The sequence below is a fragment of the Roseomonas sp. E05 genome, from assembly GCF_030063475.1.
Lineage (GTDB): Bacteria > Pseudomonadota > Alphaproteobacteria > Acetobacterales > Acetobacteraceae > Pseudoroseomonas.
The window spans coordinates 273662-384473 of record NZ_JASIRT010000001.1 but is presented as its reverse complement, the minus strand read 5'-3'; the positions used below and the strand labels follow the sequence as shown (position 1 = coordinate 384473).

Sequence of the window (110812 nt, the reverse complement as noted above, 5' to 3'; positions counted from 1 at the left end):
GGTGCCACCTGGCCGCTGGTTTCCGCCGAGCCGGAAGCGGTGGTCGCCGCCGAGGGGCTGAACGCGGCGCTCGCCGCGGCGCTGGCCTTCGGCGCCCGGCTGCGCAGCTACCGCTTCGACAAGTACCGCACCAAGGAGGGCGCGGAGGACAAGCCGAAGCTGGTGCGCCTGGCCATCGCCAGCGCCGAGCCGGAGGCCGCCCGCGCCGCCCATGCGCCGCTCTCCGCGGTGGCGGACGGCGTGTTCCTGGCGCGCGACCTGGTCAGCGAGCCGCCCAACGTGCTGTTCCCCGAGGAGATGGCGGAGCGCTGCCGCAAGCTGGAGAAGCTCGGCGTCGAGGTCGAGATCCTCGGCCCGAAGGCGCTGAAGGAGCTGGGCTTCGGCGCGCTGCTCGGCGTGGCGCAGGGCAGTGCGCGCGAGCCGCGCGTGGTGGTGATGCAGTGGAAGGGCGCCAGCCAGGGGGGGAAGAACGGCGGCAAGGGCGAGGGCAGGGCCGGGCCGGTCGCCTTCATCGGCAAGGGCGTGACCTTCGACACCGGCGGCATCTCGATCAAGCCGGCGGGTGGCATGGAGGACATGAAGTTCGACATGGCCGGGGCCGGCGCGGTGATCGGCGCCATGGCGGCGCTGGCCGGGCGCCGCGCGAAGGTGGACGCGGTCGGGCTGGTCGGGCTGGTGGAGAACATGCCCTCCGGCACCGCGCAGCGGCCGGGCGACGTGGTGAAGTCGCTCTCCGGCCAGACCGTGGAGGTGATCAACACCGACGCCGAGGGCCGCCTCGTCCTGGCCGACGTGCTCTGGTACGCGCGGGAGCGCTTCAAGCCGCGCTTCATGGTGGACCTCGCGACGCTGACCGGCGCGATCATCGTGGCCCTCGGCCACGAGCATGCCGGCCTGTTCAGCAATGACGACGACCTCGCGCAGAAGCTGACCGCCGCCGGCACGGCGGTGGGCGAGGCGCTGTGGCGGATGCCGCTGGGCGAGGCCTATGACAAGGCGCTGAAGTCCGACATCGCCGACATGAAGAACGTGGGCGGCCGTCCCGGCGGCTCGGTGACGGCGGCGCAGTTCATCCAGCGCTTCATCGACACGCGCGAGGGGCCGATGCCCTGGGCGCATCTCGACATCGCCGGCACCGCCTGGGCGACCAAGGACAGCGCCACCGTGCCGAAGGGCGCCACCGCCTTCGGCGTGCGGCTGCTCGACCGGCTGGTGGCCGGGCACTACGAGGGCTGATGGAATGGCGGGGTCCGGGGTGACACTGTCACCCCGGCAGGGGGTCCAGGGGGGCGGCGCCCCCCTGGCCAGGGTCTGAGTGATGCGCCTGCGCCTGCGGGCCCATCTCGGCGCCAGGGCCGCGCTGCGCCCACGGCTGCTGCCCTGGCGCGCCGGCCATCCGGCGCCGCTGCCGGACATGCCCTTCACCACCGGCACCGCACGCTGGCGGGAAGGCGTGGCGGTGGCGCCCGGGCCGGACTGGGAGGAAGCCGGGGCCGCCGCCGTGGCGGTGCTGCCCGAGGGCACCCGCCGCGCCGTGCTGGACGCCCGCGCCTTGCGGCCCGAGGAGGCGGTGGCGATGGCCAGCGGGGTGGCGCTGCATGCCCCGTGCGGCTTCCGGCTGGACCTGTGGCACGCGGACACGGCGGCGGTGGCGCCGCTGTGGCGGAATGCGCGCGCGGTGCTGAAGGGTGTGGCGCTGGCGCGCAGGCTGACCCTCGCCCCCGGCAATGCGCTGACCCCGAAGCTCTTCGCCAGGCGGCTGCGCCGGCTGGAGAGGCACGGCATCGCGGTGCATGTGCTCGGGCGGAAGCGGCTCCGGGCGGCGGGCTTCGGCGCGCTGCTGGCGGTGGGGGAGGGCTCGGCCAACCCGCCGCGCCTGGTGGTGCTGCGCTGGCCCGGCCGCATTCCGGCGCCCCCTCTGGTGCTGGTGGGCAAGGGCATCACCTTCGACACCGGCGGCCTCTGCCTCAAGCCGGCCGCGGGAATGGAGGCGATGCGCGCCGACATGGCCGGCGCCGCCGCCTGCGCCGGGGCGATGCTGGCGCTGGCGCTGCGCGACAGCCCCGCGCCGGTGGCCGCCGTGCTGCCGCTGGCGGAGAACGCGATCGGCGCCGCCGCCTACCGGCCGGGCGACGTCATCACCACCCTGTCCGGCCAGACGGTCGAGGTGGTGGACACCGATGCCGAGGGCCGCCTCGCGCTGGCCGATGCCCTGACCTATGCGGTGCGCGCCTTCCGCCCCGAGGCGGTGGTGGACCTCGCCACGCTGACCGGGGCGGTGATCACGGCGCTCGGCCACCACCGCGCCGGGCTGTTCGGCAATGACGCCCCGCTGGCGGCGGCGCTCTGCGCGGCGGGGGAGGCGGTGGGCGAGTGCCTCTGGCCGCTGCCGATCGGCGAGGCGCACCGGCGCGACCTGGAGAGCGGCATCGCCGACCTGCGGCAATGCGCGAGCGGGCGCTACCAGCCGGATGCCTGCCATGCCGCCGCCTTCCTGCGCGAGTTCCTGGGCGAGAGCCCGCCGGCCTGGGCGCATCTGGACATCGCCGGCATGGTGGACGAGCCTGCGGACCGGCCGCCCGGCGCCGCGCCCATTCCGGGCGGCTTCGGCGTGCGGCTGCTGGACGCGCTGGTGGCCGGCCGCTTCGAGGACCCGCATCGCCGATGACGACCCCCGCCGAGGCGCCTCCCGCCAGCGGCTTCGCGCCCCTGGTGCCGGAGCTGGACGTCACCGACCTCGCCCGCAGCCTGGACTTCTGGACGCGGGTGCTGGGCTTCCGCATCGCCTATCAAAGGCCGGCGGAGGGCTTCGCCTATCTGGAGCGCGAGGGGCCGGGCGCGCTGACCGTGCAGCTCATGCTCTGCCGCTACAACGGCGCCTGGGCAGTCGCGCCGCTGGAGCCTCCCTTCGGCCGCGGCATCAACTTCCAGATCGGTACGTGCGGGCTGGCGCCGATCCTGGCGGCGCTGGAAAGCGAGAGCTGGCCGCTGTTCCAGCCGGTGGAGGAAGAATGGTACCGCGCGGGTGCGGTGGAGGTGGGGCAGCGGCAATTCCTGGTGCAGGACCCGGACGGCTACCTGCTGCGCTTCACCGAGAGCCTGGGGACGCGGCCATGGCCGGAGGCATCTTGAGCGAGATCGGCTTCTACCACCTGACCCGCACGCCGATGGAGCAGGCGCTGCCCAAGCTGCTCGGCCGCGTGCTGGGGCAGGGCGGGCGGGCCGTGGTGCGGGTGGGTGATCCGGCGCGGCTGGCCAGCCTGGACGCCTCCCTCTGGCTCTCCGCCGACCCGGACTGGCTGCCGCACGGTTCGGCGCAGGGCATCGGCCACCCCGAGTTGCAGCCGATCTGGCTCACCACCGAGGATGAGGCGCCGAACGGTGCCCGCTTTCTCTTCCTGGTGGACGGCGCCGACAGCGCCCGCCTCGGCGCGTTCGACCGCGTGCTCGACCTGTTCGACGGGCAGGACGAGGCGGCCGTCGCCGCCGCGCGGCGGCGCTGGTCGGCGGCCAAGGCGGCGGGGCACAGCCTGACCTATTGGCAGCAGGGCCCGCGTGGCTGGGAGCGGAAGGCCTGACGCCGCCGGGCCAGCCCTCCTGACCGCCCGCAACGTTGTTTGTACTTCGCCGATACTGCTCCTGTTCTGTTTATCCGTGGCTTGCGATTGCAGGAGCGGCAGGGTTGAGGCGCGGGATGCCGCGTTTCATTCTTCCGCCATGCAAAACCAGGCACAGGTTCTGAACGGAACGCGCGCTTTTCTGGTGCGCTTCGCGGGGGAGGGGGCGGCGCGCGCCAGCCTCGAACACAAGCCCCTGCATGGCGGCATCGAGGCCGCTTCGGTGCTGCTGGTGACCGCCCGCTACCGGGACGAGGCCGGCCGCCCGGTCATGCGGCGCTTCGTCGTGAAGCATCTGCGGGGGCGGGCGGCACGCGAGGGCGCGATCTACGAAACGCTGCTGCCGCATCATGCCGCGCGGCTCGCGCCGCGGCTGCTGGGCCGGCTTCCGCTGGATGCGGATGGCTCTCTGCTGTTCATCGAAGCGATCCGGCGCGCCGAGGCCTGGCCCTGGCGCGATCTCGCGCTGGGCAACGACCTGCTGCAACGCCTCGCCGCCCTGCATGCCGCCGGCCCGCAGGCGGCGCAGGCGATGCCGCCCTGGGACTATGCGGCGGAGCTCCAGGCCATGGCGGAGGCGACCTATGCCGCCCTCGACGCCTGCCGCCTGCATCCCGAGCTCGCCGTCCTGGCACGCGAGCGGCGCACGGTCGGCCGCATCGTCCTGGGCCTGCCGGCGCTGCGCGGCAGCCTTCTCGCCGAGCAACCTTTCGGCACCCGGCTCCTGCATGGCGACATGCATGCGGGCAACGCGCTGGCCTGCCGGCGCGGGCGCGGCGTCGAGCCGGTGCTCATCGATTGGGGCCGCGCGCGGCTGGGCTCGCCTTTCGAGGATGTCAGTTCCTGGCTGCAATCGCTGCGCTGCTGGGAGCCGCAGGTGCAGCGGTTCCATGACAGCCTGCTGAAGGCCTATCTCGCCGGTCTCGGCCTGCCGCAGCGCCTGACGTCGCAGGTGCGCGCGGCCTACTGGGTCGCGGCGGCCTCCAATGCGCTGGCCGGCGCGCTGCTCCATCACCTGCATCTCGCCCGCGACCCCCGCCAGGGCACGGCGCGGCGTGCGGAGGCCTTCCGTGCGGCACGGGACTGGCTGCGCGTGCTGCGCCGGGCCGCCGCCTGGGCTTGTTGAGAGGAAAAAGGCCAGGAAAATTCAGGCCTCTCCTTGAATCCGCCAAAGGGCAGAACCGGGGGAGAATGAATTCTCCCCCGAGCCCACGCTTCGGGCAAGCACGGGAACTGGCAGGAAAAAGATGGGGGTCTGGGGGAATTCCTTCCCCCGGCCTTTTACTTCCCGCCCTTCCACACGTCGTGCGGCGCGCGCCACAGCACCGGGTCGCGCATCGCCTCGGCCAGTGCACCGGAGACGAGCTCCAGCAGCTTCTCGCCCTTCTCGGCGGTGGCGGCGCGCGGGTCGCCCATCACGCCGGTGCCGGGGGCGCGCTCGGCGAAGGACCAGAAGCGCTGGAACGGGCCGGCGCGCGTGGTGGAGGGATCGGAGAGCGCGCCGGCAACCTTGTCCTGCCGCACCTGCTCCGGATGCAGGGCCAGCCAGAAGCTGGTCTCCGCCTCGCAGGCGTGCTGCACGCCGGGCTGCGTGTCCAGCAGCTCGCCCAGCTTCGGGCCGGCGACATGAAAGACGGTGGTGGCCACCACCGGCATGTCGAATTCGAGGCACAGCTCGCGCGCGGCCACCGCCAGCGGGTCGATGTTGCCGCCATGGCTGTTCACCAGGAACAGCTTGCGGAAGCCCTGCGCCTTGATCGAACGGCAGACGCAGGTCAGCACGGCGCGGAAGGTGGCGTAGTCCAGCGTGATGGTGCCGCCGTAGGGAAGGTGGTGCTCGGACATGCCCTGCCACATCGGCGGCAGCACCACGGCCGGCAGGTCGGCGGCCTTCTGCGCCGCGCGGATGCAGCAGGCATGGCCGATCATGCTGTCGGTCCAGACCGGCAGATGCGGCCCATGCTGCTCCAGCGAGGCGACCGGCAGCACCACCAGCGCATCGCGTTCCGCCAGGGCGCGCAGCTCGGGGGCGGTCAGCCGGTCCCAGCGCACCGTGTTCTCCATCGCAAGGCTCATCGGGGTCATCCTCCGCTTCAGGTCGAAGGGCGAACGGAACCACGCGGCGGGCAGGGCGTGAAGGGCGCGCCGCTCAGTCGGCCTGCCCGAACAGCCGGCGGATACCACCCCGCAGATGCGCCGCCATCGCCGCATGGGCCGCCGCCGCGTCGCCCGCCTCGATGGCCGAGAGGATGCGGTCGTGCTCCGCCTGCATCTCGGCGAAACGCTCTCGGGAGGGGAGGGTGCAGAGCTCGCGGGTGAGGCGGATGCTGAAGCGGGTCTGCTCCGCCAGCGCGGCCAGGGTGGCCAGGAAGAAGCGGTTGCCGCTGGCCCGGGCGATGGCGAGATGGAAGGCGATGTCTTCCTCGATGGCGGGCCGCCCCGTGGAGCCTTCCGCCTCCAGCGCCTGGGCGGCCTGGCGCAGGGCGGCGCGGGCGGCGGGGTCGCGGCAGGCCGCGGCGCGGGCGGCCATCTCGCTCTCCAGGCCGCAGCGGAACTCCAGGAAGCTGCGCACGTCCGGGATGCTGCTCAGCGGGCCATAGACCAGGCGAAGGGGAGGCGGGGCGGCGCTGTCCCGCACGAAGGTGCCGGACCCCTTGCGCGTCTCGATCCGCCCCGCGGCCTGCAACCGGGCGAGGGCCTGCCGCAGCACCGGGCGGGAGACGGCGAAGCGCTCGGCCAGCGCGTGCTCGCCGGGCAGGCGGGCGCCGGGCGGGAACTCGGGCGAACCCAGCATCTCCAGCAGGCGGGCATGGATGGTGTCGCTCAGGGGGCGGTTCGCGCCGGGATGGGTCACGGGAGGCATGGCGGAGCGCGCGGGCCGGGTCAGGTCCGCAGGCGCGCGGGGTTGCCGAAGGCGGTCGCGCCGGCGGGGACATCCCGGGTGACCACGCTGCCCGCGCCGATCAGCGCGTCATCCCCGATGGTCACGCCCGGCAGGATGATCGCGCCGCCGCCGATCCAGACATTGCGGCCGATCCGGATGGGGCGGCCGAATTCCAGGCCCGAGGCCCGGCCTGCCGCATCGCGCGGATGGTCGGCGGCGAGGATCTGCACACCCGGCCCGATCTGCGTGCGGTCCCCGATGGTGACGGGCACGACGTCGAGGATGACGCAGTTGAAGTTCAGGAAGGCGCCGGCGCCAAGGCTGATGTTGTAGCCATAGTCGCAGTGGAAGGGCGGCCGGATCACCGCGCCCTCGCCGACGGCGGCGAGGCGCTCCGCCAGCACGGCCCGCCGCTCGGAGGCGGAGCGGTCCAGCATGGCATTGTAGCGCGCCATCCAGCGCCGGGCCGCCATCATGTCGGCCTGCAGCTCGGCATCGCCGGCATCGTAGAGTTCGCCGGCCAGCATCTTTTCCTTTTCCGTGCCCGGCATCCGGCGTGTCTCCTTGCCCCGGCTGATCGGGAGGGCGCGTCACGGGCTTCAGGCCTCGTGCGGCGCATCCTTCTCCGGTGAACGGCCAGAACCTGGCGAATCTGTAAAATCTGTCAATAGATAAGCGCGCTCTCCGGGCAGATCTACGGCAAGCCGGCAAATCTGTTTGACAAATTCCGGGCATCCCCGAAGCTGCTCTCCATCGGCGGCACCGGCGCCCGCGAGGCCGGCGAAAGCCGGAGCCCGATGCCGCTCCGGAACGCCCACGGGGAAGGAGGAAACGCCCTCATGAAGAGAAGAGCCGCCCTGGGCCTTGCTCTCGCCCTGCTGGTGCCCTGGCTGTCCGCCGCCCGCGCGCAGGCGCCGGACCGGCCGGCACGCCGCCGGAGCGGGTCGCCGCGCTGAACGCCGCCTTCAATAGGGCGCTGGAGGACCCGGCCGTGCGCCAGCGCCTGCAGGAGGCCGCCGTGGTGCCGCTGGGCGGCCCGCCCGAGCCATGGGCGAGCAGGTGAAAAGCGAGACCGCCCGCTGGGGCGAGGTCATCCGCGCCAACAACATCCGCGCCGACTGAGGCTCCATGTCCCGTATCACCCGCATCCGCACCATCCGCATCGCCGAACGGCCGAACCTGATCTGGGCCGAGATCGAGACCGATGAGGGGCTGACAGGCCTCGGCGAGAGCTTCCGCGGCGCCCAGGCGGTCGAGGCGGTGCTGCACGAGCAGGTGGCGCCGGCGCTGATCGGCCGTGACGCCCGCCGCATCGAGGCCGTCTCGCGCCAGCTCATGACGCCCTATCTGGGCTTCCACAGCGCCAGCGCCGAGGTGCGCGCCGCCAGCGCCGTGGACCTCGCGCTCTGGGACCTCGCCGGCCAGCGGCACGGCATCCCCGTGCATGAGGCGCTGGGTGGCGCGGTGCGCGGCGAGATCCGCGCCTACAACACCTGCGCCGGCTATGCCTACAACACCAGCGGCACGGCGCGGCGCGACATCGGCGCGGCGGATGCCGTTGCCGGCCCCTATGATGACCAGATCGCCTTCATGCGCGATGCCGGCGCGCTGGCCGAGAGCCTGCTTGCTGAGGGCTATGCGGCCATGAAGATCTGGCCCTTCGACATCTACGCGCCGGCCACCGGTGGCCACATGATCAGCCTGGAGGACCTCAAGGCCGGGCTGGAGCCGTTCCGCAAGATCCGCGCCGCGGTCGGCACCCGCATCGAGGTGATGGCCGAGCTGCACAGCCTCTGGGGCACCCAGGCCGCTGCCCGGATCTGCCGCGCGCTGGAGGATTACGGCGTGTTCTGGGCCGAGGACCCGATCGCCAAGATGGACGACGCCCAGGCGCTCGCCGACCTGCGCCGGCAGACCCGCACGCCGCTCTGCGGCAGCGAGACGCTGGGCGGCGCCGTGCCCTACCGCGCATTGCTGGCCGCCGATGCGGTGGATGTGGTGATGCTCGACCTCGCCTGGTGCGGCGGACTGACCGAGGGCCGCAAGATCGCCGCGCTGGCCGAGGCGCATGCCAGGCCGCTGGCGCCGCATGACTGCACCGGGCCGGTGACGCTGATGGCCGGGCTGCACCTCGCGCTGCACGCGCCGACGGCGATCTTCCAGGAGGTGGTCCGCGCCACGCTTGCCACCTGGTACCGGGATCTGGTGACGGAGCTGCCGGTGCTGAAGGCCGGCATGGTGCAGGCGCCCGAGGCGCCGGGCCTCGGCACCGCGCTGCGGCCGGAGGTGAAGCAGCGGGCCGATGCGGTGATCCGCGAGACCGCGGGCTGAAAAAGGCTGGGGGCAAGAATTCCCCCAGACCCCCATCTCCCTTTTATCGGGGGGTGCTTCGAAAAACTCGAAGAAGAAAGAAGGGGGTTCGGGGGAATTCCTTCCCCCGACCTTTGTTTTTCAGAGCTGCGCTTCCAGCGGCAGCCAGCGCACCAGTCCCGCCATGGCGCGCCGCCCCCAGGAGGCTTCCGGCTCGTGCTTTGTGCTGCCGAGGTCGTCGGTCCAGCGCAGATGGCCTTGCGGCGTGAGGGAAAGGCGGTAGCTGCGCCGCAGGTCGGTCAGGCGGCGGTACTCGCAGTCCAGCAGTTCGGCCAGCCCGGGATGGCGGGCGAAGGCGCCCATCTCGGTGTTCAGGTTGGCCGAGCGGGGGTCAAGGTTGAAGGTGCCGACAAAGACCAGCTCGCGGTCCACCATGATCGCCTTGGTGTGCAGGCTGGCACCGCGCGAGCCGAAGACGCCCTTGCCGCTGCGGCCGCTGCGCTTCAGTTCGTGCAGCTCGATGCCGAGTTCCAGCAGCCGGTGGCGGTAGCGGGCATAGCCGCTGTGCACCGCCACCACGTCGGTGGCCGCCAGCGAGTTGGTGACGACCCGGATGCGCACCCCGCGCCGGACCATCTCCTCCAGCAGCGCCATGCCGATCCTGCCGGGAACGAAATAGGGCGAGATCAGCACCGCCTCCTGCCGCGCCTCGCGCAGCACGGCGCTGATGGCGGGCGCCATGCCGCCCGGCGCGTTGCGCCCCTTCGCCTTGGCCGGCGGGTCGGCGAGCACCCGCACCGTGCCGTCGGCGGGCAGCAGGTGGTAGTCCTGCGCCAGCATCTGCGCCCGGGTGGCGGTCAGCACCTGCAGATAGCGGCTCGCCTCCTGCGCGGCGGGGATCTCGTCCAGCTCCTCGCGGAAGGCGGCCAGCGCCTCCGGCCCCAGCTCGGCGGGCTTGCGGAACTGCCCCACCGGCCTGGCCAGGCTGCTGGCCCAGTAGGTCTCAAAGACGCGCTGCGCCTGGGTGCTGGCCTCGCCGGCGATCAGCAGGTCGAGGTCGCGGAAGTTGAAGTCGCCGGCGCCGTCGAAATAGGCATCGGCGATGTTGCGTCCGCCGACCAGCGCCAGCTTGCCGTCCACCACCCAGTTCTTGTTGTGCATGCGGTGGTTGAGGTGCCAGCCGCCGAGGGCGAATTCCAGCCCCATGCCGAACTGGCCGAGCCAGCGCAGGCGGGCGGTGTTGAACAGCCGCACCTCGATCATCGGGTGCGCCGCCAGCAGGGTGATGCGGCGGTCGATGCCGAGCGCATAGCTGTCGTCCAGCAGCATGCGCACGCGCACGCCGCGGTCGGCCGCCTGCAGCACCTCGCGCGCCAGCAGCCCGCCGGTGGTGTCGTCCGACCAGTGATAGTACTGCAGATCCAGGCTGCGGCCGGCGGCGCGGGCGCTGAAGGCGCGCACCATGAAGGCCTCCAGCCCCGTGGGCAGCAGGGCCACGCCGGTGTCGTTGCCGTGCAGCAGGGTCTCGACCACGTCATCCAGCTCCGAGCGCGGCGGCGCGGCGCCCGCCACGACGGCCGGATGCGGCCGGGGGCGGAGCAGCGTGCCGCTGCTCATGCCGCCGCCGCGACGTCACCGGGCGCCGCCGCCTGCGCCGCAGCCAGCGAGAGCCGTGCCTTCAGCGGGAGGTGATCGGAGGCGACGCGCGCCAGGGGGGTGTTGTGGGCCTGCACGTCCCGCACAACGCCACGGGGCCAGCCGAAGATGCGGTCCAGCGCGAAGACCGGCATGCGGGAGGGGAAGCTCGCCGGGCCGAAGGCCACGCTGCCGAACAGCGACTCCAGCGGCCGCAGCGAGGAGCGGGGACCGGGGCGCCATTCGTTCAGGTCGCCCAGCATCAGGGTCGGCATGCTGGCGCCGCGCGCGACCGCCTCCAGGATGGTGGCGGCCTGGCGCAGCCGGCAGCGCCGCAGCAGGCCGAAATGCGCGGCGACGATGCGCAGCTTGCCGGCGGGCAGTTCCAGCTCGGCGAGGACGGCGCCGCGCGGCTCGGCGCCGGGCAGGGCCAGGCGCTGCACCTCCAGGGGCGTGCCGCGCCGCACCAGCAGGGCGTTGCCGTGCCAGCCATGCCCGTCCGGCAGGCGCGAGACCGGCACCAGGGAGAGGCCGCCCTGCTGCAGCGCGTCCGTGTCGAGCAGACCGGTGCGGCGGCCGAAGCGGCGATCCGCCTCCTGCACGGCCAGGATGTCCGGCTGGATCTCGGCGATCACCTGGGCAATGCGGCCGGGATCGAAGCGGCGGTCGGTGCCGACGCATTTGTGCACGTTGTAGGAGGCGACGGTGATCTCGTCCGCCCCCGGCGGGGGCAGCGGCGCCACCGAGGGCAGCACCGACAGGCCGTGTGGTCCGCGCAGCTCCGAGAGCCGGCTGGCCGGGGCATGCCCCACCGGGCGCCGACCGCCTCGGTGCGAGGCGTCAGGGGGTGTCATGCTGCGCTCCGGGAAACACGCGAGATTCGCTCCGCCTGGGTTCGAGGAAGGGCGGCGCGGCGGGCCGCCTGCTGCTTCCAAACCTAGGAAAGCCGGCCCGGGTTTCCAAGCGACAGCTTAACGACTGTGTGCCGCTCAGCTCAGGCCGAGCAGGGAGCGGGCGAAGTCCCGCGCCGCGAAGGGCCGCAGGTCGGCCGCCTTCTCGCCGACGCCCACCGCATGGACGGGCAGGCCGAACTCCTGCGCCAGCGCAACCACGATGCCGCCCTTGGCGGAGCCGTCCAGCTTGGTGACGACGAGGCCGGTGACGTTCACCATCTCGCCGAAGACCTTGCACTGCTGGGTGGCGTTCTGGCCGGTGGTGGCGTCCAGCACCAGCAGCACGGAATGCGGCGCGGTGGGATCGACGCGCTGCATCACGCGGATGATCTTGCGCAGCTCCTCCATCAGGGCCGACTTGTTGTGCAGGCGCCCGGCGGTGTCCACCAGCAGCACCTCGGTGCCCCGGGCCTGGGCCTCCTTCAGCGCGTCGAAGGCCAGCGCGGCGGCGTCCGCCCCCTCCTTGGCGGGGGCGAAGACCTCGCAGCCCGTGCGCTCGCCCCAGATCTGCAGCTGCTCGACGGCGGCGGCACGGAAGGTATCGCCGGCGACGAAGCCGACGCTGCGGCCCTCCTCGCGCCATTGCTGGCCGAGCTTGGCGATGGTGGTGGTCTTGCCGGTGCCGTTGACGCCGACCACCAGCACCACATGCGGGCGTTTCGTCCCGTCCAGCACCAGCGGCTGGGCCACCGGCTGCAGGATCTCGGCGATCTCGGCGGCCAGCGCCTCCTTCACCTCCTGGTCCGTCACCTCCTTGCCGAAGCGGCTGCGGCGGAAGGCGGTGACGACGCGGTCCGCCACGGCCACGCCGAGATCGGCGGTGATCAGCGCCTCCTCCAGCTCCTCCAGGGCCGCGTCGTCCAGCTTGCGCTTGTTGAACAGGCCGGTGATGCCGTCCGTCAGGCGCGCGGTGGAGCGCGAGAGGCCCGCCCGCAGCCGGCCGAACCAGCCGGTCCGCCCGGCGGCCTCCTCGGCCGGGGGAGCGGGCGCGGCCTCCGGCTCGGAAGGCAGGAAGGCGGTGACGGCGGGCGGCAGCGCCCCGCTCCGCTCCGGCTCAGCGGGCGGCTCGGGCGAGGGCTCGGCCGGCGGCGGGGCCGGAACCTCGGGCGGTGGCGCGGGCATGCCGGGCGGCGGGGCGAGGGGCGGCACTTCCGGTGGTGGCGCGGCCGGGGCGGACGGCGCGGCAGGGACCGGCTGCTCGCCCGGGGCGGGCTGCCAGCCCGGCGGAGCAGGGGGCGCCTGGCCCGGCACCGGCGGTGGTGCCGGCTGCTCGGGCAGGCCCTCGCGCGGCGGCGCCTCGGCGGGCGATGCGGGCGGCACTTCCGGCGGCGGCACGGGGACGGCGGGCGGCGCGGGGGGCGGTACCTCGGTGGGCACCCGGGGCAGGTCGCCGGGCGGCAGGCTGTCCTGCGGCGAGGGCGAGCGCAGCTCCGGCGGGGCCACGGGCGTCAGCGGCGGCGGCAGTGCCGCTGCCGGGGGCTCGTCGGGACTGCGGGTCTCGGGCGGGGCGGGGGCGGTGGCCGCCGGCTGCGCCGCCTGCGGCGGGGCTTCCTCCCGGGGCTCGTCCGGCCCGGCCACCGGGCTGGCCGGCGGCGCGGCCTCCTCGGCGGGCTTCTCCTTCTCGCGGCCGGTCAGCTTGGCCCAGATGTCGCGCAGCGCCATGGCGTCAGGCCGCCTCGGCCAGCAGGCCGTCCGGCCCGGCGCCCCGCACCCGCGCGCGGATGATCCGGCCCTGGGCCTCGGGCAGCGCCGCACCGGTGAGGCGGAGCGGGGCGAAATGCTCGGTATGGCCGCGGTCGGGGGCTTCCAGCAGCACGGTTTCCTCCTGGCCCCGCAGGGCGTGTTCGAGGCGGGCGTTGTAGAAGCCCGCGGCGGCCCCGGCGCCGGCGGCGCGAAGGCGGGCGGCGCGCTCGCGGCGCAGCGGCATGGGAAGCTGTGGCATCCGCGCCGCCGGGGTGCCGGGGCGCTCGGAATAGGGGAAGACGTGCAGGAAGGTCAGCCCCGCTTCCGTCACGAGATCGAGCATCTGGCGGAAATGCTCCTCCGTCTCGGTGGGAAAGCCCGCGATCAGGTCGGCGCCGAAGGCGATGTCGGGCCGCAGGGCGCGGGCGCGGGCGGCGCAGGCCAGCGCGTCGGCGCGGCTGTGGCGGCGCTTCATCCGCTTCAGGATCAGGTCGGCGCCGTGCTGCAGCGAGAGGTGCAGATGCGGCATCAGCCGCGGCTCCTCGCCGATCAGCCGCCAGAGATCGGCGTCGATCTCCACCGGGTCGAGCGAGGAGAGGCGCAGGCGGGGGAGTTCGGGCACCAGGGCGAGCAGGCGGCGGACCATCTGGCCGAGCGTCGGCTGGCCGGGCAGGTCCGGGCCGTAGCTGGTGACGTCCACCCCCGTCAGCACCACCTCGCGGTAGCCGCCTGCCACCAGGGCGCGCACCTGCTCGACAATGGCGCCGACCGGCACCGAGCGGGATGGGCCGCGCCCATAGGGGATGACGCAGAAGGTGCAGCGGTGGTCGCAGCCCTGCTGGACCTGCACGAAGGCGCGGGCGCGGCCGGCGAAGTCGGTGACGAGATGCGCCGCCGTCTCGGTCGCCGCCATGATGTCGGTGACGAGCTTTCCCGCGGGGGCGGGCGGCGCCTCCAGCGCCCAGGCCTCGGGCTTCAGCTTCTCGGCATTGCCGATGACGCGGGCGACGCCCGGCAGGCCAGCCCACTTCTCCGGCGCGATCTGCGCGGCGCAGCCGGTGACCACGATGCGCGCCCCCGGGTTCTCCCGCGCCGCGCGGCGGATCGCCTGCCGCGCCTGCCGCTCCGCCTCGGCGGTGACGGCGCAGGTGTTGACCAGAATGGTGTCGCGGTGCCCGGCCTGGGTGGCGAGGTCGCGCATCGCCGCGCTCTCATAGGTGTTGAGCCGGCAGCCGAAGGTCAGCACCCGCACCGGACCTTCGTTTTCGGCCTCGGGCTCCAGGGGGGCGTGGTGCGCGGCGTCCTGCGCCGCACTCATGCCGGATAGGCCTCGGGATCGAGGCTGCCGAGGAAGGCGGTGGCCACCGGGCCGGCCATCAGCACGGCGCCGTCGGCCCGCCATTCCAGCTCCAGCGTGCCGCCGGGCAGGTCGATGCGGGCCCGCCGCCCGGCCAGGCCGCGCCGATGGGCATTCACCAGCGTGGCGCAGGCGCCGGAGCCGCAGGCCAGCGTCGGCCCCGCGCCGCGTTCCCAGACGGCGAGGCGGATATGGTCCGGCGCGAGGACCTGAGCGAAGCCGATATTGGCGCGGTCGGGGAAGAGGGAGTGATGCTCCAGCTTCGGCCCCAGCTCCAGCCAGGGGAGGGTGCCCAGGTCATCCACGAAGAAGGTGGCGTGAGGGTTGCCCATGGAGCAGGCGGCGGCATCGCGCACCGGGCCGAGTTCGAGCGGCAGGTGGGCGGTGTCCGCCGGCTCGGCCAGCGGCACCTCCTGCCAGCCGAGTCGCGGCTGGCCCATGTCCACCCGGATGATGCCGCCGGGCAGGCGCTCGGCCGGCAGGTCGCCGCTGATGGTGCGGACCACCACGCGGTCCCGGCCGGTCTCGGCCATCAGCAGGGAGGCGACGCAGCGCGTGGCATTGCCGCAGGCGCCGGCCTCGGAGCCGTCCGGATTGTGGATGCGCATGAAGACGTCCGCCTCCCCTGGCGCCCCCTCCCCGGGCGCGCCCGGCTCCGGCCGCTCCAGCGTGATGAACTGGTCGCAGCCGATGCCGCGGTGCCGGTCGGCGAGGGCCGCGATGCGGGCGGGCGTCAGCGGTAGGGCGGCGGGGCGTGCGTCCACCACGACGAAGTCGTTGCCCAGGCCGTGCATCTTCCGGAAGGCGATCATATCCCGCCATATGCCCCGCTTGGGCCGGATAATGAAGGGGTGGACGGTGCGGGGCTGCTGGCGAAGCATGGCGCCCCCCTGCCCGAGGAACCCGCATGGCCCTCTACGTCGTGACCGACATCGAAACCGACGGCCCGGAGCCGGGCGGGAACTCGATGCTGAGCTTCGCCTCCGTCGCCTGCCGGGAGGAGGGGGCGCCGGTCGCGGAATTCGCCGTCAACCTGGCGCCGCTGCCGGGTGCCGCGGCCGAGCCGCGCTGCCTGACCTGGTGGCGGAGCGAGCCGGAGGCCTGGGCCGCCGCCACGCGCGACCCGGTGCCGGCAGCGCAGGCCATGGCCGCCTATGCCGGCTGGCTGCGCGGCCTGCCGGAGCGGCCGGTCTTCGTCGCGCATCCGCTCTCCTTCGATGGCTTCTGGATCGACTGGTACCTGCGGCGCTTCGCCGGCGCGCGGCTGGTGAAGGGACCCTTCGACGGCGAGGCGCTGTTCGCCGGGCCGGGGCTGGACCTGCCCTCGCTGGCCATGGGTGCCTTCGGCCTCAGCCTTGCCGAGGCGGAGCGCAAGCCCTATCCGGAGGCCTGGCTCGGCGGGCATGACCATACCCATGCCGCGCTGGACGATGCGCGTGGCTATGCCTGCCTCCTGCAGGAGGTGCTCCGGCGCCGTTCCCCTTGCTCCCTGCCGGCACTGCGGGTATAGGGCGCCTCCTTCCCGCGCGTCCGGGCCTGTAGGGCATGCCCGGCCGCGGTTTCGTGCCCGCCCCCTGGCGGGTACTCCAGACTTAGGAGATCCAAATGCCCAAGATGAAGACCAAGTCGAGCGTGAAGAAGCGCTTCAAGCTCACCGCAACCGGCCTGGTGAAGGCTGGCGCCGGCAACAAGCGCCACATGCTGACCGCCAAGACCAACAAGATGAAGCGGCAGAACCGTGGGACCTTCGTGCTGCCGAAGCAGGATGGCGAGACGGTGAAGCAGTGGATGCCCTACGGGTCGAGCCGGTAAAGGAGAGCTGATCCATGGCTCGTGTTAAGCGCGGCGTTGCCGCCCACGCCCGTCACAAGAAGGTCCTCAAGCTCGCCAAGGGCTATGTCGGCCGGTCTTCCACGAATTACCGCCCCGCGCTGGAGCGGGTCGAGAAGGCGCTGCAATACGCCTATCGCGACCGCCGCAACAAGAAGCGCGACTTCCGCGGCCTGTGGATCCAGCGCATCAACGCGGCCGTGCGCGAGCACGGGCTGACCTACTCGAAGTTCATCGCCGGCATCAAGGCGGCGGGGATCGAGCTGGACCGCAAGGTGCTGGCCGCCATCGCCTTCGAGGACGCCGCCTCCTTTGGCGCCCTGGTCGAGAAGGCCAAGGCGGCGCTGCCGGAGGGTCAGGCCCAGGCCTGATCGCTCTCCCCCCTCAGGGGAGTCGAGACACCAAGCCGCCGCCGCCCGGGGGGAAGCACCCTGGGCGTCCGGCGGCTTTTTTCGTATCCGGGCTTCGACAAGACGGGACCGAGACGATGACGGATGACCTCGCCAGCCTGCAGGCCGAAACCGAGGCCGCACTCGCCGCCGCCGGCGACCTGCGCGCCCTGGAGGCGGTGCGGGTGGGCACGCTGGGCAAGAGCGGCAGCCTGACCGCGCTGCTGAAGGGGCTGGGCCAGGTGCCCGCCGAGCAGCGCAAGGAGCGCGGCGCCGCGCTGAACCGGCTGAAGGGCGCGCTGGAAGCCGCCATCGAGGCCCGCCGCGTGGAACTCGACGCCGCCGCGCTGGAGGCGCGCCTCGCCGCCGAGCGGCTGGACGTGACCCTGCCGCCGCGCCCCTTCCCGCCGGCCGGGCCGGAGGCCGGGGCCATCCACCCGATCGGCCGCACCGTCGAGGAGTTGACCGCCATCTTCGGCGCCATGGGTTTCGGCGTGGCGGAGGGGCCGGATATCGAGGGCGACTGGTTCAACTTCGGCGCGCTCAACATTCCCGATCACCACCCGGCCCGGCAGGACCACGACACCTTCTACCTGCCCGCCGGCCCGGATGGCCGCCGCCCGGTGCTGCGCACCCATACCTCGCCGGTGCAGATCCGCACCATGCTGAGCCAGGAGCCGCCGGTCCGCGTCATCGTCCCCGGCCGCACCTACCGCGCCGACCATGACGCCACCCACTCGCCGATGTTCCATCAGGTCGAGGGGCTGGTGATCGACCGCGGCATCACCCTCGGCCACCTGAAGGGCTGCCTGATCGACTTCCTGCGGGCCTTCTTCGGCATCTCCGACCTGCCGGTGCGCTTCCGCGCCAGCTACTTCCCCTTCACCGAGCCCTCGATGGAAGTGGATATCGGCTGGAACCGGAAGACCGGCGAGCTGGGCAAAGGCGGCGACTGGCTGGAGATCCTGGGCAGCGGCATGGTCCACCCCAAGGTGCTGGCCAATTGCGGCATCGACCCGCGCGAGTGGCAGGGCTTCGCCTTCGGCATGGGCATCGAGCGCATCACCATGCTGAAGCATGGCATCCCCGACCTGCGCCCCTTCTACGAGAGCGACGTCCGCTGGCTCCGCCATTACGGCGCGCCCGTGCTCTCCCCCGCCAACCTGGTCGAAGGCGTCTGAGGCGATGAAGTTTTCTGTCAGTTGGCTGAAGCAGCATCTGCAGACGGATGCCTCGCTGGATCAGATCACCGCCGCCCTCAACACCATCGGGCTGGAGGTCGAGGGCGTGGAGGACCGTGGCGCGGCGCTGGCGCCCTTCCGCATCGCCCATGTCGTCGAGGCCGTGCAGCACCCGAACGCCGACCGCCTGCGCGCCTGCAAGGTGGATGTGGGCGACGGCGTGATCCGCTCCGTCGTCTGCGGCGCGCCGAACGCGCGCACGGGGATGAAGGCGGTGCTCGGCCTGCCCGGCGCCTATGTCCCGGGCACCGGCATCACGCTGAAGGTCGGCGAAATCCGCGGCGTGAAGAGCGAGGGCATGATGTGCTCCTCGCGCGAGCTCGGCCTCGGGGACGACCACGAGGGCATCATCGACCTGCCGGCGGATGCGCCGGTCGGCCAGCCCTACGCAGCCTGGGCGGGGCTGGACGATCCGGTGGTGGAAATCTCCATCACGCCCAACCGGGGCGACGCGCTGGCCATCCGCGGCATCGCGCGCGACCTCGCCGCCGCCGGCCTCGGTACGCTGAAGCCCTTCGCGCCGGAGAAGGTGGAGGGTGTCTATCCCTCGCCGCTGCGCTGGGCGGTCGAGGACCTGGAGGCCTGCCCCTGGGTGCTGGGCCGGGCCGTGCGCGGCGTGAGGAACGGGCCTTCGCCGAAATGGCTGCAGGACCGGCTGGTCTCCATCGGCCTGCGGCCGATCAACGCGCTGGTCGATATCACCAACTTCTTCACCTATGACCTCGGCCGCCCGCTGCACGTCTTCGACGCGCAGAAGGTGAAGGGCGACACGCTCTTCCTGCGCCGCGGCCGCGCGGGCGAGAGCTTCGTCGCGCTGAACGGCAAGGAGGTCGCCGTCACGCCGGAGGATCTCGTCATCGCCGACGGCGAGGCGGTCGAGTCCCTCGCGGGCATCATGGGCGGCGAGCATTCCGGCTCGGACGAGAACACCTCCGAGGTGTTCATCGAATGCGCGCTGTTCGATCCTGTCCGCATCGCGCTGTCCGGCCGGCGGCATGACCTGCGCTCCGACGCGCGCGCCCGCTTCGAGCGCGGCATCGACCCCGCCCTGCTGCCTGCCGCGCTGGATGCCGCCACCGCCATGGTGATCGAGCTCTGCGGCGGCGAGCCCTCCACCGTGACCGAAGGTGGCGCCGAGCCGGCCTGGCAGCGGCAGGCCAGCCTGCGCTTCGAGCGCATCGCCGGCCTCGGCGGCGCCGATGTGGCGCCGGAGACGGCCGTCGGCACCCTGGAGCGGCTGGGCTTCGGCGTGGTGGCGCGGGACGCGGAGACGGTGACGGTCTCCGTCCCCTCCTGGCGCAACGATATCGCGAGTGCCGGCGTGCTGACCCAGGCGCCCGGCCTGCCGGCGGAGAGAGCCAAGGCCGCCGCCGAGGGCTGCGCCGCGGTCGAGCCGGAGTGCGACCTGCTGGAGGAGGTGCTGCGCATCCACGGGCTGGACGCCATCCCGCCCGTCTCGCTGCCGGTTGCCTCGCCGGTGCCGCTGCCGGCGCTGGCGCCGAAGCAGACCCGCGCCGTGCTGGCGCGGCGGGTGATGGCCTCGCGCGGCATGCTGGACTGCGTCAGCTTCGGCTTCCTCGATAGCAAGGTGGCGGCACGCTTCGGCGAGACCCCGGCGGCGCTGCGGCTGGACAACCCGATCGCCGCCGATCTCGACCAGATGCGCCCGACGCCGGTGGCGAGCCTGCTGCTGGCTGCTGCCCGCAACGCCGCGCGCGGCTGGCCGGACGTGGCGCTTTCCGAACTGGGCGCCGCCTATCGCGACATCACCCCCGAGGGGCAGCTTGCGGTGGCCGCGGGTGTGCGTATCGGTACCACTCCGCGCCACTGGACGGCGCCCGCGCGGCCGGTGGACGCGATGGATGCCAAGGGCGATGCGCTGGCTGTGCTGGCGGCGCTCGGCGTGCCGATGGCGGCGCTCTCCGTCACTACGGATGCGCCCGACTCTTGTCCCATGGGTTTCTATCACCCCGGCCGCGCGGGCGTGGTGCGGCAGGGGCCGAAGACGGTGCTGGCCACCTTCGGCGAAATCCATCCGAAGCTGCGCGAGGAACTGGGCCTGCCCGGCGCGGCGGTGGCGTTCGAGGTGTTCCTCGACGCCATCCCCGAGCCGAAGAAGCGCAGGAAGGGCGCGCCCGAGCTGCCGGCCTTCCAGCCGCTGAAGCGCGACTTCGCCTTCCTGGTGGATGAGACCGTGCCGGCGGAGAACCTGCTGCGCGCCGCGCGCGGCGCCGAGCGCAGCCTGATCACCGAGGTCGTGCTGTTCGACCGTTATGCCGGCGACAAGCTGCCGGAGGGCAAGGTGTCGCTCGCCATCGAGGTGATGCTGCAGCCGCGCGAGCGCAGCCTGACCGATGCCGAGATCGAGGCGGTGGGGGCGAAGATCGTCGCCGCTGTCAGCAAGGCGACGGGCGCGACGCTGCGGGGGTGAAGGAAAAGGTCGGGGGAAGGAATTCCCCCGGTCAAACCTATAGGTTTGACCCTTCTTTTCTTTGCCGGTTTGGCGCTTCGTCGCCCGCCCGCGCGGGAGCTCGAAGAAAAAAGATGGGGGTCCGGGGGAATTCCTTCCCCCGGACTTTTTTACTTCCGCCCGAACATCCGCTCGAACTCGGATTTCCCGAAGCGCAGCCAGGTCGGCCGCCCGTGCGAGCAGGTGGAGGCGCGCGGCGTGGCCTCCATCTGCCGCAGCAGGGCGGCCATCTCGGCCGGGTTCAGCCGCCGCCCGGCGCGGATCGAGCCATGGCAGGCCAGCCGCGCCACGGCGGCATCCAGCCTGCGTTCCAGCGCGGTGGTCTCCTCCCATTCGGCCAGTTCGGCGCAGAGGTCGCGCAGCAGCGGCGCCGGATCGGGGGTGCCGAGCAGGGCGGGGAGCGCCCGCACCAGAACGGCGCCGGCGCCGAAATCCTCCACCTCCAGCCCCAGGCGGGCGAGGGTGGGGGCGGCTTCCAGCAGGCGCCGGGCCTCGGCGCCGGGCAGTTCCACCACGGCGGGCAGCAGCAGCGGCTGGCTGCGCACGGCGCCCTCCAGCAATTGCGCCTTCAGCGCCTCATGCGTCAGCCGCTCATGCGCGGCGTGCTGGTCCACCAGGATCAGCGCGCCATCCGGCGCCTCGGCCAGGATGTAGGTTTCCAGCAACTGCGCCACCGGGCGGCCGAGCGGGCCTTCCCCCGCGATTTCGGGGAGAGAGGGCGGCGGGGCGGGTTCCGGCCGGGAGGGCGGCATGGGCAGGCGCAGCCCGGGCTGCCAGCCGAGGGGGCGGGCGGGAGCCGGGGCGGTGAGCGGCGCGGGGGCCTCCGCGAAGCCGGCCACCGAGGATGGGGGCGGGGCCATCGCCTCCCAGTCCGCCGGGGCGGGCGGAGGCGGCGCAGGCGCGGGGCCGGCGCCGACCGCCAGGGCGCGGCGCAGCGCCGAGATCAGCGCGCCGCGCACCGCCCCGGCGTCGCGGAAGCGCAGCTCGGTCTTCATCGGGTGGACGTTCACGTCCACCAGCTCCGGCGGAAGGTCGAGGAAGAGCGCCGCCACCGGGTGCCGCCCGGCGGCGATCAGGTCGCGATAGGCCACGCGCAGCGCGGCGCGCAGCAGCGGGTCGCGCACCGGGCGGCGGTTGACCACGAGGTGCTGCTCGGCGGCGGTGGCGCGGGTGAGGGTGGGGAGCGCCGCCATGCCGTCCAGGTCGAGGTCGCTCCAGGCGCCGCTCACCGGCACCGCAGCCTTCGCGAAGTCCGGCCCGAGCAGGGCGGCGAGGCGGGTGGCGCGATCGGCCGGGGCGAGGCTCAGCACGGCGCGGCCCTCCACCTCCATGCGGAAGGCGACCTCGGGCCAGGCCAGCGCCAGGCGGCGCACCGCCTCCACCGCATGACCGGCCTCGGTGGGCGGGGTCTTGAGGAACTTGCGGCGGGCGGGGGTGGCGAAGAACAGGTCCCGCACCTCGACGCGGGTGCCCGGCGCGCCGGCGGCCGGGCGGATCTCGCCTTTCGCGCCGCCCTCCACGGCCAGGGAATGCGCCTCGCCGCCCGGCAGGCGGCTGGTCAGCGTCAGCCGCGCGACGGCGGCGATGGAGGGCAGCGCCTCGCCACGGAAGCCCAGGGTGGCGATGCGGAAGAGCGCCTCCTCCTCCGGCAGCTTGGAGGTTGCATGGCGCTCCACGGCCAGCGCCAGGTCGGCGGGCGACATGCCGCAGCCATCATCCTCGACCAGGATGCGGCTGATGCCGCCGCCCTCCAGGGTGACGGCGATGCGCGTCGCCCCGGCATCCAGCGCGTTCTCCACCAGCTCCTTCACGGCGGCGGCGGGGCGCTCGACCACCTCGCCGGCGGCGATGCGGTCGGCCGTGGTCGCGGAGAGCAGGCGGATGCGGTCCATGCGCCTCCTCTAGCGCCCGCCAGGGGCGTGGGGAAAGGCCGCAGGCGGCGCCATGCGGGCACGCGCCGCGTGAGGGACGGAGCGGTTCTGCTTCCTCCGCGCGCGGCGATGGCCGATACTCGCCTTTCACTATTCAGGATCGCGCATGATGGATGCGATGGCAGAAGCCCGGCCCAACCCCACCCTGGCCCAGGAACTGACCCAGCGGATCTATGGCGAGGACATCTTTGCCGGCTTCACGCCGTCCCTGCCGCCGGACATGCAGGGGTGGAACAGCCGCCACGCCGCCTTCCGCGAGGTGATGGAGGCGGTGCGGCCGCGGATCATCGTGGATGTCGGCGTCTGGAAGGGGGCCTCGGTCAACTTCCTCTGCGAGACCATGGGCCAGCTCGGCATCGACGGGGCGGTGATCGCGGTGGACACCTTCCTGGGCAGCCCCGAGCACTGGAACCGCGAGCGGCCGGACAACATCTTCGCCTCGCTGCGCTTCACGCACGGGATGCCGGGCCTCTACTGGCAGTTCCTCAGCAACATGGTGCACCGCAAGCTGCAGGACCGGGTGGTGCCCCTGGCGCAGAGCAGCGAGAACGCGGCGGTGATCCTGAAGCGGCTGAGGATCGCGCCGGACATGATCCACATCGACGCCGCGCATGAGTACGAGCCGGTCCTGCGCGACACCCGGCTCTACTGGAACCTGCTGGCACCGGGCGGCGTGCTGATCGGCGATGACTACAGCTGGAAGGGCGTCGCCAAGGCGGCCGACGAGTTCGCGGTGGAGGTCGGCCAGCCGCTGGCGGTGAATTCGCCGAAATGGATCCTGCGCAAGCCGGGCCAGCGCAAGGCGGCCTGAGGGGTGCAGGGGGGCGGGCCGGCCCCCCGGGCCCGGCGCGCGATCAGGAGCGGATCAGCGGCGGCGTCTGCTGGTGCTGGACCACCCGCCATTCCTCATGCGCCAGCCGCCGGTAGGTGGAGGTGCAGTGCGCCTCGTAGGGCTGGGTGCCCTCCCGTTCCGCCTGGGCATGGTAGGCCACCACGATCAGGCCCTCCTGCGGGCGCATGACCTGCCGCTTCGACAGCGCCACCCTGCTCCAGCGTGGCGTCTCAGCCACCGCCTCGATCGCCTGCTGGCCGGTCATCACGAAGGGGGGCGCGGGCAGCACCATCAGGCACTCGTCGTCGATCAGGGCGCGGTAGTGCTCCGCACCGCCGGTCCACAGGCTTTCCTCGAAGCTCCAGACGCGTTCGTCATCCATCGCTGCGGCCTCCATGTTGGCCGAGGTCAGATATGGCCGAACGGCAGGCTGCCCAGGGCCGGGAGGCGCCCGGAGCCGGCCTGGCCTCAGGAGGGCAGCCCCTGGAGCTGCCGGATGCGCTGGATCAGCCCGGTGGTCGAGGGGTCGTGATCGCCGACCCGCCCCTCCGGCTCCAGCTCCGGCAGGATGGATTTGGCGAGCTGCTTGCCCAGCTCGACGCCCCACTGGTCGAAGGCGTCGATGTCCCACAGCGCGCCGAGGCAGAAGACCTTGTGCTCGTAGAGCGCGACGAGCTGGCCGAGGGTATAGGCGTCCAGCCGGTCGAGCAGCAGGGTGGTGCTGGGCCGGTCGCCGGGGAAGAGGCGGTGCGGCAGCAGGCGACCGATCTCGTCGGGCGGCGTGCCGGCCTTGCGCATCTCGGCCGTCACCTCTTCCGCCGTGCGGCCGCGCAGCAGCGCCTCGGCCTGGGCCAGGCCGTTGGAGAGCAGCAGCCGGTGGTTCTCGGCATAGGGGTGGTCGGGGTTGGCCACCAGCACGAAATCGGCCGGCACCGGCGTGGTGCCCTGGTGCAGCAGCTGCATGAAGGAGTGCTGCGCATTGGTGCCGGGCTCGCCGAAGATCACCGGCCCGGTGTCGCGCTCCACCGGCGTGCCGCCCAGCGTGACGCGCTTGCCCAGGCTCTCCATCTCCAACTGCTGGAGATGCGCCGGAAAGCGCGAGAGGCGATGGTCATAGGGCAGGATGGCATGCGCCTTCAGCCCGAGCCCGTTGACGTGCCAGACGGTGATCAGCGCCAGCAGCAGCGGCAGGTTCTCCTCCGGCGGCGCGGAAAGGAAGTGCTCGTCCATCGCGCGGGCGCCGGCGAGCAGGTCGGAGAATTCCTCCCAGCCGCAGCCGAGGGCGATGGAGAGGCCGATCGCCGACCACAGCGAGAAGCGGCCGCCCACCCAGTCGCGGAAGCCGAAGACGCGGTCCGCCGGAACGCCGAAGGCCGCGGTTGCCTCGTGGTTGGTGGAAAGCGCCACCATGTGCCGCCGCGCGCCCATCTCGCCCAGATTGCGCTCCAGCCAGCCGCGCACGACATGGGCATTGGCCATGGTCTCGGCGGTCGTGAAGGTCTTGGAGGCCACCAGCATCAGCGTGCGCTGCGGGTTCAGCCGGGGGCGGATGGCCTCCCAGTTGTGCGCGTCGGCATTGGCCAGGTAGAGCGGGCGCATCGGCGAGCGCACCGTCCAGAGCGCGCGGGAAGCCATGAAGGGGCCGAGATCCGAGCCGCCGATGCCGATATTGATGACGTCGGTGAAGGACTCTCCGGTGGCGCCGCGGATGTCGCCGGTATGGATGGCATGGACGAAACGCTGCATCGCCCGCAGCGTCTCCTCCACCGCCGCGCCGGCATCCTCCACCGTGCCGTCCGCGTGGCGGGCGACGAAGCCGGCATTGCGCGAGGCGCGCAGCGCCATGTGCAGCACCGAGCGGCCCTCGGTCTGGTTGATCGGCTCGCCCGCCGCCATGGCGTCGCGCCGCGCCATCACCTCGGAGGCGCGGGCGAGGTCGAGCAGCGCCGCCAGCGCCTCGTCGTCCACCGAGGTCTTGGAGAAGTCCATCTGGATGTCGCAGGCCTGCCGGTGGAAGCGTTGGAAGCGCTTCGGATCGGCGGCGAAGAGGGGCCGGATGGCGCCGCTGCCCGGCCGGCGGGCCAGCGCGGCCACCCGGTTCCAGGCGGCTTCGCGTGCGGAAGGCGTCATGCGGCAATCTCCCCCATCATCCCCTCATCGGCCGGAGCTTAGCCGTAATCGCTCAGAGACCTTCAGGTTGCCCCGCCACGGTGACGGAAAGTTCCGTCGGGGCCAACAGGCGTGCCGCCATCTTGGCGGCCTGCTCGCGCGTGATTGCGGCCAGCCGTTCCGGGCGGCGGGCCAGCCAGTCCAGCGGGCGGCCGTTGCGGCGCATCGCCAGGAGGATGGCGGCGATGCGGCGGCTGTCGGTGAACTGCAGCGGCTGGTTGCCGGTGAGGAAGGCGACGGCCTCCTCGATCTCGGCGGCGGTGGGGCCGGACTCGGCCATGCGCTTCCACTCGGCGCGCAGCACGGTGAGCGTCTCGCTGACCCGTGCATTGGCCGTCGCGCAGGAGCCGACCAGCACGCTCTGGCCGAAGATCACGTCCAGCCCGGCGCCAATGCCGTAGGTCAGGCCGCGCTCCTCCCGGATGCTGCGGGTCAGCCGCGCGGTGAAGCCGCCGCCGGCCAGGATGCGCAGCACCAGCTGCGCGGTTTCCCAGGCCGGGTCGTTCACGGGGATGCCGGGCTGGCCGAACAGGATGGCCGATTGCGGCGAGGCCACCGGCACCACCTGGGTGCCGAAATGGCGGAATTCCGGCAGCGGCGGCGGCTCCTCCAGCTTGCCCTCGGGCAGGGCGCCGAACAGCTCCGGCAACAGTCTGGCCAGCTCGTCGGCGGTGATGGCGCCGGAGGCGGCGATCAGCAGCCCCGGCGCGCGGCGCAGGTGTCGCGCCAGGGCGGCGCGCAGCTGCTCGACGGTGAGGGCGGCGAGGCTCTCCTCGGTGCCGCCGACCGGCCGGCCCGCCGGATGGTCGGGGAAGCCGGCGGCCCAGAAGGCGCGCGCGCCGCGGCCCTGCGGCCCTTCCAGCGAGCGCCGCACTGAGGCGATGGCGCGGGCGCGCTCGCGGGCCACCGCATCGGCGTCGAAGCGGGGCGCCGTCATGGCCAGCCGGGCCAGCCGCACCGCCTTGGGCAAGGCGGGGGCGAGGGCGCGGAAGTCGCCCTGGAAACTGTCGCGGTCGGCGGAGAAGTTGAGCCCGATGGCCTCGTCGCGCAGCGCATCGGCGAAGGCGAGGGCGTCGAGCTCGCCCGCGCCCTCGGTCATCAGGTTGGCGGCGAGGCGGGAGGCGCCCTCCTGGCCCTTGGGGTCGAGCGCGGCGCCGCCGGGCCAGGACCAGCTGATGCTGACCACCGGCACCGAGTGGTCCTCGGCGAGCCAGGCGGTCAGGCCGCCGCCCTCCACCACCTGGATGGGCAGCGAGAAGCCGGTGCCGCTCATGCCGCGCCTTCCGGCAGCAGCCAGCCGAGCATGGAGGGTTTGGCCAGCACGGTGCGGGCGGCCTCCTCCACCTGGGCGCGGGTGACGGCGCGGATGCGGGCCGGCCAGTATTCGATGCTCTCCAGCGGCAGGCCGACGGCGAGGGCGGAGCCGAGGATGCGCGGCGCGGTGCCCAGGCTGTCGAGCGCCAGCAGCGTGCCGGCGGTGATCTGGCGGATCGAGCGCGCCACCTCGGCATCGGTCACGCCCGCCTCGAGCAGGCGCTGGATCTCGGCGGTGACCGCCTGCTCCAGCCGCTCCGTCGGGGTGTCGCGGCGCGGCGTGGCGGAGATCTCGAAATAGCCGGTGCCGAGGGCGTCGCTGTCGTAGGAGCAGTTGGCGGAGGTGGCGAGGCCGGCCTGCACCAGCGCCTTGTCGAGCCGCGAGCCCTGACCGCCGCCGAGCAGATGGGACAGCACCTCCAGCGGGTGGGCGTGGCGGCTGGCCTCGGTGTCGGGCGGCAGGGAGGGGGCGATCCAGCCGCGCAGGAAGGCGGGCTCCTGCACCGTCGGCTCACGCCGCACCAGCCGTTCCTCCAGCGGCGCGGGCGGCGCGGGCGCGCGGCTGCGATGGCCCTTGGGATAGGGCGCGGGGCGGCCCTGGATGCCGCCGTAGTCCTCCTCCGCCAGCTTGGCCACCGCCTCGCGCGAGACCGCGCCGGTCACCACCAGGGTGGCGTTCGCCGGCGTGTAGAAGCGGTGGTAGAACTCCAGCATGTCGTCCCGCGAGAGGGCGGCGATCTCGTCCGGCCAGCCGATCAGCGGGCGGCCACGCCAGTGCTGACGGCCCCAGAAGCTGGCGTCCCAGGCCTCGCGGAAGCGGCCGCGCGGCGTGCTCTCGACGCGCTGGCGGCGCTCCTCCAGCACGACCTGGCGCTCGGCCTCGATCTCATCGGCCGGGAAGCGGGCGGTGGCCATGCGGTCGGCCTCCATGTCCGCCACCAGCGGCAGCCGGCTGGCCTCGACATTCTGGAAATAGGCGGTGACGTCGCGGCTGGTGAAGGCGTTGTCCTGCCCGCCCTCGCGCGCCACCCGGCGGGAGAAGGCGCCGGAGGGCACATGCTCGCTGCCCTTGAACATCATGTGCTCAAGGAAATGGGCGAGGCCGGACTTGCCCTGAGGGTCCTCCCCGGCGCCGGCGCTGTAGAAGACGTAATGCGCCACCACCGGCGCGCGCCGGTTCTCGGCATGCACAACGGTCAGGCCGTTGGGCAGCGTCCAGAGGCTGGCGCCGAACAGCGGCTTCTCCGTGCCTGCGGGAGGCGCGGCAGGGCGGGGCTGGGCCGCCGCCTGCGCGGATGGCAGCACGGCGAGCGCGGGAAGGGCGGCGGCGGCCGAGATGGCGGCGCGACGGGACAAGGCGCACATGGACCCATCAGATGGGCTTTCGCCCCCGCTGGCAACAGGGGCGATCAGAACAGCCCCTGGAACAGGCCCTGGCGGCGCCGCTGGATGATCGGGGTCTCGCCCTCCTCCGTGCTGCGGCCGAGGGCGGCGTTCTCGCGCAGGCGCTGGGCCTCGCGCTGCGGGTCCACCACGGTGCCGGGCTGCGCCGTATCGCGCCAGAACATCAGGCGATCCACCAGGCCGCGGCTGGCCTGCTCAAGGTGCAGGCTTTCCTCGTCCACGCGCTGGCGGATGTCGGCCGGCGCATCGCCGCCGGCGCGGGCCAGCAGCGCCTGCTCGCCGACGGAGGGTGCGGAGGAGGCGCCGACGCCGAAGGCGGCGCCGGGGGCGACGGTCGCCTCGCCGGCCTCGCGGCCGCGCAGCTCCTGCGGGCGCGGGGTGCCGGGCCGCGGCGGCGGCAGCTCGCCGAGCACCGGCGGCAGCGAGAGCGGCGCGCGGGTGACGACGCTGAACTCGTCCGGGGCGGCGCGGGTGAAGCCGAGCGTGCGCGCCGTGTCCGAGCCGCAGCCGGCGAGCAGCAGGCCGCAGGCCAGCGCCGCGCAGGCGGAGGAGGGAAGGGGGCGGCGCGCCCGAATCCGGAAGGGAAGCTGCCTCATGGCGTTTCCTTAGCGGTGCGGCGGGAAGCGAACAAGGCGTCGGCGATCAGCGCCGCAACACCCAGCACGATGGCCGCATCGGCGAGGTTGAAGACATACCAGTGCCAGGTGCCGGCCCAGGCATCGGCGAAGTCCACCACCGCGCCGAAGCGCAGCCGGTCGATGACATTGCCGATGGCGCCGCCGACGATGCCGCCGAGCGCCACCGCCGTCAGCCGGTTCTCGGCGCGGGCGATCCAGCGCAGCAGGAACAGCGCGACGACCAGCGCCAGCACCGCCAGCAGCAGGCGGTGCCAGGGCGCATCCCCGGCCAGCAGGCCGAAGGTGACGCCGCGGTTCCAGACCATGGTGAGGTCGAAGCCGAAGCTGCCGAAATCGAGCAGCTTCACCTGGCCGATCGCGGGCAGGCGGAGGACTTCCAGCACCCACCACTTGCTGAGCTGGTCCGCCACCAGCACTGCGGCGGCGACCGGCAGGCCGAGCTTGAGGCTCATGCGGCGGCTTCGACCACGGCCTCACAGCGCCGGCAGAGGGTGGGATGCACTGCCGAGCGGCCGACCTCCGGCAGCACGCGCCAGCAGCGCGCGCATTTCTCGCCGGGGGCATGGGCGAAGACAGCGGCGACACCGGGCTGGCCCTCCAGCGCGGCGGCGCCCTCCGGCGGGGTGGCACCGGAGAGGGTGAGGCCGGAGGTGATGCAAAGCTCGGCCCAGATCTCGGCCGGCAGCAGGCCGAGCGACTCGGGCGGCAGATGCAGCACCGGCGCCGCCTGCAGCGAGGAGCCGATCTCGCCGGCGCCGCGTGCCTTCTCCAGCACGCCCGTCACGGCGCGGCGGATGCTGCGCACCGCTTCCCACCTGGCGGCCAGCGCCTCATCCCGCCATTCGGCCGGGATCTCGGGAAAGGTCTGGAGATGAACGGAGCCGTCCTCCGAGGGGAAGCGGGCCTGCCAGGCCTCCTCCGCGGTGAAGGGGAGGACAGGCGCGAGCCAGGTGGTCAGGCAGCGGTGCAGCGCGTCCAGCACCGTGCGGGCGGCGCGGCGGCGCGGGCTGTCCTTGGCGTCGCAGTAGAGGCTGTCCTTGCGGATGTCGAAGTAGAAGGCGGAGAGGTCCGTCGCGCAGAAGGCGTGGATCTCGGGATAGACGCCGTTCCAGTCATAATCCGCCACCGCCTTGCGCAGCCGGGCATCCAGCTCGGCGAGGCGGTGCAGCACCCAGCGCTCCAGCTCCGGCAGCTCGGCATGGGGGAGCGTCTCGCTCGCCTCGAAGCCGGCGAGGCTGCCGAGCAGCCAGCGCAGCGTGTTGCGGATGCGGCGGTAGAGCTCCGCCTGCTGGCCGAGGATGGTCTTGCCGATGCGCAGGTCGTCCGCGGTGTCCGAGTTCATCACCCAGAGGCGCAGGATGTCGGCGCCGTACTGCTTGGTCACCTCCTGCGGGGCGGTGACGTTGCCGAGCGACTTCGACATTTTCCGACCCGTTTCGTCCAGGACGAAGCCGTGGGTGAGGATGGCCTTGAAGGGCGCGTAGCCGTTGGTGCCGATGCTCTCCAGCAGGGAGGAGTGGAACCAGCCGCGATGCTGGTCCGAGCCCTCCAGGTAGAGATCGGCGGGCACCGGCAGGCCGCGCGGGCGCAGCACGAAGGCATGGGTGGAGCCGGACTCGAACCAGACATCGACGATGTCCATCACCTGCTCGTAGTCGTCCGGGTTCCTGTCATTCCCGAGGAAGCGGGCGGCGGCGCCGGGCTTGTACCAGGCATCCGCCCCTTCCTCGCGGAAGACGGCATCGATGCGGCCCAGCACCGCCGGGTCGCGCAGCGGCTGGCCGCTGCGCCTGTCCACGAAGACGGCGATCGGCACGCCCCAGGCACGCTGGCGGCTGATGCACCAGTCCGGCCGCGCGGCGACCATCGAGCCGATGCGGTTGCGCCCCTGGTCCGGCACGAAATGGGTGTCGGCGATGGCCTGCAGGGCCTTGGCGCGGATGCGGTTCTCGTCATCCATCGCGATGAACCACTGCGGCGTCGCACGGAAGATGACCGGCTTCTTGGAGCGCCAGCTGTGCGGATAGCTGTGGGTGATGAAGCCCTTGCCGGCGAGGTGGCCCATCTCCTGCAGCGCCGCCCAGACCGGCTCATGCGCCTTGAAGACATGAATGCCCACGAAGCCCGGCGCCTGCACGGTATAGGTGCCGTCATCGGCCACGCATTCCGGCACGGCGATGCCATGGGCGCGGGTCAGGTGGAAGTCGTCCTCGCCATGCGCCGGGGCCATGTGCACCAGCCCGGTACCGGCCTCGGTGGTGACGAATTCACCCTCCAGCAGCGGCACGTCGAAGGCATAGCCGCCCTCCGCCTTGCTCCAGCCGCGCAGCGGGTGGGCCGCCACGGCGCCGGCCAGTTCGGTGCCCTTGAAGGCGCGCGTCACGCTGAAGGCGGCGAGCCCGACCTCCTTGGCGAAGGCGCCGAGCAGCGCCTCGGCGACGATGAAGCGCTGGCCCACGCGCGCCAGGGACGGATGTTCCGCGCCCTCCCCGACCCCGTCCACCGTCACCAGCGCGTAGTCGATCTCACCGCCATAGGCGAGCGCGCGGTTGGCCGGAATGGTCCAGGGGGTGGTGGTCCAGATCACCGCCTCGGCGCCGACCAGATCCTCGGCGGCGGCCTTCAGGATCGGGAAGCCGGTGTAGAGGATGGCCGACCTGTGGTCGTGGTACTCGACCTCGGCCTCGGCCAGCGCGGTCTTCTCGACCGGGCTCCACATCACCGGCCGCAGGCCACGGTACAGAGAACCGTTCATCAGGAACTTGCCGATCTCGGCGGCGATGGCGGCCTCGGAGGGGAAGTCCATGGTGGCGTAGCGCCCGGCCCAGTCGCCGGCGACGCCGAGGCGCTTGAACTCCTCGCGCTGCACGTCCAGCCAATGCGCGGCATAGGCGCGGCACTCGGCGCGGAACTCCAGCACGGGGACGGCATCCTTGTCCCGCCCGCCCTGGTACTTGCCCTTGGGGTTGCGGTACTCCTCCTCGACCTTCCACTCGATCGGCAGGCCGTGGCAGTCCCAGCCCGGGATGTAGTCGGCATCCTTGCCGTCCATCTGGGCGGCGCGGTTGATGACGTCCTTCAGGATCTTGTTCAGCGCGTGGCCGATATGCAGGGCGCCGTTGGCGTAGGGCGGGCCGTCATGCAGCACGAATTTCGGCCGCCCCGCCGACTGCGCCCGCAGCTTGTCCCAGAGACCGATCCTCTCCCACCGCTCCAGCCAGCCGGGCTCGCGCTTCGGCAGGTCGCCCTTCATCGGGAAAGGGGTCTGCGGCAGGAAAACGGTGCCGCGGTAGTCGCGGGCCCCGGTGTCGGAGCGGGGGGCGTCGGAGGGCACGTCGTTCATCGGTCGGGCGTCCATGCCGCCATGGGGCGGGCTTCAGGCAGGGAAGGGAAGGTGCGCGACGTAAGGGTCCCGGCCCTCTGGCTCAGAGGACCGGGCGGCTAATTCGCGCCCCTGCGCGGAGAAGCATCCGGAACATAAGCGGGCTTTTGCGGCCGGGCGGGGCGGGGGTCAAGCGCGCGTTGCGGCATGGCGGGCGGCCGGGAGCATCGCCGGGAGGCCTGGGCGCCGGGGTGCCGGCGCGGGTGATCCGCCGCGGCGCCGCCTGGTCCTGCCGACGGGCGCCCTCTCCGGCGGAGGCCGCCACCCCGGGGCGAGCGCTTCCAGGGACGGGGCCGGGCCGGCGGCCTCAGCCGGCGCCGAGCAGGCTCCGCGCCGCGGCGGCATCGGCGGCGATCTGCGCCTTCAGCGCCTCCAGCCCGGCGAATTTCCGCTCCGGCCGCAGGAAATGCAGCAGCGCGACGCCGATCTCCTGCCCGTAGAGATCCTCGTCGAGGTCGAAGAGATGCGCCTCGACCCGGCTCTCGGTGCCGGCCACGGTGGGGCGCAGGCCGATATTGGCGACGCCTGGCACGGTCCGCCCATCCGGCAGGAGAGCCTGGATGGCATAGACCCCGCGCGCCGGCTCCAGGTGCCGCCCGAGCGGGATGTTGGCGGTGGGAAAGCCGATGGTCCGCCCGCGCTTGTCGCCATGGCTGACGGGGCCCCGGATGGCCCAGGGGCGGCCCAGCGCACGGGCGGCGCGCTCGGGGTAGCCGTCCTGCAGCAGCCGGCGGATGCGGGTGGAGGAGATCGGCCCCGCCTCGTCCGCCACTGGCGGCACCACGCTCAACCCGATGCCGAGCCGCTCGGCGCGCTCGGCCAGGAAGGCCACATCGCCGCCGCGCCGGTGGCCGAAGGCGAAGTCGGCGCCGCAGGCCAGATGCTTCGCCCGCAGCGCACCGTGCAGCACCCCGGTGACGAAATCCTCCGCCGACATGGCGGCCAGGGCGGCGTCGAAGGGCAGGGCGACGACGTGCTGCGCCCCCGCCGCGCGCAGTGCCCGCGCCTTGGCGGCGGCCAGCGTCAGGCGGAAGGGCGGGTCGTCCGGGCGGAAATGCTCGCGCGGATGCGGCTCGAAGGTCAGCGCCACCCGCGCCAGCTCGGGGCGGGCGGCGTGGGCGGCGCGCAGCACGGCGTGGTGGCCGAGATGCACGCCGTCGAAATTGCCCAGCGCGACGGTGGCCCCCTGCGCCTCGGGCGGGATGGTGATCATCGCCGCGCGCCTCCGCTCAGCGTTCTTCCCGCTGCGCCCACTTCTCGACGGCGACGGGCGCGAAGCTCGCCAGCGCGTCCAGCGCCTCCGCCGGCGTCGCGGCCAGCGTCACCATGGCGCGGTGCTTCTCGTGCAGGAAGCCCTCGGCCACCATGTGGTCGAAAACCGCGCCGAGGCGCTCCCAGTACTGCGCGGTGTTGAGGAAGACGAGCCCCTTGTCGTGGATGCCGAGCTGGGTCCAGGTGAAGGCCTCCACGGCCTCCTCCAGCGTGCCGATGCCGCCGGGCAGCACGATGAAGCCGTCGGCCATGTCGGCCATCATGGCCTTGCGCTCATGCATGGTTGCGACGACCCGCAGCTCGGTGATGGCGCCATGGCCCAGCTCGCGCTGCATCAGCGTCTCGGGGATGATGCCGGTCACCTCGGCACCGGCGCGCATCGCGGCATCGGCGACGATACCCATCAGCCCGACATGCCCGCCACCATAGACGAGGCCGAGGCCCCGCGCGGCAATGACGCGGCCCAGCTCGCGCGCGGCGGCGGCATAGGCCGGGTTGAGGCCGGGATTGGAACCGCAGAACACACAGATACGCTTCATGCAGATCAGTTCCTGGTGGTTTCGCGGCGGCCGGAAGGCCGGAACCGCGCGGGCCTGGCCGCGGGCAGGTGGGCCGAGGGCTGGGAGCGGGCGCGCCGGCCGGCATGGTGCGCGCTTCCCCTCCGCCCGCTCCGCCCTGGCAGCACAAGGCGCCGCTGCTTCAGGGCTTAACGCCCGGCGGCCGGATGGACAAGCCGAACCGGTGGCGCGACAACCCCCGGCTTCATTGCAAGGAGAGGAGGCCCCATGCCCGTCACCGAACTCGGCACCAGCGAGCGCCTGCTGGAGGAGCTGCGCGGCTGGGTGGAGCACGAGACGCCCACCACCGACGCCGCCGCCATCGACGGGCTGATGGACAAGGCCGAGGCCGAGCTGCGCGCCGTCGGTGCCACCATCGAGCGCGTCCCCGGCGTGGAGGGCTTCGGCGGCCAGCTGGTGGCGCGCACGCCCGGCGAGGGGCGGCCGGTGCTGGTGGCCGGGCATCTCGACACGGTCTGGGGCCATGGCACGCTGGCCGGCCCGGTGCCTTTCCGCGTCGAGGGCGAGAAGGCGCATGGCCCTGGCATCTACGACATGAAGGCAGGCAGCTTCTTCGCCTTCCATTCCGTGCGCGAGATCCTGCGGCAGCAGGTGAAGACCCGCAGCCCCATCACCCTGCTGCTGACCTCGGACGAGGAGGTGGGCAGCCCGACCAGCCGCGCCCTGATCGAGCGCGAGGCGCAGCGTGCCTGCGCCGTGCTGATCCCCGAGCCGGCGGGCAATCCCGGCAAGGCCTGCGTGACCGCGCGCAAGGGCGTCGGCCGCTTCGTGGTGAAGGTGCAGGGCACGAGCGCCCATGCCGGCGGCAACTGGGAGGAGGGCGCCAGCGCCATCGTCACCCTGGCGCGGCTGATCACCCAGATCCACGCCCTGGTGGACCTGCCCGGCGGCACCACCACCAACTGCGCGCCCATCTGGGGTGGCACCCGGCCCAACGTGATCCCCAACGAGGCGGGCTGCGAGGTGGATTTCCGCGTCGCCACTGCCACCGACGGGGCGCGCATCGAGGCGGCGGTGCAGGCCATGGCCGGGCCGCAGCCGGAGGGCACCCATGTCACCATCACCGGCGGCATGAACCGCCCGCCGATGGAGGAAAGCCCGGCCGGCCTGGCGCTCTACGCGCGGGCGCGGGAGATCGCCGCCCGCCTCGGCTACGACCTGCCGAAGCAGCACCGCGGCGGCGGTTCGGACGGCAACTTCACCGCCGCGCTCGGCGTGCCGACGCTGGATGGGCTCGGCTGCTCCGGCGCGGGGGCGCATGCGGAGTTCGAGCACATCCTCTGGCACGAGCTGGCGCCGCGCTGCGCGACTCTCTGCGAGCTGCTGGAGACCCTGGGGGACTAAAAAAAAGCCTGGGGGAAGAAATTCCCCCAGACCCCCATCTTTCTTCTTCGAGTCTCCCGCGCCAACGGCACGCGCATCGCAAAACCGACAAGAAAAAGAAGGGGGTTCGGGGGAATTCATTCCCCCGACCTGCTGCATTGCGCCGCATCCGCCGCAATGACCTAATCCGCCGATAATCCCTCCCCGCAGGAGCGCCCGATGGCCGAGGCCGACCACCTGACCCCGCTCCTGGAGCCGATGGTGCTGCTCGCCGCCGCCGTGGTCGCGGTGCCGCTGGCCAAGCGGCTCGGGCTGGGCTCGGTGCTCGGCTACATCGCCGCGGGCGTGGCGATCGGGCCTTCGGCGCTCGGGCTCTTCGCGGCGCCCGGCCGGGTGGCGGGGGTGGCCGAGCTGGGCGTCGTGCTGCTGCTCTTCGTCATCGGGCTGGAGCTGAACCTCGGCCGCCTCTGGGCCTTGCGGAAGGACATCCTGGGCCTCGGCACCGCGCAGGTGCTGGGCTGCGGCGGGCTGGCGGCGATCGGGCTGATGCTGGCGGCAGGCTGGGCGGCGCCGGCGGCCAGCGTCGCCGGGCTGGGCCTGGCGCTCTCCTCCACCGCCCTGGTCATGCCGCTGCTGGAGGAGCGCGGCGAGTTGCAGGCGCCGCAGGGGCAGACGGCCTTCGCCATCCTGCTGCTGCAGGACCTCGCCATCGTGCCGCTGCTGGCGCTGGTGGCCTTCCTCTCGCCGGTGGAGCCGGCGCATGACGGCTCCCCCTGGGCCTCGGCGGCGCTGGCGCTGGGCGCGGTGGCGGCGGTGGTGCTGGTGGGGCGCTTCCTGCTGAACCCCTTCTTCAGCCTGCTCGGGCGCGCCGGCACGCGGGAGATCATGACCGCCGCCGCCCTGCTGGTGGTGCTGGGCGCGGCGGCGCTGATGGCGCTGGTCGGCCTCTCCATGGCCATGGGCGCCTTCCTGGCCGGGGTGCTGCTGGCGGAATCCAACTACCGGCACGAGCTGGAGGCGGATATCGAGCCCTTCCGCGGGCTGCTGCTCGGGCTGTTCTTCCTCTCCGTCGGGATGAGCGTGGATCTCGGCGTGGTGGCGGCGCAGTGGCCGGTGCTGCTGGCCGGTGTGGTGGGGCTGGTGGCGGTGAAGGTGCTGGCGACGCATTGGCTGGCGCGCGCCTTCGGCCATTCCCGCGGCACCGCGCTGCGCACCGCGCTGCTGCTGGCCCAGGCCGGGGAGTTCGGCTTCGTGCTCTATTCCGCCGCCGCGGCGGCCGGGGTGATGCGGCCGGAGCAGGCGAGCCTGCTGGTGGCGCTGGTGACGCTCTCCATGGCGGTGACGCCGCCGCTGGTGCGCTTCGGCCCCGCCTTCCTGCGGAGCTGTGGTCAGCCGATCCCCGAGGAGAATTTTTCTGACGCCATCGGTAATGTACTGCTGATCGGCTTCGGCCGCTTCGGGCAGCTTGTGGCACAGGTGCTGCTGCGCCATGGCGTCCGGCTGACGCTGCTCGATTCCGACGTGGACCGCATCGAGGAGGCCGGCCGCTTCGGCGCGCGGGTACATTATGGCGACGGCACGCGGCTCGACGTGCTGCGCGCCGCCGGGGCCGGGCGGGTGCGGATGATCCTGGTCTGCACCGACCGGCCGGAGATCACCAACCGCATCGTCGGCGTGGTGCAGGAGGCCTTCCCGGACACGCCCTGCTTCGTCCGCGCCTGGGACCGCCGGCACGCGCTGGAACTGCTGGCGCGCGGCGTGGGCGGACAGGTGCGGGAGACGCTGGAATCGGCCCTCGCCCTGGGGCGGGAGGCGCTGGTCGGGCTTGGCGTGCCGCGCGACACGGCGGAGGCGGTGGAGCAGGATGTGCGCGAGCGCGACCGCGAGCGGCTGAAGGCGCAGCAGCTCGGCGGCTTCTTCGTGGACTCCGACCATTACACCGTGCGACCGGAGCCGCTGACGCCGCCGCGGCGCGAGAAGCAGCGGGGGTGAGCCTGCCCCACCGGTGGCGGGGTCCGGGGTGACACTGTCACCCTGGCGGGGTTCCAGGAGCAGCGCCCCTGGCCCCGGCTGATCGTTACTTCGCCTGCGTCAGCAGCTTGCGGAAGTCCCCGTCGAGGGCGGCGAGCGCGCCGTCGATGCGCTGGCGGCGTTCCCTGATCCAGCCGTCCTGCGCTGCGAGGTCGTCCTTCGCCGCGCCGATCATGCGCGCCATCTCGGCCGGCTGCGGACCGCCGCGCGTCGCGCGGTTGCGCACGATGGCGACCGGGTCGAGGGTGGCGCGGAACTCGGCCTCGCTCATCGGCAGGGTGGCGTTCTCCACCTGCATCTCGTGCCGCACCGTCTCGGCGTAGATGCGCTGCGCCTCGGCATAGGGGAAGTCGCTCGGGCGGATGTCATTGGTCTTGGCGTAGCTCACCACCTCCGAGGCGAAGTGGTGGCCGACGCGGAAGGGCAGTCGGTACTCGCGCATCAGCCTGTCGGCCACTTCCTGCGAGGCGGTCCAGTCGCTGTTCAGCTCCTCCAGCGCGCGCTCGGGGCTGATCACCAGCGCGTTCAGCACGCGGTCGAAGGCGGCCAGCATGCGGACGGCGCCGGCGACAACGGCGGTGTTGTCCCGCGCGCTCTTGGCGTCGCTCATGCCGGGCGGGATGTTGTGCGCCTGGATGACGCGGCCGACGCCGGCGGTGATGACGCGCGAGGCCTCGGCGCGGGTGTCGTTCAGCAGGCCGGGGTTGCGCTTCTGCGGCATGGCGCTGGAGACGTAGGTGTTGCCGCCGCCCTCCCGCAGCAGGATCCAGGGGCGGGGCTGGGCGTATTGCGTCATGACGTCCTCGACGAAGGCGCCGACATGCAGGGCCATGCTGTTCACCACCGCGCCGATCTCGACCGGCATCTCGGTGGCGAGGATCTGCGCCGCGTCATAGGCGTTGTCCACCGTGCCGGGGAAGCCGAGGTATTGCGCCATGCGGTCGCGGTTCAGCGGCCAGCTCGTGCCGTTGAGCACGGTGGTGCCCATGGGCGAGAGGTCGAGCCGCGCATAGGCCTGCCGCAGCCGCTCGGCATCGCGCTTCAGCCCGGCGATATGGCCGAGGAGATAGTGGCCGTAGCTGTTGGGCTGGGCGGCGACGCCGTTGGTGTAGTTCGGCACGATGGTACCGGCATGCGCCTCGGCCAGGCGCAGCATGGTGCCGGTGGCCTTGTGGAGCTGGCCAGCGAGCTGCAGCAGCGCGTCGCGCAGCATGGCGGCGCGGACGGTGGCGAGCATGTCCTGGCTGGAGCGGCCGGCATGCAGCAGGGTCGCCTCGACGCCGGCGGCCTCGATCAGCAGCGGCTCGAAGGTGATGACGAGGGTGGGGCGCTTGCCGCCCGGCCGCTCGCCCGCCTCCAGCACCTTCTCCAGCCCGGCGGCGATCCGCAGAGTCGAGGCGGGATCGAGCAGGCCCTCCCCGGTGTTGATCACCGCGCTGGCCTTGTTGATCTCGCCCAGCCAGAAGAACTCGTCCCGCCGCGGCGCGGTCTGGGCCAGGGCGGAAGGGGTCATGGCAGGAAGGGCAAGTCCGCACATCAGCAAGGCTCCCAGGCAGGTCCTGAACCTCGACATGGTTTCCTCCTTTGCCGCCGGCGGGCGGCGGCGCCGTCCGGGCAAGAAAGGAGCGTTTCCGGTGGATTGTCGAGACCGGGGCGGCGTGCCGGGGCATGGCGGGTGGCCCGGCGCCCCGCAGGAGGTGGCGCGGCCGGCTTCGGGGAGGTCCCGGCCCGGCGCCGCGCCGCCGCGGCGCTCAGAACTCCAGGCCGATCTTGCCGAAGTGCCGGCCGGATTCCTCGTGCCGGAAGGCCTCGGCGATGTCCGCCAGGGGGAAGCTGCGGTCGATCACCGGGCGCAGGCCGGTGGCGTCCAGCGCACGGACGAAGTCCTGCTGATGGCGCCGGCTGCCGACGATCAGCCCTTGCAGCCGGGCCTGCTTGGCCATCAGGGCGGCGGTCGGCACCTCGCCCTTGCGGCCGGTCAGCACGCCGATCAGCGAGATGTGGCCGCCGACCCGAACGGCGGTGATGGACTGCTCCAGCGTGCCGGGGCCGCCGACCTCGATGACATGGTCCACGCCGCGGCCGCCGGTCCAGTCGCGCGCGCGGCTGCCCCAGTCCGCATGCTGGCGGTAGTTGACGGTGTGGTCGGCGCCGAGGGTGCGCAGGCGCTCCAGCTTCGCGTCCGAGGAGGAGGTGGCGATCACCGTCGCGCCCATGGCCTTGGCAATCTGCAGGGCGAAGATCGACACACCGCCCGTGCCGAGCACCAGGACGACATCGCCCGCCTTCAGGCCGCCATCGACGATGAGGGCGCGCCAGGCGGTGAGGCCGGCGGTGGTGAGGGTGGCGGCCTCCGCGTGGCTGTAGCCGATCGGGGCCCGGGTGAACCAGCTGGCCGGCCGGGTGACGGCCTCGCGGGCGTAGCCGTCCACGCCGTCGCCGGGAACGGTGGAGAAGTCGCCCACGGTGGGCGGGCCGTCCTGCCAGCCCGGGAAGAAGCAGGAGACGACGTGGTCGCCGGGGGCGAACTCGTCCACGCCCTCCCCCACCGTCTCGACCACGCCGGCGCCATCGGCCATGGGAATGCGGTTGTCGGCGGTCTTCATGCGGCCGCTGACCACACCGAAGTCATGGTAGTTCAGCGAACTGGCATGCAGCCGGACGCGGATCTCGCCTGGCCCGGGCGTGCCGGGCTCGGGCATGTCGATCAGCTCAAGCCGGTCCAGCCCGCCTGGTGCGCGCACCACGATGCCTTTCATCCACAGTCTCCTTTTCCCGTTCGGTGTGACCTGCGGAGGGGAAATGGGAGGCGGCGGGCATCGTTGCAGGATGGGAGGCTGTCAGGCCTCCACGATCGGGACGAAGCCGCCAAAGATCATGCGCCTGCCATCGAAGGGCATCTCGCCGATCGCCTTCATGCGCGGGTCGCTCATCATGCGCTCATGCAGGGCGTTGCGCGTTTCCCTGTCCGGGTACTCCACCCAGCTGAAGACGACGATCTCGCCATCCTCGGCCTTCACCGCGCGGCGGAAGTCGGTGGTCTTGCCGTCCGGCACGTCGTCCCCCCAGCACTCCACCACGCGCGTGGCGCCGAATTCTTTGAACAGCGCCGCCGCAGCAGCGGCATGCTGCCGGAAGATCTCCTGGTTGGCGGCGGGCACGGCCAGCACAAAGCCTTCCACATAGGACATGTTCATCGCTCCCTGAATTTTTGGAGTGCGGCGCCAGGGCCGCGCTCATGGCGATATTTAAGTTGATATCAACGTAAACGGACCCGGTCAAAGCCGGGCCTCTTCACGAGAGCGCCAGAGCCGGGGCGGCGCCGCGCACCGCCCCGGCGGTCCGCTACGCGCCCATCAGCCGGTGGAAGAGCGGCACCGCGGCGGCGAGGCGGGCGATGCTGGCCTGCTCGCGCGGGCTGTGGGCGGTGTCCATCACCTCGGGGCCAAGGATGATGCAGGGGGCGACTTCCTGCAGTTCGCTGGCATCGGTGCCGAAGGGGCGGGTTTCGGCCCTGTGGCCGGTGGCGGCCTCGGCGGCGCGGACCAGGGGATGGTCGGCGGGGGTTTCCGGCGGGCGGCCCTGGCGAACGATCGTCAGCTTGGCACCGGCGCGTTCGGCGGCGGCCTCGACGGCCTGCACCACGGGGGTCGGGTCGATGCTGCGGCTGTAGCGGAACTTGATCCGCGCCGTGGCCCTGGGAACGGTGACGTTCACCGCCGCGCCGTGGTTGTCGAGGATCAGGTTGAAGTCGCTGAAGGGCGGGCTGTAGGCGGCGTCGTGCAGCGTGGTGTCGCTGCGCAGGCGCTCGGCAAGGGCCTTCATCTCGACCAGGAAGGGGATCAGCGCCCAGTTGGCGTTGCGCCCGGTGCCAAGCGAGGAATGCGCCTGCACCCCCTCGGCCACGGCGATGAAGTCGATGTTGCTGCGGTGGCCGCGCACGGGGATCAGCCCGGTCGGCTCGGCGACGATGACGCCGCGCGGCGCGGCGCGGCGGGCCAGCGCCGAGCGGTCGGCAATGGCGCGGGCGCCCTGCTTGGTGGTTTCCTCGTCGGTGGTGATGAGGAGGGTGGCGGGGAGATGCGCCGGCAGGGTGCGGGCGGCGACGATGCAGGCGGCCAGCGGCCCCTTCATGTCGGCGGCGCCGAGGCCGTGCAGGATGCCCTGACCGTCGATGCGGCCGGAGAAGGGGTCCTCCTGCCAGCCGGTGTCGGGGACGGTGTCCATGTGGCCGGAGAGGGCCACGCCACCGGAAGGACCACGATGCGCGACAAGCACCTGCTTCGCCACCCCGGCACCGTCGGTGTAGTCGAGCCGCTCCAGCTCGAAGCCGTCCAGCTCGGCGGCGATGCGGTCGGCCACGGCCTGGTTGGAGACGAAGGAGCGGCTGTCCAGCCGCACGAGGTCGGCGGCGAGCCGCGCCACGGCGTCGATGTGTTCCATGCGGCCTGCCTATCCCTTGCCGGGCGGGCGCTGGCAAGCCACGCTGCGACCCCATGCAAGACCCTGCCTATCTCGACCCCCGCAGCGGCCGCACCTGGCCGCTTTCCGAGCCCCGCTGGTGCGGACCGGAGGGCCAGCCGCTGCTGCTGACCGACCTGCCCGGCCTCAAGCGCGATGAGATTGCAGCCGGCGAGCGCAGCCTCTGGCGCTACGCCGCCGCGCTGCCCTTCCGGCCCGAGTCGCGGATCAGCCTGGGCGAGGGCTGCACACCACTGGTGGCCGGGGAATGGAACGGCGCTCCGGTCCGCTTCAAGTGCGAGTGGTTCATGCCGAGCGGCAGCTTCAAGGACCGCGGCGCCTCGGTGATGCTCTCGCTGCTGCGGGCGCAGGGCATCGACCATGTGCTGGAGGATTCCTCCGGCAATGGCGGCGCCGCCATCGCCACCTATGCGGCGGCGGGCGGCATGAAGGCCAGGATCCTGGTGCCGGAATCGACCAGCCCGGCCAAGACGGTGCAGTCCCGCGCCATGGGGGCGGCGATCCAGCTGATCCCCGGCAGCCGGCAGGACTGCGCCGATGCGGCGCTGGCCCAGGGGAACGACCCTGCGAAGGAGATCTTCTACGCCAGCCACAACTGGCATCCCTTCTTCCTGCACGGCACCAAGACGCTGGCCTACGAGCTGTGGGAGGATCTCGGCTTCCAGGCGCCGGACAACGTCATCGTGCCCTGCGGCGCGGGGTCGAACGTGCTGGGCTGCGGCATCGGTTTCTCCGAGCTGCTGCGGACCGGGGAGATCGTCCGCCTGCCGCGCATCTTCGCCGCCCAGCCCGCGCATTGCGGGCCGATCGCGCGGGCGTTCCTCGGCGAGGCGCCGGCCGCGCCGCGCCCGACCATCGCGGAGGGCACCGCCATCGCCCAGCCGATCCGCACGCCGGAGGTGCTGGACGTGCTGCATGGCAGCCAGGGCGGCGCCGTGCTGCTGGAGGAGGAGGAGATCGCCGCGGCGACCGGCGCCCTGGCGCGCCAGGGCCTCTATGTCGAGCCGACCTGCGCCCAGGCGGCGGCGGCCTTCGCGCGGCTGCTGGCCAACGGCACCATCGGGCGGGACGAGACCACCGTGGTCGTGCTGACGGGCAGCGGCCTCAAGGCCACGCAGCGCCATGCCGAGCTGCTGGGGCTGACGCTGTGAGCGGCGCCGGCGGAGGCGGCGAGGGGAACAGCGGTCCGCGCGTCGCCCTGCTGGGCTTCTCCATCGAGTGCAACCGCTTCGCGCCGGTGGCGCGGCGGGAGGATTTCCGCTGCTGGCTGGAAGGCGAGGCGATCCTCATGGACGCGCGCAGCCCCGCGCCGGTGGCGCTGGCGGAGATGCCCGGCTTCGTCGCCGCCATGGACGCCGCCGGGCCCTGGCGGCCGCGCCCCGTCCTGCTCGCCATGGCCGAGCCGAACGGGCCGGTGGACCAGGCCGCCTTCGACGCGATGATGGCGATCTGGCGCGCCGGGCTGGAGGCGCTGCGCGGCCAGGTGGAGGGCGTCTATTGCGTGATGCACGGCGCCGGGCTGGCTACCGCGCTGGACGACCCCGAGGGCGCGTTGCAGAGCCTGGTCAAGGCGGTGCTGGGGCCGGAGGTGCCGCTGGTCTGCTCCTACGATCTGCACGCCAATGTCTCGGAGACGATGGTGGCGCAGTGCGACGCCTTCGTCGGCTACCGCACCAACCCGCATGTGGACATGCGCGAGCGCGGCGCGGAAGCCGCCGCGCTGCTGCGCCGGCTGATGCGGGGCGAGCGGTTCCACCGCGCCTTCCGCCGCCTGCCGATCGTGGCGCCCAGCGTCAGCCTGCTGACCGCCAAGGGGCCCTATGCGGAGGTGATCGACTTCGGGCAGGAGCGGCTGAAGGTGCTGGGGCCGGACAAGGTGGCGAATGTCTCGGTCATGGGCGGCTTCGCCTATGGCGACACGCCCTTCAACGGCTTCGCCATCATCGTCACCGGGCCGGACCGCGACGCCTGCGAGGCGCTGGCCGATGCGCTGGCCAAGGATGCCTGGAGCAAGCGCGGCCGCTTCGTGGCCAGGCTGACGCCACTGGCCGAGGCGGTGCAGCGGGCGGCCACCACCGAGGTGCCGCTGGCCTTCGCCGATGTCGCGGACAACCCGGGCGGCGGCGGCGGCGGCAACACGATGTACATCCTGGAGGCCTTCCACAAGGCGGGGGTGCAGGATGCCATCTTCGGCGTGATCCACGACCCGGCGCTGGCCGCCGAGGCGCACCAGCTCGGCCAGGGGGCGCGCTTCACCGCCCGCTTCAACCGCGCCGCCACGGACAGCTTCGCACATCCCTTCGCGGCGGAGGCGGAGGTGCTGGCGCTCTCCGATGGCAGGGTGACGGGACGGCGCGGCATCTTCGCCGGCACGGCGATGGATCTCGGCCCCACCGTGGCACTGCGGCTGGGCGGCATCGTGGTGGTGGTGATCACCCGGCGGACGCAATGCGCCGACCCGGCCTTCCTGGAGCATCTCGGCCTCGACATCGGCGCGGCGCGTTGCCTGGTGGTGAAGTCGCGTGGGCATTTCCGTGCCGGCTTCGACGAGTTCTTCACGCCCGGACGGATCATCGAGGTGGACGCGCCGGGGCTGACCTCACCGATGCTGGACCGCTTCAAATGGACGAAGCTGCCGCGCCCGGTGCTGCCGCTCGACCCCGAGGCGCGCTGGAGCCCGGCATGACCGCCTCGCCATCCGCCGGCGCGGAGCGGCGCATGGCCGCTCCTGAGATCGTGGTCTCCGCGGAGGTGAGCGAACAGGCGCTCCAGGTGATCGGCGGCGGCCTCAGCGCCTACAACGACGCCGTCACGGGCTATGCCGACCGGCAGGGGCTCGCCGTCCTGGTGAAGGACCCCGCCACGGGCGCGATCCTGGGCGGGGCGACGGGCCGTTCGTCGCTGGGGCTGCTGTTCCTGGACCTGTTCTATCTTCCGGAGCCGCTGCGGGGCGGCGGCCTGGGCAGTGCGGTCCTGGCCGCCTTCGAGGAGGAAGGGCGCCGGCGCGGCTGTGTCGCCGCCGTCCTCTATACGATCAGCTTCCAGGCGCCCGGCTTCTATGAGCGGCTGGGCTGGCGGCGGTTCGGCGAGATCGCCTGCCAGCCGCCCGGCACCAGCCGGATCTTCCTGACGAAGCCGCTCTGAAGGCGGCGCCCCGGCTCAACGCCACAGGGCGCGGAGGCAAGGGGTGATTGGCCCGCGCGCGCCCCCTGAGGGGGGGTGACGGCTGCTTCTGGGTGCCATGCGCAAGCTTGCCGGCCGGCCGGAACAGCATGGCCAGGCCGCTCGCGTTCTCCCGCGGCGGGAAGCACGATGCGTCGGGCCTCGCAGGTCCGCCGGGGGGCGGGCAGCAGCTTCCCGGCAGCCTTCACCCCAGAGCAGATCCCGTTCCGATGGCATCATCGGCACGGGTGAAGATGTTCGCCAAAACAAACAGCTGGAGCGTTTTCCGTGAGCCAGAGCGAACGGGATCTGCTCTAGCGCCATTCCTCCACGAGGAAGCTCTCCGGCGCGTCGTAGCCCAGCCCCTCGGGCCGGACCATGGCGATGCCGGAAAGCTCGGTGCGGAACCCGGCGGCTTTCATCCGCGCATAGGCCGCGCGCCGCGCATGGGTCACGCTGGCCTGGAGGCGCCGCGCACCACGCCGGGAGGCCAGCGCCTCGGCAGCGGCAAGCAGGTCCTGGAAGGCGGCCGCGTCGCCCGGCCGCACGGCGCCGAACTTGACGGCGAGCGTGCCGCTGCCGGCCTCGCTGCCGGCGCCCTCCTGGCAGAGGGCGAAGCCGGTGGTGGCATTGCCCGAGCGCAACAGGAGCGTGTCGCCCGACCCTTGCTCCGTCGTGGCGCGGATCTCCCGGCTCAGGTCGAGCCCGGCGAAAGTGGCGTTGCTGATCTCCCGGCAGGCGGCGAGGGCTTCCGCCTGCTGCTCCGGCCGCTGCTGCGAAAAGAGCAGGAAATCCGGGGCGGCCGTGGCGGGCGCCACCGGCTTCGCCATGACCGCGATGAGATGCCGGGTCGCGAAGCCGGCGTCCTCGTAGAGGCGCAGATGCCGCGGGCTGCCGGGCTGGGTGTAGAGTGCCACCAGCCTGGCCGGCGTCGTGGCCAGGGCGGCCTCCAGCAGGCGGCGGGCAAGGCCCTGGTTCCATCGGGCGGGATGCACGCTGAGCGGGCCGAGCACGGCGACGCTGCCCCAGTCCATGACCGCCACGCTGCCGATCACGGCCGCGCCAGCCTGGGCAACGAGGCAGCCCGCCGGGTTGGTCCGCCAGCGCGGGCACAGGAGCTTGGCATCGCCCATGAAGCGCGCCGGGTCGGGCAGGCCGAATTCGGTGCCGAAGGCGAGGCGCATCACGCCGTCCGCCTCGTCAAGGTCCTGTTCCGCCATGGGGCGGATGATCGTCTCCAGGGGCATCGCACCTCTTCCGCGTCGGATGCGTCGGCGGCCGGGCCGTGGCCGGTGATTGAACAGCTGGGGCAGGGCGGTGGGAAGATACCTCCTTTGCGCCACCTTGCTGAAGGGCGTGGAGGGCTGCTGTCGGCGGCGGCGCACCGTGCATGGTGGCCCGGCAAGGGGCCGTGCCGGGCGGCCGGGCGGGGTGCTTTTGCCGCTCAGCGGGCGTCCGGATATTCCCGCCCCGGCCGCGCCTTGTAGGTTGGCAGGGACCAGCCGCGCAGGAGGGCCGCCGCCCGCACCAGGAAGGCCGCCGCCATGCCGGCGCAGACGGCGAGGCCGCGATCCGCCCCCAGCAGGGAGAGAGCGACGAAGCCCGCCGCACCCAGCGCTGCCGCGGTGGCATAGATCTCCTTCCGCAGGATCAGCGGCAGCTCGCCGCAGATCACGTCCCGCAGGGCGCCGCCGAAGGTGGCGGTGATCACGCCGAGCAGGATGGCGGCCCAGGGGCTGGCACCGTCCTGCAGCGCCGCCTCCGCCCCCAGCACGGCGAAGAGGGCCATGCCCACCGCATCGGCCCAGAGCAGCGGCACGAAGCGCCGCTCCAGCCGGTGCGCGGCGAAGAACAGCACCAGCGCCACCAGCGCCACCATCAGCGCCAGGCCGGGCGTTCCGAGCCACAGGACGGGGCGGCCCAGCAGCACGTCCCGCACCGTGCCGCCGCCGAAGGCGGTGGTGGCGGCGATCAGCACGAAGCCCACGGGATCGAGCTGCTTGCGCGAGGCGGTCAGGGCGCCGGAGGCGGCGAAGGCCGCTGAGCCGGCCCAGTTCAGCGCCTCCAGCAGCAGGGTGAGGGAGGCGGCCAAGCTATTCGGCGGGCAGCGGGCGCGCCGTCTTCTCCGCCAGCGCCGTGCCGCGGGCGCTGCCCATGCAGAGCAGGGAAAGCGCCAGCAGCCCGGCCACCAGCGGCAGCACGAGATGCGGATAGCCGGCATCGAGCAGCAGGCCGAAGGGCACCGGCGTCAGCGCGCCGCCCAGCGGCAGGCCGGCGGAGATGAAGCCGAAGACCTTGCCGATCTGCCCGGGCGGGGCGGCATCCTTCACCATCACGTCGCGCGGGGTGCGGCTGGCGCCGAGGGCGAAGCCGGCGCCCAGCGCCAGCACGACGGCGGCATAGCCCGGCACGGGGATGACGCCGAGCATCAGCAGCAGCGTGATCGAGACCAGGGTCAGGCTGATGACGAAGGCGGCATGCCGGGTGGAGCGGTCGGCGAACCAGCCGCCGACCAGAACGCCGCCGGTGTTGCCGAGCATGTAGCCGGTCAGCGCCATCGAGCCGACCGCGACGGGGATGCCCCACATCTGGTCGAGCACGGTGATCAGGAAGGCCTGGATGCCCGAGCCCGCCATGGCGGAGAGCAGGAAGAAGGCGAAGAACAGCAGCATGGTGCGGGAGAACAGCACCGCGACGCCGAGCCCGGCATCCTTGGCCTTGGGCTTCGCCTGGTCGGCCAGGATGCGGCTCTGCAGCAGGATGGCGCCCACGACAGGCACGCCGAGCAGGCCGAGCGCCAGCAGCGCCTCGCGCCAGCCGATCGCCACGGCCAGCACGGCGATCACCGGCGGGGCGAGGGCGAAGCCCAGATTGCCGGTGAGGGTGTGCATGGCGAAGGCCCGGCCCATGCGGGACTTGTTGATGCTGCCGGCGAGGATGGCGTAGTCGGCCGGGTGGATGACGCTGTTGCCGATGCCGGACAGGATCGAGAGCCCGAGGATCACCCAGTAGTTCGGCGCGAAGGCCATGGCCGAGATGGAAAGCGCCATCAGCAGCGTGCCGCCGACCAGGTAGGGCCGGGCGCCGTGCCGGTCCACCAGGAAGCCGACCGGGGTCTGCAGCAGCGCCGTGACCGCGCTCATCAGCGCGACGGAGAGGCCGAGCGCGGCATAGGAGACGCCGAAATCGTCGCGCCAGATCGGGAAGAGCGGCGCCAGGCACAGCATGTAGAAGTGCGACAGGAAATGGCCGGTGCCGATCAGGCCGATGATGCGCCAGTCGTGGCTGGGTGGTTCGCGGCCGGGTGGCTCGCGGCTGGGCGGTGGCTCGGCTTCAAGGCCGACAGGCGGCATGGGACGTTCCTCTTGCGGAGCAAAACGGAACGCTGCGCCGGCATCGGCGAGCCTGTCAAACGCCGAGGCGGCGGGGGCGCCGCCCGCAGGGGGGGCGGCGCCAGGTCAGATCAGGCGGCGGGCCGCCCGCGGGTCAGACCTCGTCGTCGAAGCCGGAATCGTCGAAGCCCGGGTCGTCCTGGAAACCGGAATCGTCGGGGAAGGCATCGTTGCCGAAGCTGTCCTGCCCGGGAACCGCGTCCTGCTGCGCGCCCGGTTCGGTCCAGGGGCTGGCGGTCGGCACCGCCTCCTGGCCGAAGCCGCCGGCAAGGTCACCGGCGGCGGCGGTCGCCGCCTCGGCCGCGCCGCCATCGAACATGTTCATCAGCATGTTGCCGAGCACCATGCCGCCGGCCACGCCGGCCGCGGTGGTGAGCGCCGAGCCGAGGAAGCCGGAGCCGCGCCCGGCCTGCATCATGCCGGGATTCATGCCGTAGGGCGGCATCACCGGCTGCGGGCGGGGCGCCATCGGCACGGGACGGCCACCGCCACCGCCGAACATGCCGCCGAACAGGCCGCCACGGCTCTGCTGCGTCGCCTGCGCCTGGCGCTGGGTGTTCTCCAGCTGCCACTCCAGTTCCTGGATGCGGTTCTGCGCCTGCACCAGGGCGTGCTCCTGCACGAAGGCCGTCTGCGTCAGCCGGTAGCGCGCCTCGGGGTAGCGCGTGAACAGCTCGGCGATGAGCCGGTCCGCCTCCGGGTCCACCGGCGGCAGGGGCGGGCGGGACTGGGTGGCCGGCACGCTGCCGCCGCCCCAGGGAGAGGCTGCCGGCTGCGGGGCGGAGACCCCCGCCATGCGCTCCACGAAGGCGGTGATGATGCGGCGTTCTTCTTCGGTCATGTCCGATCCCCGGGCGGGGCCTTTCTCGAACAGGGTGTCGTCCGTCCGCGCCCGGAACCGGAGCCCCGAACCGGAGCCCGGTCCGGGCGCGGCCAAGCAATTGGACCGCCGCCTCGGCGCTTTCAAGAGAGAAAATTACAGAACGTCCATGTTCGGCGGCTCAGGCCCCGCGCGAGAGGCCGAGCCGGCTCCACTCGATCACCGGGCAACGGTCCATCACCGCCACCAGCCCGGCGGCGCGGGCGCGCTCGGCGGCAGCGGTGTCGATGACGCCGAGCTGCATCCAGACCGTCCTGGCGCCGAGCCGGATGGCCTCGTCCACCACCTTTCCCGCCTCCTCGCTGCGGCGGAAGATGTCCACCATGTCCAGCGGGCCGACCTCCTCCAGGCTGGCGGCGACCGCCGCGCCGTGCAGGCGCTGACCGGCCAGGCCGGGGTTCACCGGCGTTACGTCGAAGCCGCGGCCGACGAGGAAGCCGGTGACGCCGTGGGAGGGGCGCGCCGGGTTGGCCGAGGCGCCGACCACGGCGATGCGCCGCGTGTTCAGCAGGATATTGCGGATGGTGTCGTCGCTCAGGCCGTCGATTGCCATGTCGGGCGGGTCCTCAGTCTTTCTCGCGGTGGAGGATGCGGAGGCTGTGGCGCTCCAGCGCCAGATCGTAGAGCACGCCATCGGCGCCGCGGGCGTCGTCCACCGCCCACACGCCGTCATCCAGGCTGACGGAATTGAAGCCGGTGAAGCCCTGCCCGCGCAGGGCCTGCTCGATCGCCGCCCGCTCCTCGCCGGTGACGGCGCGGTCGCCTTCGCTGGCATCGATGAGGGTGAGGTCGTCCGGGGTCAGGCGGATGTCGCGCACGTCGTTGTTGCCGCGGCTGGCATTGTCCACCTCCCAGAGGCCGTCATCCATCTCGATCCCGCGCCAGCCGACGAAGCCCTGCGCCCGCAGCGCGGATTCGACGCGGGCCCGCTCATCCGCGGAGGGCGCGCGGGCCAGCGCCGGGGCGGCGGCCAGCAAAGCGAGGGCCAGGGCGGAGGCGGCGAGGCGGGGCGTCATGCGTGTTCAGCTCCTTGCGGTGAACCTGTCCTCCCCCGAACGCGGCGGGGGAGGGCAAGGTTCCGGCGCGGAGGGCCGCCTCAGTAGATCACGACGCCGCGGATGCTCTCGCCGCGCGCCATCAGGTCGAAGCCCTCGTTGATCTTCTCGAGCGGCATGGTGTGGGTGATCAGGTCGTCGATGTTGATCTTGCCGTCCATGTACCAGTCGACGATCTTCGGCACGTCGGTGCGGCCGCGCGCGCCGCCGAAGGCCGAGCCGATCCAGCGCCGGCCGGTGACGAGCTGGAAGGGGCGGGTGCTGATCTCCTTGCCGGCCTCGGCCACGCCGATGATGGTCGAGACGCCCCAGCCCTTGTGGCAGCACTCCAGCGCCTGGCGCATCAGCGTGGTGTTGCCGACGCATTCGAAGCTGTAGTCGGCGCCGCCATTGGTCAGCTCGACGAGGTGGCCGACCAGGTCGCCCTTGATCTCCTTCGGGTTGACGAAGTGGGTCATGCCGAACTTGCGGGCCATCGCCTCGCGCGCCGGGTTGATGTCCACGCCGACGATCATGTTGGCGCCCACCATCTTGGCGCCCTGGATGACGTTCAGCCCGATGCCGCCCAGGCCGAAGACCACCACGTTGGTGCCGGCCTCCACCTTGGCGGTGAAGATCACCGCGCCGATGCCGGTGGTGACGCCGCAGCCGATGTAGCAGACCTTGTCGAAGGGGGCGTCCTCGCGGATCTTGGCCACGGCGATCTCGGGCAGCACCGTGTAGTTCGAGAAGGTCGAGGTGCCCATGTAGTGGTGGATGGGCTTGCCCTGGCAGGAGAAGCGGCTGGTGCCGTCCGGCATCTGCCCACGCCCCTGGGTGACGCGGATCTTCTGGCAGAGGTTGGTCTTGCGGCTGAGGCAATAGTCGCATTCCCGGCATTCCGGCGTGTAGAGCGGAATGACGTGGTCGCCCTTCTTCAGCGTGCGCACGCCCGGCCCGACATCCACCACGATGCCCGCGCCCTCATGGCCGAGGATGGAGGGGAAGATGCCCTCCGGATCGGCACCGGAGAGGGTGTATTTGTCGGTGTGGCACAGGCCGGTGGCCTTCACCTCCACCAGCACCTCGCCCTCGCGCGGGCCCTCCAGATCGACCTCCTCGATCGAGAGCGGCTTGCCGGCTTCCCAGGCGACGGCGGCGCGTGTCTTCATCGGGGCATTCTCCTTGGAAGGCTGTGATGCCCCGCGTAGGTCGCACTTCTTGCCCGGCGGCGAAAGGTGGTCATCTTTCTTCCCATGCAGATCCCTTTCCTGAGCCGCCACCCCCGCGTGGCGCTGCTCCGCCTCTCCGGCCTCATCGCCGCCCGCGGCGGCATCGGGCCGGGCGGGCCGCTCAACGTCGAGACCATCGGGCCGGTGCTGGAGCGGGCCTTCGCGCTGAAGCGCGCGGCGGCCGTGGTGCTGGCCATCAATTCGCCCGGCGGCTCGCCCGTGCAGTCCAGCCTGATCGCCCAGCGCATCCGCCAGCTCGCCGAGAAGCACAAGCTGCCGGTGATCGCCTGCGTGGAGGACGCCGCCGCCTCGGGCGGCTACTGGCTGGCCTGCGCGGCGGACGAGATCGTCGCCGACCCCTCCAGCATCGTCGGCTCCATCGGCGTCATCTCCGCCAGCTTCGGGGTGGAGGAACTGGCGGCCAAGCTCGGCATCGAGCGCCGCCTGGCCACGGCGGGCGAGCAGAAATCCTTCCTCGACCCCTTCCGCCCGGTGCAGCCCTGGGAGCGCGAGCGGCTGGAGCAGCTGCTCGGCACCCTGCACGGCGAGTTCAAGGCCTGGGTGCGGGCGCGCCGCGGCGAGCGGTTGAAGGCGCCCCAGGCCGACCTGTTCAACGGCCGCTTCTGGACCGGACGCGAGGCCCTGCCGCTCGGGCTGATCGACCGACTCGGCGACGCCCGCGGCGAGATCCGCCGGCGCTTCGGAGAGAAGGCGCAGATCGTGCCCTTCGGGGTCAAGCGGCCGCCGCTGCCGCTCCGCCTGCTGCGCGGCGCCGCCGTGATGGTGGAGGAACGGGCGGCCTGGGGGCGACTCGGGTTTTGAGCAGCGCCAGGGGCTCCGCCCCTGGAACCCCGCCGGGGTGACAGTGTCACCCCGGACCCCGCCATCAGTTGGGAAAGCGGAACTTTTGCCCCGCCCGAGCTTTTCCCCCTGCGTTCCGGCAGAAAGGGGGAAGCGGACGAATGGACATCCTGGCCTCGAACGCCGCCTACGAAGCCTTCCTGCGCACCGAGCTGGGGCACGAGTTGGTGGAGGAGGCGCTGGCCGAGAAGCACGCGGAAATGGCGGAGGACCCCTTCTCCTTCCTGCGCGCCACCTATTTCCGCTGGGCTGAGACGGCGCTCGACCTGCACCCCGAACTGGCCGACGCGCCCGTCGTGCTGGCGGTGGGTGACATCCACCTGGAGAATTTCGGCACCTGGCGCGACGCCGAGGGCCGCCTCGTCTGGGGCGTCAACGACTACGACGAGGCGGCCGAGATGCCCTACACGCTCGACCTGCTGCGGCTGGCCACCAGCGGCCTGCTGGCCAGCCCGGAGGAGGATCACCGCGAGATCGGGCCGATCGCCGATGCCCTGCTGGAGGGCTACAATGAAGGCCTGGCGAAGCCGGCCCCCGCCCTGCTGGACCGTGAGCGCGCCTGGCTGCGCCACACCGTCATGGTGCCGGACGAGCATCGCGACGCCTTCTGGGCCAAGCTGAAGAAGAAGCGGAAGCGCTTCGAGGCGCGCAAGCCTGCCGACCGGCCTTCCCTTTTCTCCCGCTACGAGGCCGCGCTGCGCGCCGCCCTGCCGGCCCATGCCGAGGAGCCGCGCTTCTGGTACCGCAGCGCCGGCCTCGGCAGCCTCGGGCGGCCGCGCTGGGTGGCGCAGGCGAAGTGGCGTGGCGACTGGGTGATGCGCGAGGCCAAGCCGGTGCTGCCCTCGGCCTGGACGCGGCTGCACGGCCACCAGGGGCGCGGCGTGCGCTGCCTGGAGATCGCCACCGCCCGCTACCGCGCGCCCGACCCCTGGTACCGCGTGACCGACGGGGTGGCGGTGCGCCGCCTCTCGCCCAACAACCGCAAGATCGAGACCGACCGGCAGGTCTCGTCGGGCTGGGAGGGCGGCCCGGAGGAGACGCTGGGCCGCAAGGTGCTGCTGGACGCCCCGATGCTGGACGCCATGGGGCGCGAACTGGCGGCGATCCATCTCGGCACCGGCGACGCGGGCAAGGCGATCCGCGCCGACCTGGCGAAGCGGCCCGCCGGCTGGCTGCGCGCGGCGGCGATGCGGGCGGCGCAGGCGGTGATGGAGGACCATCACCTCTTCGCCGCCAGGATGCGCAGCGGCGGCGCCTGAACACGCCCGGCCGCCGGTTGGGGGCGGCGCGGCGATGCGCTAGGAGTGGAGGGGCGACCACAGGAGGCCATCCATGGACCAGCATCCGCCGCAGACCGCCACCACCGCCGACCCCCGCCTCGACCGGCTGGCCGAGATCGCCGTGCAGGTCGGGCTGGGTGGGCTCCATCCGGGCCAGGAACTGGTGATGACCGCCTCCATCGAGGCACTGCCGCTGGTCCGCCGCATCACCGAGCAGGCCTACAAGACCGGCGCCTCGCTGGTGACGACGCTGTTCTCCGACGATGAATGCGCGCTCGCCCGCTACCGCTTCGCCAGCGATGGCAGCTTCGACGTGGCGCCGGGCTGGATGTACGAGGGCATGGCGGCCGCCTTCCGCGGCGGTGCGGCCCGCCTCGCCGTGGTGGGGGAGGACCCCAACCTGCTGGCCGGGCAGGACGCCGAGAAGGTGGCGCGCGCCAACCGCGCGCGCTCCAAGGCCTATCGGCCGGCGCTGGAGCTGATCACCGCCTCGGCCATCAACTGGACGCTGGTGCCCTTCGCCACCCCGGCCTGGGCGCGCGCGGTGTTTCCCGAGCTGCCGGAGGCCGAGGCGGTGGCGAAGCTGTGGGAGGCGCTCTATGCCAGCACGCGCGTGGACCGGCCCGACCCCAAGGCGGCCTGGGCCGAGCACAACGCGGCGCTGATGGCGCGGCGCCAGATGCTGACCGAGCGGCGCTTCCGCGCGCTGCGCTTCCAGGGGCCGGGCACCGACCTGACCGTGGGGCTGGCTGACAATCATGCCTGGATGGGCGGCATCTCGAAGGCGCGCAACGGCATCACTGGCAACCCCAACATCCCGACCGAGGAGGTGTTCACCACCCCGCATGCGGCGATGACGGAGGGCACGGTGGCCGCCACCAAGCCGCTGGCCCATGGGGGCACGCTGATCCGCGACATCCGCGTGCGCTTCGCGGAGGGCAGGATCGTCGAGGCGCATGCCAGCACGGGCGAGGAAGTGCTGCAGAAGATGATCTCGACCGACGAGGGCGCGCGGCGGCTGGGCGAGGTGGCGCTGGTGCCGCATTCCTCGCCGATCTCGCAGAGCGGGCTGCTGTTCTTCAACACGCTGTTCGATGAGAACGCGGCCAGCCACATCGCGCTGGGCCAGGCCTACAAGAAGTGCTTCGTGGATGCCGAGAGCATGACCGACGCGCAGTTCGCCGAGCGCGGCGGCAATTCCAGCCTGATCCATGTGGACTGGATGATCGGCTCGGCCGAGGTGGACCTGGACGGCATCGGCTTCGACGGCAGCGCGACGCCGCTGATGCGCAAGGGCGAGTGGGTCTGAAGCAAGGCTGGGGGGAGGAATTCCCCCAGACCCCCCTTCTTCATTTCTTCGGGCTTCCCGCGCTGGCGGGCAGCGATGCGCCAAAACTGACAAAGAGAAGATGGGGGTCCGGGGGAATTCCTTCCCCCGGGCTTTTTCTGGCTACGGCTCCGGGCAGGCCGCGGCCTCGGTGAAGCGGGCCATGATCTCGGCGGGGCTGTCGAAGATCAGGGCCGGGCGGGTGCCGGCGAGGGCCGCGCGGGTGGCGTAGCCCCAGGCGACGGCGCCGAAATCCATGCCCACTGCCTGGGCGGCCTCGGCGTCGCGCCGTTCGTCGCCCATGTAGATGGCCTCGCGGGCGGGGGTGCCGGTCTGGCGCAGCACCGCCCGCAGCTTGCGCGGCTTGCCGAAGAGGGAGGCGCGGGTGCCGTAGTGGCCGATCAGCCCGGCCAGGCCAGGGCCGAGGGTGGCGCGGATCGAGACCTCGGAATCGGAGCTGACGATCGCCAGCCGTGCCCCGGCCGCCGGGAGGGCGGCGAGCAGCTCCGGCACGCCGGGGAAGAGGGGAAGGGTGCCCGCCACGGCCTGCTTTTCCCGCCGGAGGTGGCGGATGATCCAGGGCAGCTTCCAGCCCGGCACGTCCAGGCGGCGCATGATCTCGCGCGCGCCGAGGGCGCGGAGCGCCTCGCCTTCCTCCGCGTCGATGACGCGGAAGCCGAAGCGGCGGGCGGCCTCGTTGAGGGCGCCGGTGAACCAGGGGAAGCTGTCGGCCAGGGTGCCGTCGAAGTCGAAGATCACCAGCCGGTAGCGCATCGCGGGCGGCTCAACCGCCGACCTGGGCGATCCAGTCGGCCAGGTTGTAGAAGTTGGAGACGCGGGCGATGCGGCCGTCGTGGACCTCGAAGAAGGCGCCGGCGGGGAGGGTGTAGGTCTGGCCGCGGGCCTCGGGGAGCCCTTCGTCGGTGGCGAGGTAGGTGCCGTGCACGGTGAACTCGGCCGCGGCGCGCTGGCCGGCGGGCTCGGTGAGCACCACGATGTCGCGCAGCTGCTCGCGGTAGTGGGCGTTCATCCGGGCCATGAAGGCACGGAAGGCGGGGATGCCCACTTCGCGTCCGCCCTGGTTGATGTCGTGCGCCACGTCCTCGGTCAGCAGGGCGAGCATGGACTCGGCGTCACCGGCGTTGAAGGCGTCGTAGTAGGAACGGATCAGCGTCTCGGTGGCGGACATCGGCGATGGGCCCTTCCTTGCCGGGGGGTGGGGCGGGTCTTATGGTGCGCCGCATAACACGGCCGCAAGCCCAAGACATGATGACCGGAACGCCGCAGATGACCGCCTCTTTCCCGGGCTCTTCCTCGGGCTCGTCCTCTGGCAAGCCCCTCAGCTTCCAGGACATCATCCTGACGCTGCACCGGTTCTGGTCGGCGCAGGGCTGCGTGATCCTGCAGCCCTATGACATGGAGATGGGCGCCGGCACCTTCCATCCTGCGACGACGCTGCGGGCGCTGGGGCCGCAGCCCTGGAAGGCGGCCTATGTGCAGCCCTCCCGCCGTCCGGCGGACGGGCGCTACGGCGAGAACCCGAACCGGCTGCAGCACTATTATCAGTATCAGGTGATCCTGAAGCCGAGCCCGGCCGACCCGCAGGCGCTGCTGATCGAGAGCTACAAGGCGCTGGGTATCGACCCCGGCCTGCACGACATCCGCTTCGTCGAGGACGACTGGGAGAGCCCGACGCTGGGCGCCTGGGGTCTGGGCTGGGAGGTCTGGTGCGACGGTATGGAGGTGACGCAGTTCACCTATTTCCAGCAGGTCGGCGGCATCCCGGTGGAGAAGCCCAGCTCCGAGTTGACCTACGGGCTGGAGCGGCTGGCGATGTACATCCAGGGGGTCGAGAACGTCTATGACCTCGATTTCAACGGCCAGGGGGTACGCTATGGCGACGTCTTCCTGCGCGCCGAGAAGGAGTACAGCGCCTTCAACTTCGAGCATGCCGACACCGCCCTGCTGTTCCAGCATTTCAAGGATGCGGAGCAGGAGTGCGCCTCCCTGGTGGAGAAGGCGCTGGCCCTGCCGGCCTATGACCAGTGCATCAAGGCCAGCCATGCCTTCAACCTGCTGGATGCGCGGGGTGCCATCAGCGTGACGGAGCGGGCGGCCTATATCGGCCGCGTCCGCGCGCTGGCCAAGCGCTGCTGCGAGAGCTGGCTGGCGGGCGCCTGACGGCCCGCCCGCCTTCCCACCGACTGCCTGACCGCCGTTCTCCGCAAGGCCCCCCGATGCCCGAACTCCTGCTCGAACTGTTCTCCGAGGAAATCCCCGCCCGCATGCAGGCGCGCGCGGCCGAGGACCTGGCGCGGCTGATGGGGGAGGCGCTGAAGGGCGCCGGCCTGCCTGCGGAGGGTCTGCGCACGCTCTCCGGCCCGCGCCGGCTGGCGCTGGTGGCTGAGCTGCCGGCCGGCACGGCGGCGGTGGAGGAGGAGCGGCGCGGCCCGCGCGCCGACGCCACCGGCCCGGCGCTGGAGGGCTTCCTGCGCGCCACCGGCCTCACCCGCGCTCAGCTTGAGGAGCGGGACACCGGCAAGGGCGTCTATCTCTATGCGGTGATCCGCCGGCCCGGGCGCGCCACGCCGGACGTGCTGGCCGAGATCATTCCTGGCCTGCTGCGCCGCTTCCCCTGGCCGAAGTCGATGCGCTGGGGCGGCACCAGCGGCTTCACCTGGGTGCGGCCGCTGAAGCGCATCCTCTGCCTGTTCGGCGGCGAGGTGGTGCCCTTCAGCCTGCTCCAGGGCGAGGATGACGGGCACGGGCTGATGGCCGGCGACGTCACCGAGGGGCACCGCATCATGTCGCCCGGCGCCTTCACGGTGAGAAGTTTCTCGGACTATGCGACGCAACTCGCCGCCCGGAATGTCATTATCGACCCCGTTGAGCGCGCCAAGCTGGTGCGTGACGGTATTGCGGCGCTGGCCGCGGCGGAGGGGGGCGAGGTGGTGCCGGACGAGGGGCTCGTGGCCGAGGTGGCCGGGCTGGTGGAGTGGCCCGTGCCGCTGCTCGGCCGGATCGACGACAGCTTCATGGATCTGCCGCCCGAGCTGATGCGCACCACCATGCGGGTGAACCAGCGCTATTTCGCGCTGCGCCGGCCGGATGGCACGGCGGCGCCCTGCTTCGCGCTGGTCTCCAACATCGCGCCGCGCGATGGCGGCAGGGCGGTGGCGGCGGGCAACGAGCGGGTGCTGCGCGCCCGCCTCTCGGACGCCCGCTTCTTCTGGGACCTCGACCGCAAGCAGCGGCTGGAGGACTTCCTGCCGAAGCTGGAGGGCGTGGTCTTTCATGCCAGGCTCGGCACCCAGGGGCAGCGCGTCTCGCGGCTGGAGCGGCTGGCCGCCTGGCTGGCGCCGAAGCTCGGCGCCGAGCCGGCGCTGGCCGCCCGCGCCGCGCGGCTGGCCAAGGCGGATCTGGCCAGCGGCCTCGTGGGGGAATTCCCGGAGCTGCAGGGCATCATCGGCCGCTACTACGCGCTGAAGGACGGTGAGGACCGGCGCGTGGCCGAGGCCATCGCCGCGCACTACCGCCCGCTCGGCCCGGGGGACTCGGTGCCCTCCGAGCCGATCGCCATGGCCGTCGCGCTGGCCGACAAGATCGACCAGCTCGTCGGCTTCTTCGCGGTGGACGAGCGGCCGACCGGCTCGGGCGACCCCTATGCGCTGCGCCGCGCCGCGCTCGGCGTCATCCGCATCCTGCGGGAGAACGGGCTGCGGCTCGGGCTGAGCGACGTGCTGGCGGAGGCCTTCTTCGGCTTTCCGCAGGCGCTCGGCACGACCGCCGAGCCGGAATTCGGCATGGCGGTGGCGCAGGAGAAGATGAAGGCCGGCTTCCAGCCCGCGCCCGGCTCCGACCACCCGCCCATGGTGGCCGCCTTCGCCGCCGGGCTGCTCGACTTTTTGGCCGAGCGGCTGCGCGTGCAGCTGCGCGCCGAGGGCGAGCGGCATGACGTGCTGGCGGCGACGCTTGGTTCCGCTGGCGGCGCCGGCGGCGGGGATGACCTGGTGCGCCTGCTGGCCCGCGCCGCCGCCCTGCGCGCCTTCCTGGAAGGCGAGGACGGCGCCAACCTGCTGACCGCCTATCGACGCGCGGCCAACATCCTGCGCATCGAGGACCGGAAGGACGGGCCGCACCGCGCGGAGACCGATGCCGCCCGCTTCATGGCGGAGGAGGAGAAGGCGCTCTCCGCCGCGCTCGACGCCACCCTGCCGCGGGCGCTGGCCGCCCTGCGCGCGGAGGAGGACACCGCGGCGATGTCGGCGCTCGCCGATCTGCGCGCGCCGGTTGACGCTTTCTTTGATAAGGTCGTGGTCAACGACGCCGACCAGGGCCTGCGGCGCAACCGCCTGGGCCTGCTGGCGCGCCTGCGGGCGGCCATCGACCAGGTGGCCGATTTCTCCAAGATCGAAGGCTGAAGGAAACCCGGGATGCAGAAGTGGGTGTACGGCTTCGGCGCCGGCCGCAATGACGGCAAGGCCGAGATGCGCAACCTGCTGGGTGGCAAGGGCGCCAACCTGGCCGAGATGGCCTCGATCGGGCTGCCCGTGCCTCCGGGTTTCACCATCACCACCGAGGTCTGCACCTACTACTACGAGCATGACAAGCAGTACCCGGCCGAGCTGAAGGCGCAGGTGGCCGAGGGCTTGGCGCGCATCGAGGAGGCGGTCGGGCTGAAGTTCGGCGACGAGGCCAGGCCGCTGCTGGTCTCGGTCCGCTCCGGCGCCCGCGTCTCCATGCCGGGCATGATGGACACGGTGCTGAACCTCGGGCTGAACGACCGCACGGTGGAAGGCCTCGCCGCCGCCTCCGGCGACCCGCGCTTCGCCTGGGACAGCTACCGCCGCTTCATCCAGATGTACGGCTCGGTGGTGCTCGGGGTGGACCACCACCGCTTCGAGGAGATCATCGAGGACGCCAAGCTGGACAAGGGCGTCTCCGAGGACACCGCGCTCACCGCCGGGGACTGGACGCAGGTCGTCGGCGCCTACAAGCGCATGGTGGAGGAGGTGCTGGGCTCGCCCTTCCCGCAGGAGCCCGAGGCGCAGCTCTGGGGCGCCATCGGCGCGGTCTTCGGCTCCTGGATGAACCAGCGCGCCATCACCTACCGCCGCCTGCACGACATCCCGGCCGAATGGGGCACGGCGGTGAACGTCCAGGCCATGGTCTTCGGCAACATGGGCGAGGACTGCGCGACGGGCGTCTGCTTCACCCGCGACCCCTCGACCGGCGAGAACCTGTTCTACGGCGAGTACCTGATCAACGCCCAGGGCGAGGACGTGGTGGCCGGCATCCGCACGCCGCAGCCGATCCGCAAGAGCCGCGCCAAGCCCGGAGAGCGCAGCATGGAGGAGGCGATGCCCGGCGCCTTCGCCGAGCTGATGCAGGTCCGTGAGACGCTCGAGAAGCACTACACGGACATGCAGGACATCGAGTTCACCGTGCAGCAGAACAAGCTGTACATGCTGCAGACGCGCAACGGGAAGCGCACCGCCGCCGCCAGCCTCAAGATCGCCGTGGACATGGCGCGCGAGGGGCTGATCGACGAGCCGGAGGCGGTGAAGCGCGTCGCACCCTCCTCGCTCGATCAGCTGCTGCACCCGACGCTCGACCCGAAGGGAGCGCGCACGCTGCTCTCCAAGGGCCTGCCGGCCTCGCCGGGCGCCGCCTGCGGCGTGGTGGTGTTCTCCGCCGACGAGGCCGAGGCGCGCGCCGCCAAGGGCGAGAGCGTCATCCTGGTGCGCATCGAGACCTCGCCCGAGGACATCCACGGCATGCACGCCGCCAAGGGCATCCTGACCACGCGCGGCGGCATGACCAGCCACGCGGCCGTGGTGGCGCGCGGCATGGGCCGGCCCTGCGTGGCCGGCGCCGGCGGCGTGGTGGTGGACTACCACAGCCAGCAGCTCTCGGCCGGTGGCAAGGTGGTGCAGGCGGGCGAGACCATCACGCTCGACGGCGCCACCGGCGAGATCTTCCTCGGCACCGTGCCGATGGTGGAGCCGCAGCTCTCCGGCGACTTCGCGACGCTGATGGGCTGGGCCGACAAGGTGCGCCGCCTGAAGGTGCGTGCCAATGCCGAGACCCCGCTGGACGCCGAAACCGCACGGAAATTCGGCGCCGAGGGCATCGGCCTCTGCCGCACCGAGCACATGTTCTTCGACCCCGAGCGCATCGGCGCCGTGCGGCAGATGATCATGTCCGAGAGCGAGGGCGCGCGGCGCGAGGCGCTGGCCAAGCTGCTGCCCTTCCAGCGCAAGGACTTCATCGAGCTGTTCCGCATCATGGCCGGGCTGCCGGTGACGATCCGGCTGCTCGACCCGCCGCTGCACGAGTTCCTGCCCCACAAGGACGAGGACCTGGTGGAGGTGGCCGAGGGGCTGGGCGCCGACGTCGCTGCCATGAAGCGGCGGGCGCTCGACCTCTCCGAGGCCAACCCGATGCTCGGCCATCGCGGCTGCCGCCTCGGCGTGACCTATCCCGAGATCTACGAGATGCAGGCGCGCGCCATCTTCGAGGCGGCCGTTGCCACCGCCAAGGAGACGGGCAAGGCGCCGGTGCCGGAGATCATGATCCCGCTGGTGGGCATGAAGAAGGAGCTGGAGATCACCCGCGCCCAGGTGGACAAGGTGGCGAAGGAGGTCTTCGCCGAAACCGGCACCACCATCGAGTACCTGGTCGGCACCATGATTGAGCTGCCGCGCGCCGCGCTCACGGCGGACGCCATCGCGGGCGTGGCCGACTTCTTCTCCTTCGGCACCAACGACCTGACGCAGACCACCTTCGGCCTCTCGCGCGACGATGCCGGCAAGTTCCTGCCCTACTACGTCGAGAAGGGCATCCTGCCGAAGGACCCCTTCGTCTCGATCGACCCGGAGGGCGTCGGTGCGCTGGTGCAGATCGCCACCGAGAAGGGCCGCAAGGTGAAGGCTCAGCTCAAGCTCGGCATCTGTGGCGAGCATGGCGGCGATCCGGCCTCGATCCAGTTCTGCGAGAGCGTCGGGCTGGATTACGTCTCCTGCTCGCCCTACCGCGTGCCGGTGGCGCGGCTGGCGGCGGCGCAGGCGGCGCTGGCCGGCGGTGGCACCGACCGCACGGCCTGACGTCACGGGCCGCCGGGCGGGGGCAAGGCTCCGCCCGGCGGCGCTGTCGCCGCTCCCTCGGATGTGGTTCGGCCCGGCCGGGGACTGGGGCTAGACTGCCTGCTGCAACCCGTCCAGGGGGCGGCCATGGCGATCGAGCAGGATGTCGCGCAGCACTACACGCATGGGGCGCTGGAACGCGCCATCCTCGATGCGTTGGCGGCCAGCGGCCGCGATGCGAAGCGGCTGACCGCCGCCGACCTCGCCGAGATCGACGAACTCCATCTCGGCTGGCTGGCGGCGACGGCGGAACTGGCGAAGGCGCTCGGCCTCGCGCCGGGGATGCGCGTTCTCGACATCGGCTCGGGCCTCGGCGGGCCGGCGCGGTACTTCGCCGACGCGCATGGATGCCAGGTCACCGGCATCGACATCACGCCCGAATTCGTTGCGGTGGCCGCGGCGCTCACCCGCCGCTGCGGACTTTCCGGCAAGGTTGGCTTCCTGAAGGCGAGTGCGCTGGCCATTCCCCTCGCGAGCGGCAGCTTCGATGCCGTGACGCTGATCCATGTCGGCATGAACGTGGCGGACAAGCCGCGCCTCTTCGCCGAGGCGCGGCGCATGCTCAGGCCCGGTGGCCGCCTCGGCGCCTATGACATCGTGCATGTGAAGCCGGAGGAGCCGCTGCCCTACCCCATGCCCTGGGCGGACAGTCGCGCGACGAGCTTCGTCGAGGCTCCCGAGAGCTACCGGCGCCTACTCGCCGAAGCCGGCTTCACGCTGGAGCGCGAGGAGGACCGCAGCGAGCTGGCGCTCCGGCTGGGGCGGGAGATGCGGGAGCAGGCGGCGCAGCACGGCGCGCCGCCGCTCGGCCTGCACGTGCTGATGGGGAATGCGACGCAGCAGCGGGTGGGCAATGTGATGGAGGCGCTGGGGCGCGGCATCATCGCCCCGGTGGCCTTCATCGCCCGCGCCGCCTGACCATGCGCCGGGCGGCTCAGCCGCCGGCCTGCTCCGGCAGCCGCATCCAGCCCGGCACGCGCGGCACCAGCACCGCCTCGCCGCAGGACAGGCGCTCACCCTCCTGCAGCGGCAGGCGCAGCAGGGCGAGGCCCAGCCCGGCCGGATGGCCGGAGCGCATCTCGCCCACCGCCGCGCCATCGCGCAGCACCGGCGTGCCCGGCGGGGGCAGGGGGCCCTCCACCGCCACCGGCACCAGCCGCCGCTTCAGCAGGCCGCGATACTTGGTGCGGGCGGTCAGCTCCTGGCCCATGTAGCAGCCCTTGCTCCAGGAGACGCCGCCGAGCTCGTCGAAACCGGCCTCCAGCAGCACGGATTTCTCCGGCTCCAGGTCGGGCGCGCCGTCCGGCAGGCCGAGGGCCAGGCGGTGCCGTCCGTAGTCCCCCGCCGGGCCGGGCAGCGCCTGGCCGGCGGGCAGGAGGGCGCGCCAGCCGGCCTCGGGCAGGCGCGGATCGGGGGCGGCGATGGCCTCCGGCGGCGGTGCGGCCTCGCCCCAGCCGGCCCAGACGGCGAGGTCCGGCCGCTCGGCAAGGGCCACGCGGGAGCGCAGGCGGAAGCGCGAGAGACGCTGCACCAGCAGGGCGGCCTGGGCCGCGGGCACGTCCAGCAGCAGGCGGTCGCCCTCGGCCAGGATGAAGAAGTCGGCGAGCCACTTGCCCTGCGGCGTCAGCAGTGCGGCCCAGACGGCGCGGTTGGGCGCCGCCTGCGCGACGTCGTTGGACACGAGGCCCTGCAGGAAGTTGAGGCGGTCCTCGCCGGAGAGTTCCACCACGGCACGATCGGAAAGGGGGGCAATGGGCATCCCGAAGATTTTGGCAGGGGATGCGGTGCAGACAAGCCGCAACGCTGCACGCCACCGCTTAACCATGCTATGCGCGCGCCAACCATGCGCATCCTCTTCGTGACCGCAACCCGCATCGGGGATGCGGTGCTCTCCACCGGGCTGCTGGACCACCTGCTGCGGACCTATCCGCAGGCGCGGATCACCGTGGCCTGCGGCCCGGCGGCGGAGGGGATCTTCGCCCGGATGCCGGGGCGCGACGCCACCATCGTGCTGGAGAAGCGCCGCTTCTCGCTGCACTGGCTGGCATTGTGGAGCCAGGTGGCGCGGCATCGCTGGGACCTGGTGGTGGACCTGCGCGGCTCGGCCCTGGCCTGGCTGGTGCCGGCGCGCGCGCGCGCGGTGATGCGCGGCGGACGGCGGCCCGGCCACCGGCTGCTGCATCTGGGGCAGGTGCTGCGGCTGACGCCCGCGCCGCGCCCGGTCGCCTGGTTCGACGCCGCGGATGTCGCGCGGGCGGAGGCGGTGCTGCCCGGCGAGGGGCCGTTCATCGCCCTTGGCCCCAGCGCCAACTGGCCCGGCAAGGTCTGGCCGCCGGAGCGCTTCGTGGAACTCTTCAAGGCGCTCACCGCGCCGGACGGTCCCTTGCCCGGGGCACGCCCGGTGGTGCTGGCCGGACCGGGCGCGATGGAGGCCGGCCTGGCCGCCCCGGTGCTGCGGGCGCTGCCGGAGGCGGTGGACCTGGTGGGCCGCCTCTCCCTGCCGGAGGCGGCGGCGGTGCTGGCCCGCTGTGCGCTGTTCGTCGGCAATGATTCCGGGCTGATGCATCTCTCCGCAGCTGCGGGAGCACCGACCCTCGGCCTGTTCGGCCCGACCCAGGCCAGCGAATACGCGCCGGCCGGCCGCCGGGCACGGGTGGTGATGGCGCAGGGGGAGCCGGGCCGCGCACCGATGACGGCGCTGAGCGTCGGCGCCGCGCTGGAGGAGGCCGTCGCCCTGTTGCGCCGGCCGGAAGTGGCGGCGGCATGAGGGAGCGGCGGTTCCGTGCCGGGGCCGGGGGGCGCCCATGAGACTTGCCCAGGTGATGGCCGGCAGCACGATGGGAGGCGCCGAGGGCTTCTACGAGCGGCTTGCGGTGGCGCTGCACGGGGCGGGGGACGAGGTGCTCTCCGTCATCCGCAGCGATCCGGCACGCGCCGCGCGGCTGGCGGTGCACGGTCTGACGCCGGTGCAGCTCCGCTTCGGTACCTGGTTCGACCTGCCGACCCGGCTGCGCCTGCGGGCGAGGCTGCGGGCCTTCCAGCCCGAGGTGGTGGTGGCCTGGATGAACCGCGCGGCCAGCTTCACCCCGCGCGGCCCCTGGACCCTGGTGGGGCGGCTGGGCGGCTACTACGACCTGAAATACTACCGGCACTGCGACCATCTGGTCGGCAACACGCGCGACCTCGTGGACTGGATGGTGCGCCAGGGCTGGCCGCGCGAGCGGGCGCACTACCTGCCGAACTTCGTGGACGACATGGGCGGCATGCTGCCGGCCGAGCTGGACCTGCCGCCGGGTGCGCGGCCCGGGGCGCCGCGCCTGCTGGCGCTGGGACGGCTGCACCGCAACAAGGGCTTCGACACGCTGCTGCGGGCGATGCCGTCCCTTCCCGGCGCGGCGCTGGCCATCGCCGGGGAGGGGCCGGAGCGCGAGTCGCTGACCCGCCTGGCGGCCGAGCTGGGGGTGGCCGACCGCGTGCAGTTCCTGGGCTGGCGGCAGGATTCCGGCGCGCTGCTGGCGGCCTGCGACATCTTCATCTGCTCCTCCCGTCACGAGCCGCTGGGCAACATCGTGCTGGAGGCCTGGAGCGCCGGCCGGCCGGTGGTGGCGGTGGCGGCGCAGGGACCCTCGGAGCTGATCCGCGACAGCGAGACCGGCGTGCTGGTGCCGCTGGAGTCGCCCGAGGCGCTGGCGGCCGCCGTCAACGCCCTGCTGGACGACCCGGAACGCCGCGCCGCACTGGGCGAGGCCGGCCGCGCCGCCTATGCCGCCGGCTTCGCCGCGGCGCCGGTGCTTGCGCGCTGGCGCGGCTTTCTGCAACAGGTGGCGCCGCCTCCCGCTGCCGCCCCGGCGAGGTCCTTATCTGCCGAACCGCCGGGCGGGCGGAGCTGACCCTCGCATGTGCGGCATCGCCGGCCTCATCCTGAAGCAAGGACTCGTTCCGGACGCGGCGCTGCTGCAACGGATGACGGCTGCCCTCGCGCATCGCGGCCCGGACGGCGCCGGCCATCACGTGGCAGGCAACGTCGCCCTGGCGCATACCCGGCTGGCGATCATCGACCTCGCCACCGGCGACCAGCCGCTCTTTGCCGGGCCGGCCGCGCTGGTCGGCAATGGCGAGGTGTACAACTACCGCGAGCTGCGCGGCGAGAACCTGTTCTCCTGCGCCACCGGCAGCGACTGCGAGCCGCCGCTGCACCTGTTCCGCCGCGACGGGCTGGCCTTTGCCGACACGCTGCGCGGCATGTACGCCTTCGCCATCCATGACCGGGTGGAGCGCGAGGTGGTGCTGGCGCGCGACCCCTTCGGCATCAAGCCGCTCTACACCGCCGAGGTGGAGGGGGGCATCGCCTTCGCCTCGGAGCCGCAGGCGCTGATCGCCGCCGGGCTGGTGGCGCCGCGGGTGCGCGCCGAGGCGCGCTCGGAACTGCTGCAGATGCAGTTCACCACCGGCGCCGAGACGATCTTCGAGGGCATCCGCCGCGTGCTGCCCGGCGAGAGCATCGCCATCGCCAAGGGTAAGGTGCTGGAGCGGCGCCAGCGCACCGCGCTGCCGGAGGGCGGGCCGCTTCCCGTCAGCGAGGAGGAGGCGCTGGCCCGCTTCGAGACTGCCTTCCGCGACAGCGTGGACCTGCACCAGCGCAGCGACGTGCCCTACGGCATGTTCCTCTCCGGCGGCACCGACAGCGCGGCGGTGCTGGCCATGATGGCGCGGCTGAACGAAAGCCCGGTGCGCGCCTTCACCGCCGGCTTCGACGTGCCCGGTGCCGCCGACGAGCGCGAGCGCGCCGCCGTCCTGGCCCGCGCGGCCGGGGCGCGGCACGAGACCATCACCGTGACCGAGGCGGAGGTCTGGCGGCACCTGCCGGAGATCGTGGCGGGCATGGACGACCCGGCGGCGGACTACGCCATCATCCCGACCTGGTTCCTGGCCCGCCGCGCCCGCGAGACGGTGAAGGTGGTGCTCTCCGGCGAGGGGGGTGACGAGATCCTGGGCGGCTATGGGCGCTATCGCGCGGCGATGCGGCCCTGGTGGCTGGGCGGCAAGGCGCCGCGCACCCGGGGCGCCTTCGACCACCTCGATGTGCTGCGCGCCTCGCCCACCGGCTGGCGCGATGGCATCGCCGCCGCCGAGGCCGCCGCCGCCTCCAGCGGCCGCACAAGGCTGATGGCCGCGCAGGCGCTGGACATGGCGGACTGGCTGCCGAACGACCTGCTGCTGAAGCTCGACCGCTGCCTGATGGCGCATGGCGTGGAGGGCCGCACGCCCTTCCTGGACCGCGCCGTGGCCGAGGCGGTGTTCCGCCTGCCGGATGCGCTGAAGGTGCGCAAGGGCAGGGGCAAGTGGCTGCTGCGCGAGTGGCTGGCGCGCAACTTCCCCGCCGCCGAGCCGCACCGCCCGAAGCAGGGCTTCACCGTGCCGATCGGCGCCTGGATCGGGCATGCCGGCGAGCGGCTGGGGCCGCTGGTGGCGGCGCAGCCCGGCGTGATGGAGATCGCCAAGCCTGCCCGGGTGGCGGCCCTGTTCAAGGCCGCCTCCGGCAAGCGGGAAGGCTTCGCGGCCTGGCACCTGCTGTTCTACGCGCTGTGGCACCGGCGGCATGTCGAGGGCATCCTGCCGCAGGGCGACACGCTGGAATACCTCGCCACCCGCTGACCGGGCTGCCCTCGGGCGCATGATGCTTGGCCTGGGATGCGGAATGTGAGAGGTTGGCCGATGCAAGAAAGACCGACCATCCGCGCCCGCCTGCTGACGGCCCCGAGGATTCGCCTGCTGGAACAGCTCCTGCTGACCGGCGCGACCTTCTCCGGCCTGCTCGCGGTGCTGCACCTTCTCCGGCTCTCCTGACCTTTGTACCTCCCCGCCTGCCGCGCAGGCGGGGGCTTTCACAGCAGCAGATGGCGGTCCGGGCGCAGCGGCTCGGGCAAATCCGCCTCCCCCGACATCTCCAGCAGGTCGATCTCGATGACGCGCACCAGCGCGTTCAGCGGCAGATCATTCTGCTCCAGGCCGAAGGGCTCCTCCAGCTCGTCGCTCAGGGCATCGAGGCCGAACAGCGCATAGGCCAGGATGGCCGCCACCAGCGGCGTCCAGAAGCCCAGCGTGCCGACGAAGCCGACCGGCATCAGCAGACAGAACAGCCAGGCCGTGCGGTGCAGCAGCAGCGTATAGGCGAAGGGCGTGGGCGTGGAGAGAATCCGCTCGGTGCCGGCCTGCACCCCGCCCATGGCGGCCAGGTGCCCGGCCAGCCCGGCATAGAGCATGTCGCCCAGACGCCCCTCGCGCCGCAGCGCCGCCAGATCGGCGGCCTGGGCGCGCAGGATCGCCTCGCCCCGGTTGCGCCGTGCGGGCAGGGCGGCGGCCTCCTCTGCCGGCAGCCAGGCGCGCGCGGCGGCGGCGCCATCGGTGCCGCGGAGCTGGGCGGCCAGTTGCGCGGCGAAGCCGATGGCGCGGTGGAGCAGGCGCTGGCGCAGCGCCGAATCCTCGGGAAAGAGGGCCGTCACCTCGCGCCCGAAGCTGCGGGACTCGGCGACGAGCTGGCCCCAGAGCTTCCGCGCCTCCCACCAGCGATCGTAGCAGCTGTTGTTGCGGAAGCCGAGGAAGACCGAGAGCGCGATGCCGAGCAGCCCGAAGGGCGCGACGGTGAACTCGGGGAAGCGCAGCCGGCCGCTCTGGTGCAGCCAGGCGAGCAGCGCCGCCAGCAGGGCGATGAGCAGCACGCGCGGCGCCACGCGCGGCACGATCGAGCCGCGCAGGGCGAAGAGCAGATCCAGCGCGCCCGGCCTTGGCCGGACGATCATCGGGACCGCGCCCCTGGCGGGGCGCTCATTCCTCGACGAAGGGGTTCTTGCCGCCGCGTCCGTGCAGGCGGATCGGCACGCCCGGCATGTCGAAGGCCTCGCGGAAGCTGTTCACGAGGTAGCGGCGGTAGTCCTCCGGCAGGTCCTCGGCGCGCGGGCCGAAGACGGCGATGGTCGGCGGCCGGGCCTTGGGCATGGTGGCGTAGCGCAGCTTGATGCGGCGGCCATCCGCCAGCGGCGGCGCGTGGCGGGCCACGGCGGCCTCGAACCAGCGGTTCAGCTCGCCGGTCGGGATGCGGCGGTTCCAGCGCTCGACGGTCTGCCGCACGGCGGGCATCAGCCGCTCGACGCCCTTGCCGGTCATGGCCGAGAGCGCGACGACGGTGATGCCCTTGAGCTGGGCGAGGGAGGTCTGCAGCACGTCCTCCAGCGCCTTGCGCGCCACCGCCCGGTCCTCCACCGCATCCCACTTGTTGTAGGCGATGACCACGGCGCGGCCCTCGCGCTCGGCGAGGCGGGCGATGCGCAGGTCCTGCTCGTCCATGCCGAGGGTGGCATCGAGCACCAGCACCGCCACCTCCGCCTCCTTCAGCGCGGCGATGGTGGCGCCGACCGACATCTGCTCCAGGCTTTCGCTGATGCGGGCCTTCTTGCGCATCCCGGCGGTATCCACGAGGCGAACCTTGCCGCCGGTCTCGTCGGTCCATTCGACCGCGACGGCGTCGCGCGTCAGGCCGGGCTCGGGGCCGGTGATCATCCGCTCCTCGCCGACCAGGGCATTGAGCAGGGTGGACTTGCCGGCATTCGGGCGGCCGACGATGGCCAGCCGCAGCGGGCGGTCACGCTCGCGGGCCTCGGGATCCTCCTCGGCCGGCAGCAGCTCGATGGCGGTGCTGTAGAGGTCGCCCATGCCCTCGCCATGCTCGGCGGAGATGGCGACCGGATCGCCGAGGCCCAGTTCATAGGCCTCCATCGCCGCCATGCCGCCGGCGCGGCCCTCGGTCTTGTTGGCGACCAGCAGCACGGGGACCGACTGGCGGCGCAGCCAGGCGGCGAAGGCGCGGTCGGACGGGGTGAGGCCGGCGCGGGCGTCGATCACGAAGAGCACCAGGTCGGCCTGCCGGATGGCGGCCTCGGAGCTGGCGCGCATGCGGCCGGCGACGGTGTCGGGCGGCGCCTCCTCCAGCCCCGCCGTGTCGAGCAGCAGCACGGGACGGTGGCCGAGGCGGGCCTCGACCTCCTTGCGGTCGCGCGTGACGCCGGGGGTGTCGTCCACGATGGCGAGCTTGCGCCCGGCCAGGCGGTTGAACAGCGTGGACTTGCCGACGTTCGGCCGGCCGACAATGGCGATACGGGGGAGCATGATGCCGAGGCTTTACAGCGGAACCGGCCCCGGTGGAACAGAAACGGGCGTGAAAGCAAGGCTGGGGGAATGAATTCCCCCAGGCCCCCTTCTTTTTTCTGTCAGTTTCCCGTGTGGGCGGAAAGCATGGCCCCCACGGCCAAAAAGAAGATGGGGGTTTGGGGGAATTCCTTCCCCCGACCTTGTTCTAGGCCGCCAGGGCCTGCCGCACCCTTCCGCCGGGGCAGCCGCCGGGCAAGGCTGCCGCGCGTCGCGCCACCGGCAGCAAGGCGCCGAGGTCCAGGCCGGTGGAAGCCCCCATGCGGGCGAACATCCAGGCGACATCCTCGGTGGCCACATTGCCGGTCGCGCCCGGAGCGAAGGGGCAGCCGCCCAGGCCGGCGATGGCCGCATCGAAGACCCGCACCCCCGTGCCATGCGCCGCCATGATGTTGGCGAGGCCCAGCCCGTAGGTGTCATGGCCGTGGAAGGCCCAGGCGGCCACCTGCGGGAAGGCGCGGGCGCAGGCGGCGTGCAGGTCCGCGACATGGGCGGGGTCGGCGCGGCCGGTGGTGTCGCAGAGGGCGTATTCGGCGTCCGGGAGCAGCGCCGCGAGGCGGCCGACGAGGTCCAGCGTAGCCTCGGGGGCGACACGGCCGGTGAAGGGACAGTCGAAGGCCGTCGCGATGTTCAGGCGCAGACGGACGCCCTCCAGCTCCGGCAGCAAGGCGGCGAACTCGGCCACCGATTCCGCCGGGCTCATGCGGATATTGCTGCGGTTGTGCGCCTCGGAGACGGAGACGACCCAGACCAGATGCCGCGCGCCGGCGGCCAGGGCGCGGCGGGCATGGCGGGCGTTCGGCACCAGCATCTGCGGGTCGGCGCCGGGCAGGGCGAGGGTGCCGGAGAGCACCGCCTCGGCATCCGCCATCTGCGGCACGGCGGCAGGCCCGACGAAGGCGCCGGCCTCGATGCGCGTCAGGCCGGCGGCGGCGCAGCCCTGGATGATGGCAAGCTTCTCATCCGTGGGGATGAAGGGGCCGATCGGCTGGAAGCCGTCGCGCGGCCCCACCTCCACGATGGTGACATCCGGCATGATGCGGGTTCCTCCCGGGAGGAAGGGTGGCGCGGCGGGGGCGCGCCGACCAGTGCCGGATGCAGAGCCTTGGCATCGCGCGGTGCGATCACCCGGGGGAGGGCGGGGGGCGAGGGAGCGGGGGGCAGGGATGGCCGGGGAGCCGTGGCGTCAGCGTCCTGCGCTGATCAGCGCGAAGCTGGCGCCCTGCGGGTCCCGCGCCTGCAGGATCCACTGGCCGCCCGGCACCTCATGGGGGCCGTTCAGCACGGTGCCACCCTGCGCCTGCAGGCGCTCCGCCGCGGCGCCGACGCTCTCGAGGCGGAAATAGAAGGTCCAGGGGAAGGCGGCCATGCCGGGCGGGCGGGTCATCATGCCGCCGATCACCACGCCATCGGCGGCGAAGAGCTGATAGACGCCCATCGGGCCCATGTCGTGCGCCTCCGCCTTGGTCCAGCCGAAGAGGCGGGAATAGAAGGCGAAGGCGGCCTCGGCGTCGGTGGCCACCAGCTCGTGCCAGGCGGGATGGCCGGGCTTGTCCATGGCGAAGGGGGGCAGGGGCATCGCCTCGGTGCCGCGGAACAGGACGAAGACGGTGCCCTCCGGGTCGGCGGCGACGGCGAAGCGGCCGATGCCGGGGATGTCCTCGGGCGGGCGCAGGATGGAGCCGCCGGCTTCGGTCACGCGCGCCGCCATGGCATCCACGTCCTCCACCGCGATGTCGCCGATCCAGGTGGGGCGTCCTTCGCCGGCGCAGCTTCCGTCCTGCGGCATGGTCATGGCGCCGGCGACCGGGGCGTCCCCGGCGAGGAGCAGCGTATAGTCCGTGCCGGGCTGCCCGGCGCTTCGGGCGCCCCAGCCCAGCACCGCGCGATAGAAGGCGGTGGCGGCCGGTGCATCGGTGGTCATCAGTTCGTACCAGATGAAAACCCCATGCGGATTCGGCATCCTGTTTTCTCCGCTTCGCCGTGCTCCTTGCGCGGCGCCATTGCGAGACGACATGGATAAGTTGATATCAACGTAGATGGCTTGTCAAACCCCGTGGACCTGACTTTTCAGACGACCCTGCTGGTACGCGATGCCTGCCTCTGCCTGCATGTGCAGCGCGCGGCGCGGGCCCTGGCGCGCCGTTTCGACGAGGCGCTGCGGCCGGTTGGCCTGACCAGCGGCCAGTTCTCCCTGCTGATGTCGCTGAACCGCCCACAGCCGGCGCCGATGAAGTCGGTGGCCTCGGTGCTGGCGATGGACCGGACGACGCTGACCGCCGCGCTGAAGCCGTTGGAGCGGCGCGGCCTGCTGGTGGTGGCGGCCGATGCGCAGGACCGCCGCGCCCGCCGCCTGGCGCTGACCGAGGAGGGACGCGCGCTGTTGGCCGCGGCGCTGCCGGTCTGGGAGCGGGCGCACCGGGAGGCGGAGGCGCTGCTGGAGGGCGGCGATGCCGGCCGGCTTCGCCGCGACCTGCTGGCCTTGTCCTGAGGGGGCAGGGTCCGGGGTGGTTCAACCGCCCCCGCCCTGCCGGTTTGACCGGACTTGGCCGCCGCCGCAGATTCCCCATCATGTCCCAAGGCACAAGCGAGGGCCGGCTGCGGTTCGACCTGGTGACGCTCGACCTGTTCCTCTCGGTGGCGGAGGAGGGGAGCATCGCGGCGGCGGCGGCGCGGCGGCACATCGCGCCTTCGGCGGTGAGCCGGCGGCTGGCGGAGCTGGAGGCGGCGATGGACACGCCGCTGCTGCAGCGCCATGCGCGCGGCATCGCGCTGACTCCGGCGGGGGAGGCGCTGCTGCGCCATGCGCGCAGCGTCTTCGCCGTGCTGGGGCGGATGCGCGACGAGATGGGCGAGCATGCGCAGGGGGTGCGCGGGCATGTGCGGATCGCCGCCAACACCTCCTCGCTGACCGAGTTCCTGCCGGAGGAGCTGGCGCTGTTCATGGCGCGCTGGCCGGGCATCCGGGTGGAGATGCAGGAGCTGCTGAGCCCGGAGATCGTCCGGGCGGTGCGGGACGGGCTGGCGGATGTCGGCATCATGGCGGAGAGCGTGCCGGCCGAGGGGCTGGAGAGCCTGTTCTACCGCGAGGACCGGCTGCAGGTGGTGGTGCCGCTGGGCCATCCGCTGGCCGGGGTGGAGGCGCTCGACTATGCGGAGACGCTGGATTTCCCGCAGGTCGGGCTGGCGCGGGAATCCTCGATCCAGAAGATGCTGGCCAGCACGGCGGCGCAATGCGGGCGGCCGATCGACCTGCGGGTGCATGTGAACAGCTTCGACGTGTTGCGGCGACTGGTGCAGGTCGGAATCGGGCTTGCAGTGCTGCCGGAGGCCTGCATCCACCCCTTCGCCGAGGCCATGGGGCTGCGCGGCGTTCCGCTGCGCGACGCCTGGGCGCAGCGGCGGCTGAAGCTCTGCGTGCGGGACCGTGCCACCCTGCCGGCGCCGGCGCGGCTCTTCGTCCAGCAGGCAGCGCGGCTGGAGACGTAGCCGGTGCCGACCATCGCAGGCGGCGATGTCTCGCCTCGCCAAACGCGAGTGGCAGGCGGGCCGGGCACTTGGCATCCTGCCGGGCAACGAACCGGGAGATGTCCGAGCCATGCTGTCGAACCGGCGGCGCCTGCTGTGCGCCGCGTCCCTTGGCCTTGCTGGCGCCCTGCTGGGCGCCGCGCCCGCCGCCCGCGCGCAGAGCGGCACCATCACGCTGATCGTGCCGACCGCGCCGGCGGGTACGACGGATTTCGCCGCCCGCCTGCTGGCCGAGCCGCTGGCCAGGCGCCTGGGGCAGAGCGTGGTGGTGGAGAACCGCGCCGGGGCGAACGGCGCCATCGGCACCGGCGCGGTGGCGCGCGCCAGGCCGGACGGCACCACGCTGCTGGTGCAGTATTCCGGCTACCATGTCGGCACGCCGGCCATCATCCCCAATCTCGGCTATGACGTGCAGAAGGACCTGGTGCCCGTCGCGCTGCTGATGGATGCGCCGCAGGTGGTCTTCGTGCATCCCTCGGTGCCGGCGAAGACCGCGGCCGAGCTGGTCGCCCATGCCAGGGCGCATCCGGGCGAGCTGAACTACGCCTCCGCCGGCAATGGCTCGATGCAGCATCTTGGCACCGAGCTGTGGAAGCAGAAGGCGGGCATGGACATGGCGCATGTGCCCTATCGCGGCACCGGGCCGGCGACGCAGGACCTGCTGGCCGGGCGCGTGCAGGTCTTCATGACCACGCCGCCACCGCTGATGCCCTATGTGAAGGACGGCACGCTGCGGGCGCTGGCCATCACCTCGGCCGAGCGGCACCCGGCGCTGCCCGAGGTGCCGACCATGGCCGAGTCCGGCCAGTCCGGCGTCGAGGTGACGGCCTGGTTCGCCGTCTTCGCGCCCGCCGGCACGCCGGAGCCCGTGCTGAAGCGGATCACCGAGGCGGTGGACGCGGTGGTGAAGACGCCGGAGTTCCGCCGTCGTGCCGAGGAGCAGGGTGCCATCGTCCATCCGATGACGCCGGAGGCGCTGGGCCAGCGGGTGGAGAAGGAACTGGCCGAATGGACCCAGGTCGCCCGCGCCGCCAACATCAAGCCGGAGTAAGCCCATGACCGACGCGCCGCGCCGCGCCGATCCCTCGCCACTGGCCGGAGCCGGTGCGCCGCTCGCCGGGCTGCGCGTGCTGGAACTCGGCCATTTCGTCGCCGCGCCCTTCGCCACGCGGCTGCTGGGCGACCTCGGGGCCGAGATCATCAAGGTGGAGCCGCCCAATGGCGACCCGGTGCGGCAGTGGGGCGCGCGGCACAACGGCCAGGCCCCGTGGTGGTCCGTTCATGCCCGGAACAAGCGCTGCATCGCGCTGGACCTGAAGCGGCCGGAAGCGCGGGAGATCGTGCTCGGGCTGGTGAAGCACTGCGATGCGGTGGTGGAGAACTTCCGTCCGGGCCAGCTGGAGAGACTCGGCCTCGGCGCCGCCGCCATGAAGGCGGCACGGCCGGACCTCGTGATCGCCCGCATCTCCGGCTACGGGCAGGACGGGCCGTACCGCGACCGGGCTGCGTTCGGGGTGATCGGCGAGGCGATCGGCGGCCTGCGCTACCTGACGGACCACGCGCCCGGCACCAGCGACCTGCCGCCGGTGCGGGTCGGCGTCAGCCTGGGGGATTCGGTGGCCGGCATCTATGCCGCGCTGGGCGTGGTGGCGGCGCTGTGGCGGCGGGACCGGCGCTCGGCGCCGCCGGGGCCGGGCGGCGAGGTGGATGTGGCGCTCACCGAAGCGGTCTTCAGCCTGCTCGAAGGGGCGCTGCCCGACTATTCGACCCTCGGCACCATCCGGCAGCCCTCTGGCGGCGGCATCGCCACCGCGGCGCCGACCAACGCCTATCGGGCGCGGGATGGCGTCTGGGTGCTGATCGCCGCCAATTCGGACCCGCTGTTCCGCCGGCTGGCCACGCTGATGGGCGCACCGGAGCTGGTCGAAGACCCGCGCTTCGCCGACAACCAGGGGCGGGTGCGCAACGTGGCCGAGCTGGACGCGCTGATCGGCGCCTGGGCCGCGCGCTTCGACGCGCCGGCACTGGAGGCGATGCTGGCGGAGGCCGATATTCCCTCCACCCGCGTCTTCACCATCGCCGATTGCGCGGCGGACCCGCAGTTCCGGGCGCGGGAGATGGTGCGGGAGGTGGCGGACCCGCTGCACGGGCCGGTGCTGCATCCCGGCGTGGTGCCGCGCATCGACGGCGCCGTGCCGCCGCCCCGCTCGACGGGGCCGGAGGTGGGCGCCGATACGGCCGATGTGCTGCGGGACCTGCTCGGCCTCGGGGCGGATGAGGTGGCGGCGCTGCAGGAAGCCGGAGTGCTGCGGGCGAAAAGGTGAAAAAAGCCCGGGGGAAGGAATTCCCCCGGACCCCCATCTTTTTTCCGTGAGTTTCTCGCGCTGGCGGCCCGTGCGGCGTCAGACTGGCAAAAAGAAGAAGGGGGTTCGGGGGAATTCCTTCCCCCGACCTTTTCCTTATCCGCGATAGGCTGCCAGCGTGCCGTCATCGGCGAGCAGCACCAGCGTGCCCTGCGCCACCGCGCCGGGGAGGGTGCTGCCGTCCGGCAGGCGCAGGCGGCCGGCGATGCTGCCGTCCGCCGGGTTGATCAGCAGCGCCTCGCCCTTGCTGGAAGGCAGGATGATCTGCCCACCCGCCACCAGCGGCGTGCCGAAGGTGGCGGGATCGTCGTTCTTCTCCTTGCCGGGCGGCGGGGCGTTCAGCTCGGCGATCCAGCGGATGCGGCCATCCTCGCGCCCGAGGGCCACGAGGCCGCCGCCGCGGCCCATCAGGAACAGCCAGTCGCCCACCGGGACGGGAGAGGCGGTGCCGCCGATCTCGCGTTCCCAGAGTCGGCGGCCGGAGCGCAGGTCCACCGCCAGCGAGGTGCTGCCCATGCCCATGGCATAGACGCGCCCCTCATGGATCACCGGCAGGCCATGCACGCCGGAGATGTCGCCGATGCCGCCGAGGCTGCGTCCCGCCAGGCTCTCGGTCCAGAGCACCTGGCCATCCTCCGGCCGCAGGGCCACCAGCTCGCCGGACGGGAAGCCGGCGACCAGGAAGTCGCCGTCCAATGCGGGGGCAGGCAAGCCGAGCGGCACCGCCATGGTCGGCTGCGCACGGTGGGTCCATAGCCGCGCGCCGTCCTGGGCGGAGAAGGCGAGGAGCTGATTCTCGATCGTCGGCACGTAGATGCGGCCGCCCGCCACGGCGGGGGCGCCGCGCGAGGGGGCGGGCAGCTTCACCCGCCAGCGCGGCTTGCCGTCGCCCGGGTTCAGCGCCATCAGCTCGGCCATGCCGGTCGCGACGTAGAGCGTGCCGTCCGCATAGGCGCAGCCGGCGCCGACCGCGCCGGTCTCGTCGTCCTCCGGGCGGGTGTCGAAGCGCCAGCGGCGGCCACCCTGGGCCAGGTCGAAGGCGGAGACCACGCCATAGGCATCGGCGGCGAAGACGGTGCCGTCCGCCACCACCGGGCCGGCGGTGATGCGCCGGCGATAGCCGCTGCCGGTGCCGAGCGAGGCGGTCCAGGCGCGGCTGAGGCTGGGCGCCAGGGCGGAATGGCCGGGGTCATGCGCCACGTTGCCGCCGGGCTGCGGCCAGTCGGCGCGCGGTTGCGGCGGGGGCAGGGTGAGGGGCTGGCCGGCCAGGGCCGGGTCCACCTCCAGCGCGCGCTGCGCCGTCAGGACGGAGATGCGCTCGCCAGGCAAGGACTGCTTGGCGGTGCCGAAGATGCTGTCGATGGTGCCGCAGCCGGCCAGCATGCCGGCCCCGCCGAGCAGCGCCGCGCGCCGCGTCCAGATCGTCCTGCTCCGCATCAGACCCCCAATCCCGCCGCCAGACGGCCTGCCCGGTCGCGCAGGCCGCGCGGGGCGGTCACGTCGGCGGCCAGGGCTTCAAGAATGCGCTTTGCCTCGGGCTTCTCGCCGCGGCGGATCGCCAGCAGCGCCTGCAACTCCCGCGCCGAGGCGCGCCAGGGATTGCTCGGCTCGGTCAGTGGCGTCAGGCGGGCCGAAAGCGCCGCCGGGTCCTGCGTGTCGAGCCCGTGCAGCACCCACATCAGATTGGCCAGGCCGCGGTAGAGCGGCGGCGCACCCTCGTCGCCGGCCAGCTGATCGTAGAGCCCCAGGGCGGCCTCGCGGTCGCCCGTCTCGGCCTTCAGCGCGGCGGCGCGCAGGCGGGCGAGGATCTGGTAGCCCTCGGGCGAGGTGGTGGCGAGGCTGGCGAAGCTGTCCCCGGCGGCCTTCAGGTCGGCGCCGGGAGCCTCGGCATCGCGGCTGATCTGCAGGAACAGCCCGCCGGACTGCGCCGCCTGCCGCTCCTGCCACCACTGCCAGCCCTGCCAGCCGCCGACCCCCAGCAGCGCCAGGAGCGCGATGCCGGCCAGCAGGCCGCCGTATCGGATGCCGAGCCGCCGGGCCCGCTCGGCCCGTAGCTCCTCCTGCACTTCGTCGAAGATATCCGGCAAGGTCCGGTCCCTGTGAAAAGCGGCGCGGACCATAGCGGCCAAGGCGCGCCGCGTTAAGGGCCGGCGGCCCGGCAGGGCCGCCCGCGGCTCAGCGGAAGCGGACGGGCTGGCCTTCCGGCGCGCCCAGCACCTCATCCTCCCGCATCACCACGCGGCCGCGGATGAGGGTCATCACCGGCCAGCCGGTGCAGCGCTGACCGGCGAAGGGCGTCCAGCCGCAGGGGGAGGCGATCCAGCTCTCCTCGATGGTCCGCTGGCGCTTGAGGTCCACGATGGTGAAGTCGGCGTCGTAGCCGGCGGCGAGGCGGCCCTTGCAGACGGCGCCATAGACGCGGGCCGGGCCGGCCGCTATCAGGTCGACCAGCCGGGCGAGGGAGAGGCGGCCGGCGGCCACGTGGTCGAGCATCAGCGGCACCAGGGTCTGCACGCCGGTCAGGCCGGCGGCGGTGGCCGGCCAGGGGCGCTCCTTGGCGGCGCGGCTGTGCGGCGCGTGGTCGGAGCCGATGCAGTCCACCGTGCCGTCGCGCACGGCGGCCCAGGCGGCCTCCTGGTGGCGGGCGTCGCGGATCGGCGGGTTCATCACCGCGTAGCCGCCGAGGCGGTCATAGGCCTCGTCCGTCTGGCTGAGGTGGTTGACCAGCACCTCCACCGTGGCGACATCGCGGAAATCCTTCAGGTAGCCCAGCTCCTCGGCGGTGGAGACGTGCAGGATATGGGCGGGGCGGCCGGTCTCGCGCGCCAGCGCCATCAGCCGGCGGGTGCCGAGGAAGGCGCATTCCACGTCTCGCCACTCGGCGTGCAGGCGGTGCGGGCCGCCGGCGGCGTAGAGCGGCTTGCGCTCCTGCAGGCGGTCCTCGTCCTCCGAGTGGTAGGCGATGCGGCGGCGGCCGGAGCGCATGACGCGCTCCAGGCTGGCATCGTCCTCCACCAGCAGGTCGCCGGTCGAGGAGCCGGCGAAGACCTTGATGGCGCAGACATCCGGCTCCGCCTCCAGCGCCGCGAGGTCAGCGATGTTGGACTTGGCGGCGCCGACATAGAAGCCGATGTCGCACCACGCTTTGCCCTTCACATAGGCGCGCTTGTTCTCCAGCGCCGCCTGGCTGGTGATGGCGGGGCTGGTGTTGGGCATGTCGAAGACGGCGGTGATGCCGCCGAGCACGGCGGCCCTGGTGCCGGTCGGGATGGTCTCCACCGCCGGGTCGCCCCCTCCTTCCACACAGGGGTCGCGCAGATGGACATGCGGGTCGATCAGGCCGGGCAGGACATGCAGGCCGGCGCAGTCGATCACCTCGGATGCGGCGGCCGTGCGGAGGTCACCCAGCGCGGCGATGCGGCCGGCCCGAACGCCCACATCCGCCTGCACCTCGCCCCAGGGGAGCACGCAGGTCCCGCCGCGCAGAATGAGGTCGAAGCTGGGCATGCGGGGGCTCCTTCGGGCTCAGGGACGGTCCTGCGTTGTCTAGGCGGATTCGCGGGCGGCGGCGAGAAGGCTGGGGGAATGAATTTCCCCAGACCCCCTTCTTTTTTCTGTCAGTTTCCCGCGCGGGTGGCCCGCGCAGTGCCCGGCTGGCAGAAATGAAGATGGACGTTCGGGGGAATTCCTTCCCCCCGACCTTCTGCAGCGGGTGCAACCCTGGTACGGCTGGGGTGCTTGTCCGGCATGGCCCATTGGGCCGCCAACCATTCCGGCCTTGCATGCTGTCTCCCTTCGAACTGATCTCCCTCCTGCTGGTGCTGACGGCCGCCTTCGGCTGGATGAACACGCGGCTGATCGGCCTGCCAGATACGGTGGGGCTGCTCGCCATGGGGCTGGCCGCCTCGGTCCTGCTGCTGGTGGCGGACCTGCTCTTCCCCGATACGCCGCTCTACGAAAGCCTGACCGGAATCATCCGCCAGGTGGACTTCCAGCGCACGGTGCTGGACGGGATGCTGGCTTTCCTGCTCTTTGCCGGCGCCCTGCATGTGGACATCTCCGCCCTGCGCGACCGCGCCTGGGTGGTGGGCTGCATGGCGACGCTCGGCGTGCTGATCTCGACGCTGATCGTCGGCTTCGGCTTCTGGTTCCTTGCAGGGCTGGCGGGGGTGGCGCTGCCGCTGACCTGGGCCTTCGTCTTCGGCGCGCTGATCAGCCCGACCGACCCCGTGGCGGTGCTCAGCACGCTGAAGGCGGTGCGGGTGCCGCAGTCGCTCGAACTCGACATGACCGGCGAGTCGCTGTTCAACGACGGCGTCGGCATCGTCGCCTTCACCATCGCCATGGCCTTCGCCGTTGGTGCGGGGGAGGAAGCCGCCGGGCTGGGCGAAGTGGTCGAACTGCTGCTGCACGAGGCGGCGGGCGGGATGCTGCTGGGGCTGGCCGCCGGCTATGCCGCCTATGCCGCGATGAAGCAGATCGACAACTATCCGATCGAGGTGCTGATCTCGCTGGCGCTGGTCACCGGTACCTATGCCGTGGCGGCGCGGCTGGGCATGAGCGGGCCGCTGGCCATGGTGGTGGCAGGGTTGCTGATCGGCAACCGTGCGCCGGGGCATGCCATCAGCGACCTGACCAAGCGCTATCTGTTCGGCTTCTGGACGCTGGTGGATGAGATCCTGAACGCCATCCTGTTCCTGCTGATCGGGCTGGAAGTGCTGGTGCTGCGGTCGGAGACGCTGCTGGGATGGCTGCCGGTGGCGGCCGTCCTGCTGGTGCTGGCGGCGCGCTTCGTCTCGGTCGCGTTGTCGGTCTCGGCAATGGCGCGCTGGAAGCGCTTCGTGCGCGGCACCATCCCTGTGCTCACCTGGGGCGGGCTGCGCGGCGGCATTTCGGTGGCGCTGGCACTCTCGATTCCGGAGGTGGCGGAGAAATCCACCATCCTGGCCGCCACCTATACCGTGGTAGTCTTCACCATCCTGGTGCAGGGGCTCTCGCTCCGGCCGCTGGTGGGGCGGACCGTGCGCTGAACGCGCGTCCCGGGATGGCGCCGCCCTCCCGGACCCTCCCGCCGGGGTGGTTGAACCACCCCGGACCCCGGCATTCCGCTCAGCGCCGCAGCAGGCGCTCGGCGATCTGCACCGCGTTCAGCGCGGCGCCCTTCAGGAGCTGGTCGCCGGCGACGAAGAGCGCCACCGTGCGGCCCGAAGGGTCGCCCAGGTCGGCGCGGATGCGGCCGACCAGCACGTCGCCCTGGCCCGAAGCCTCGGAAGGCATCGGGAAGTGGTTGGCGGCACGGTCGTCCACCAGCCGCACGCCCGGCGCATCGGCCAGCGTGGCGCGGACCTCCTCGGGGGAGACGGGGGCCTCGAACTCGACGTTCAGCGCGATGGCATGCGCCCGCAGGACCGGCACGCGGATGCAGGTGATGCCGATCGGCAGCGCCGGGGCGTCCATGATGCGCCGCGTCTCGGCGATCACCTTCAGCTCCTCCCCGTTGTAGCCGGTCTCCGGGTCAACCTCGGCATTGTGGCTGAACAGGTTGAAGGCATAGGGGTGCGGCAGGACCCTGGGCGTGAAGGCCTCGCCGCGCAGCGCGGCTGCGGTGGATTCGCGCAGCTCCTCCATCGCCGCGGCGCCGGCGCCGGAGGCCGCCTGGTAGGTGGCGGCGGTGACGCGGCGGATGCCATGGCGCTGGTGCAGCGGCCAGAGCGGCACGGTGGCGATGATGGCGACGCAGTTCGGGTTGGCGATGATGCCGCGGTGCTGCGCGATGGCCGCCCCGTTCACCTCCGGGACCACCAGCGGCACGTCCGGGTCCATGCGGAAGGCGGAGGAGTTGTCCACCACCACTGCACCGGCCTTCACCGCCGCTGCCGCATAGCGCTTGGAGACGCCGCTGCCGGCAGAGAAGAGGGCGACGTCCACCCCTTCGAAACTCGCCTCGTCCAGCGCCTCGACCGGCAGCTCCTGGTCGCGGAAGCGCAGGGTCCGGCCGGCGGAGCGGGGGGAGGCCAGCAGCTTCAGGCCGGCGAGCGGGAAGTCCCGCGCCTCCAGGCAGTGCAGCAGCTCGACGCCCACCGCGCCGGTGGCACCGACGATGGCCACCGTCGGCGTGGGAGGCACCACCTGGTGCGGGGCGGCCTGGGCGGGTTCTTCAAGGGTCAGCATGGGGTCTCTTCCGTGGTGCCGGGAGAGACGGGGCCGTGGCAATCGGCTTGGCCCCGTCCGTTTCCGGCGGGGCCTTCTGGTGCTTTATGCCGTGGCGATCACCGCGCACGCACCAGAGGACGCCCCGCCGGAGCGGTCGTCTTGGTAATGCGCTTGATGATGATGGTCGCGAACATGGTGGTGATGTTGCGCGTCCGGCGGATGGCGTCAAGCTGCGGCTGATCCTCGTCGGGCGGGAAGGAAGCCCCCCCCGCGCGAGTTCGTTTCGTTTTGGCGGACCCCTTGCCGCGCGCGGAGGGGGGCTCCGCACCGGCAGAGGGGAGCGCATGTCCGTCGGGATCGAGATCACCACCATCGCCGAGCGGCCGGACCTGGCGCCGCTGGTCGCCGGCTGGCTCTGGGAGGCCTTCTGGCGCGAGGCCGGGCACGGACTGGCGGAAACCCGGGCGGCGGTGGAGGCCTCGGTGGCGCGATCCGGCCCGCCGCAGGCCTTCGTGCTGCTCGCGGGCGGAGAGCCGGTGGCGACCGCAAGCCTTGTCGCGGGCGATCTGGCGGCTTTTCCGGAACTGACGCCCTGGCTGGCCGGGCTCTTCGTCCTGCCCGCCGTACGCGGGCAGGGCCATGCGCGGCGGCTGATCGCCCGGGTGGAGGCGGCGGCGCGGCAGGCGGGAAGCGCGGCGATCTGGCTCTACACGGGCGATGCGGAAGGGCTTTACGCCCGCGCCGGCTGGGACGTCGTGGAGCGGTTGCCGCACGGGGCCGGCACCCTCGCGCTGATGCGGCGCGACCTGACAGGGGAGGAGTGAGCACCGCGCAAGCCGCCCGCCCGGAGACTGCTGGGAGGGAAACGCTGCGCCACGGCCGGGGTTCTCTCCAGGAATGAGGGGCGGCGCGACGAATGGCGGAAGCGGCGACGGGAACCGAGAGGGCGGCCAACCTTGGCTATGCGATCGGCCTCGGGCGCGCCCTGGCCGGGGCGCTGATCTTCGCCTTTCCTCTCGTGATGACCATGGAGATGTGGTGGATCGGCTTCTCCATTGCGCCGCTCCGCCTGTTCCTCTTCCTGCTGCTGGGGCTCGGGATGCTGGCCGGGCTTGCCTATTACAGCGGCTTCGAACGCTCGGATGGAGTGCTGGACGCCGTGCTGGACGGGCTGGCAGCCTTCGGGGTGGGCTTCCTCGGCAGCCTGGCGGTGCTGTGGCTGCTCGGCATCCTGACCGGCGAGATGGGCTGGCGCGGCATCATCGGGATGGTGGCGATCCAGGCGGTGCCGGCGGGGATCGGCGCGGTGGCGGCGCGCAAGCAGTTCGGCGATGCCGCGGGGGCCGGCAAGCAGGACCGGGCGGGCTATCCGGCGCAGCTCTTCCTGATGGCGGCGGGGGCGTTGTTCCTGGCCTTCAACGTGGCGCCGACGGAGGAGATGATCCTCATCACCTTCAAGATGAGCCCGATGCAGATTCTGGGGCTGGCGGGGGTCTCGATCCTGCTGCTGCACCTGCTGGTCTATACGGTGGGCTTCGCCGGACAGGAGCGATGGCCGAAGGGGGAGGGTTTCTGGACCACCTTCTTCACCTATACGCTCGCCGGCTACGCGCTCTCCCTGCTGCTCAGCATCTATGTGCTCTGGACCTTCGGCCGCACCGACGGCACCGCGCCGGAACTGGCGCTGATGATGGCCGTGGTGCTGGGCTTCCCGGCCTCGCTGGGGGCCGCCCTCGCGCGGCTGGTGGTCTGAGGCGCGGCGCGGTGCGGAAGCCGGCGCTCGAATGGGTCTGCGCCACGCTCGGCGGTGTCGTCGTGCTGGTGACGCTCGCGGTGGTGGTGGCGCAGATTCCGGGCGCGGACAGCGCGCCGCCTGACGTCCATCTGCGGGTGGAGGCGGTGCAGCCCTCTGGCGGCGGCTATCTGGTCCGCTTCGAGGCGGTGAACCGGGCGCAGGCCACCGCCTCGGCGGTGGAGGTCGAGGGGCGGCTGGAGGAGGGCGGGCGGCTGGCCGAGGCGAGCCGGGTACGGCTCGATTACGTGCCGCGCGGCTCGCGCCAGCGCGGCGGCCTCTGGTTCACGCGCGACCCGGCGCAGTTCCGGCTGAGCCTGCGGGTGCTGGGCTACCAGGAGCCCTGAACGCCCTTCAGGCGCGGAAGACGACTGTCTCGCCATGCCGGGTCTCGTCCGGCAGGCAGAGTGCGGCGAGGGCGGGCGCCACGTCGGCGGGCTGGGCGATGCTCTTCGGGTCCTCGCCCGGCATGGCCTTGGCGCGCATCCGGGTGGCGACCACATCGGGGTCGAAGAGGTTGACCCGCAGCGGGGTCTTCTCGACCTCCTGCGCCCAGGTCAGCACCAGATGCTCCATGCCGGCCTTGGTGGCGCCGTAGGGACCCCAGAAGGCCTTGGGCCGCCGCACCCGCCCGGTGGTCACGAAGACCGCCCGGCCCGCCGGGGCGGCGCGCAGCGGCGGGTCGCAGGTGCGGATCAGGCGCCAGGTGGCGGTCAGGTTGACCCCCACCACCTCGGCCCAGTCGCGCGGCTGGATATGCGCCACCGGGGTCAGGCTGCCGAGCGCGCCGGCATTGTGCACCAGGATATCCAGCCGGCCGAAGCGCTCCACCAGGGAGGGGCCGATGGCATCGATCTTGTCGGCGTCCTTGACCAGATCGAAAGGCAGGAGGGTGGTGGTGGCGCCGATCGCACGGATGGCGTCGTCGGTCTCCTCCAGCCCGCCCTGGGTGCGGGCCAGCAGCACGCAATGCGCGCCGCGCCGCGCCAGCTCCACCGCCAGCGCGGCGCCGATGCCGCGGCTGGCGCCGGTGACGAGGGCGATCCGCCCCTGCAGCGGCGCTTCCGTCACTGGCCGTTCGCCGCCAGCAGGGCGGGGGCGCGCTCGGGGTGGCCGGTCAGGTCGGTCAGCGGGATGGCGTAGTCGCCGGTGAAGCAGGCGTCGCAATAGCCGGGATTGGCGGCGTCGCGGCCCGGGCGGCCAAGGGCGCGGTACATGCCGTCGAGCGAGATGAAGGCGAGACTGTCGGCGCCGATGATCTGCGCCATCTCCGCCACGTCATGGTTGGCGGCGAGCAGCTTCTCCCGCTCCGGCGTGTCGATGCCGTAGAAGCAGGAATGCGTCGTCGGCGGGGAAGAGATGCGCATGTGCACCTCCTTGGCGCCGGCCTGGCGCACCATCTCCACGATCTTCTTGGAGGTGGTGCCGCGGACGATCGAGTCGTCCACCAGGATGACGCGGCGGCCCTCGATCATCGGGCGGTTGGCGCTGTGCTTCAGCTTCACGCCGAGATGGCGGATCTGGTCGGTCGGCTCGATGAAGGTGCGGCCGACATAGTGGTTGCGGATGATGCCCAGCTCGAAGGGGATGCCGGCCTCGCTGGCATAGCCCATGGCGGCGGGCACGCCGGAATCCGGCACCGGCACCACCACATCCGCCGCCACATGGCTCTCGCGCGCCAGCTCGCTGCCGATGCGCTTGCGCGTCTCGTAGACCGGCGTGCCCTCGACCACCGAATCGGGGCGGGCGAAGTAGATGTACTCGAAGATGCAGAAGCGGCTCTGGCTGCGGCCGAAGGGCTTGATGCTGCGCAGCCCGTCATTGTTGATGATGACGATCTCGCCCGCCTCGACGTCGCGCACGAACTCGGCGCCGACGATGTCGAGCGCGCAGGTCTCGCTGGCCAGGACGTAGGCGCCGCCCTCGCCGGCACCGAGGCGGCCGAGCACCAGCGGGCGGACGCCGAGCGGGTCGCGCGCGCCGATCAGCGCGCCGTCGTGCAGCGCGACGAGCGAGTAGGCGCCCTGCACCTGCTTCAGCGCGTCGATCAGCCGGTCCACCACGTTGCTGTAGAGGCTGATGGCGATGAGGTGGACGAAGACCTCGGAATCGGTGGTGCTCTGGAACAGGCAGCCGCGGCGGACCAGGGCGCGCTTGAGCTGCGCCGCGTTGGTCAGGTTGCCGTTATGCGCCACGGCGAGGCCGCCGAACTCGAAGTCGGCGAAAAGCGGCTGGACGTTGCGCAGCGCCGTCTCGCCGGTCGTGGCGTAGCGGTTGTGGCCGACGGCGCAGCGCCCCTTCAGGCTGGCCATCACCTTGGCGTCGCCGAAGATGTCACCCACCAGGCCGAGGCCGCGATGCGCATTGAAGTTGCTTGGCTCGGAGAGGGCGACGATGCCGGAGGCTTCCTGGCCACGGTGCTGCAGCGCGTGCAGGCCGAGCGCCGTCAGCGCGGCGGCGTCGGTGGCGTTCCAGACGCCGAACACGCCGCACTCCTCGTGGAAGCCGTCGTCTTCGTCCCAGGGTTGCGTGGAGGGCAGGGGCTGCATCGGCATCCTCATCACCGGCCTCGCGCCGGGGGGCGCAGCAACTCGTCCATGCTGGGCATGTCGCTGCGGGGCAGATCTGGAAGTCGCGGGCGATACTCCGGCGGAAGCTGCGCCACAAGCCAGGCCGCCGCATCCGCCACCACGGGCAGGCTCCGCGCCTCGCGCACCGGCTCCGGCCAGCGCTCCACCGAGGGAAGAAACAGCCCGCCCACGATATAGGCGAGCAGGACGAGAAAAGCACCCCGCGCGAGGCCGAACAGCATGCCGAGAGCGCGGTCCAGCCCTCCGAGCACCGAGGCCCGGACCATTCCGGCGAACCAGGCGATGAGCAGCTTCAGCACCATCAGGGCGAGGACGAAGCAGAGGGCGATGGCGATCAGCTGGGCCAGCCAGGGCGGCTGCACATAGCTGGCCAGCAGCGGAACCGCGGCGGGGAAGAGATAGAGAGCGAAGACCACGGCGCCCGCCCAGGCGCCGACGCCCAGCACCTCGCGCACCAGGCCGCGGGAAAAGGCGATGAGCGCCGAAAGGGCGAGCACCGCGAGGACAATGCCGTCCACCCAGGTCATCGGGCGCAGGCTATAGCCAAGCGGCAGGGCGGAGTCACGTGGGGCGCGCGCTACTCGGCGGCGTCGGCCGCTTTTGCCTTCGCGCGTTTCGCCGGGGGGGCGGCGGCCAGGGCGGCGACCAGATCCGCCAGATGGCCGATCTCGGCAACCTGCAGCCCGTCGGGCGCCGAGGCGGCGCGGCCGCCGCGCGCCACGCGGCGCGGCAAGGTGGCGCTGGCGAAGCCGAGCTTGGCCGCCTCCCGCAGGCGGTTGTCGGTCTGCGCCACCTGCCGCACCTCGCCGGAGAGGCCGACCTCGCCGAAGAACACCGTGTCCGGGCTGGTGGGGCGGTCGGTGGCGGCGGAGACCAGGGCGGCGGCGACGGCGAGGTCGGCGGCCGGCTCGGTGATGCGCAAGCCCCCGGCGATGTTCAGGTAGACGTCGTTCTGCCCGAGGCTGACCCGGCAGCGCGACTCCAGCACGGCCATCAGCATGGCCAGCCGGCCGGAATCCCAGCCCACCACCTGCCGGCGCGGCGAGCCGCCGGAGGTGGAAGGGGAGAGCAGGGCCTGGATCTCGACCAGGACCGGCCGCGTTCCCTCCATGCCGGCGAAGACGGCGCTGCCGGAAATGTTGCCGCGCCGTTCGGCCAGGAACAGGGCGGAGGGGTTGGCGACCTCGACCAGGCCCTGGTCGGTCATCTCGAAGACGCCGATCTCGTCGGTGGCGCCGAAGCGGTTCTTCACGGCGCGCAGGATGCGGAACTGGTGGCCGCGGTCGCCTTCGAAGTAGAGGGTGGCGTCCACCATGTGCTCCAGCACGCGGGGGCCGGCCAGGGTGCCTTCCTTGGTCACATGGCCGACCAGCACCACGGCGAAGTTGCGCGTCTTGGCCAGCCGGGTCAGCTCGGCGGCGCAGGCGCGCACCTGGCTGACCGTGCCGGGGGCGGCCTCCAGGCTGTCCAGCCAGACGGTCTGGATCGAGTCGATGATGACCAGGGTGGCCTCCCGCTCCTCCTCCAGCGAGGCGGCGATGTCGCGCAGCGAGGTGGCGGCGGCGAGGCCGAGCGGGCTGTTGGTGAGGCCGAGTCGCAGGGCGCGCAGCCGCACCTGGTCGATCGATTCCTCGCCCGAGATGTAGAGCACGCGGCGGCCGGCGGCGGCGATGCGCGCAGCGGCCTGCAGCAGGATGGTGGACTTGCCGATGCCCGGATCGCCGCCGACCAGCACCACCGAGCCAGGGACGAAGCCGCCGCCGAGCACGCGGTCCAGCTCCGCCATGCCCGTGGCGGTGCGCGGCGGCGGGGCGGCACGGCCCTTCAGGCCGACGAACTCGATGCGGCGGCCGCCGCCGGCCTTGCCCGCCGGGCCGGGGGCGCGGGTCTCAGGCTGCTCCTCGGTGATGGTGTTCCATTCGCCGCAGGTATCGCAGCGTCCCTGCCACTTGGAGGTGACGGCGCCGCAGTTCTGGCAGATGAAGCGGGCGGTGGATTTGGCCATGCCCGCTATATGGAACAAACCATGGACGAAAGGGAGTCCTGCCTGCGCAAGGCTGCAAGATGACATCTGCAGGCCATTCGCCTTCCAAGCGGGATCTGGGCTGGCCCCACGTGCGGCATTATGCAAAATGTTCCTGTACCGTTGAGCGCGGCAGATAAATTCGCGTGAGCGGCGACGGAGCGGGCGATGAGGTCTTGCGAGGCCTGGAAAAACCGGCTGCGATGCGTGTGCGCAGGCGGGTCTCGACAACTCTTGGTTGTTTATTTGTGATGATGGAGCATTCCTCGCCAGCCGCCCCGGGTCAGGCCTGCCCTGCCGAGGCCGTGGTCCAGCACGGCATGCAGTCTCCTGGCGAGGCGGGGGAGGCGCAGTGATTTTTTCTTTCCACCCTTTCCGCGGCACCTTCCCGAACGGCCAGCTTCTTCATGCCTTCCACTAACCCGCCGCCGGAGAGGCCGCGGCAGCCTGCCCGCGGGCCGTTCTGGCCTTCGCGCCGCGCCGGGCGGCCGGGCCTGCGCGTCTATCTCCTGACCTTGACGCTGGTGGTGCTCATTCCCGCCTTGCTGGCAGGCGGGGTGACGGCCTGGCAGCTCGGCTCCGCCTACCGGCAAGCGGCTGCGACGGGGCTGCGCAGCACCGCCCGCGCCACGGCCGTGGCAGTCGAGCGGGAACTGGAGGTGGTCTCGGCGGCCGTCGTCAGCCTCTCGCGCTGGCCTCCCCTGGCGCGGCTGGAGCGGGTCAACCCGGACGAGATCGCCGAATTCTACGCACAGGCCCGTGCCGTCGGGCGGGCCTTCGGCGGCTGGGTGGTGCTGGCCAGGCCCGACGGGACGCAGATCTTCAACACGCTGCACCCGCTCGGGACCAAGCTGCCGGAGGCGCAGGGCCTCCGCTGGATCGAGCAGGCGCTGACCACCGGACAGCCCCTCGTCAGCGACCTCTTCGTCGGCAGCGTGACGGGGCACCCCATTCTGGCGGCCTTCGCCCCCATCACGCCGCCGCAGGTGACGCCGCACACGCTGGCAGGCATGGCGAGCGATCCCCGCCGGGTGCTGATCCTGGCGGTTGACCCTTCGCGCTTGTCCAGTCTGCTGGCCGGGGTCCAGCCGGGCGCCGTCGTGGCACTGGTGCATGCACAGACCGGCCAGATCATCGCCCGCTCGATCAGCCATGACCGCCGGGTCGGCCTGCTGGCCCCCGACTGGCTGCAGCAGGCTATGCAGGCCACCGGGGACGGTCTCGCCAACGGCAGTTCACTGAGCGGGCGGCCGATCGTTGCTGCCTACCAGCGCCTCGAGCGGCTGCCCTGGTCCGCCGTGGTGACGGCGCCGCAGGACGCCTATGAGGCGGTCTGGCGGCAGCCGCTCGAACGGCTGGCCATCTGGGCGGCGGCCCTGCTGGCGGCGGCGCTGGGCATCGCGCTGCTGATGGCCTGGCGCCTGCTGAAGCCGGTGCGCGATCTGGCCTTCGAGGCGGAGGTGCTGGCCTCGGGCGCGCTGCCGCCGCCGATCAGCCTGCCGGGGCCGGTGGCCGAGTTCGAGGCCCTGCGCCTGGGCCTGCGCCGCTCGGCCGAGATGATCCGCAGCCGCGCCGTGGCCAACGGGCGGGCCGAGGCGGCCGAGGCCGCGGCCTCGGCCCTGCGCACCGAACGTGACCGGACGCGGCTGTATTTCGACGTCGCCGGGGTCATGCTGGTGGTGCTGGGGCCGGATGGCATCATCCAGGGCATCAACCGTCGCGGCATCGAAGTGCTCGGCCTCTCCCGCGAGGAGGAGGCGATCGGGCAGGACTGGTTCAGTGCGTTCCTGCCGGAGCGCCAGCGCGAGACGGCGCGCACGGCCTTCATGCGGGTGGCGGCGGGCACGGCCGAGCCGTGCCATCTGCGGAACGAGACCTTCGTGCTGCGGGCCGATGGCGAGGAGCGCCTCGTCTCCTGGAGCAATGCCGTGCTGCATGACCCGACGGGGCGGTTGCTGGCGGTGGTGGCCTCGGGCGAGGACGTCACCGCGCAGCGCGGCACGGAGGAGCGGCAGGCTCTGCTGATGCGGGAGGTCGATCATCGCGCCAAGAACGTGCTCGCGGTGGTGCAGTCCATCATCCGGCTGAGCCAGACCGACGATCCGGCCCATTTCGCCGCCGCTGTCGAGGGGCGGGTCAGCGCCCTGGCACGGGCGCACACGCTGCTGGCGCGGGAGAACTGGAGCGGTGGCGACCTGCGCACGCTGATCGAGGGGGAGCTTTCGCCTTATATCCGCTCCAAGCGCGTGGTGATCTACGGTGCCGGCATCTGGCTGGCGCCGGAGGCCGTGCAGGCGATTGCCATGGTGTCGCATGAGCTGACCGCCAATGCCGTGCGGCATGGGGTCCTTTCGAGGGCGGAGGGCGAGCTCACGGTACGCTGGACGATGCTGCCCAATGGCCGCCTGAAGCTGGAGTGGACCGAGCAGAGCACGACAGCGGCGGGAGAGGTGCAGAAGCCCCGGCGGCGCGGCTTCGGCCTGCGCATGGTGGACGCGACGGTGCGCAGCCAGCTCGGCGGCAGCATCAGCCTCGAATGGCGCCCGGAAGGGCTGCACTGCGACATGATCATCGCCGCCGACCGCGTGGCGCCAAGGACGGCGGCGCGGCCGGCAGAGGAGGCGCCGCCCGCCGTGGCGCCGCCGCCGAGCGCCGCTGGGACGCGACCGCGCCGCGTGCTGCTGGCGGAGGACGAGCCGCTGGTCGCCCTGGAGCTGGAGACGCAGCTGCAGGCGCTGGGCTTCACCGTCGTCGGCCCCGCCGCCAGCCTGCAGGAGGCGCTGCGGCTGGCCGGCGAGGAGGCGCTGCTGGATGCGGCGGTGCTGGACGTCAACCTGCGCGGGCAGGCGGTGTTCCCGGTGGCCGACCTGCTGGTGCGGCGCGGCGTGCCGGTGGTGTTCGCCACCGGCTATGGCGCCCTGCCCGGCGGCTGGGCCACTGGCGGCGGGCAGGGGCGGACGGCCCTGCTGCGCAAGCCGCTGACCCGGGGGGCGCTGGCCTCAGCCCTGCGCAACCTGGCGGTGCCGTCCGAGGGCGAGGGGGTGCCGCAGCGGCGCATCAACTGAGGCCGGCGCAGCCTGGGAGGCGCTGCCTCCCGGACCCTCCGGCGGGGTGGGGGAGGCAGCGGCCTCCCCGGACCTCGCGATCCGTCAGGCAAGAAGGGGCGGGGCAGAACAGAACCTGCGGGTTCTGCCCGGTTCCCGGTGAAGCCTTGGGGAGGCAGCGCCTTCCGGCCTACTTCCGCAACTCCATCTGAATCGGCCCCTCGCGCTCGCCGCGCGCGAACTGGTCCACCATGGCATTGCCGGTCTCGCCCAGGCTGGCGGCGGGGCCGGTCCAGATGATGCGGCCCTTGTGGATCATCGCCGCCGTGGTGCCGATGCGGCGGGCACTGGCCATGTCATGCGTGATCGAGACGGTGGTGGCGCCGAGGCGCTGCACCACGTCCACGATCAGGCCATCGATCACTGCGCCCATGATCGGGTCGAGGCCGGTGGTCGGCTCGTCGAAGAAGATGATGTCCGGCTCGGCGGCGATGGCGCGGGCGAGGCCGACGCGCTTCTGCATGCCGCCCGAGAGCTCGGCGGGGGAGAGGTCGCCGACGCTGGCGGCGAGGCCGACCTGGGCGAGGATCTCGGCCGCCTTGTCGCGCGCCTTGGCCCGGGTGATGCGCTTCTGCGCCAGCAGCTTGAAGCAGACATTCTCCCAGACCGGCAGGCTGTCGAACAGCGCGGCGTTCTGGAACAGCATGCCGATGCGGTCGTTGATTGCCTCGCGCTCGCGGCGCGACATGGCCAGCACGTCGCGGCCGTCGATCTCGATGGTGCCGGCATCCGGCCGGATCAGGCCGAGGATGCACTTGATGGTGACCGACTTGCCGGAGCCGGAGCCGCCGAGGATCACCATGCCCTCGCCGGCCGCGACGTCGAGATCCACGCCGTCCAGCACGGTCTTGCCGTTGAAGCTCTTGCTCAGGCCCCGCAGGCGGATTTTCGGGGTGCCGCTCATACGCCGAAGAACACCGCGGTCAGCACATAGTCCAGTGCCAGGATGAGGATGGAGGCGGCGACCACCGCACCGGTGGTGGCGGCGCCCACGCCCTGCGCGCCGCCGCGGCTGGTATAGCCGCTCCAGCAGCCCATCAGCGCGATGATGAAGCCGAAGACCGCCGCCTTCACCAGGCCGGAGACGACGTCCCCGGTCTGCATGAAGTTGAGGGTGGAGGTGAGATAGGAGGTGGAGGTGAAGCCGAGCTTGGTGGTGCCGATCAGCCAGCCGCCCATCACGCCCAGGATGTCGGCCACCACCACCAGCAGCGGCATGGCGACGATGCCGGCGGCGAGGCGCGGGGCCACCAGGTATTTCATCGGGTTGGTGGAGAGGGTGGTCAGCGCATCGATCTGGTCGGTGACGCGCATGGTGCCGATCTCGGCGGCGAAGGCGGCGCCGATGCGGCCGGCCACCATCAGCCCGGCCAGCACGGGGCCCAGCTCGCGGGTGATGGAGAGCACCACGACATTGGCGATCGCGCTTTCGGCGCCGAAGCGGGAGAAGCCGGAATAGGACTGCAGCGCCAGCACCATGCCGGTGAAGACCGCCGTCAGCGCCACCACCGGCAGCGAGAAATAGGCGATCTCCACGAAGGCGCGGCCGAGCAGGCGCGGATAGAAGGGTGGGCGGACGAGGTGGGAGAGGCCCTCCAGCGCGAAGAGGGTGACGCCGCCCACCTGCCGGCAGCCCGCCAGCACGGACCGCCCGAGCAGGGCGACGAGGTTCAGGAGATGCTGCAAGTCAGGAAGGCCGCCTCATGCCGGAAGGTAGCGCCTGCGGTAGCGGGCGCCGAGGGAAGTCAGGATCTCATAGCCGATGGTGCCGGCCAGGGCGGCGACGGCATCCGGGGTCTGCTGCGGGCCGATCAGCTCCACGCGGTCGCCCTGGGCCAGCTCCGGCACGTCCGTCACGTCCAGGGTGATGAGGTCCATCGAGATCCGGCCAACCAGTTGCACGGGGCGACCGGCGGCGATGGCGATGCCCCGGCCGGACAGGGCACGAAGGTAGCCATCGGCGTAGCCGGCGGCAATGGTGGCGATCCGGCTGTCGCGCGGGGCGGTCCAGGTGGCGCCGTAGCCGACGGTGACGCCGGCCGGCACCTGGCGGACCTGCAGCACGGGGATGGTGAGGCGCAGCACCTGCCGCATCGGGTTGGACAGGCCGGGGGTCGGATTGATGCCGTAGAGCGCGCAGCCGGGGCGGGCGAGGTCGGAGGCGAAGTCGCGCCCGAGGAAGATGCCGGCCGAATTGGCGAAGGAGCGCGGCACACCCGGCAGGGCGGCGCCGGCGGCGGCGAAGCGGGCGGCCTGGGCGACGTTCAGCGGGTGGCGGGGCTCGTCGGCGCAGGCCAGATGGGTCATGACGTAGCGCAGGGCGAGGCCGGAGAGGTCGCCCGCCGCCGCCAGCTCGGCGGCGTTGAGGCCGAGCCGCTCCATGCCGGTATCGACATGCAGGATGGCGCCGCGCAGGCCCGCCGCGCGGGCGGCGGCGAGGTCGCGCGGGGCGTTCAGCACGGGGGTGAGGGCGGCGCCCGCATCGGCGCCGGGGGGAAAGCCGCCGAGCACGGCGATCATCGGGCCATGGCCGAGCGCCTCGCGCAGGGCGAGACCCTCGGCGAACTGGGCGACGAAGAAGTGGCGGCAGCCGGCGGCGGCCAGGGCCCGCGCCACCGGGGCGGCACCCAGGCCATAGGCATCGGCCTTGACCACGCCGGCCACCGGCCCGGAGGGGTGCCGGACGCCGAGGTCGCGCCAGTTGGCGACGATGGCGCCGAGATCGACCTCCAGCTCGCCCGACAGGGCCGCGGCGTCATTCATGGCCATAGGGTTCCGCGTGGTGGATGTCCAGGTCGCCGAAGCGGGTGAACTCGGCCTCGAAGAACAGCGGGATGGTGCCGGTGGGGCCGTGGCGCTGCTTGGCGACGATCAGGTCGGCGCGGTTGTAGGCCTTCTCCATCTTGGTCTGCCAGCTCGACAGCGCCTCCTGGTACTTCTCCCGCTCCTGAGGCGTGTCGCCGAAGTCCACCTGCTTCGGCTCGCGCATCTTCAGGTAGTAGTCGTCGCGATAGACGAACATCACCATGTCGGCGTCCTGCTCGATCGAGCCGGATTCGCGCAGATCGGCCAGCTGCGGACGCTTGTCCTCGCGGTTCTCCACCTGGCGGGAGAGCTGCGAGAGGGCGATGACGGGCACCGCCAGCTCCTTGGCGATGGCCTTCAGCCCCTGGGTGATCTGGCTGATCTCCTGCACACGGTTCTCCGGCCGGGTGCCGGCGGCGGGACGCATCAGCTGCAGATAGTCCACCACGATCAGGCTCAGCCCGCGGGTGCGCTTGAGGCGGCGGCAGCGGGTCCGCATGGCCGAGATGGTGATGGCCGGCGTGTCGTCGATGTAGAGCGGCAGGCGGGACAGCTCGCGGCTCACCTCGACGAACTTGTCGAAGTCGCGCTGCTGGATCTCGCCGCGGCGGATGCGGTCGCCCGAGATGCGGCTCTCCTCGGAGAGGAGGCGGGTGGCGAGCTGGTCGGCGCTCATTTCGAGCGAGAAGACGGCGCAGCCGCCCTTCGGCACGGCGCCCGGCCCGTGCTCGTCCTCGGCCTCGCGCAGCACGGCCTTGGCGGCGCCGAAGGCGATCTTGGTGGCCAGCGCCGTCTTGCCCATGCCGGGGCGGCCGGCGAGGATGATGAGGTCGGACGGGTGCAGGCCGCCGGTCTTGGCATCGAGGTCGCGCAGCCCGGAGGGCAGGCCGGAGACGCCGCCGCCGCTGGTGAAGGCCTTCTCGGCCATGCTCACCGCCTCGGTCAGCGCCCGGCCGAAGGTGACGAAGCCGCCTTCGGAGCCGCCATCCTTGGCGAGGTCGAACAGCGCCTGCTCGGCGGCCTCGAGCTGTTCCCGGGCCTCCAGCTCGGCCTCGGCGCCGAAGGCGCGGTTGACCACCGTCTCGCCGAGGTCGATCAGCTGGCGGCGCAGCCAGGCGTCATGGATGACCTTGCCGTATTCGCCGGCATTGATGATGCCGACCATGGCGCCGAGCAGCTCGGCCAGGTAGGCGGCGCCGCCGACCTCGCCCAGCACGCCGGAATGCTCGAACTCGGCGCGCAGCGTGACGGCATCGGCGAGCTGGCCGGCCTCGATTCGCCGCTGGATGGCGGCGAAGATGCGGCCATGCGCGGCATGGGCGAAATGCTCGGGCGCGAGGAACTCGGAGACGCGCTCATAGGCCTTGTTGTTGGCCAGAAGCGCACCGAGAAGGGCCTGCTCCGCCTGCAGGTTCGCGGGAGGATGACGCTGCGAAAGGCCGAGCAGCCCATCACCGGGCGGAGGTACGCTGTTCATGCCGCCAGTTTAGCCCGCCTGGACCCGTCGCGACGAGGGGAGGGCTGTGGATAACGGGGATGAATGCGGGAAGGGGCTCGCCTGCCCCTTCCCGGCCACAGGTCAGGACAACCGGTCAGGCCTGGGGCCGCAGCCCGGCGGAGGAGCCCTGCGCCACCGGCTTCGTCTGCTGGGCGGCAGTCTTCAGCTCCGCCTCGCGCATGTAGTCCCGGGTGAGGGGGAGGGTGTCCACCTTGCGGGTGAGCTGGATCTGCCAGTTCATGTGGCCCATGTGGCGGAAGGCCAGCTCGGAGCCCACCAGGTAGAACTCGAACATGCGGCAGAAGCGCTCGTCATAGAGGCTCTGGATGGCGTCGCGGTTGGCGGCGAAGCGGCGGCGCCAGTGGGCCAGGGTCTGCGCGTAGTGCAGGCGCAGGATCTCGATGTCGGTCGCCCAGAGGCCGGATTTCTCCACCGCCGGCAGCACCTCCGAGAGGGCCGGGGAATAGCCGCCGGGGAAGATGTACTTGGCGATCCAGGGATTGGTGCTGCCCGGCCCGTCGGAGCGGCCGATGGCGTGGATCAGCGCCACGCCATCCTCCTTCAGCGCGCCGCGGAGGGTGCGGAAGAAGGCGCGGTAGTGGTCGATGCCCACATGCTCGAACATGCCGACCGAGACGATGCGGTCCACCGGCTGCTTCCAGTCGCGATAGTCCATCAGCTCGAAGGTCACGCGCCCGGAGAGGCCGGCCTCCTCGGCGCGGCTGCGGGCCACTTCGAGCTGCTCGGTGGAGAGGGTGATGCCGGTCACGCGGGCGCCGTGCTCGCGCGCCAGATGCAGCGCCATGCCGCCCCAGCCGCAGCCGATATCGAGGACGTGCAGGTCGGGCCGGTCGAGCCGCAGCTTGGCGGCGATGTGGCGCTTCTTGAGGAGCTGCGCCTCCTCCAGCGTCTCGTTGCCGGTGGGGAAATAGGCGCAGGAATACTGCCGGTCACGGTCGAGAAAGAGAGCGTAGAGGCGGCCGTTCAGGTCGTAGTGGTGGGCCACGTTGCGGCGGGCGCGGCTGGCGGGGTTGAGCTGGTCCACGTGACGACGCAGCCAGCGGACCTTCTCCATGACACGCTCACCGACATGGCCCTGCTCCATCCAGTTGATGACCAACAGGTCCATCATGTCGAACAGCGAGGAGCCGGGCAGGGGGGCGATCTCCCCGTCCATGTAGCCCTCGCCGAAAGCCAGGCCGGGATTGGTCAGCAGCCGGCGCTCGGCCCGCGGGGTGCGCAGCTCCAGGCCGGCGGTGGGGCCATCAGTGCCGCGATAGATGCGAGTCGTCCCTGTCGGGAAGCGGACCGTCAATGTCCCGCGCCGGATCATGCGGGACAGGACGCGATCGAACAGCATGTCCGAACCTCCAGATGCAGAAGTTCATGCAATGGTTCGACGCGTCAGGGACGCTGTCTAGTCAAGGGGTGCTGAACGGCGCCTAAACAATTCTCCATGAAAGAAGGGGGAGCGCCCCTGCGGGCGCTCCCCCTTCGTCCGTTCGCCGGGGCCGCCGGTCGCCCGGCGGGCATGGTTTACTGCTCGCTGGCGCTGCCCAGCTCGGACAGCTCGGCGGCCAGCTCGGCCTCCAGGCTCTCCTGCTCGGCCTGCTGCTGCGCCTGCAGGTCCTCGCCGCGCGCCTGCTTCTCCGCCTCTTCCGGCGAGCGGGCGACGTTCACCGTCACCGGCAGGTCCACTTCCGGGTGCAGCGCCACCTTCACCTGGGTGAGGCCCAGGGTCTTGATCGGCTGCTCCAGGACGACCTGGCTGCGGGTGAGGGTGAGGCCAGCCTCCTTGCAGGCATCGGCGATGTCGCGCGCGGAGACGGAGCCGTAGAGGCCGCCCGACTCGCCGGCCTGGCGGATGATGATGACGGAGAGGCCGTCCATCCGCTCGGCCACGCGCTCGGCCTCCTCGCGGCGCTTCAGGTTCTGCGCCTCAAGCTGGACGCGCTCGCGCTCGAAGCGGGCGAGGTTCTCCTTGTTGGCGCGGATCGCCTTGCCCTGGGGGAGCAGGAAGTTGCGGGCAAAGCCCGGGCGGACCTTCACCAGCTCGCCCATCTGGCCGAGCTTTTCGACCCGCTGCATCAGGATGACTTCGATCATCGGTGTAACCCCGATCTCACATGTTGGCGGGCGGGTTGCGGCGCCCGTACTGTTCGAGGAGGCCGAGCACCACGAGAACCAGGGCGCCCGGCAGGCTGAAGACGAGAATCAGGACGTAGAACAGGATCAGCAGTGGCAGCCGGGCGCTGTGCCGCACCAGCCGCGTGTGCATCGCGGCCAGCCCCTGCAGCAGCAGCGGCACCGCGAGCACGAGGCAGAGCGACAGCGGCAGCAGCGCATCCTCCGGGCCGGTCAGCAGCCAGGCGATGCCCGCCAGGGCCGGCAGCGCCGGATACCAGGCGGGCAGCCGGGCCTCGCGCCAGCGCGGGGCAGGCGCCAGGGCCAGGCCGCGCCGCCCGAGGAAGCCCTGGGCGGCGGCCGCGTTGACCACCAGCGCGATGGCCAGCCACAGCGCCAGCGCGGCCGCGTTGAGCCGCACGATCTGGTCCACCGCGGTGGCCGGCACCTCGGCCTCCATCTGCGCCAGGCCCAGCTCCACCGTGCTTCGCAGCACCGCCTCCAGTCCGCCATGCCCCGCCGCCAGGATGCTGGCGAGCAGGGTGAGGCCGGCGGGCCAGAGGCCGAGCAGCGCCATCGGCGCGGTGAGGTCGATCCGCGGCCCGCGCCGCAGGCCGACTGCCACCAGCAGCAGCACCGGCACCCCGTAGAGCGCGAGCCAGAGCAGCAGCGGCAGCAGGCCGGGGGTGACGGCGAGCAGCGCTGCGCCGCCCGCGCCGACCGCGATGGCCAGCGCCAGCTTGCCGAAGCCCAGCCCCGCCAGGAACAGGGGCAGGGGCGAGAGCCAGAACAGCCCGAGCCCTGCCGGCAGCCCCCGGAAGGCCCAGAGAGCCGCCAGCGCCGAGACGAGCCCGCCCGCCGCCCCCGCCAGCAGGCGGGGGTCGTCGATCAGGCCGATACGGGGCTGCTGCGCGGCCACTCTGCCGATCCGTGCTGTCGTCCGGGTTCCTGTCCGCGACCCGTCAGTCGTTGATGACGTAGGGCAGCAGCGCCAGGAAGCGGGCGCGCTTGATGGCATTGGCCAGCTCGCGCTGCTTCTTCCCCGACACGGCGGTGATGCGGGAGGGCACGATCTTGCCGCGCTCGCTCAGGAAGCGGGAGAGCAGGCGCACGTCCTTGTAATCGATCTTCGGCGCGTTCGGGCCGGAGAAGGGGCAGGACTTGCGGCGGCGGTAGAAGGGCCGGCGGGCGCCCACGGCGGGGCGGCGGGCGGCGATGTTCGGCTCGGTGGTCTCGGACATGGGGGATTACTCCTCGCCGCCGGCGTTGTCGGACTCGTCGCGCGGGCGGGCGCGATATTCCTCGCGGTCGTCGTTGCGGTCACGGCCGCGGCCGGACGAGAAACGGCCGGCGGGCGGGCGGGGGCCGCGGAAGCCGCGGTCACGCTCGCGGTCGTCGCCGCGCTTGGCCAGGATGGCGGAGGGCGCCTCGTCGATCGCCTCGATCCGCAGGGTCATGTGGCGCAGCACGTCCTCGTTCAGGCCGAGCTGGCGCGCGGCCTCCTGCTCGGCCGCCACGGGGCAGTCGAGGCCGAGGAGCATGTAGTGCCCCTTGCGGTTCTTCTTGATGCGGTAGGCCAGGCCACGCAGGCCCCAGTACTCGCGCTTCTTCACCTCGCCGCCGGCTTCGGTGATGATGCTGCTGATCTGGTCGCCGATGGACTCGACCTGCTGCTGAGTCAGGTCGTTACGTGCGATGAGCACGGTTTCATAAAGCGGCATGGGATCTCCCTGCGGCTGTCTCAGCCCAGGCAACGCCGGCCCATGCCGGCGTGCGCAAACGGGCATAGCCGGGCGCGATGCCTCGCGCGCCCGGCAGGGGAGCGGGGCGTAAACCACAAATCCTTCGCCAGGGCAAGGATTCTCCCGGGCGAGGCATGAGCTTCGTGCGGAGCGGGGCGGCAGTGAGGAAAGCGCCGCTCGTGCGGAGGGGGATTCTGCCGGGGCGCATGGACTCGGGCGTTGACACCAGGGAAAGGCGCCGTTACCCCGCCCGCCTTTACAAGGATTCCCCGCAATTGGGGAGCGTCCGGCCTGAGGACCCCTGCGGGCCGGACCACAGGGCCGCCGCGCAAGCACAAGGAAAGCCAGCACCGCCATGCCGATCGCCTTCGTCTTCCCCGGCCAGGGCAGCCAGGCTGTCGGCATGGGCCGCGACCTGGCCGCAGCCTTCGCTCCCGCGCGCGAGGTGTTCGAGGCGGTGGACGAGGCGCTGAAGCAGAATCTCTCTCGCCTGATGTTCGAGGGGCCGGCGGAGGAGCTGACCCTCACCGCCAATGCCCAGCCTGCGCTGATGGCGGTCAGCCTCGCGGTGATGCGGGTGCTGGAGCAGGAGGGCGGCTTCGACCTCAAGAGCCGCGTGGCGCTGGTGGCCGGCCATTCGCTCGGCGAGTACAGCGCGCTGGCGGCGGCGCAGACCTTCGACGTGCCGACTGCGGCGCGGCTGCTGCGGCTGCGCGGCGAGGCGATGCAGAAGGCGGTGCCGGCCGGCGTCGGCGCCATGGCGGCACTGCTGGGCGCCGAGATGGCCCAGGCGCAGGAGATCTGCGCCCGCGCCGCCGAGGGTGGCGAGGGCGAGACCGAGGTGGTCGAGGCCGCCAACGACAATGGCGGCGGGCAGGTGGTGATCTCCGGCCACCGCAGCGCGGTGGAGCGGGCGGTGGCGCTGGCCAAGGAGCAGGGCATCAGGCGCGCCATGCTGCTGCCGGTCTCTGCCCCCTTCCACTGCGCCTTGATGGCGCCGGCCGCCGATGCCATGGCGGAGGCGCTGGCTTTGGCCGAGCTGCGGCCGCCGCTGGTGCCGGTGATCGCCAACGTCACCGCCGCCAAGGCCACCGATCCGGTGGAGATCCGTGAGTTGCTGGTACGGCAGGTGACTGGCACGGTGCGCTGGCGTGAGTGCATCGGCACCATGCTGGAGCTGGGCTGCGACCGCTTTGTCGAGATCGGCTCGGGCAAGGTGCTGACCGGCCTGATGAAGCGGCTGGCGCCGGATGCGGCGGCCGGCACGGTGGGCACGCCCGCCGAGATCGAAGCCTTCCTGAAGTCGCTGTGAGGACGCCCGCGGAAATGTTCGGACTGGACGGAAAGGTGGCGCTGGTGACGGGCGCCACGGGCGGAATCGGGGCGGAAATCGCCCGCGCGCTGCACCGGCAGGGCGCCCGGGTGGCGCTCTCCGGCACCCGGCGCGAGGTGCTGGAAGCCCTGGCGGCGGAGCTTGGCGAGGGGGTGATGGTGGCGCCGGCCGACCTCTCCGACCCCGCCGCGCCGCAGGCGCTGGTGGAGCAGGTGGAGAAGGCCTTCGGCCAGCTCGACATCCTGATCAACAATGCCGGCTTCACCCGCGACGGGCTGGCCATGCGGATGTCCGACAAGGACTGGGCCGACGTGCTGGAGGTCGATCTCGCCGCCCCCTTCCGGCTGGCGCGCGCGGCCATGCGCGGCATGATGAAGCGCCGCAGCGGGCGGATCATCTCGATCGGCTCGATCTCGGGCATCACCGGCAATGCGGGGCAGGCGAACTACGCCGCCGCCAAGGCCGGGCTGATCGGCATGAGCAAGGCGCTGGCGCAGGAACTGGCCGCGCGCAACATCACGGTCAACGTGGTGGCGCCGGGCTTCATCCGCACGCCGATGACCGATTCGCTGAATGACGCCCAGAAGGCGCGGCTGATGGAGCGAATTCCGCTCGGCCGCATGGGCGAGGCCGCTGACATCGCGGCCGCGGTTGCCTATCTGGCCTCTGACGCGGCCGGATGGGTGACGGGGTCGACCCTCCATGTGAATGGCGGGATGGCGATGACCTGAAACGGGAAGGCCGGGTCATCTGTTCCCCGGCTTGCTTCCGTGTTAATGCCGCGCCGGCCGAGGGCGGGGATAGGCTCCTCCCGGAACCCGGCAGCGTCTGCAAGCAGGAGAGACTCGGGCGATGAGCGATACCGCCGAGAAGGTGAAGAAGATCGTTGTCGAGCACCTCGGCGTCGAGGAGAGCAAGGTGACGCCCGAGGCGTCGTTCATCGACGACCTGGGCGCCGACAGCCTCGACACCGTTGAGCTGGTCATGGCCTTCGAGGAGGCGTTCGGCGTCGAGATTCCGGACGATGCCGCCGAGAAGATCACGACCGTGAAGGACGCGATCGACTATATCGAGGCGCAGAAGGCCGCCTGAGGGCCTTTCAGCGGCGCCTCCCAGGGAGAGATAACGCGTGTTCGGTTCTCTGACGACGCCGCGGCGTGTCGTCGTCACCGGGATGGGCATTGCTTGCCCACTCGGCGTCGGCGTGCCGCATGTGTGGCAGCGGATGCTGGCCAGCGAAAGCGGCATCAGCCCGATCACTCTCTTCGACGCCAAGGACCTGCCGGCACGAATCGCCGGCGAGGTACCTTCCGGCCCGAAGACGGAGGGCAAGCTCGACTTCAACGAGTGGATCCCGGTCAAGGACCAGAAGAAGATGGACCGCTTCATCCAGCTCGCGCTGGTGGCGGCCACCGAGGCGGTCGAGGATTCGGGCTGGGTGCCGCAGACCGAGGACGACCGGAACGTCACCGGCGTGATGATCGGCTCCGGCATCGGCGGCCTGCCGGCGATTGCGGAGAATGCGCAGCTCGTCGCCGCCGGCAAGGCGCGGCGCCTGTCGCCCTTCTTCATTCCCTCCGCGCTGATCAACCTGGCCTCCGGCCATGTCTCGATCAAATACGGCTTCAAGGGGCCGAACCATGCGGTGGTGACCGCCTGCGCGACGGGTGTGCACGCGCTCGGCGACGCCGCGCGGCTGATCGCGCTCGGCGATGCCGACGTGATGGTGGCTGGCGGTACCGAGGCGGCCATCAGTGACATCGGCATGGCCGGGTTCTGTGCCGCCCGGGCGCTTTCCACCGGCTACAACGACACACCGCAGGAGGCCTCGCGCCCCTGGGACGAGGGCCGCGACGGCTTCGTCATGGGCGAGGGCGCCGGCATTCTGGTGCTCGAGGAGTACGAGCACGCCAAGAAGCGCGGCGCCAAGATCTATGCCGAGGTGATCGGCTACGGCATGTCGGGCGATGCCTACCACATCACCGCGCCGGCCGAGGGCCATGACGGCGCCTTCCGCGCCATGAAGGCAGCCTTCAAGGATGCGGCGATCAGCCCCGGCCAGGTTCAGTACGTCAATGCCCATGGCACCTCCACGCCAATGGGTGACGACCTGGAGCTGGAGGCGGTGGAGCGGATGTTCGGCGATGCGGCGAAGGGCCTCGCCATGTCCTCGACCAAGTCGGCCATCGGGCACCTGCTCGGCGCCGCCGGCGCGGTGGAGGGCGTGTTCTCGATCCTGGCGATCCGCGACAGCGTCGCGCCGCCGACGCTGAACCTGCGCAAGCCGTCGCGGGAGAGCGTGATCGACCGCGTGGCGCTGGAGCCGCAGGAACGGAAGATCGAGGTGGCGCTGTCCAACAGCTTCGGCTTTGGCGGCACCAACGCGAGCATCCTGTTCCGCAAGGCGCCCTGAGCAAGGGGTGGCGCCAGGCATGGGAGGGCGCCGCCCTCCCGGCCGCGGCTTCCAGCCTTCGGCGGCCGGCGCGGTGAAGGCGCGGGCGGCCGGAGGCTTTGTCGTCTCTGGGCCGGCACCACTCTGACAGGGGCGGATCATGCGGAAATTCCTCCTGGTTCTGCTGTTGCTGCTTGTCCTGGCAGGAAGTGGCGGCGCCTGGTGGGCCTGGCGGGCCTGGCAGCAGCCGGGGCCTCTGCCGGAGGCCACCGCCGTCGTGGTGGAGCGCGGCAGCGGCACCCAGGCGGTCGGCATGGCCCTCGGCGAGAGCGGCGTGATCCGGGACCCCCGCATCTTCGCCGCCGCGGTGTGGCTGACCCGCAAGCAGGGGCCGCTGCGGGCCGGCGAGTACCTGTTCCCCGCCCATGCCTCGTTGCGGCAGGTGCTGGAAGTGCTGCGCACCGCCCGGCCGGTGCAGCGGATGGTGACCCTGCCGGAGGGACTGACCGCCCGCCAGATGGTGGACATGCTGGAGCAGGCGGCGGGACTGTTCGGGGATGTACCGGCCGTCGACGAGGGCGAATTGCTGCCCGAGACCTATGCCTATAGCTGGGGAGACAGCCGGGCTTCGGTGGTCCGGCGCGCCGCCACGGCGATGCGCGAGACGCTGGACCGGCTCTGGAAGGAGCGCGCGCCCGACCTGCCGCTGAAGACGCCGCGGGAGGCGTTGATCCTGGCCTCGATCGTCGAGCGGGAGACCGGCAAACCGGAGGAGCGGGCGCGGGTGGCGGCGGTGTTCGTCAACCGCTTGAAGCGCAACATGCCGCTGCAGTCCGATCCAACCGTTGCCTATGCCGCTGCCGATGGCGGGGTGCTGGACCGGCCGCTGACGCGGGCGGACCTGGACATGGACCACCCCTTCAACACCTACCGGAACCGGGGCCTGCCGCCGGGACCCATCGCCAGCCCGGGCGTTGCGGCGCTGCGCGCGGTGCTGAAGCCGATGGAGACGGATGAACTGTACTTCGTGGCCGACGGCTCGGGGGGGCACGCCTTCGCCAGCACGCTGCAGGAGCACAACCGCAACGTGGCGCGCTGGCGGGCGCTGGAACGGCAGCGCAGCGCGCCCTGATCCGGTTGGGCGGCGCGCCCGGGGGCATTGGGGGAGAAAGAATTCTCCCCCAAACCCCCTCTTCTTCTTTTCTGCCAGTTTCGTAGCACGGGTGGAGCGCGGTTGCGCCGGGGCTGAAGCCGCCCGGTTCTTGTGCCGGGCGCTGCGTGGCGGCCAGCACGGCCCCAACCGAAAGGAAAGAGATGGGGGTCCGGGGGGAATTCTTTGCCCCGGCCTTTCTCTACGCCTGGGTCACGTGCTTGGCCGGGAGGCGGGCCGCCAGCGCCGCCCGCAGGCCGAGTGGCAGCGCCCCCGCGAGGCGCGCCATCAGATAGGTGGGCCAGGGGAAGGCCACGCGGGTGCGCCCTGCGGCGATGCCGGCCAGGGTGCGGCGGGCGGCCTCCTCGGCATCCATCAGGAAGGGCATGGGGAATTCGTTGACCGCCGTCATGGGGGTGCGGACATAGCCGGGGCAGACGGCGTGCAGGCGGATGCCGCGGTGGCGCTCGGTGGCGTCGGCGGCCTCGGCCCAGCGCTGCACCGCCGCCTTGCTGGCGCAGTAGGCGGCGGCACCTGGCGCGGCGACGAAGGCGGCGACGGAGGCGATCACCGCGATGCGGCCGCGCAGGCCGTCGGGGCCGGGGGGCTGCCCGGCCATGCACGCCATGGCGGGGAGGGCGGTGTTCAGCACGCCGGTGACATTGGTCTCGAAGATGGCGCGGATCTGGCCTGCGGGCTCAGTGGCGCCGCCGGTGCCGCCGGAGATGCCGGCATTGGCGATCAGCAGGTCGAGATGGGGGATGCCGGTGATCCAGGCCTCGGCGCCGGGGGCGTCGCGGACGTCGAGGCAGGTTTCGGTCGTGCTGGCGCCGGCGGCGCGGCAGGCTGCGGCGGCTTCGGCCAGGCGGGTGGTGTTGCGCGCGGCGAGGTGCAGCGTCACCCCGGGGCGGGCGCAGGCCAGCGCGAGGGCCCGGCCGAGGCCGGAGGAGGCGCCGGTGATGGCGATCTGTGTCCAGGCCGTGTGCGCCATGGCTTGCATCCTGCCGCAGAGGGGAAGAGAAGGCCGGGCATGGCTCTCTCGTCGATGACCGGCTTCGCCCGGCATGCGGGCACCCTGCCGGATGGCACGGGTTTCGTGTGGGAATTGCGCAGCGTCAACGGGCGCGGGCTGGATGTGCGCCTGCGCCTGCCTGCCGGGCTGGACCGGCTGGAGGCGCCACTGCGCGAGGCCGCCACCGCGCGGTTCCGGCGCGGCAATATCTCCGCCACCCTGACGCTGAAGCGCGAGGAGCGGGCGCCACGCCTGACCCCTGACCCGGCGGCGCTGGAGCAGGCGATCGCCCTCGCGGTCATGGTGGCGGCGCGCATTCCAGGCTGCCCGCCGCCGCGGGCGGAGGCGGTGCTCGGCTTTCCCGGCGTACTACGGGCCGAGTCGGCCGAGCCGCAGGAGGGCGAGGAGGAAGCGCGCCACGCCGCGCTGGCAGCCGGCTTCGGCGTGGCACTGGAGGCGCTGTCGGAGATGCGCCGGGCGGAGGGCGAGAAGCTGACGGGCATCCTGGGCACGCTGCTGGACGAGATCGGCAGCCTGCGGGAGGCGGCGGCCGCCGAGGCGGCGAGCCAGCCCGCCGCGCACCGGGCCCGGCTACAGGCCGCCCTGGCGGAGCTGCTGGATGGTGACAACCGGGTGCCGGAGGAGCGGCTGGCCGTCGAGGTGGCGCTGCTGGCACAGAAGTCCGATGTGCGGGAGGAGCTGGACCGGCTTGCCGCTCACGTGGAGGCGGCGCGGGCGCTGCTGGGAGAGGAGAGCGCGGTGGGGCGGCGGCTGGAATTCCTGACGCAGGAGTTCGGGCGCGAATCGAACACCCTGGGGGCCAAGTCGGCCAGCCTGGCGCTGACCCGGCTTTCCCTGGAGCTGAAGGCCGCCATCGAGCGGCTGCGCGAGCAGGCGGCGAACGTCGAATGAACCGGATCTCCCGACGCGGGCTTTGCCTGGTGCTCTCGGCGCCCTCCGGGGCGGGGAAGTCCTCCGTCAGCCGGGCGCTGCTGGAACGCGAGCCGGAGCTGAAGCTTTCGGTGAGCGCCACCACGCGGGCTCCGCGGCCCGGTGAGCAGGAGGGGGTGCATTATTTCTTCCGCACGCCGGAGCAGTTCGCGGCGATGGAGGCGGAAGGCGCGATGCTGGAGAGCGCCAATGTCTTCGGCCGGCGCTACGGCACGCCGCGCGCGCCGGTGGAGGAGGCGCTGGCCACGGGGCGGGACGTGCTGTTCGACATCGACTGGCAGGGGCACCGGCTGCTGCGGACGGCGTTGCCGGGCGACGTGCTGGGCGTTTTCCTGCTGCCTCCCAGCCTCGCGGAACTGGAACGGCGCTTGCATGGACGGGGGCAGGACTCCCCTGAAGAGATTGCCCGCCGCATGAACGCCGCCCGCGACGAGATCAGCCACTGGGCCGATTTCGACCATGTCCTGGTGAACCACGACTTCCATGAGACGGTGGCGCAGGTGCGCGCCATCCTGCAGGCGGCGCGGACCACCCGCGCGCGGCAGCCCTGGCTGCCGGAGTTCGTCGAAGGCCTGCTGCGCCCGTGAGAGGCCGGGCGCGGCCCCGCGCGGGCCGGCCCGGAATGGCTGCACCATGTACACGCTGCTGAACGTCGTGGCGCCGATCTTCGCGCTGATCGGGATCGGCTACATCTCCGCCCGGCGCCGCTGGATCTCCGAGGAGGCGCTGCGGGGCATGACGGACTTCGTCTTCCGCCTCGCCATGCCGGCGCTGCTGCTGAACGGCGCCACCACGCCGCACCCGAATGGGGGGCCGACGGCCCTCGCCTTCTTCTCCGGCTGCCTCACCGCCTATGCGCTGGCGCTGCTGCTCTCCCGCCTGGTGCTGCGGATGCGGCTGGCGGAGGGCGGCACCTTCGCGCTGAACGCCGCCTTCGGGAATACCGGGATGATCGGTGTGCCGCTGGTGATCGCCGCCTATGGGCCGACCGGGTTGTCGCAGCTGCTGGCCATCGTCGGGCTGCATTCGCTGATCCTGCTGCCGCTCGGCACAGTGGTGGGGGAGATTGCGCACAGCTCCCGCGCGCCGATCGTCAGCATCCTGAAGGCCACGGTGCTCTCGGTGCTGCGCAACCCGATCGTGCTGGCGGTGCTGCTGGGGCTGGTGATCTACCAGTCCGGGCTGGAGCTGCCGGGCGTAATGCGGCGCTTCCTGGAGATGACGGGGATGGCCGGGCCGCCGGTGGCGCTGTTCTGCCTGGGCGCCAGCCTGATCGCCTTCGATGCCCGGCGGGACTGGCCCTCGGCGCTGCTTTGCACGGTGCTGAAGCTGCTGGTGATGCCGGGGCTGGTCTGGGTGGCCGGCTGGGCGATCGGGCTGCCGCCGGTGGCGCTGGCGGTCGCGGTGCTGGCGGCAGGGATGCCGACCGGGGCGAACGCCTTCTTCATGGCTCGCCGCTATGCCGCGGGCGCGGACCGCTCGGGCGCCACGGTGCTGCTCTCGACAGTTCTCTCGCTGGCCACCCTGGCGGTGTTGCTGGCGGTGCTGTGAAGCGCGCCGGGGCGAAAGCCCCGGCTTTCTCCCTCAGTGCAGGTTGAACTGGCCCTCGGCATACCGAAATTCGGCCGGGCGGGTCAGTGCGCTGGAGGCGACCCGCACCGAATGCAGCGGGCCTTCGATCTCGCGCTGCCAGAAGGCCAGGAAGCGGTGCAACTCCGGGAAACCGGGTGCATGGTCGAACTTCTGCCATAGGAAACTCTGCAGCACGCCCGGATGGTCGGGCAGGTGGTAGAGGATCTCGGCGGTGGTGAGCCGCCAGTCCGGGATGCGCACGAAAGCCTCAATATCCCGCAGCAGCATGGGCACTCGTCTCCATTCTGGTCGGCGGCCCGGTTGCCGGGCCATCGGTTTCCCCGTTCGTGGGAGTTCGAGCATCGCACAGGGGGTGCGCGGGCCTGCAAGAAAAACCAGAAATTCCAGTGCCTTAGCACTCATTGCAGAAGAGTGCTGCTGAACGCTTGACGGAAAATGGAGAGCGTCCTAAGTCGTCAGCACTCGCCGGGGGTGAGTGCTAACAAGGCTTGCCCCACCCGGCGGGGCAACCGTCGCTGAATGCGCCACACAGGGCGTCAGGAGAGGGCCATGAAGTTTCGTCCTTTGCATGACCGCGTCGTCGTTCGTCGGGTGACCGCCGAAGAGAAGACCGCGGGCGGCATCATCATTCCCGACACCGCCAAGGAGAAGCCGCAGGAAGGCGAGATCGTCGCTGTCGGCCCTGGCGCGCGCAACGAGCGTGGCGAGATTGTCGCCCTCGACGTGCAGGTCGGTGACCGCGTTCTGTTCGGCAAGTGGTCCGGCACCGAGGTCAAGATCAGCGGTGAAGACCTGCTGATCATGAAGGAATCCGACCTGATGGGCGTGATCGCGGCCTGAGCCTGCGAACCCCCCTTCTTTCCAACAGAGCTGACGAGGTAGAGAACGATGGCTGCTAAGGACGTGAAGTTCGGCGCCAGTGCCCGCGAGCGGATGATTCGCGGCGTGGACATCCTGGCCGACGCCGTGAAGGTGACGCTGGGCCCGAAGGGCCGCAACGTCGTCATCGAAAAGTCCTTCGGCGCGCCCCGCATCACCAAGGACGGTGTGACGGTCGCCAAGGAAATCGAGCTGGCCGACAAGTTCGAGAACATGGGCGCGCAGATGGTGCGCGAAGTGGCCTCGAAGCAGAACGACCTGGCCGGTGACGGCACCACCACCGCGACCGTGCTGGCCCAGGCCATCGTGCGCGAGGGCGCCAAGGCCGTGGCCGCCGGCATGAACCCGATGGACCTGCGCCGCGGCGTCGACAAGGCGGTGAACGTCATTGTCGAGGAGCTGAAGGCGAAGACCCGCAAGATCACCACCTCCGGTGAGGTTGCGCAGGTCGGCACGCTGTCCGCCAATGGCGAGTCCGAGATCGGCCAGATGATCGCCGAGGCGATGGAGCGGGTCGGCAACGAGGGCGTGATCACGGTCGAGGAGGCCAAGGGCATCCAGACCGAGCTCGACGTCGTCGAGGGCATGCAGTTCGACCGCGGCTATGTCTCCCCGTATTTCATCACGAATGCGGAGAAGATGATCGCCGAGCTCGAGAATCCCTACATCCTGATCCACGAGAAGAAGCTGTCCCAGCTGCAGCCGATGCTGCCGCTGCTGGAGACGGTGGTGCAGTCCGGCCGCCCGCTGATCATCGTGGCCGAGGATGTCGAGGGCGAGGCGCTGGCGACCCTGGTCGTCAACAAGCTGCGCGGTGGCCTGAAGATCGCCGCCGTGAAGGCCCCGGGCTTCGGTGACCGCCGCAAGGCGATGCTCGAGGACATCGCGATCCTGACCGGTGGCCAGGTTATCTCCGAGGACCTCGGCATCAAGCTCGAGACCGTGACCCTCCAGATGCTCGGTCAGGCGAAGACCGTCCGCATCGAGAAGGAGAACACCACGATCGTCGACGGCGCCGGCGCCAAGGAGGACATCCAGGGCCGCGTGGAGCAGATCAAGGCGCAGATCGAGGAGACCACCTCGGACTACGACCGCGAGAAGCTGCAGGAGCGCCTGGCGAAGCTGGCGGGCGGCGTGGCCGTCATCCGCGTCGGCGGCTCCTCCGAGGTCGAGGTGAAGGAGCGCAAGGATCGCGTCGACGACGCGCTGCATGCGACCCGCGCTGCGGTTGAGGAAGGCATCGTGCCGGGTGGTGGCGTGGCGCTGCTGCGCGCGGCCGACAAGCTGTCCTCGCTGAAGGGCGAGAACAACGACCAGCAGGTCGGCATCGAGATCGTCCGCCGCGCCATCTCCGTGCCGCTGAAGCAGATCGCCGAGAACGCCGGTAAGGACGGCGCGGTGGTCGCCGGCGAGGTGCTGCGCAACAGCACCTACGAGTACGGCTATGACGCCCAGCTCGACGAGTACAAGGATCTCGTCGCGGCCGGCATCATCGACCCGACCAAGGTCGTGCGCACCGCGCTGCAGGACGCCGCGTCG

Annotated in this window: 102 protein-coding genes (2 of these 102 cut by a window edge); 47 read left to right on the top strand and 55 right to left on the bottom strand. The window is 72.0% G+C overall.

The window, feature by feature from the left end:
• The 5 genes from QMO56_RS01855 to QMO56_RS01835 form a co-directional block, all read left to right on the top strand.
• Positions 1-1236: the 3' portion of a leucyl aminopeptidase gene (locus QMO56_RS01855; RefSeq protein ID WP_283523323.1), read on the top strand. The gene continues 267 nt to the left of window position 1, outside the view; the window shows 1236 of its 1503 coding nt (coding positions 268-1503); its start codon lies off the left edge, out of view; its stop codon occupies positions 1234-1236.
• An 82-nt stretch (positions 1237-1318) separates the two neighbouring features.
• Positions 1319-2668: a M17 family metallopeptidase gene (locus QMO56_RS01850; RefSeq protein WP_283523322.1), complete on the top strand. Its 1350-nt coding sequence runs from the start codon at positions 1319-1321 to the stop codon at positions 2666-2668.
• On the top strand, positions 2665-3132 hold the full coding sequence (locus QMO56_RS01845; protein WP_283523321.1) for a VOC family protein: 468 nt from the start codon (positions 2665-2667) through the stop codon (positions 3130-3132). The genes QMO56_RS01850 and QMO56_RS01845 overlap by 4 nt, the downstream gene beginning before the upstream one ends.
• Positions 3129-3578 (top strand): DNA polymerase III subunit chi, encoded by a 450-nt coding sequence (locus QMO56_RS01840; RefSeq protein ID WP_283523320.1) that lies wholly within the window; start codon positions 3129-3131, stop codon positions 3576-3578. The genes QMO56_RS01845 and QMO56_RS01840 overlap by 4 nt, the downstream gene beginning before the upstream one ends.
• A 184-nt stretch (positions 3579-3762) precedes the next feature.
• Positions 3763-4743, top strand: a complete 981-nt coding sequence (locus tag QMO56_RS01835; protein ID WP_283523319.1) for a phosphotransferase — start codon at positions 3763-3765, stop codon at positions 4741-4743.
• Between the two features lie 155 nt (positions 4744-4898).
• Here the strand turns inward: QMO56_RS01835 and QMO56_RS01830 are convergent, their stop codons facing one another.
• The 3 genes from QMO56_RS01830 to QMO56_RS01820 all read right to left on the bottom strand — a co-directional run bounded on the left by QMO56_RS01830 (position 4899) and on the right by QMO56_RS01820 (position 7052).
• Complete coding sequence (locus QMO56_RS01830) at positions 4899-5693, bottom strand: creatininase family protein (protein WP_283523318.1); 795 nt, start codon at positions 5691-5693, stop codon at positions 4899-4901.
• Positions 5694-5766: 73 nt separating this feature from the next.
• Positions 5767-6480: a FadR/GntR family transcriptional regulator gene (locus QMO56_RS01825; protein WP_283523317.1), complete on the bottom strand. Its 714-nt coding sequence runs from the start codon at positions 6478-6480 to the stop codon at positions 5767-5769.
• 20 nt (positions 6481-6500) lie between these two features.
• Entirely contained in the window at positions 6501-7052 is a 552-nt protein-coding gene (locus QMO56_RS01820; RefSeq protein ID WP_283523316.1) for a sugar O-acetyltransferase, read from the bottom strand.
• 577 nt (positions 7053-7629) lie between these two features.
• Here QMO56_RS01820 and QMO56_RS01815 point away from each other — a divergent pair.
• Positions 7630-8832, top strand: coding sequence for a mandelate racemase/muconate lactonizing enzyme family protein (locus tag QMO56_RS01815; RefSeq protein ID WP_283523315.1), 1203 nt, complete (start codon positions 7630-7632; stop codon positions 8830-8832).
• A gap of 120 nt (positions 8833-8952) precedes the next feature.
• Here the strand turns inward: QMO56_RS01815 and QMO56_RS01810 are convergent, their stop codons facing one another.
• The 5 genes from QMO56_RS01810 to dapF form a co-directional block, all read right to left on the bottom strand.
• On the bottom strand, positions 8953-10428 hold the full coding sequence (locus QMO56_RS01810; protein WP_283523314.1) for a phospholipase D family protein: 1476 nt from the start codon (positions 10426-10428) through the stop codon (positions 8953-8955).
• Complete coding sequence (locus tag QMO56_RS01805; protein WP_283523313.1) at positions 10425-11300, bottom strand: endonuclease/exonuclease/phosphatase family protein; 876 nt, start codon at positions 11298-11300, stop codon at positions 10425-10427. Before QMO56_RS01805 ends, QMO56_RS01810 begins: the two co-directional genes overlap by 4 nt.
• A gap of 135 nt (positions 11301-11435) precedes the next feature.
• Positions 11436-13061: a signal recognition particle-docking protein FtsY gene (gene ftsY / locus QMO56_RS01800; protein ID WP_349362332.1), complete on the bottom strand. Its 1626-nt coding sequence runs from the start codon at positions 13059-13061 to the stop codon at positions 11436-11438.
• A gap of 4 nt (positions 13062-13065) precedes the next feature.
• Complete coding sequence (gene mtaB, locus QMO56_RS01795) at positions 13066-14283, bottom strand: tRNA (N(6)-L-threonylcarbamoyladenosine(37)-C(2))-methylthiotransferase MtaB (protein ID WP_408906494.1); 1218 nt, start codon at positions 14281-14283, stop codon at positions 13066-13068.
• Between the two features lie 113 nt (positions 14284-14396).
• Positions 14397-15251 carry a diaminopimelate epimerase gene (dapF, locus tag QMO56_RS01790; protein ID WP_283523311.1) on the bottom strand — a complete coding sequence of 285 codons (855 nt, stop codon included), beginning with the start codon at positions 15249-15251 and terminating at the stop codon, positions 14397-14399.
• Between the two features lie 95 nt (positions 15252-15346).
• Here dapF and QMO56_RS01785 point away from each other — a divergent pair, with 95 nt between their 5' ends.
• The 5 genes from QMO56_RS01785 to pheT all read left to right on the top strand — a co-directional run bounded on the left by QMO56_RS01785 (position 15347) and on the right by pheT (position 20330).
• Positions 15347-15949 carry a DNA polymerase III subunit epsilon gene (locus QMO56_RS01785; RefSeq protein WP_283523310.1) on the top strand — a complete coding sequence of 201 codons (603 nt, stop codon included), beginning with the start codon at positions 15347-15349 and terminating at the stop codon, positions 15947-15949.
• A gap of 95 nt (positions 15950-16044) precedes the next feature.
• Entirely contained in the window at positions 16045-16251 is a 207-nt protein-coding gene (gene rpmI, locus QMO56_RS01780) for a 50S ribosomal protein L35 (protein ID WP_283523309.1), read from the top strand.
• Between the two features lie 14 nt (positions 16252-16265).
• Positions 16266-16640, top strand: coding sequence for a 50S ribosomal protein L20 (rplT, locus tag QMO56_RS01775; protein ID WP_283523308.1), 375 nt, complete (start codon positions 16266-16268; stop codon positions 16638-16640).
• Positions 16641-16756: 116 nt separating this feature from the next.
• The gene (pheS, locus tag QMO56_RS01770) at positions 16757-17839 is read left to right on the top strand and encodes a phenylalanine--tRNA ligase subunit alpha (RefSeq protein WP_283523307.1); all 1083 of its coding nucleotides are present in this window, start codon (positions 16757-16759) and stop codon (positions 17837-17839) included.
• 4 nt (positions 17840-17843) lie between these two features.
• A complete protein-coding gene (gene pheT / locus QMO56_RS01765; RefSeq protein ID WP_283523306.1) occupies positions 17844-20330 on the top strand; it encodes a phenylalanine--tRNA ligase subunit beta in 2487 nt (828 codons plus the stop codon).
• 149 nt (positions 20331-20479) lie between these two features.
• On the opposite strand, the gene mutL is transcribed toward pheT, so the two are convergent.
• On the bottom strand, positions 20480-22261 hold the full coding sequence (mutL, locus tag QMO56_RS01760; protein ID WP_283523305.1) for a DNA mismatch repair endonuclease MutL: 1782 nt from the start codon (positions 22259-22261) through the stop codon (positions 20480-20482).
• 145 nt (positions 22262-22406) lie between these two features.
• Between mutL and QMO56_RS01755 the strand changes: the two genes are divergently transcribed.
• Positions 22407-23111, top strand: coding sequence for a class I SAM-dependent methyltransferase (locus QMO56_RS01755; RefSeq protein ID WP_283523304.1), 705 nt, complete (start codon positions 22407-22409; stop codon positions 23109-23111).
• A 43-nt stretch (positions 23112-23154) separates the two neighbouring features.
• Here QMO56_RS01755 and QMO56_RS01750 read toward each other — a convergent pair whose 3' ends face one another.
• From QMO56_RS01750 to QMO56_RS01710, 9 genes are all read right to left on the bottom strand, one after another.
• Positions 23155-23514, bottom strand: coding sequence for a DUF4440 domain-containing protein (locus tag QMO56_RS01750; protein WP_283523303.1), 360 nt, complete (start codon positions 23512-23514; stop codon positions 23155-23157).
• Positions 23515-23600: 86 nt separating this feature from the next.
• On the bottom strand, positions 23601-25262 hold the full coding sequence (gene pgi, locus QMO56_RS01745) for a glucose-6-phosphate isomerase (RefSeq protein WP_283523302.1): 1662 nt from the start codon (positions 25260-25262) through the stop codon (positions 23601-23603).
• A gap of 52 nt (positions 25263-25314) precedes the next feature.
• Positions 25315-26574 (bottom strand): pitrilysin family protein, encoded by a 1260-nt coding sequence (locus QMO56_RS01740; protein ID WP_283523301.1) that lies wholly within the window; start codon positions 26572-26574, stop codon positions 25315-25317.
• The gene (locus tag QMO56_RS01735) at positions 26571-27980 is read right to left on the bottom strand and encodes a pitrilysin family protein (protein WP_283523300.1); all 1410 of its coding nucleotides are present in this window, start codon (positions 27978-27980) and stop codon (positions 26571-26573) included. Before QMO56_RS01735 ends, QMO56_RS01740 begins: the two co-directional genes overlap by 4 nt.
• 44 nt (positions 27981-28024) lie before the next feature.
• The gene (locus QMO56_RS01730; RefSeq protein WP_283523299.1) at positions 28025-28615 is read right to left on the bottom strand and encodes a DUF3035 domain-containing protein; all 591 of its coding nucleotides are present in this window, start codon (positions 28613-28615) and stop codon (positions 28025-28027) included.
• Complete coding sequence (gene lspA, locus QMO56_RS01725; protein ID WP_283523298.1) at positions 28612-29109, bottom strand: signal peptidase II; 498 nt, start codon at positions 29107-29109, stop codon at positions 28612-28614. Before lspA ends, QMO56_RS01730 begins: the two co-directional genes overlap by 4 nt.
• Positions 29106-32000 carry an isoleucine--tRNA ligase gene (ileS, locus tag QMO56_RS01720; protein WP_283523297.1) on the bottom strand — a complete coding sequence of 965 codons (2895 nt, stop codon included), beginning with the start codon at positions 31998-32000 and terminating at the stop codon, positions 29106-29108. Before ileS ends, lspA begins: the two co-directional genes overlap by 4 nt.
• 346 nt (positions 32001-32346) lie before the next feature.
• Positions 32347-33252 (bottom strand): bifunctional riboflavin kinase/FAD synthetase, encoded by a 906-nt coding sequence (locus QMO56_RS01715; protein WP_283523296.1) that lies wholly within the window; start codon positions 33250-33252, stop codon positions 32347-32349.
• 16 nt (positions 33253-33268) lie between these two features.
• The gene (locus QMO56_RS01710; RefSeq protein ID WP_283523295.1) at positions 33269-33850 is read right to left on the bottom strand and encodes a TIGR00730 family Rossman fold protein; all 582 of its coding nucleotides are present in this window, start codon (positions 33848-33850) and stop codon (positions 33269-33271) included.
• Positions 33851-34096: 246 nt separating this feature from the next.
• On the opposite strand from QMO56_RS01710, the gene QMO56_RS01705 reads away from it, so the two are divergent.
• Together QMO56_RS01705 and QMO56_RS01700 are read left to right on the top strand one after the other, a co-directional pair.
• Positions 34097-35233 carry a M20 family metallopeptidase gene (locus QMO56_RS01705; RefSeq protein WP_283523294.1) on the top strand — a complete coding sequence of 379 codons (1137 nt, stop codon included), beginning with the start codon at positions 34097-34099 and terminating at the stop codon, positions 35231-35233.
• A 198-nt stretch (positions 35234-35431) separates the two neighbouring features.
• On the top strand, positions 35432-37204 hold the full coding sequence (locus tag QMO56_RS01700) for a monovalent cation:proton antiporter-2 (CPA2) family protein (protein WP_283523293.1): 1773 nt from the start codon (positions 35432-35434) through the stop codon (positions 37202-37204).
• Between the two features lie 85 nt (positions 37205-37289).
• On the opposite strand, the gene QMO56_RS01695 is transcribed toward QMO56_RS01700, so the two are convergent.
• The 4 genes from QMO56_RS01695 to QMO56_RS01680 all read right to left on the bottom strand — a co-directional run bounded on the left by QMO56_RS01695 (position 37290) and on the right by QMO56_RS01680 (position 41686).
• On the bottom strand, positions 37290-38756 hold the full coding sequence (locus QMO56_RS01695) for a lyase family protein (protein WP_283523292.1): 1467 nt from the start codon (positions 38754-38756) through the stop codon (positions 37290-37292).
• A gap of 238 nt (positions 38757-38994) precedes the next feature.
• Positions 38995-40002: an NAD(P)-dependent alcohol dehydrogenase gene (locus QMO56_RS01690; RefSeq protein ID WP_283523291.1), complete on the bottom strand. Its 1008-nt coding sequence runs from the start codon at positions 40000-40002 to the stop codon at positions 38995-38997.
• An 81-nt stretch (positions 40003-40083) separates the two neighbouring features.
• The gene (locus QMO56_RS01685) at positions 40084-40434 is read right to left on the bottom strand and encodes a DUF1428 domain-containing protein (protein WP_283523290.1); all 351 of its coding nucleotides are present in this window, start codon (positions 40432-40434) and stop codon (positions 40084-40086) included.
• Positions 40435-40588: 154 nt separating this feature from the next.
• On the bottom strand, positions 40589-41686 hold the full coding sequence (locus QMO56_RS01680; protein WP_283523289.1) for a M20/M25/M40 family metallo-hydrolase: 1098 nt from the start codon (positions 41684-41686) through the stop codon (positions 40589-40591).
• A gap of 53 nt (positions 41687-41739) precedes the next feature.
• Here QMO56_RS01680 and QMO56_RS01675 point away from each other — a divergent pair, with 53 nt between their 5' ends.
• Genes QMO56_RS01675 through QMO56_RS01665 form a run of 3 tightly spaced genes read left to right on the top strand, consistent with a single transcriptional unit; the run spans position 41740 to position 44869 of the window.
• Complete coding sequence (locus tag QMO56_RS01675; protein WP_283523288.1) at positions 41740-42876, top strand: pyridoxal-phosphate dependent enzyme; 1137 nt, start codon at positions 41740-41742, stop codon at positions 42874-42876.
• Complete coding sequence (locus QMO56_RS01670; RefSeq protein WP_283523287.1) at positions 42873-44411, top strand: M81 family metallopeptidase; 1539 nt, start codon at positions 42873-42875, stop codon at positions 44409-44411. Before QMO56_RS01675 ends, QMO56_RS01670 begins: the two co-directional genes overlap by 4 nt.
• On the top strand, positions 44408-44869 hold the full coding sequence (locus QMO56_RS01665; RefSeq protein WP_283523286.1) for a GNAT family N-acetyltransferase: 462 nt from the start codon (positions 44408-44410) through the stop codon (positions 44867-44869). Before QMO56_RS01670 ends, QMO56_RS01665 begins: the two co-directional genes overlap by 4 nt.
• A 332-nt stretch (positions 44870-45201) precedes the next feature.
• Here the strand turns inward: QMO56_RS01665 and QMO56_RS01660 are convergent, their stop codons facing one another.
• The 7 genes from QMO56_RS01660 to QMO56_RS01630 form a co-directional block, all read right to left on the bottom strand.
• The gene (locus QMO56_RS01660) at positions 45202-46134 is read right to left on the bottom strand and encodes a GNAT family N-acetyltransferase (RefSeq protein WP_283523285.1); all 933 of its coding nucleotides are present in this window, start codon (positions 46132-46134) and stop codon (positions 45202-45204) included.
• A 197-nt stretch (positions 46135-46331) separates the two neighbouring features.
• Positions 46332-46979 carry a trimeric intracellular cation channel family protein gene (locus QMO56_RS01655; RefSeq protein WP_283523284.1) on the bottom strand — a complete coding sequence of 216 codons (648 nt, stop codon included), beginning with the start codon at positions 46977-46979 and terminating at the stop codon, positions 46332-46334.
• Position 46980: 1 nt separating this feature from the next.
• On the bottom strand, positions 46981-48240 hold the full coding sequence (locus QMO56_RS01650) for an MFS transporter (RefSeq protein ID WP_283523283.1): 1260 nt from the start codon (positions 48238-48240) through the stop codon (positions 46981-46983).
• Positions 48241-48373: 133 nt separating this feature from the next.
• Positions 48374-49120, bottom strand: a complete 747-nt coding sequence (locus tag QMO56_RS01645) for a DUF2076 domain-containing protein (RefSeq protein ID WP_283523282.1) — start codon at positions 49118-49120, stop codon at positions 48374-48376.
• A gap of 160 nt (positions 49121-49280) precedes the next feature.
• Complete coding sequence (locus QMO56_RS01640; protein ID WP_283523281.1) at positions 49281-49712, bottom strand: CoA-binding protein; 432 nt, start codon at positions 49710-49712, stop codon at positions 49281-49283.
• 13 nt (positions 49713-49725) lie between these two features.
• Positions 49726-50175 carry a PepSY domain-containing protein gene (locus tag QMO56_RS01635; protein ID WP_283523280.1) on the bottom strand — a complete coding sequence of 150 codons (450 nt, stop codon included), beginning with the start codon at positions 50173-50175 and terminating at the stop codon, positions 49726-49728.
• Between the two features lie 80 nt (positions 50176-50255).
• Positions 50256-51365 (bottom strand): S-(hydroxymethyl)glutathione dehydrogenase/class III alcohol dehydrogenase, encoded by a 1110-nt coding sequence (locus QMO56_RS01630; RefSeq protein ID WP_283523279.1) that lies wholly within the window; start codon positions 51363-51365, stop codon positions 50256-50258.
• Between the two features lie 84 nt (positions 51366-51449).
• Here QMO56_RS01630 and QMO56_RS01625 point away from each other — a divergent pair, with 84 nt between their 5' ends.
• The 3 genes from QMO56_RS01625 (at position 51450) to QMO56_RS01615 (ending at position 54875) form a co-directional block, all read left to right on the top strand.
• The gene (locus QMO56_RS01625; protein WP_283523278.1) at positions 51450-52247 is read left to right on the top strand and encodes a S49 family peptidase; all 798 of its coding nucleotides are present in this window, start codon (positions 51450-51452) and stop codon (positions 52245-52247) included.
• A gap of 140 nt (positions 52248-52387) precedes the next feature.
• Positions 52388-53545, top strand: coding sequence for a DUF2252 family protein (locus QMO56_RS01620; RefSeq protein ID WP_283523277.1), 1158 nt, complete (start codon positions 52388-52390; stop codon positions 53543-53545).
• A gap of 73 nt (positions 53546-53618) precedes the next feature.
• Positions 53619-54875: an aminopeptidase gene (locus QMO56_RS01615; RefSeq protein WP_283523276.1), complete on the top strand. Its 1257-nt coding sequence runs from the start codon at positions 53619-53621 to the stop codon at positions 54873-54875.
• 141 nt (positions 54876-55016) lie between these two features.
• Here the strand turns inward: QMO56_RS01615 and QMO56_RS01610 are convergent, their stop codons facing one another.
• Both QMO56_RS01610 and QMO56_RS01605 read right to left on the bottom strand, forming a co-directional pair.
• Positions 55017-55667 carry an HAD hydrolase-like protein gene (locus QMO56_RS01610; RefSeq protein WP_283523275.1) on the bottom strand — a complete coding sequence of 217 codons (651 nt, stop codon included), beginning with the start codon at positions 55665-55667 and terminating at the stop codon, positions 55017-55019.
• A gap of 10 nt (positions 55668-55677) precedes the next feature.
• A complete protein-coding gene (locus QMO56_RS01605; protein ID WP_283523274.1) occupies positions 55678-56082 on the bottom strand; it encodes a ketosteroid isomerase-related protein in 405 nt (134 codons plus the stop codon).
• Positions 56083-56180: 98 nt separating this feature from the next.
• Between QMO56_RS01605 and QMO56_RS01600 the strand changes: the two genes are divergently transcribed.
• From QMO56_RS01600 to QMO56_RS01585, 4 genes are all read left to right on the top strand, one after another.
• On the top strand, positions 56181-57074 hold the full coding sequence (locus tag QMO56_RS01600) for a glycine--tRNA ligase subunit alpha (RefSeq protein ID WP_283523273.1): 894 nt from the start codon (positions 56181-56183) through the stop codon (positions 57072-57074).
• 56 nt (positions 57075-57130) lie between these two features.
• Positions 57131-59314, top strand: a complete 2184-nt coding sequence (gene glyS / locus QMO56_RS01595) for a glycine--tRNA ligase subunit beta (RefSeq protein ID WP_283523272.1) — start codon at positions 57131-57133, stop codon at positions 59312-59314.
• Between the two features lie 12 nt (positions 59315-59326).
• Positions 59327-61999 (top strand): pyruvate, phosphate dikinase, encoded by a 2673-nt coding sequence (gene ppdK, locus QMO56_RS01590; RefSeq protein WP_283523271.1) that lies wholly within the window; start codon positions 59327-59329, stop codon positions 61997-61999.
• A gap of 126 nt (positions 62000-62125) precedes the next feature.
• Entirely contained in the window at positions 62126-62956 is an 831-nt protein-coding gene (locus QMO56_RS01585) for a cyclopropane-fatty-acyl-phospholipid synthase family protein (protein ID WP_283523270.1), read from the top strand.
• A gap of 16 nt (positions 62957-62972) precedes the next feature.
• Here QMO56_RS01585 and QMO56_RS01580 read toward each other — a convergent pair whose 3' ends face one another.
• Positions 62973-63797: a folate-binding protein YgfZ gene (locus tag QMO56_RS01580; RefSeq protein WP_283523269.1), complete on the bottom strand. Its 825-nt coding sequence runs from the start codon at positions 63795-63797 to the stop codon at positions 62973-62975.
• Between the two features lie 84 nt (positions 63798-63881).
• Here QMO56_RS01580 and QMO56_RS01575 point away from each other — a divergent pair, with 84 nt between their 5' ends.
• From QMO56_RS01575 to QMO56_RS01560, 4 genes are read left to right on the top strand one after another with little or no spacing between them, the layout of a single operon-like run.
• Positions 63882-64805, top strand: a complete 924-nt coding sequence (locus tag QMO56_RS01575) for a glycosyltransferase family 9 protein (protein WP_283523268.1) — start codon at positions 63882-63884, stop codon at positions 64803-64805.
• Between the two features lie 37 nt (positions 64806-64842).
• Positions 64843-65928, top strand: a complete 1086-nt coding sequence (locus tag QMO56_RS01570) for a glycosyltransferase (RefSeq protein WP_283523267.1) — start codon at positions 64843-64845, stop codon at positions 65926-65928.
• A gap of 7 nt (positions 65929-65935) precedes the next feature.
• Positions 65936-67693 (top strand): asparagine synthase (glutamine-hydrolyzing), encoded by a 1758-nt coding sequence (gene asnB, locus QMO56_RS01565; protein WP_283523266.1) that lies wholly within the window; start codon positions 65936-65938, stop codon positions 67691-67693.
• Between the two features lie 60 nt (positions 67694-67753).
• Positions 67754-67885, top strand: coding sequence for a hypothetical protein (locus QMO56_RS01560; protein WP_283523265.1), 132 nt, complete (start codon positions 67754-67756; stop codon positions 67883-67885).
• 38 nt (positions 67886-67923) lie between these two features.
• Here QMO56_RS01560 and QMO56_RS01555 read toward each other — a convergent pair whose 3' ends face one another.
• The 4 genes from QMO56_RS01555 to QMO56_RS01540 form a co-directional block, all read right to left on the bottom strand.
• Positions 67924-68838, bottom strand: coding sequence for a bestrophin family protein (locus QMO56_RS01555; RefSeq protein ID WP_283523264.1), 915 nt, complete (start codon positions 68836-68838; stop codon positions 67924-67926).
• Between the two features lie 25 nt (positions 68839-68863).
• Complete coding sequence (gene der / locus QMO56_RS01550; RefSeq protein WP_283523263.1) at positions 68864-70201, bottom strand: ribosome biogenesis GTPase Der; 1338 nt, start codon at positions 70199-70201, stop codon at positions 68864-68866.
• A 187-nt stretch (positions 70202-70388) separates the two neighbouring features.
• On the bottom strand, positions 70389-71276 hold the full coding sequence (locus QMO56_RS01545; protein ID WP_283523262.1) for a hydroxymethylglutaryl-CoA lyase: 888 nt from the start codon (positions 71274-71276) through the stop codon (positions 70389-70391).
• Between the two features lie 150 nt (positions 71277-71426).
• The gene (locus tag QMO56_RS01540) at positions 71427-72203 is read right to left on the bottom strand and encodes a VOC family protein (protein WP_283523260.1); all 777 of its coding nucleotides are present in this window, start codon (positions 72201-72203) and stop codon (positions 71427-71429) included.
• A gap of 93 nt (positions 72204-72296) precedes the next feature.
• Between QMO56_RS01540 and QMO56_RS01535 the strand changes: the two genes are divergently transcribed.
• The 4 genes from QMO56_RS01535 (at position 72297) to QMO56_RS01520 (ending at position 76092) form a co-directional block, all read left to right on the top strand.
• Positions 72297-72731: a MarR family transcriptional regulator gene (locus QMO56_RS01535; RefSeq protein ID WP_349362331.1), complete on the top strand. Its 435-nt coding sequence runs from the start codon at positions 72297-72299 to the stop codon at positions 72729-72731.
• A gap of 80 nt (positions 72732-72811) precedes the next feature.
• Positions 72812-73729 carry a LysR family transcriptional regulator gene (locus tag QMO56_RS01530; RefSeq protein WP_283523259.1) on the top strand — a complete coding sequence of 306 codons (918 nt, stop codon included), beginning with the start codon at positions 72812-72814 and terminating at the stop codon, positions 73727-73729.
• 109 nt (positions 73730-73838) lie between these two features.
• Positions 73839-74819 (top strand): tripartite tricarboxylate transporter substrate binding protein, encoded by a 981-nt coding sequence (locus QMO56_RS01525; protein ID WP_283523258.1) that lies wholly within the window; start codon positions 73839-73841, stop codon positions 74817-74819.
• Positions 74820-74823: 4 nt separating this feature from the next.
• Positions 74824-76092, top strand: coding sequence for a CaiB/BaiF CoA-transferase family protein (locus QMO56_RS01520; RefSeq protein WP_283523257.1), 1269 nt, complete (start codon positions 74824-74826; stop codon positions 76090-76092).
• Between the two features lie 135 nt (positions 76093-76227).
• Here QMO56_RS01520 and QMO56_RS01515 read toward each other — a convergent pair whose 3' ends face one another.
• From QMO56_RS01515 to QMO56_RS01505, 3 genes are all read right to left on the bottom strand, one after another.
• Positions 76228-77568, bottom strand: a complete 1341-nt coding sequence (locus QMO56_RS01515) for a PQQ-binding-like beta-propeller repeat protein (protein WP_283523256.1) — start codon at positions 77566-77568, stop codon at positions 76228-76230.
• A complete protein-coding gene (locus QMO56_RS01510; protein WP_283523255.1) occupies positions 77568-78218 on the bottom strand; it encodes a tetratricopeptide repeat protein in 651 nt (216 codons plus the stop codon). Before QMO56_RS01510 ends, QMO56_RS01515 begins: the two co-directional genes overlap by 1 nt.
• A gap of 88 nt (positions 78219-78306) precedes the next feature.
• Positions 78307-79638 (bottom strand): dihydroorotase, encoded by a 1332-nt coding sequence (locus QMO56_RS01505; protein WP_283523254.1) that lies wholly within the window; start codon positions 79636-79638, stop codon positions 78307-78309.
• A gap of 275 nt (positions 79639-79913) precedes the next feature.
• Here QMO56_RS01505 and QMO56_RS01500 point away from each other — a divergent pair, with 275 nt between their 5' ends.
• The gene (locus QMO56_RS01500) at positions 79914-81161 is read left to right on the top strand and encodes a sodium:proton antiporter (protein WP_283523253.1); all 1248 of its coding nucleotides are present in this window, start codon (positions 79914-79916) and stop codon (positions 81159-81161) included.
• Between the two features lie 79 nt (positions 81162-81240).
• Here the strand turns inward: QMO56_RS01500 and QMO56_RS01495 are convergent, their stop codons facing one another.
• Positions 81241-82302: an aspartate-semialdehyde dehydrogenase gene (locus QMO56_RS01495; protein ID WP_283523252.1), complete on the bottom strand. Its 1062-nt coding sequence runs from the start codon at positions 82300-82302 to the stop codon at positions 81241-81243.
• A 326-nt stretch (positions 82303-82628) separates the two neighbouring features.
• On the opposite strand from QMO56_RS01495, the gene QMO56_RS01490 reads away from it, so the two are divergent.
• The 3 genes from QMO56_RS01490 (at position 82629) to QMO56_RS01480 (ending at position 84423) form a co-directional block, all read left to right on the top strand.
• Positions 82629-83108 (top strand): GNAT family N-acetyltransferase, encoded by a 480-nt coding sequence (locus QMO56_RS01490; protein ID WP_283523251.1) that lies wholly within the window; start codon positions 82629-82631, stop codon positions 83106-83108.
• A gap of 92 nt (positions 83109-83200) precedes the next feature.
• Complete coding sequence (locus QMO56_RS01485) at positions 83201-84037, top strand: TIGR02587 family membrane protein (protein ID WP_283523250.1); 837 nt, start codon at positions 83201-83203, stop codon at positions 84035-84037.
• Positions 84038-84048: 11 nt separating this feature from the next.
• The gene (locus QMO56_RS01480) at positions 84049-84423 is read left to right on the top strand and encodes a hypothetical protein (protein WP_283523249.1); all 375 of its coding nucleotides are present in this window, start codon (positions 84049-84051) and stop codon (positions 84421-84423) included.
• A gap of 7 nt (positions 84424-84430) precedes the next feature.
• Here QMO56_RS01480 and QMO56_RS01475 read toward each other — a convergent pair whose 3' ends face one another.
• Genes QMO56_RS01475 through radA form a run of 4 tightly spaced genes read right to left on the bottom strand, consistent with a single transcriptional unit; the run spans position 84431 to position 88672 of the window.
• Positions 84431-85147 (bottom strand): SDR family NAD(P)-dependent oxidoreductase, encoded by a 717-nt coding sequence (locus tag QMO56_RS01475; RefSeq protein WP_283523248.1) that lies wholly within the window; start codon positions 85145-85147, stop codon positions 84431-84433.
• The gene (gene purF, locus QMO56_RS01470; protein ID WP_283523247.1) at positions 85144-86631 is read right to left on the bottom strand and encodes an amidophosphoribosyltransferase; all 1488 of its coding nucleotides are present in this window, start codon (positions 86629-86631) and stop codon (positions 85144-85146) included. The genes QMO56_RS01475 and purF overlap by 4 nt, the downstream gene beginning before the upstream one ends.
• Before the next feature lie 5 nt (positions 86632-86636).
• Positions 86637-87194 (bottom strand): CvpA family protein, encoded by a 558-nt coding sequence (locus QMO56_RS01465; RefSeq protein ID WP_283523246.1) that lies wholly within the window; start codon positions 87192-87194, stop codon positions 86637-86639.
• A gap of 50 nt (positions 87195-87244) precedes the next feature.
• A complete protein-coding gene (radA, locus tag QMO56_RS01460) occupies positions 87245-88672 on the bottom strand; it encodes a DNA repair protein RadA (RefSeq protein ID WP_283523245.1) in 1428 nt (475 codons plus the stop codon).
• 425 nt (positions 88673-89097) lie between these two features.
• On the opposite strand from radA, the gene QMO56_RS01455 reads away from it, so the two are divergent.
• The gene (locus tag QMO56_RS01455; RefSeq protein WP_283523244.1) at positions 89098-91755 is read left to right on the top strand and encodes an HWE histidine kinase domain-containing protein; all 2658 of its coding nucleotides are present in this window, start codon (positions 89098-89100) and stop codon (positions 91753-91755) included.
• A gap of 169 nt (positions 91756-91924) precedes the next feature.
• Here the strand turns inward: QMO56_RS01455 and QMO56_RS01450 are convergent, their stop codons facing one another.
• The 9 genes from QMO56_RS01450 to rpsF form a co-directional block, all read right to left on the bottom strand.
• Positions 91925-92698, bottom strand: coding sequence for an ABC transporter ATP-binding protein (locus QMO56_RS01450; RefSeq protein WP_283523243.1), 774 nt, complete (start codon positions 92696-92698; stop codon positions 91925-91927).
• The gene (locus QMO56_RS01445; protein WP_283523242.1) at positions 92695-93480 is read right to left on the bottom strand and encodes an ABC transporter permease; all 786 of its coding nucleotides are present in this window, start codon (positions 93478-93480) and stop codon (positions 92695-92697) included. The genes QMO56_RS01450 and QMO56_RS01445 overlap by 4 nt, the downstream gene beginning before the upstream one ends.
• A 15-nt stretch (positions 93481-93495) precedes the next feature.
• A complete protein-coding gene (gene alr / locus QMO56_RS01440) occupies positions 93496-94557 on the bottom strand; it encodes an alanine racemase (protein ID WP_283523241.1) in 1062 nt (353 codons plus the stop codon).
• Positions 94550-96076 carry a replicative DNA helicase gene (locus QMO56_RS01435; RefSeq protein ID WP_283523240.1) on the bottom strand — a complete coding sequence of 509 codons (1527 nt, stop codon included), beginning with the start codon at positions 96074-96076 and terminating at the stop codon, positions 94550-94552. Before QMO56_RS01435 ends, alr begins: the two co-directional genes overlap by 8 nt.
• 115 nt (positions 96077-96191) lie before the next feature.
• A complete protein-coding gene (locus tag QMO56_RS01430) occupies positions 96192-97457 on the bottom strand; it encodes a cyclopropane-fatty-acyl-phospholipid synthase family protein (protein WP_283523239.1) in 1266 nt (421 codons plus the stop codon).
• Between the two features lie 176 nt (positions 97458-97633).
• Complete coding sequence (gene rplI, locus QMO56_RS01425) at positions 97634-98203, bottom strand: 50S ribosomal protein L9 (RefSeq protein ID WP_283523238.1); 570 nt, start codon at positions 98201-98203, stop codon at positions 97634-97636.
• A 16-nt stretch (positions 98204-98219) separates the two neighbouring features.
• On the bottom strand, positions 98220-99140 hold the full coding sequence (locus tag QMO56_RS01420) for a DUF2232 domain-containing protein (RefSeq protein ID WP_283523237.1): 921 nt from the start codon (positions 99138-99140) through the stop codon (positions 98220-98222).
• A 43-nt stretch (positions 99141-99183) separates the two neighbouring features.
• Positions 99184-99462: a 30S ribosomal protein S18 gene (gene rpsR, locus QMO56_RS01415; RefSeq protein ID WP_283523236.1), complete on the bottom strand. Its 279-nt coding sequence runs from the start codon at positions 99460-99462 to the stop codon at positions 99184-99186.
• Between the two features lie 6 nt (positions 99463-99468).
• Entirely contained in the window at positions 99469-99942 is a 474-nt protein-coding gene (gene rpsF / locus QMO56_RS01410; RefSeq protein WP_283523235.1) for a 30S ribosomal protein S6, read from the bottom strand.
• Positions 99943-100318: 376 nt separating this feature from the next.
• On the opposite strand from rpsF, the gene fabD reads away from it, so the two are divergent.
• The 5 genes from fabD to mltG all read left to right on the top strand — a co-directional run bounded on the left by fabD (position 100319) and on the right by mltG (position 104820).
• Positions 100319-101275 (top strand): ACP S-malonyltransferase, encoded by a 957-nt coding sequence (gene fabD, locus QMO56_RS01405; protein WP_283523234.1) that lies wholly within the window; start codon positions 100319-100321, stop codon positions 101273-101275.
• A gap of 14 nt (positions 101276-101289) precedes the next feature.
• Positions 101290-102027 carry a 3-oxoacyl-[acyl-carrier-protein] reductase gene (fabG, locus tag QMO56_RS01400; protein WP_283523233.1) on the top strand — a complete coding sequence of 246 codons (738 nt, stop codon included), beginning with the start codon at positions 101290-101292 and terminating at the stop codon, positions 102025-102027.
• A 121-nt stretch (positions 102028-102148) separates the two neighbouring features.
• The gene (locus tag QMO56_RS01395) at positions 102149-102388 is read left to right on the top strand and encodes an acyl carrier protein (protein WP_160936856.1); all 240 of its coding nucleotides are present in this window, start codon (positions 102149-102151) and stop codon (positions 102386-102388) included.
• 37 nt (positions 102389-102425) lie between these two features.
• A complete protein-coding gene (gene fabF / locus QMO56_RS01390; protein WP_283523232.1) occupies positions 102426-103709 on the top strand; it encodes a beta-ketoacyl-ACP synthase II in 1284 nt (427 codons plus the stop codon).
• A gap of 139 nt (positions 103710-103848) precedes the next feature.
• On the top strand, positions 103849-104820 hold the full coding sequence (mltG, locus tag QMO56_RS01385; protein ID WP_283523230.1) for an endolytic transglycosylase MltG: 972 nt from the start codon (positions 103849-103851) through the stop codon (positions 104818-104820).
• 220 nt (positions 104821-105040) lie between these two features.
• On the opposite strand, the gene QMO56_RS01380 is transcribed toward mltG, so the two are convergent.
• Positions 105041-105829 carry an SDR family NAD(P)-dependent oxidoreductase gene (locus QMO56_RS01380; RefSeq protein ID WP_349362330.1) on the bottom strand — a complete coding sequence of 263 codons (789 nt, stop codon included), beginning with the start codon at positions 105827-105829 and terminating at the stop codon, positions 105041-105043.
• A 39-nt stretch (positions 105830-105868) separates the two neighbouring features.
• Between QMO56_RS01380 and QMO56_RS01375 the strand changes: the two genes are divergently transcribed.
• The 3 genes from QMO56_RS01375 to QMO56_RS01365 are packed head-to-tail and all read left to right on the top strand — an operon-like array spanning position 105869 to position 108352.
• Complete coding sequence (locus QMO56_RS01375; protein ID WP_283523227.1) at positions 105869-106762, top strand: YicC/YloC family endoribonuclease; 894 nt, start codon at positions 105869-105871, stop codon at positions 106760-106762.
• Positions 106759-107388, top strand: coding sequence for a guanylate kinase (gmk, locus tag QMO56_RS01370; protein ID WP_283523226.1), 630 nt, complete (start codon positions 106759-106761; stop codon positions 107386-107388). The genes QMO56_RS01375 and gmk overlap by 4 nt, the downstream gene beginning before the upstream one ends.
• Positions 107389-107434: 46 nt before the next feature.
• Positions 107435-108352: an AEC family transporter gene (locus QMO56_RS01365; protein WP_283523225.1), complete on the top strand. Its 918-nt coding sequence runs from the start codon at positions 107435-107437 to the stop codon at positions 108350-108352.
• 33 nt (positions 108353-108385) lie between these two features.
• On the opposite strand, the gene QMO56_RS01360 is transcribed toward QMO56_RS01365, so the two are convergent.
• Positions 108386-108661, bottom strand: coding sequence for an usg protein (locus QMO56_RS01360; protein WP_283523224.1), 276 nt, complete (start codon positions 108659-108661; stop codon positions 108386-108388).
• Positions 108662-108943: 282 nt separating this feature from the next.
• Between QMO56_RS01360 and groES the strand changes: the two genes are divergently transcribed.
• Together groES and groL are read left to right on the top strand one after the other, a co-directional pair.
• Complete coding sequence (groES, locus tag QMO56_RS01355) at positions 108944-109234, top strand: co-chaperone GroES (protein WP_283523223.1); 291 nt, start codon at positions 108944-108946, stop codon at positions 109232-109234.
• 48 nt (positions 109235-109282) lie between these two features.
• Positions 109283-110812, top strand: partial view of a chaperonin GroEL gene (groL, locus tag QMO56_RS01350; protein ID WP_283523222.1) — the 5' portion only. It continues 111 nt past the right edge of the window; only the first 1530 of its 1641 coding nucleotides appear in the window; the start codon lies at positions 109283-109285; the stop codon falls past the right edge of the window.

What these genes read in the sequence shown, in the direction of transcription:
- asnB (WP_283523266.1), top strand. Translation starts at nt 65,936, where the DNA reads ATGTGCGGCATCGCCGGCCTCATCCTGAAGCAAGGACTCGTTCCGGAC.
- QMO56_RS01545 (WP_283523262.1), bottom strand. Translation starts at nt 71,276, where the DNA reads ATGCCGGATGTCACCATCGTGGAGGTGGGGCCGCGCGACGGCTTCCAG.
- QMO56_RS01650 (WP_283523283.1), bottom strand. Translation starts at nt 48,240, where the DNA reads ATGCCGCCTGTCGGCCTTGAAGCCGAGCCACCGCCCAGCCGCGAGCCA.
- QMO56_RS01360 (WP_283523224.1), bottom strand. Translation starts at nt 108,661, where the DNA reads ATGCTGCTGCGGGATATTGAGGCTTTCGTGCGCATCCCGGACTGGCGG.
- fabG (WP_283523233.1), top strand. Translation starts at nt 101,290, where the DNA reads ATGTTCGGACTGGACGGAAAGGTGGCGCTGGTGACGGGCGCCACGGGC.
- QMO56_RS01530 (WP_283523259.1), top strand. Translation starts at nt 72,812, where the DNA reads ATGTCCCAAGGCACAAGCGAGGGCCGGCTGCGGTTCGACCTGGTGACG.
- rpsF (WP_283523235.1), bottom strand. Translation starts at nt 99,942, where the DNA reads ATGCCGCTTTATGAAACCGTGCTCATCGCACGTAACGACCTGACTCAG.
- rplT (WP_283523308.1), top strand. Translation starts at nt 16,266, where the DNA reads ATGGCTCGTGTTAAGCGCGGCGTTGCCGCCCACGCCCGTCACAAGAAG.
- rplI (WP_283523238.1), bottom strand. Translation starts at nt 98,203, where the DNA reads ATGATCGAAGTCATCCTGATGCAGCGGGTCGAAAAGCTCGGCCAGATG.
- QMO56_RS01560 (WP_283523265.1), top strand. Translation starts at nt 67,754, where the DNA reads ATGCAAGAAAGACCGACCATCCGCGCCCGCCTGCTGACGGCCCCGAGG.
- QMO56_RS01740 (WP_283523301.1), bottom strand. Translation starts at nt 26,574, where the DNA reads ATGAGCGGCACCGGCTTCTCGCTGCCCATCCAGGTGGTGGAGGGCGGC.
- QMO56_RS01540 (WP_283523260.1), bottom strand. Translation starts at nt 72,203, where the DNA reads ATGCCGAATCCGCATGGGGTTTTCATCTGGTACGAACTGATGACCACC.
- QMO56_RS01555 (WP_283523264.1), bottom strand. Translation starts at nt 68,838, where the DNA reads ATGATCGTCCGGCCAAGGCCGGGCGCGCTGGATCTGCTCTTCGCCCTG.
- dapF (WP_283523311.1), bottom strand. Translation starts at nt 15,251, where the DNA reads ATGATCGCCTTCCGGAAGATGCACGGCCTGGGCAACGACTTCGTCGTG.
- QMO56_RS01525 (WP_283523258.1), top strand. Translation starts at nt 73,839, where the DNA reads ATGCTGTCGAACCGGCGGCGCCTGCTGTGCGCCGCGTCCCTTGGCCTT.
- QMO56_RS01465 (WP_283523246.1), bottom strand. Translation starts at nt 87,194, where the DNA reads ATGACCTGGGTGGACGGCATTGTCCTCGCGGTGCTCGCCCTTTCGGCG.
- QMO56_RS01520 (WP_283523257.1), top strand. Translation starts at nt 74,824, where the DNA reads ATGACCGACGCGCCGCGCCGCGCCGATCCCTCGCCACTGGCCGGAGCC.
- QMO56_RS01450 (WP_283523243.1), bottom strand. Translation starts at nt 92,698, where the DNA reads ATGAGCGGCACCCCGAAAATCCGCCTGCGGGGCCTGAGCAAGAGCTTC.
- QMO56_RS01625 (WP_283523278.1), top strand. Translation starts at nt 51,450, where the DNA reads ATGCAGATCCCTTTCCTGAGCCGCCACCCCCGCGTGGCGCTGCTCCGC.
- purF (WP_283523247.1), bottom strand. Translation starts at nt 86,631, where the DNA reads ATGCCGATGCAGCCCCTGCCCTCCACGCAACCCTGGGACGAAGACGAC.
- QMO56_RS01615 (WP_283523276.1), top strand. Translation starts at nt 53,619, where the DNA reads ATGGACCAGCATCCGCCGCAGACCGCCACCACCGCCGACCCCCGCCTC.
- groES (WP_283523223.1), top strand. Translation starts at nt 108,944, where the DNA reads ATGAAGTTTCGTCCTTTGCATGACCGCGTCGTCGTTCGTCGGGTGACC.
- QMO56_RS01365 (WP_283523225.1), top strand. Translation starts at nt 107,435, where the DNA reads ATGTACACGCTGCTGAACGTCGTGGCGCCGATCTTCGCGCTGATCGGG.
- QMO56_RS01715 (WP_283523296.1), bottom strand. Translation starts at nt 33,252, where the DNA reads ATGATCACCATCCCGCCCGAGGCGCAGGGGGCCACCGTCGCGCTGGGC.
- QMO56_RS01620 (WP_283523277.1), top strand. Translation starts at nt 52,388, where the DNA reads ATGGACATCCTGGCCTCGAACGCCGCCTACGAAGCCTTCCTGCGCACC.
- QMO56_RS01630 (WP_283523279.1), bottom strand. Translation starts at nt 51,365, where the DNA reads ATGAAGACACGCGCCGCCGTCGCCTGGGAAGCCGGCAAGCCGCTCTCG.
- QMO56_RS01500 (WP_283523253.1), top strand. Translation starts at nt 79,914, where the DNA reads ATGCTGTCTCCCTTCGAACTGATCTCCCTCCTGCTGGTGCTGACGGCC.
- glyS (WP_283523272.1), top strand. Translation starts at nt 57,131, where the DNA reads ATGCCCGAACTCCTGCTCGAACTGTTCTCCGAGGAAATCCCCGCCCGC.
- QMO56_RS01570 (WP_283523267.1), top strand. Translation starts at nt 64,843, where the DNA reads ATGAGACTTGCCCAGGTGATGGCCGGCAGCACGATGGGAGGCGCCGAG.
- QMO56_RS01705 (WP_283523294.1), top strand. Translation starts at nt 34,097, where the DNA reads ATGCCCGTCACCGAACTCGGCACCAGCGAGCGCCTGCTGGAGGAGCTG.
- QMO56_RS01585 (WP_283523270.1), top strand. Translation starts at nt 62,126, where the DNA reads ATGGCGATCGAGCAGGATGTCGCGCAGCACTACACGCATGGGGCGCTG.
- QMO56_RS01700 (WP_283523293.1), top strand. Translation starts at nt 35,432, where the DNA reads ATGGCCGAGGCCGACCACCTGACCCCGCTCCTGGAGCCGATGGTGCTG.
- QMO56_RS01635 (WP_283523280.1), bottom strand. Translation starts at nt 50,175, where the DNA reads ATGACGCCCCGCCTCGCCGCCTCCGCCCTGGCCCTCGCTTTGCTGGCC.
- QMO56_RS01505 (WP_283523254.1), bottom strand. Translation starts at nt 79,638, where the DNA reads ATGCCCAGCTTCGACCTCATTCTGCGCGGCGGGACCTGCGTGCTCCCC.
- QMO56_RS01640 (WP_283523281.1), bottom strand. Translation starts at nt 49,712, where the DNA reads ATGGCAATCGACGGCCTGAGCGACGACACCATCCGCAATATCCTGCTG.
- fabD (WP_283523234.1), top strand. Translation starts at nt 100,319, where the DNA reads ATGCCGATCGCCTTCGTCTTCCCCGGCCAGGGCAGCCAGGCTGTCGGC.
- QMO56_RS01660 (WP_283523285.1), bottom strand. Translation starts at nt 46,134, where the DNA reads ATGCCCCTGGAGACGATCATCCGCCCCATGGCGGAACAGGACCTTGAC.
- QMO56_RS01455 (WP_283523244.1), top strand. Translation starts at nt 89,098, where the DNA reads ATGCCTTCCACTAACCCGCCGCCGGAGAGGCCGCGGCAGCCTGCCCGC.
- QMO56_RS01575 (WP_283523268.1), top strand. Translation starts at nt 63,882, where the DNA reads ATGCGCATCCTCTTCGTGACCGCAACCCGCATCGGGGATGCGGTGCTC.
- ileS (WP_283523297.1), bottom strand. Translation starts at nt 32,000, where the DNA reads ATGAACGACGTGCCCTCCGACGCCCCCCGCTCCGACACCGGGGCCCGC.
- QMO56_RS01845 (WP_283523321.1), top strand. Translation starts at nt 2,665, where the DNA reads ATGACGACCCCCGCCGAGGCGCCTCCCGCCAGCGGCTTCGCGCCCCTG.
- QMO56_RS01380 (WP_349362330.1), bottom strand. Translation starts at nt 105,829, where the DNA reads ATGGCGCACACGGCCTGGACACAGATCGCCATCACCGGCGCCTCCTCC.
- QMO56_RS01850 (WP_283523322.1), top strand. Translation starts at nt 1,319, where the DNA reads ATGCGCCTGCGCCTGCGGGCCCATCTCGGCGCCAGGGCCGCGCTGCGC.
- mtaB (WP_408906494.1), bottom strand. Translation starts at nt 14,283, where the DNA reads ATGCGCGACCTCGCCACCCAGGCCGGGCACCGCGACACCATTCTGGTC.
- QMO56_RS01730 (WP_283523299.1), bottom strand. Translation starts at nt 28,615, where the DNA reads ATGAGGCAGCTTCCCTTCCGGATTCGGGCGCGCCGCCCCCTTCCCTCC.
- QMO56_RS01600 (WP_283523273.1), top strand. Translation starts at nt 56,181, where the DNA reads ATGACCGCCTCTTTCCCGGGCTCTTCCTCGGGCTCGTCCTCTGGCAAG.
- QMO56_RS01785 (WP_283523310.1), top strand. Translation starts at nt 15,347, where the DNA reads ATGGCCCTCTACGTCGTGACCGACATCGAAACCGACGGCCCGGAGCCG.
- der (WP_283523263.1), bottom strand. Translation starts at nt 70,201, where the DNA reads ATGCTCCCCCGTATCGCCATTGTCGGCCGGCCGAACGTCGGCAAGTCC.
- QMO56_RS01680 (WP_283523289.1), bottom strand. Translation starts at nt 41,686, where the DNA reads ATGGAACACATCGACGCCGTGGCGCGGCTCGCCGCCGACCTCGTGCGG.
- QMO56_RS01820 (WP_283523316.1), bottom strand. Translation starts at nt 7,052, where the DNA reads ATGCCGGGCACGGAAAAGGAAAAGATGCTGGCCGGCGAACTCTACGAT.
- alr (WP_283523241.1), bottom strand. Translation starts at nt 94,557, where the DNA reads ATGAATGACGCCGCGGCCCTGTCGGGCGAGCTGGAGGTCGATCTCGGC.
- QMO56_RS01395 (WP_160936856.1), top strand. Translation starts at nt 102,149, where the DNA reads ATGAGCGATACCGCCGAGAAGGTGAAGAAGATCGTTGTCGAGCACCTC.
- QMO56_RS01375 (WP_283523227.1), top strand. Translation starts at nt 105,869, where the DNA reads ATGGCTCTCTCGTCGATGACCGGCTTCGCCCGGCATGCGGGCACCCTG.
- QMO56_RS01815 (WP_283523315.1), top strand. Translation starts at nt 7,630, where the DNA reads ATGTCCCGTATCACCCGCATCCGCACCATCCGCATCGCCGAACGGCCG.
- QMO56_RS01430 (WP_283523239.1), bottom strand. Translation starts at nt 97,457, where the DNA reads ATGCTGTTCGATCGCGTCCTGTCCCGCATGATCCGGCGCGGGACATTG.
- QMO56_RS01435 (WP_283523240.1), bottom strand. Translation starts at nt 96,076, where the DNA reads ATGAACAGCGTACCTCCGCCCGGTGATGGGCTGCTCGGCCTTTCGCAG.
- QMO56_RS01750 (WP_283523303.1), bottom strand. Translation starts at nt 23,514, where the DNA reads ATGGATGACGAACGCGTCTGGAGCTTCGAGGAAAGCCTGTGGACCGGC.
- QMO56_RS01690 (WP_283523291.1), bottom strand. Translation starts at nt 40,002, where the DNA reads ATGAAAGGCATCGTGGTGCGCGCACCAGGCGGGCTGGACCGGCTTGAG.
- QMO56_RS01735 (WP_283523300.1), bottom strand. Translation starts at nt 27,980, where the DNA reads ATGTGCGCCTTGTCCCGTCGCGCCGCCATCTCGGCCGCCGCCGCCCTT.
- QMO56_RS01485 (WP_283523250.1), top strand. Translation starts at nt 83,201, where the DNA reads ATGGCGGAAGCGGCGACGGGAACCGAGAGGGCGGCCAACCTTGGCTAT.
- QMO56_RS01490 (WP_283523251.1), top strand. Translation starts at nt 82,629, where the DNA reads ATGTCCGTCGGGATCGAGATCACCACCATCGCCGAGCGGCCGGACCTG.
- ppdK (WP_283523271.1), top strand. Translation starts at nt 59,327, where the DNA reads ATGCAGAAGTGGGTGTACGGCTTCGGCGCCGGCCGCAATGACGGCAAG.
- QMO56_RS01755 (WP_283523304.1), top strand. Translation starts at nt 22,407, where the DNA reads ATGATGGATGCGATGGCAGAAGCCCGGCCCAACCCCACCCTGGCCCAG.
- QMO56_RS01695 (WP_283523292.1), bottom strand. Translation starts at nt 38,756, where the DNA reads ATGACCCCTTCCGCCCTGGCCCAGACCGCGCCGCGGCGGGACGAGTTC.
- pheT (WP_283523306.1), top strand. Translation starts at nt 17,844, where the DNA reads ATGAAGTTTTCTGTCAGTTGGCTGAAGCAGCATCTGCAGACGGATGCC.
- rpmI (WP_283523309.1), top strand. Translation starts at nt 16,045, where the DNA reads ATGCCCAAGATGAAGACCAAGTCGAGCGTGAAGAAGCGCTTCAAGCTC.
- ftsY (WP_349362332.1), bottom strand. Translation starts at nt 13,061, where the DNA reads ATGGCGCTGCGCGACATCTGGGCCAAGCTGACCGGCCGCGAGAAGGAG.
- QMO56_RS01580 (WP_283523269.1), bottom strand. Translation starts at nt 63,797, where the DNA reads ATGCCCATTGCCCCCCTTTCCGATCGTGCCGTGGTGGAACTCTCCGGC.
- rpsR (WP_283523236.1), bottom strand. Translation starts at nt 99,462, where the DNA reads ATGTCCGAGACCACCGAGCCGAACATCGCCGCCCGCCGCCCCGCCGTG.
- gmk (WP_283523226.1), top strand. Translation starts at nt 106,759, where the DNA reads ATGAACCGGATCTCCCGACGCGGGCTTTGCCTGGTGCTCTCGGCGCCC.
- QMO56_RS01645 (WP_283523282.1), bottom strand. Translation starts at nt 49,120, where the DNA reads ATGACCGAAGAAGAACGCCGCATCATCACCGCCTTCGTGGAGCGCATG.
- pheS (WP_283523307.1), top strand. Translation starts at nt 16,757, where the DNA reads ATGACGGATGACCTCGCCAGCCTGCAGGCCGAAACCGAGGCCGCACTC.
- QMO56_RS01675 (WP_283523288.1), top strand. Translation starts at nt 41,740, where the DNA reads ATGCAAGACCCTGCCTATCTCGACCCCCGCAGCGGCCGCACCTGGCCG.
- QMO56_RS01610 (WP_283523275.1), bottom strand. Translation starts at nt 55,667, where the DNA reads ATGCGCTACCGGCTGGTGATCTTCGACTTCGACGGCACCCTGGCCGAC.
- mutL (WP_283523305.1), bottom strand. Translation starts at nt 22,261, where the DNA reads ATGGACCGCATCCGCCTGCTCTCCGCGACCACGGCCGACCGCATCGCC.
- QMO56_RS01515 (WP_283523256.1), bottom strand. Translation starts at nt 77,568, where the DNA reads ATGCGGAGCAGGACGATCTGGACGCGGCGCGCGGCGCTGCTCGGCGGG.
- QMO56_RS01605 (WP_283523274.1), bottom strand. Translation starts at nt 56,082, where the DNA reads ATGTCCGCCACCGAGACGCTGATCCGTTCCTACTACGACGCCTTCAAC.
- QMO56_RS01710 (WP_283523295.1), bottom strand. Translation starts at nt 33,850, where the DNA reads ATGAAGCGTATCTGTGTGTTCTGCGGTTCCAATCCCGGCCTCAACCCG.
- radA (WP_283523245.1), bottom strand. Translation starts at nt 88,672, where the DNA reads ATGGCCAAATCCACCGCCCGCTTCATCTGCCAGAACTGCGGCGCCGTC.
- QMO56_RS01810 (WP_283523314.1), bottom strand. Translation starts at nt 10,428, where the DNA reads ATGAGCAGCGGCACGCTGCTCCGCCCCCGGCCGCATCCGGCCGTCGTG.
- QMO56_RS01830 (WP_283523318.1), bottom strand. Translation starts at nt 5,693, where the DNA reads ATGAGCCTTGCGATGGAGAACACGGTGCGCTGGGACCGGCTGACCGCC.
- QMO56_RS01805 (WP_283523313.1), bottom strand. Translation starts at nt 11,300, where the DNA reads ATGACACCCCCTGACGCCTCGCACCGAGGCGGTCGGCGCCCGGTGGGG.
- mltG (WP_283523230.1), top strand. Translation starts at nt 103,849, where the DNA reads ATGCGGAAATTCCTCCTGGTTCTGCTGTTGCTGCTTGTCCTGGCAGGA.
- QMO56_RS01495 (WP_283523252.1), bottom strand. Translation starts at nt 82,302, where the DNA reads ATGCTGACCCTTGAAGAACCCGCCCAGGCCGCCCCGCACCAGGTGGTG.
- QMO56_RS01685 (WP_283523290.1), bottom strand. Translation starts at nt 40,434, where the DNA reads ATGTCCTATGTGGAAGGCTTTGTGCTGGCCGTGCCCGCCGCCAACCAG.
- QMO56_RS01665 (WP_283523286.1), top strand. Translation starts at nt 44,408, where the DNA reads ATGACCGCCTCGCCATCCGCCGGCGCGGAGCGGCGCATGGCCGCTCCT.
- pgi (WP_283523302.1), bottom strand. Translation starts at nt 25,262, where the DNA reads ATGACGCCTTCCGCACGCGAAGCCGCCTGGAACCGGGTGGCCGCGCTG.
- QMO56_RS01825 (WP_283523317.1), bottom strand. Translation starts at nt 6,480, where the DNA reads ATGCCTCCCGTGACCCATCCCGGCGCGAACCGCCCCCTGAGCGACACC.
- lspA (WP_283523298.1), bottom strand. Translation starts at nt 29,109, where the DNA reads ATGAGCCTCAAGCTCGGCCTGCCGGTCGCCGCCGCAGTGCTGGTGGCG.